This window comes from Enterobacter sp. D2 (genome assembly GCF_034427575.1).
In the GTDB taxonomy this organism is placed as follows: Bacteria; Pseudomonadota; Gammaproteobacteria; order Enterobacterales; family Enterobacteriaceae; genus Enterobacter; species Enterobacter cloacae_M.
On record NZ_JAXQPP010000001.1, the window covers coordinates 1,596,983 to 1,712,325 of the forward strand.

Annotated in this window: 111 protein-coding genes, 2 tRNA genes, 1 other RNA gene and 1 other annotated feature (2 of these 115 running past the window's edge); of the genes, 54 read left to right on the forward strand and 60 right to left on the reverse strand. The window is 53.8% G+C overall.

The annotated features are described in order from the left end of the window. Positions 1-459, reverse strand: the beginning of a protein-coding gene (locus SPG90_RS07735) for a methyl-accepting chemotaxis protein (RefSeq protein WP_045400104.1). 684 nt of this gene lie to the left of the window's left edge; only the first 459 of its 1,143 coding nucleotides appear in the window; the start codon lies at positions 457-459; its stop codon lies beyond the left edge, outside the window. A gap of 456 nt (positions 460-915) precedes the next feature. On the opposite strand from SPG90_RS07735, the gene SPG90_RS07740 reads away from it, so the two are divergent. The 4 genes from SPG90_RS07740 to SPG90_RS07755 all read left to right on the forward strand — a co-directional run bounded on the left by SPG90_RS07740 (position 916) and on the right by SPG90_RS07755 (position 5,366). Then, a complete protein-coding gene (locus SPG90_RS07740) occupies positions 916-3,045 on the forward strand; it encodes a bifunctional diguanylate cyclase/phosphodiesterase (RefSeq protein WP_322408066.1) in 2,130 nt (709 codons plus the stop codon). Positions 3,046-3,137: 92 nt separating this feature from the next. Beyond that, positions 3,138-4,370: a sensor domain-containing diguanylate cyclase gene (locus tag SPG90_RS07745; RefSeq protein WP_126304060.1), complete on the forward strand. Its 1,233-nt coding sequence runs from the start codon at positions 3,138-3,140 to the stop codon at positions 4,368-4,370. 74 nt (positions 4,371-4,444) lie between these two features. Then, entirely contained in the window at positions 4,445-4,585 is a 141-nt protein-coding gene (locus SPG90_RS07750; RefSeq protein ID WP_032668497.1) for an Ecr family regulatory small membrane protein, read from the forward strand. Positions 4,586-4,802: 217 nt separating this feature from the next. After that, positions 4,803-5,366 (forward strand): DJ-1/PfpI family protein, encoded by a 564-nt coding sequence (locus SPG90_RS07755; RefSeq protein WP_033145709.1) that lies wholly within the window; start codon positions 4,803-4,805, stop codon positions 5,364-5,366. A gap of 90 nt (positions 5,367-5,456) precedes the next feature. Here the strand turns inward: SPG90_RS07755 and SPG90_RS07760 are convergent, their stop codons facing one another. After that, complete coding sequence (locus SPG90_RS07760) at positions 5,457-7,073, reverse strand: peptide ABC transporter substrate-binding protein (protein ID WP_045400114.1); 1,617 nt, start codon at positions 7,071-7,073, stop codon at positions 5,457-5,459. Between the two features lie 185 nt (positions 7,074-7,258). On the opposite strand from SPG90_RS07760, the gene mpaA reads away from it, so the two are divergent. After that, on the forward strand, positions 7,259-7,972 hold the full coding sequence (mpaA, locus tag SPG90_RS07765) for a murein tripeptide amidase MpaA (protein ID WP_045355868.1): 714 nt from the start codon (positions 7,259-7,261) through the stop codon (positions 7,970-7,972). Here the strand turns inward: mpaA and ycjG are convergent. Further along, positions 7,963-8,928, reverse strand: coding sequence for an L-Ala-D/L-Glu epimerase (gene ycjG / locus SPG90_RS07770; RefSeq protein WP_126304058.1), 966 nt, complete (start codon positions 8,926-8,928; stop codon positions 7,963-7,965). The two genes, mpaA and ycjG, sit on opposite strands and share 10 nt — an antisense overlap. Positions 8,929-9,035: 107 nt before the next feature. Here ycjG and tpx point away from each other — a divergent pair, with 107 nt between their 5' ends. Both tpx and SPG90_RS07780 read left to right on the forward strand, forming a co-directional pair. Next, complete coding sequence (gene tpx, locus SPG90_RS07775) at positions 9,036-9,542, forward strand: thiol peroxidase (RefSeq protein WP_023335907.1); 507 nt, start codon at positions 9,036-9,038, stop codon at positions 9,540-9,542. Between the two features lie 275 nt (positions 9,543-9,817). Continuing rightward, positions 9,818-11,026: an aldose 1-epimerase family protein gene (locus SPG90_RS07780; protein WP_045355870.1), complete on the forward strand. Its 1,209-nt coding sequence runs from the start codon at positions 9,818-9,820 to the stop codon at positions 11,024-11,026. Between the two features lie 37 nt (positions 11,027-11,063). On the opposite strand, the gene tyrR is transcribed toward SPG90_RS07780, so the two are convergent. The 3 genes from tyrR to SPG90_RS07795 form a co-directional block, all read right to left on the reverse strand. Further along, positions 11,064-12,605, reverse strand: coding sequence for a transcriptional regulator TyrR (gene tyrR / locus SPG90_RS07785; protein WP_023312028.1), 1,542 nt, complete (start codon positions 12,603-12,605; stop codon positions 11,064-11,066). A gap of 112 nt (positions 12,606-12,717) precedes the next feature. Next, positions 12,718-13,770 (reverse strand): YcjF family protein, encoded by a 1,053-nt coding sequence (locus SPG90_RS07790; RefSeq protein ID WP_023312029.1) that lies wholly within the window; start codon positions 13,768-13,770, stop codon positions 12,718-12,720. After that, positions 13,767-15,164, reverse strand: coding sequence for a YcjX family protein (locus SPG90_RS07795; protein ID WP_023312030.1), 1,398 nt, complete (start codon positions 15,162-15,164; stop codon positions 13,767-13,769). The genes SPG90_RS07790 and SPG90_RS07795 overlap by 4 nt, the downstream gene beginning before the upstream one ends. A 155-nt stretch (positions 15,165-15,319) precedes the next feature. Here SPG90_RS07795 and SPG90_RS07800 point away from each other — a divergent pair, with 155 nt between their 5' ends. Continuing rightward, on the forward strand, positions 15,320-16,330 hold the full coding sequence (locus SPG90_RS07800; RefSeq protein WP_126304054.1) for a LacI family DNA-binding transcriptional regulator: 1,011 nt from the start codon (positions 15,320-15,322) through the stop codon (positions 16,328-16,330). A gap of 34 nt (positions 16,331-16,364) precedes the next feature. Here SPG90_RS07800 and SPG90_RS07805 read toward each other — a convergent pair whose 3' ends face one another. The 15 genes from SPG90_RS07805 to pspA all read right to left on the reverse strand — a co-directional run bounded on the left by SPG90_RS07805 (position 16,365) and on the right by pspA (position 30,800). Further along, positions 16,365-17,279, reverse strand: a complete 915-nt coding sequence (locus SPG90_RS07805) for an OmpG family monomeric porin (protein ID WP_047174201.1) — start codon at positions 17,277-17,279, stop codon at positions 16,365-16,367. A 66-nt stretch (positions 17,280-17,345) separates the two neighbouring features. Then, positions 17,346-18,428 carry an ABC transporter ATP-binding protein gene (locus tag SPG90_RS07810; protein ID WP_023312033.1) on the reverse strand — a complete coding sequence of 361 codons (1,083 nt, stop codon included), beginning with the start codon at positions 18,426-18,428 and terminating at the stop codon, positions 17,346-17,348. Positions 18,429-18,438: 10 nt separating this feature from the next. After that, positions 18,439-19,107: a beta-phosphoglucomutase gene (pgmB, locus tag SPG90_RS07815; protein WP_045355874.1), complete on the reverse strand. Its 669-nt coding sequence runs from the start codon at positions 19,105-19,107 to the stop codon at positions 18,439-18,441. Continuing rightward, positions 19,097-21,376 (reverse strand): glycoside hydrolase family 65 protein, encoded by a 2,280-nt coding sequence (locus tag SPG90_RS07820; protein WP_126304052.1) that lies wholly within the window; start codon positions 21,374-21,376, stop codon positions 19,097-19,099. Before SPG90_RS07820 ends, pgmB begins: the two co-directional genes overlap by 11 nt. Further along, positions 21,370-22,428, reverse strand: a complete 1,059-nt coding sequence (locus SPG90_RS07825; RefSeq protein ID WP_126304050.1) for a Gfo/Idh/MocA family protein — start codon at positions 22,426-22,428, stop codon at positions 21,370-21,372. The genes SPG90_RS07820 and SPG90_RS07825 overlap by 7 nt, the downstream gene beginning before the upstream one ends. Before the next feature lie 11 nt (positions 22,429-22,439). Then, on the reverse strand, positions 22,440-23,228 hold the full coding sequence (locus tag SPG90_RS07830; protein ID WP_126304048.1) for a sugar phosphate isomerase/epimerase family protein: 789 nt from the start codon (positions 23,226-23,228) through the stop codon (positions 22,440-22,442). Positions 23,229-23,245: 17 nt separating this feature from the next. Then, entirely contained in the window at positions 23,246-24,298 is a 1,053-nt protein-coding gene (locus SPG90_RS07835) for a zinc-dependent alcohol dehydrogenase (RefSeq protein WP_126304046.1), read from the reverse strand. A 28-nt stretch (positions 24,299-24,326) separates the two neighbouring features. Continuing rightward, on the reverse strand, positions 24,327-25,169 hold the full coding sequence (locus SPG90_RS07840) for a carbohydrate ABC transporter permease (RefSeq protein ID WP_045400139.1): 843 nt from the start codon (positions 25,167-25,169) through the stop codon (positions 24,327-24,329). Continuing rightward, the gene (locus tag SPG90_RS07845) at positions 25,156-26,037 is read right to left on the reverse strand and encodes a carbohydrate ABC transporter permease (protein ID WP_126304044.1); all 882 of its coding nucleotides are present in this window, start codon (positions 26,035-26,037) and stop codon (positions 25,156-25,158) included. The genes SPG90_RS07840 and SPG90_RS07845 overlap by 14 nt, the downstream gene beginning before the upstream one ends. 22 nt (positions 26,038-26,059) lie before the next feature. Next, positions 26,060-27,352: an ABC transporter substrate-binding protein gene (locus SPG90_RS07850; RefSeq protein WP_126304042.1), complete on the reverse strand. Its 1,293-nt coding sequence runs from the start codon at positions 27,350-27,352 to the stop codon at positions 26,060-26,062. A 14-nt stretch (positions 27,353-27,366) separates the two neighbouring features. Further along, on the reverse strand, positions 27,367-29,052 hold the full coding sequence (locus tag SPG90_RS07855; protein ID WP_206514976.1) for an alpha-amylase family glycosyl hydrolase: 1,686 nt from the start codon (positions 29,050-29,052) through the stop codon (positions 27,367-27,369). Positions 29,053-29,261: 209 nt separating this feature from the next. Continuing rightward, entirely contained in the window at positions 29,262-29,486 is a 225-nt protein-coding gene (pspD, locus tag SPG90_RS07860; protein WP_126304038.1) for a phage shock protein PspD, read from the reverse strand. A 12-nt stretch (positions 29,487-29,498) separates the two neighbouring features. Then, the gene (gene pspC / locus SPG90_RS07865) at positions 29,499-29,858 is read right to left on the reverse strand and encodes an envelope stress response membrane protein PspC (RefSeq protein WP_023312044.1); all 360 of its coding nucleotides are present in this window, start codon (positions 29,856-29,858) and stop codon (positions 29,499-29,501) included. Next, positions 29,858-30,082: an envelope stress response membrane protein PspB gene (pspB, locus tag SPG90_RS07870; RefSeq protein WP_023312045.1), complete on the reverse strand. Its 225-nt coding sequence runs from the start codon at positions 30,080-30,082 to the stop codon at positions 29,858-29,860. Before pspB ends, pspC begins: the two co-directional genes overlap by 1 nt. Before the next feature lie 49 nt (positions 30,083-30,131). Further along, positions 30,132-30,800 carry a phage shock protein PspA gene (pspA, locus tag SPG90_RS07875; protein WP_029740507.1) on the reverse strand — a complete coding sequence of 223 codons (669 nt, stop codon included), beginning with the start codon at positions 30,798-30,800 and terminating at the stop codon, positions 30,132-30,134. A 151-nt stretch (positions 30,801-30,951) separates the two neighbouring features. On the opposite strand from pspA, the gene pspF reads away from it, so the two are divergent. From pspF to SPG90_RS07910, 7 genes are all read left to right on the forward strand, one after another. Further along, entirely contained in the window at positions 30,952-31,944 is a 993-nt protein-coding gene (pspF, locus tag SPG90_RS07880; RefSeq protein ID WP_164554889.1) for a phage shock protein operon transcriptional activator, read from the forward strand. Positions 31,945-32,032: 88 nt separating this feature from the next. Then, positions 32,033-33,673 (forward strand): ABC transporter substrate-binding protein SapA, encoded by a 1,641-nt coding sequence (gene sapA, locus SPG90_RS07885; RefSeq protein ID WP_126304033.1) that lies wholly within the window; start codon positions 32,033-32,035, stop codon positions 33,671-33,673. Further along, a complete protein-coding gene (gene sapB, locus SPG90_RS07890; protein WP_023312049.1) occupies positions 33,670-34,635 on the forward strand; it encodes a putrescine export ABC transporter permease SapB in 966 nt (321 codons plus the stop codon). The genes sapA and sapB overlap by 4 nt, the downstream gene beginning before the upstream one ends. After that, entirely contained in the window at positions 34,622-35,512 is an 891-nt protein-coding gene (gene sapC / locus SPG90_RS07895; protein ID WP_032656751.1) for a putrescine export ABC transporter permease SapC, read from the forward strand. Before sapB ends, sapC begins: the two co-directional genes overlap by 14 nt. After that, positions 35,512-36,504, forward strand: coding sequence for a putrescine export ABC transporter ATP-binding protein SapD (sapD, locus tag SPG90_RS07900; RefSeq protein WP_008501228.1), 993 nt, complete (start codon positions 35,512-35,514; stop codon positions 36,502-36,504). Before sapC ends, sapD begins: the two co-directional genes overlap by 1 nt. Position 36,505: 1 nt before the next feature. Beyond that, positions 36,506-37,312 (forward strand): putrescine export ABC transporter ATP-binding protein SapF, encoded by an 807-nt coding sequence (sapF, locus tag SPG90_RS07905; protein WP_023312051.1) that lies wholly within the window; start codon positions 36,506-36,508, stop codon positions 37,310-37,312. Between the two features lie 160 nt (positions 37,313-37,472). Further along, on the forward strand, positions 37,473-38,414 hold the full coding sequence (locus SPG90_RS07910) for an ATP-grasp fold amidoligase family protein (protein ID WP_023312052.1): 942 nt from the start codon (positions 37,473-37,475) through the stop codon (positions 38,412-38,414). Here SPG90_RS07910 and SPG90_RS07915 read toward each other — a convergent pair. Next, on the reverse strand, positions 38,395-39,459 hold the full coding sequence (locus tag SPG90_RS07915; protein WP_322408067.1) for an ATP-binding protein: 1,065 nt from the start codon (positions 39,457-39,459) through the stop codon (positions 38,395-38,397). The two genes, SPG90_RS07910 and SPG90_RS07915, sit on opposite strands and share 20 nt — an antisense overlap. Continuing rightward, entirely contained in the window at positions 39,456-40,160 is a 705-nt protein-coding gene (locus SPG90_RS07920) for a response regulator (protein ID WP_045400158.1), read from the reverse strand. Before SPG90_RS07920 ends, SPG90_RS07915 begins: the two co-directional genes overlap by 4 nt. A 271-nt stretch (positions 40,161-40,431) precedes the next feature. Here SPG90_RS07920 and SPG90_RS07925 point away from each other — a divergent pair, with 271 nt between their 5' ends. The 7 genes from SPG90_RS07925 to pdeR all read left to right on the forward strand — a co-directional run bounded on the left by SPG90_RS07925 (position 40,432) and on the right by pdeR (position 51,490). Beyond that, complete coding sequence (locus SPG90_RS07925) at positions 40,432-40,818, forward strand: hypothetical protein (RefSeq protein ID WP_032668468.1); 387 nt, start codon at positions 40,432-40,434, stop codon at positions 40,816-40,818. A 123-nt stretch (positions 40,819-40,941) separates the two neighbouring features. Continuing rightward, a complete protein-coding gene (locus tag SPG90_RS07930) occupies positions 40,942-41,853 on the forward strand; it encodes an ABC transporter six-transmembrane domain-containing protein (RefSeq protein ID WP_023312056.1) in 912 nt (303 codons plus the stop codon). A gap of 4 nt (positions 41,854-41,857) precedes the next feature. Further along, the gene (locus tag SPG90_RS07935; protein WP_322408068.1) at positions 41,858-44,953 is read left to right on the forward strand and encodes a multidrug efflux RND transporter permease subunit; all 3,096 of its coding nucleotides are present in this window, start codon (positions 41,858-41,860) and stop codon (positions 44,951-44,953) included. A 270-nt stretch (positions 44,954-45,223) separates the two neighbouring features. Then, positions 45,224-46,012, forward strand: coding sequence for an enoyl-ACP reductase FabI (gene fabI / locus SPG90_RS07940; RefSeq protein ID WP_003856831.1), 789 nt, complete (start codon positions 45,224-45,226; stop codon positions 46,010-46,012). A 153-nt stretch (positions 46,013-46,165) separates the two neighbouring features. Then, positions 46,166-47,152 (forward strand): CMD domain-containing protein, encoded by a 987-nt coding sequence (locus SPG90_RS07945; protein WP_059446729.1) that lies wholly within the window; start codon positions 46,166-46,168, stop codon positions 47,150-47,152. A gap of 88 nt (positions 47,153-47,240) precedes the next feature. Further along, positions 47,241-49,175 (forward strand): exoribonuclease II, encoded by a 1,935-nt coding sequence (locus SPG90_RS07950; protein WP_045355886.1) that lies wholly within the window; start codon positions 47,241-47,243, stop codon positions 49,173-49,175. 323 nt (positions 49,176-49,498) lie between these two features. Beyond that, entirely contained in the window at positions 49,499-51,490 is a 1,992-nt protein-coding gene (gene pdeR, locus SPG90_RS07955; protein ID WP_029740520.1) for a cyclic di-GMP phosphodiesterase, read from the forward strand. Here pdeR and SPG90_RS07960 read toward each other — a convergent pair. After that, positions 51,487-52,356 (reverse strand): crotonase/enoyl-CoA hydratase family protein, encoded by an 870-nt coding sequence (locus SPG90_RS07960; protein ID WP_023312061.1) that lies wholly within the window; start codon positions 52,354-52,356, stop codon positions 51,487-51,489. The two genes, pdeR and SPG90_RS07960, sit on opposite strands and share 4 nt — an antisense overlap. A gap of 193 nt (positions 52,357-52,549) precedes the next feature. Here SPG90_RS07960 and SPG90_RS07965 point away from each other — a divergent pair, with 193 nt between their 5' ends. From SPG90_RS07965 to osmB, 3 genes are all read left to right on the forward strand, one after another. Further along, positions 52,550-52,732, forward strand: coding sequence for a hypothetical protein (locus SPG90_RS07965; RefSeq protein ID WP_029740522.1), 183 nt, complete (start codon positions 52,550-52,552; stop codon positions 52,730-52,732). A gap of 43 nt (positions 52,733-52,775) precedes the next feature. Then, positions 52,776-53,528, forward strand: coding sequence for a DNA-binding transcriptional regulator YciT (locus tag SPG90_RS07970; RefSeq protein ID WP_063409339.1), 753 nt, complete (start codon positions 52,776-52,778; stop codon positions 53,526-53,528). 263 nt (positions 53,529-53,791) lie between these two features. Further along, positions 53,792-54,010, forward strand: coding sequence for an osmotically-inducible lipoprotein OsmB (gene osmB / locus SPG90_RS07975; RefSeq protein ID WP_008501216.1), 219 nt, complete (start codon positions 53,792-53,794; stop codon positions 54,008-54,010). Between the two features lie 105 nt (positions 54,011-54,115). Here osmB and yciH read toward each other — a convergent pair whose 3' ends face one another. From yciH to pgpB, 5 genes are all read right to left on the reverse strand, one after another. Next, a complete protein-coding gene (gene yciH / locus SPG90_RS07980) occupies positions 54,116-54,442 on the reverse strand; it encodes a stress response translation initiation inhibitor YciH (RefSeq protein ID WP_045400174.1) in 327 nt (108 codons plus the stop codon). Beyond that, positions 54,442-55,179, reverse strand: a complete 738-nt coding sequence (pyrF, locus tag SPG90_RS07985) for an orotidine-5'-phosphate decarboxylase (RefSeq protein ID WP_029740523.1) — start codon at positions 55,177-55,179, stop codon at positions 54,442-54,444. Before pyrF ends, yciH begins: the two co-directional genes overlap by 1 nt. A gap of 186 nt (positions 55,180-55,365) precedes the next feature. Further along, positions 55,366-56,535 carry a lipopolysaccharide assembly protein LapB gene (gene lapB / locus SPG90_RS07990; protein ID WP_126304021.1) on the reverse strand — a complete coding sequence of 390 codons (1,170 nt, stop codon included), beginning with the start codon at positions 56,533-56,535 and terminating at the stop codon, positions 55,366-55,368. Positions 56,536-56,541: 6 nt separating this feature from the next. Beyond that, positions 56,542-56,850, reverse strand: coding sequence for a LapA family protein (locus SPG90_RS07995; RefSeq protein ID WP_023312067.1), 309 nt, complete (start codon positions 56,848-56,850; stop codon positions 56,542-56,544). A gap of 148 nt (positions 56,851-56,998) precedes the next feature. Then, positions 56,999-57,766: a phosphatidylglycerophosphatase B gene (pgpB, locus tag SPG90_RS08000; protein ID WP_023312068.1), complete on the reverse strand. Its 768-nt coding sequence runs from the start codon at positions 57,764-57,766 to the stop codon at positions 56,999-57,001. 197 nt (positions 57,767-57,963) lie between these two features. On the opposite strand from pgpB, the gene ribA reads away from it, so the two are divergent. Further along, positions 57,964-58,554 carry a GTP cyclohydrolase II gene (ribA, locus tag SPG90_RS08005; protein WP_008501210.1) on the forward strand — a complete coding sequence of 197 codons (591 nt, stop codon included), beginning with the start codon at positions 57,964-57,966 and terminating at the stop codon, positions 58,552-58,554. Positions 58,555-58,591: 37 nt separating this feature from the next. Here the strand turns inward: ribA and acnA are convergent, their stop codons facing one another. From acnA to topA, 5 genes are all read right to left on the reverse strand, one after another. Then, positions 58,592-61,267, reverse strand: coding sequence for an aconitate hydratase AcnA (gene acnA, locus SPG90_RS08010; protein ID WP_048979148.1), 2,676 nt, complete (start codon positions 61,265-61,267; stop codon positions 58,592-58,594). A 161-nt stretch (positions 61,268-61,428) separates the two neighbouring features. Further along, positions 61,429-61,527 carry a small membrane protein YmiC gene (gene ymiC, locus SPG90_RS08015; RefSeq protein ID WP_032623144.1) on the reverse strand — a complete coding sequence of 33 codons (99 nt, stop codon included), beginning with the start codon at positions 61,525-61,527 and terminating at the stop codon, positions 61,429-61,431. 311 nt (positions 61,528-61,838) lie between these two features. Continuing rightward, entirely contained in the window at positions 61,839-61,979 is a 141-nt protein-coding gene (locus tag SPG90_RS08025) for a YmiA family putative membrane protein (RefSeq protein WP_213327741.1), read from the reverse strand. 338 nt (positions 61,980-62,317) lie between these two features. After that, a complete protein-coding gene (gene cysB, locus SPG90_RS08030) occupies positions 62,318-63,292 on the reverse strand; it encodes an HTH-type transcriptional regulator CysB (protein ID WP_008502814.1) in 975 nt (324 codons plus the stop codon). Between the two features lie 187 nt (positions 63,293-63,479). Further along, on the reverse strand, positions 63,480-66,077 hold the full coding sequence (topA, locus tag SPG90_RS08035) for a type I DNA topoisomerase (RefSeq protein WP_045620487.1): 2,598 nt from the start codon (positions 66,075-66,077) through the stop codon (positions 63,480-63,482). Positions 66,078-66,476: 399 nt separating this feature from the next. On the opposite strand from topA, the gene SPG90_RS08040 reads away from it, so the two are divergent. Beyond that, positions 66,477-66,728 (forward strand): YciN family protein, encoded by a 252-nt coding sequence (locus SPG90_RS08040; RefSeq protein WP_023312072.1) that lies wholly within the window; start codon positions 66,477-66,479, stop codon positions 66,726-66,728. A 34-nt stretch (positions 66,729-66,762) separates the two neighbouring features. On the opposite strand, the gene sohB is transcribed toward SPG90_RS08040, so the two are convergent. After that, positions 66,763-67,809 (reverse strand): protease SohB, encoded by a 1,047-nt coding sequence (sohB, locus tag SPG90_RS08045; protein ID WP_126304019.1) that lies wholly within the window; start codon positions 67,807-67,809, stop codon positions 66,763-66,765. A gap of 251 nt (positions 67,810-68,060) precedes the next feature. On the opposite strand from sohB, the gene SPG90_RS08050 reads away from it, so the two are divergent. Both SPG90_RS08050 and cobO read left to right on the forward strand, forming a co-directional pair. Then, positions 68,061-68,822, forward strand: coding sequence for a YciK family oxidoreductase (locus SPG90_RS08050; RefSeq protein WP_322408072.1), 762 nt, complete (start codon positions 68,061-68,063; stop codon positions 68,820-68,822). Next, complete coding sequence (gene cobO / locus SPG90_RS08055) at positions 68,819-69,409, forward strand: cob(I)yrinic acid a,c-diamide adenosyltransferase (protein ID WP_045400186.1); 591 nt, start codon at positions 68,819-68,821, stop codon at positions 69,407-69,409. The genes SPG90_RS08050 and cobO overlap by 4 nt, the downstream gene beginning before the upstream one ends. 35 nt (positions 69,410-69,444) lie before the next feature. On the opposite strand, the gene rluB is transcribed toward cobO, so the two are convergent. From rluB to rnm, 3 genes are all read right to left on the reverse strand, one after another. Continuing rightward, positions 69,445-70,320 carry a 23S rRNA pseudouridine(2605) synthase RluB gene (gene rluB, locus SPG90_RS08060; protein WP_023312076.1) on the reverse strand — a complete coding sequence of 292 codons (876 nt, stop codon included), beginning with the start codon at positions 70,318-70,320 and terminating at the stop codon, positions 69,445-69,447. A gap of 96 nt (positions 70,321-70,416) precedes the next feature. Continuing rightward, on the reverse strand, positions 70,417-71,037 hold the full coding sequence (locus SPG90_RS08065; RefSeq protein WP_003856793.1) for an L-threonylcarbamoyladenylate synthase: 621 nt from the start codon (positions 71,035-71,037) through the stop codon (positions 70,417-70,419). Then, on the reverse strand, positions 71,034-71,915 hold the full coding sequence (gene rnm, locus SPG90_RS08070; RefSeq protein WP_029740530.1) for an RNase RNM: 882 nt from the start codon (positions 71,913-71,915) through the stop codon (positions 71,034-71,036). The genes SPG90_RS08065 and rnm overlap by 4 nt, the downstream gene beginning before the upstream one ends. Positions 71,916-72,054: 139 nt before the next feature. Here rnm and trpL point away from each other — a divergent pair, with 139 nt between their 5' ends. From trpL to trpA, 6 genes are all read left to right on the forward strand, one after another. Further along, on the forward strand, positions 72,055-72,099 hold the full coding sequence (gene trpL / locus SPG90_RS08075) for a trp operon leader peptide (RefSeq protein WP_071524153.1): 45 nt from the start codon (positions 72,055-72,057) through the stop codon (positions 72,097-72,099). Beyond that, positions 72,076-72,169, forward strand: a sequence feature (Trp leader region). (Overlaps the previous gene by 24 nt.) Before the next feature lie 23 nt (positions 72,170-72,192). After that, positions 72,193-73,755 (forward strand): anthranilate synthase component 1, encoded by a 1,563-nt coding sequence (locus SPG90_RS08080; protein WP_045404885.1) that lies wholly within the window; start codon positions 72,193-72,195, stop codon positions 73,753-73,755. After that, complete coding sequence (gene trpD / locus SPG90_RS08085; RefSeq protein ID WP_023312079.1) at positions 73,755-75,350, forward strand: bifunctional anthranilate synthase glutamate amidotransferase component TrpG/anthranilate phosphoribosyltransferase TrpD; 1,596 nt, start codon at positions 73,755-73,757, stop codon at positions 75,348-75,350. Before SPG90_RS08080 ends, trpD begins: the two co-directional genes overlap by 1 nt. A 3-nt stretch (positions 75,351-75,353) precedes the next feature. Continuing rightward, complete coding sequence (gene trpCF / locus SPG90_RS08090) at positions 75,354-76,712, forward strand: bifunctional indole-3-glycerol-phosphate synthase TrpC/phosphoribosylanthranilate isomerase TrpF (protein ID WP_126304014.1); 1,359 nt, start codon at positions 75,354-75,356, stop codon at positions 76,710-76,712. A gap of 10 nt (positions 76,713-76,722) precedes the next feature. After that, the gene (gene trpB, locus SPG90_RS08095; protein WP_126304012.1) at positions 76,723-77,916 is read left to right on the forward strand and encodes a tryptophan synthase subunit beta; all 1,194 of its coding nucleotides are present in this window, start codon (positions 76,723-76,725) and stop codon (positions 77,914-77,916) included. Next, entirely contained in the window at positions 77,916-78,725 is an 810-nt protein-coding gene (gene trpA, locus SPG90_RS08100; protein ID WP_023312082.1) for a tryptophan synthase subunit alpha, read from the forward strand. The genes trpB and trpA overlap by 1 nt, the downstream gene beginning before the upstream one ends. A 185-nt stretch (positions 78,726-78,910) precedes the next feature. On the opposite strand, the gene SPG90_RS08105 is transcribed toward trpA, so the two are convergent. Further along, entirely contained in the window at positions 78,911-79,327 is a 417-nt protein-coding gene (locus tag SPG90_RS08105; protein ID WP_047174209.1) for a hypothetical protein, read from the reverse strand. Between the two features lie 692 nt (positions 79,328-80,019). Here SPG90_RS08105 and SPG90_RS08110 point away from each other — a divergent pair. The 4 genes from SPG90_RS08110 (at position 80,020) to SPG90_RS08125 (ending at position 83,597) form a co-directional block, all read left to right on the forward strand. Beyond that, complete coding sequence (locus SPG90_RS08110) at positions 80,020-81,159, forward strand: acyltransferase family protein (RefSeq protein WP_240337771.1); 1,140 nt, start codon at positions 80,020-80,022, stop codon at positions 81,157-81,159. Positions 81,160-81,690: 531 nt separating this feature from the next. Further along, entirely contained in the window at positions 81,691-82,902 is a 1,212-nt protein-coding gene (gene yedE / locus SPG90_RS08115) for a selenium metabolism membrane protein YedE/FdhT (RefSeq protein WP_047174180.1), read from the forward strand. Then, positions 82,899-83,132, forward strand: coding sequence for a sulfurtransferase-like selenium metabolism protein YedF (yedF, locus tag SPG90_RS08120; protein ID WP_045355898.1), 234 nt, complete (start codon positions 82,899-82,901; stop codon positions 83,130-83,132). Before yedE ends, yedF begins: the two co-directional genes overlap by 4 nt. A 126-nt stretch (positions 83,133-83,258) precedes the next feature. Next, positions 83,259-83,597: a hypothetical protein gene (locus SPG90_RS08125; RefSeq protein WP_047174179.1), complete on the forward strand. Its 339-nt coding sequence runs from the start codon at positions 83,259-83,261 to the stop codon at positions 83,595-83,597. Between the two features lie 46 nt (positions 83,598-83,643). Here the strand turns inward: SPG90_RS08125 and ompW are convergent, their stop codons facing one another. Continuing rightward, positions 83,644-84,276: an outer membrane protein OmpW gene (gene ompW / locus SPG90_RS08130; RefSeq protein ID WP_023312086.1), complete on the reverse strand. Its 633-nt coding sequence runs from the start codon at positions 84,274-84,276 to the stop codon at positions 83,644-83,646. Positions 84,277-84,558: 282 nt separating this feature from the next. On the opposite strand from ompW, the gene SPG90_RS08135 reads away from it, so the two are divergent. From SPG90_RS08135 to yciA, 4 genes are all read left to right on the forward strand, one after another. Beyond that, positions 84,559-84,963 (forward strand): YkgJ family cysteine cluster protein, encoded by a 405-nt coding sequence (locus SPG90_RS08135; protein WP_021240310.1) that lies wholly within the window; start codon positions 84,559-84,561, stop codon positions 84,961-84,963. Positions 84,964-84,988: 25 nt separating this feature from the next. Then, a complete protein-coding gene (locus SPG90_RS08140; RefSeq protein ID WP_023312087.1) occupies positions 84,989-85,732 on the forward strand; it encodes a YciC family protein in 744 nt (247 codons plus the stop codon). A 55-nt stretch (positions 85,733-85,787) separates the two neighbouring features. Further along, on the forward strand, positions 85,788-86,327 hold the full coding sequence (locus tag SPG90_RS08145) for a septation protein A (RefSeq protein WP_025756566.1): 540 nt from the start codon (positions 85,788-85,790) through the stop codon (positions 86,325-86,327). Positions 86,328-86,431: 104 nt separating this feature from the next. Then, complete coding sequence (gene yciA / locus SPG90_RS08150; protein ID WP_008502796.1) at positions 86,432-86,827, forward strand: acyl-CoA thioester hydrolase YciA; 396 nt, start codon at positions 86,432-86,434, stop codon at positions 86,825-86,827. Between the two features lie 39 nt (positions 86,828-86,866). Here the strand turns inward: yciA and tonB are convergent, their stop codons facing one another. Further along, positions 86,867-87,589, reverse strand: a complete 723-nt coding sequence (gene tonB, locus SPG90_RS08155; protein WP_126304149.1) for a TonB system transport protein TonB — start codon at positions 87,587-87,589, stop codon at positions 86,867-86,869. Between the two features lie 220 nt (positions 87,590-87,809). On the opposite strand from tonB, the gene SPG90_RS08160 reads away from it, so the two are divergent. Then, a complete protein-coding gene (locus tag SPG90_RS08160; RefSeq protein ID WP_023327637.1) occupies positions 87,810-88,106 on the forward strand; it encodes a YciI family protein in 297 nt (98 codons plus the stop codon). Between the two features lie 41 nt (positions 88,107-88,147). Here SPG90_RS08160 and SPG90_RS08165 read toward each other — a convergent pair whose 3' ends face one another. The 3 genes from SPG90_RS08165 to SPG90_RS08175 all read right to left on the reverse strand — a co-directional run bounded on the left by SPG90_RS08165 (position 88,148) and on the right by SPG90_RS08175 (position 90,112). Then, entirely contained in the window at positions 88,148-89,101 is a 954-nt protein-coding gene (locus SPG90_RS08165) for a bifunctional helix-turn-helix transcriptional regulator/GNAT family N-acetyltransferase (RefSeq protein ID WP_045404908.1), read from the reverse strand. A 93-nt stretch (positions 89,102-89,194) separates the two neighbouring features. Continuing rightward, positions 89,195-89,830 (reverse strand): leucine efflux protein LeuE, encoded by a 636-nt coding sequence (gene leuE, locus SPG90_RS08170; RefSeq protein WP_045404924.1) that lies wholly within the window; start codon positions 89,828-89,830, stop codon positions 89,195-89,197. 108 nt (positions 89,831-89,938) lie between these two features. Beyond that, positions 89,939-90,112, reverse strand: coding sequence for a YciY family protein (locus SPG90_RS08175; RefSeq protein WP_086379783.1), 174 nt, complete (start codon positions 90,110-90,112; stop codon positions 89,939-89,941). Between the two features lie 144 nt (positions 90,113-90,256). Between SPG90_RS08175 and cls the strand changes: the two genes are divergently transcribed. After that, entirely contained in the window at positions 90,257-91,717 is a 1,461-nt protein-coding gene (gene cls / locus SPG90_RS08180) for a cardiolipin synthase (protein ID WP_322408073.1), read from the forward strand. A 33-nt stretch (positions 91,718-91,750) separates the two neighbouring features. Next, entirely contained in the window at positions 91,751-92,080 is a 330-nt protein-coding gene (locus SPG90_RS08185; protein WP_006810881.1) for an HI1450 family dsDNA-mimic protein, read from the forward strand. Between the two features lie 31 nt (positions 92,081-92,111). On the opposite strand, the gene SPG90_RS08190 is transcribed toward SPG90_RS08185, so the two are convergent. The 7 genes from SPG90_RS08190 to SPG90_RS08220 form a co-directional block, all read right to left on the reverse strand. Then, positions 92,112-92,981 (reverse strand): ion transporter, encoded by an 870-nt coding sequence (locus SPG90_RS08190; protein WP_206514975.1) that lies wholly within the window; start codon positions 92,979-92,981, stop codon positions 92,112-92,114. 14 nt (positions 92,982-92,995) lie between these two features. After that, positions 92,996-94,000, reverse strand: a complete 1,005-nt coding sequence (oppF, locus tag SPG90_RS08195; protein ID WP_045404928.1) for a murein tripeptide/oligopeptide ABC transporter ATP-binding protein OppF — start codon at positions 93,998-94,000, stop codon at positions 92,996-92,998. Then, positions 93,997-95,010, reverse strand: coding sequence for an ABC transporter ATP-binding protein (locus tag SPG90_RS08200; protein ID WP_023312095.1), 1,014 nt, complete (start codon positions 95,008-95,010; stop codon positions 93,997-93,999). The genes oppF and SPG90_RS08200 overlap by 4 nt, the downstream gene beginning before the upstream one ends. A gap of 11 nt (positions 95,011-95,021) precedes the next feature. Next, a complete protein-coding gene (oppC, locus tag SPG90_RS08205; RefSeq protein ID WP_023312096.1) occupies positions 95,022-95,930 on the reverse strand; it encodes an oligopeptide ABC transporter permease OppC in 909 nt (302 codons plus the stop codon). Between the two features lie 12 nt (positions 95,931-95,942). Beyond that, positions 95,943-96,863 (reverse strand): oligopeptide ABC transporter permease OppB, encoded by a 921-nt coding sequence (oppB, locus tag SPG90_RS08210; protein ID WP_008502786.1) that lies wholly within the window; start codon positions 96,861-96,863, stop codon positions 95,943-95,945. Between the two features lie 84 nt (positions 96,864-96,947). Further along, complete coding sequence (oppA, locus tag SPG90_RS08215) at positions 96,948-98,579, reverse strand: oligopeptide ABC transporter substrate-binding protein OppA (protein ID WP_045404933.1); 1,632 nt, start codon at positions 98,577-98,579, stop codon at positions 96,948-96,950. A gap of 770 nt (positions 98,580-99,349) precedes the next feature. Next, positions 99,350-99,997 (reverse strand): YchE family NAAT transporter, encoded by a 648-nt coding sequence (locus SPG90_RS08220; RefSeq protein ID WP_023312098.1) that lies wholly within the window; start codon positions 99,995-99,997, stop codon positions 99,350-99,352. A 478-nt stretch (positions 99,998-100,475) separates the two neighbouring features. Here SPG90_RS08220 and adhE point away from each other — a divergent pair, with 478 nt between their 5' ends. Further along, positions 100,476-103,154 carry a bifunctional acetaldehyde-CoA/alcohol dehydrogenase gene (gene adhE / locus SPG90_RS08225; RefSeq protein ID WP_023312099.1) on the forward strand — a complete coding sequence of 893 codons (2,679 nt, stop codon included), beginning with the start codon at positions 100,476-100,478 and terminating at the stop codon, positions 103,152-103,154. Positions 103,155-103,220: 66 nt separating this feature from the next. Here the strand turns inward: adhE and tdk are convergent, their stop codons facing one another. After that, entirely contained in the window at positions 103,221-103,835 is a 615-nt protein-coding gene (gene tdk / locus SPG90_RS08230; RefSeq protein ID WP_045355905.1) for a thymidine kinase, read from the reverse strand. A 549-nt stretch (positions 103,836-104,384) separates the two neighbouring features. On the opposite strand from tdk, the gene hns reads away from it, so the two are divergent. Next, the gene (hns, locus tag SPG90_RS08235) at positions 104,385-104,798 is read left to right on the forward strand and encodes a histone-like nucleoid-structuring protein H-NS (RefSeq protein WP_008502781.1); all 414 of its coding nucleotides are present in this window, start codon (positions 104,385-104,387) and stop codon (positions 104,796-104,798) included. Between the two features lie 201 nt (positions 104,799-104,999). On the opposite strand, the gene galU is transcribed toward hns, so the two are convergent. The 3 genes from galU to rssA all read right to left on the reverse strand — a co-directional run bounded on the left by galU (position 105,000) and on the right by rssA (position 108,116). After that, entirely contained in the window at positions 105,000-105,908 is a 909-nt protein-coding gene (gene galU, locus SPG90_RS08240) for a UTP--glucose-1-phosphate uridylyltransferase GalU (RefSeq protein WP_008502780.1), read from the reverse strand. A gap of 200 nt (positions 105,909-106,108) precedes the next feature. Beyond that, on the reverse strand, positions 106,109-107,122 hold the full coding sequence (gene rssB, locus SPG90_RS08245) for a two-component system response regulator RssB (RefSeq protein ID WP_023312101.1): 1,014 nt from the start codon (positions 107,120-107,122) through the stop codon (positions 106,109-106,111). Positions 107,123-107,213: 91 nt separating this feature from the next. Then, a complete protein-coding gene (gene rssA, locus SPG90_RS08250; protein WP_045404939.1) occupies positions 107,214-108,116 on the reverse strand; it encodes a patatin-like phospholipase RssA in 903 nt (300 codons plus the stop codon). Positions 108,117-108,230: 114 nt separating this feature from the next. Here rssA and SPG90_RS08255 point away from each other — a divergent pair, with 114 nt between their 5' ends. The 5 genes from SPG90_RS08255 to SPG90_RS08275 all read left to right on the forward strand — a co-directional run bounded on the left by SPG90_RS08255 (position 108,231) and on the right by SPG90_RS08275 (position 110,116). Next, a complete protein-coding gene (locus tag SPG90_RS08255; RefSeq protein WP_047174174.1) occupies positions 108,231-108,689 on the forward strand; it encodes a YchJ family protein in 459 nt (152 codons plus the stop codon). 46 nt (positions 108,690-108,735) lie between these two features. Continuing rightward, complete coding sequence (gene purU, locus SPG90_RS08260; protein WP_023312104.1) at positions 108,736-109,578, forward strand: formyltetrahydrofolate deformylase; 843 nt, start codon at positions 108,736-108,738, stop codon at positions 109,576-109,578. A 157-nt stretch (positions 109,579-109,735) separates the two neighbouring features. Next, a tRNA-Tyr gene (locus tag SPG90_RS08265) sits at positions 109,736-109,820 on the forward strand. A gap of 35 nt (positions 109,821-109,855) precedes the next feature. Next, positions 109,856-109,940 (forward strand) — tRNA-Tyr (locus tag SPG90_RS08270). A gap of 45 nt (positions 109,941-109,985) precedes the next feature. After that, positions 109,986-110,116: non-coding RNA, RtT sRNA (locus tag SPG90_RS08275), on the forward strand. 118 nt (positions 110,117-110,234) lie between these two features. Here the strand turns inward: SPG90_RS08275 and SPG90_RS08280 are convergent. Next, positions 110,235-110,678, reverse strand: a complete 444-nt coding sequence (locus SPG90_RS08280; protein WP_029740417.1) for an Lrp/AsnC family transcriptional regulator — start codon at positions 110,676-110,678, stop codon at positions 110,235-110,237. Between the two features lie 108 nt (positions 110,679-110,786). On the opposite strand from SPG90_RS08280, the gene SPG90_RS08285 reads away from it, so the two are divergent. Beyond that, positions 110,787-111,683, forward strand: coding sequence for a DMT family transporter (locus SPG90_RS08285; RefSeq protein WP_126304006.1), 897 nt, complete (start codon positions 110,787-110,789; stop codon positions 111,681-111,683). Here SPG90_RS08285 and narI read toward each other — a convergent pair. The 4 genes in view from narI to SPG90_RS08305 are tightly spaced (each overlapping or abutting the next) and all read right to left on the reverse strand, a layout consistent with a single transcriptional unit that may run on beyond the window. Further along, positions 111,680-112,357: a respiratory nitrate reductase subunit gamma gene (gene narI / locus SPG90_RS08290; RefSeq protein ID WP_023312107.1), complete on the reverse strand. Its 678-nt coding sequence runs from the start codon at positions 112,355-112,357 to the stop codon at positions 111,680-111,682. The two genes, SPG90_RS08285 and narI, sit on opposite strands and share 4 nt — an antisense overlap. Beyond that, positions 112,357-113,067, reverse strand: a complete 711-nt coding sequence (narJ, locus tag SPG90_RS08295; RefSeq protein WP_126304004.1) for a nitrate reductase molybdenum cofactor assembly chaperone — start codon at positions 113,065-113,067, stop codon at positions 112,357-112,359. Before narJ ends, narI begins: the two co-directional genes overlap by 1 nt. Further along, the gene (narH, locus tag SPG90_RS08300; protein ID WP_322408074.1) at positions 113,064-114,599 is read right to left on the reverse strand and encodes a nitrate reductase subunit beta; all 1,536 of its coding nucleotides are present in this window, start codon (positions 114,597-114,599) and stop codon (positions 113,064-113,066) included. The genes narJ and narH overlap by 4 nt, the downstream gene beginning before the upstream one ends. After that, positions 114,596-115,343 carry the 3' end of a nitrate reductase subunit alpha gene (locus SPG90_RS08305; RefSeq protein WP_126304000.1) on the reverse strand. The gene runs 2,996 nt beyond the window's last position, so the window shows 748 of its 3,744 coding nt (coding positions 2,997-3,744); the start codon falls outside the window, past its right edge — the gene reads right to left on this strand; it ends in the stop codon at positions 114,596-114,598. The genes narH and SPG90_RS08305 overlap by 4 nt, the downstream gene beginning before the upstream one ends.

Genomic DNA, 115,343 nt, shown 5'->3' on the forward strand with positions numbered 1-115,343 from the left:
GGCCATTTGCTCCATGCTGGCTGCGGTTTGCACCAAAGACGCAGACTGCTGCTCGGTTTTAACCGATAGCTGAGCGCTACGTGCCGAGAGTTGGTCCGATAAGGTCATAGCAGTTTGCGATGATGCCCTGATCTCCCGCACCAGCGTCGCAATATTGCCGGAAAGGCTGTTTATACCGGGGATGAGTCGTCCCGCGCAGTTATTGCCAAATTCAGGGATAGATACGCCAAGGTTACCTGCGGTCACCTCCTCAATACTCCTCTTCACCGTATTGATCGGCGTCACAAGATACTTCGTCATATAGACCCAGAGCAAAAATAGCGCAACGAAATTGATGACATTAAGCGAAATAAAGAGAGACGTATTGCTGGAAAATAGAACAACGACACCCGCACTTACCAAAAAAAGAGAGAAAAGGAACCCGATAATAAAGGTCCTGACACTAATATTTTTTAGCATGATAATACCCACGTTTTATATTTTGGTCGGCACTTAGACTTATAGCATTGGCCCGGAAGTTTTTCATCGCAAACAACGCTTGTTTTTTGTTTCGCCGTTAGCATCCTGAGATTTGTCTTAAGTCAGATAAAAAAAGCGTATTAGTGAAAATGTTTTGCTCAGCATGCTGTGATACTGGTTTCCCGCCATCTTAAGCGATAGTATCGCCCGCGGTAAGACGATACGATCGCCTTCCTATTTAAGGAGCTTTGCTACTGTTATTCGTTCTTGTTTAGCAATGCTTAATATATTAACAAGAGAATATATTTTATATTCTTAATAAGTTTTAGAGTATTAATATGACTGGTCATTTTTCACGATAAATAACTAATATGGTTTAAATGCGCATGTTCGTTGCCCGATAAAGATGTACCCGGCAGGCGAAATCGGTAACCCTCTCAGGCGTGGGACTGCATAATGCTCAATATATCGTGGGACCCTGTGTTAATCGCTATCTCTTATCTGGTGGCGTTTATCGCCTCCTTTGTGGCGCTGGACAGCGCCGGAAAGATCCCCCTCTCCAGCCGAACGGCTGCCCTCTTCTGGCGTATTGCCGGCGGGGTCACGCTGGGCATTGGCATTTGGTCGATGCACTTTATCGGCATGCTGTCGATGCAAATGCCCATGATGATGAGCTACGACCTCTGGTTAACCCTTGCGTCACTGGGCGTCGCGGTGGTTGCATCGGCCACGGCACTTAATATTGCCGTCGCGGGCAAAAAACTTTCTCCCTTTCGACTGATCTTTGCCACGGCGATCCTGAGCGCTGGCGTGGTGTCGATGCACTACATCGGTATGGCGGCCCTGATGCTGGATGGCAGCATCATCTGGGATAGCCGCCTCGTGGGGTTGTCCGTGGTTATTGCCGTTGTTGCCTCCGGCACGGCGCTGTGGCTGGCTTTTCGTCTGCGGGATAAACGCAAAGGCGTTTTTATCGATCGCATTATCGCGGCTTTCGTCATGGCTGCCGCGATTTGTGCGATGCACTATACCGGCATGAGTGCCGCGCAGTTTCAGGAAATGGCGCATACCCTCCCGGGCGGGATCGGCGAGCTGGGGTTATCCATCTGGGTTTCAGTCACCACGCTCTGCCTGCTCGGGGTGATGTTAATCATCTCACTTATCGATTCCCACCGGCGCACCAGCCGGCTGACGGATAATCTGCATCAGCTCAACCGCCAGCTTGAGCTACAGGCGCGGTTTGACGCGCTCACCGGGCTCGCAAACCGCCACCAGATGGATCTCCGCATGCAGGACTGTCTGCGCAGTGCGCTGCTGAGCAAAAAGCCCTTTGCGGTTATTTTCCTGAACGTCGATCACTTCAAACGCGTTAACGATACGTGGGGTCACAGCGTCGGTGATGAGTTATTGATCGCGGTCGCGCAGCGCATCACGGCCCGGCTCACGCGTGAGATGACCCTGGCAAGGCTGGGAGGCGACGCCTTTATCCTGCAGGTGCCGGAATGTGACGACGACAGGCTCAACGCCCTGGTCACCGCGCTGCTTGAAGACGTGCGACGCCCTCTGTCTGTCTGTGGGCACACGCTAAGCACAACGATCAGTGCGGGCGTCAGCCTTTACCCTCAGGATGGCGAAACGCTGCACGAGCTGAAGCTCAAGGCGGATGCAGCCCTAAATCGCGTCAAAGAAGAGGGCCGCAACGGCTGGGCGATTTACCGGGCCGAGATGTCAACGGCGATCCCGGCGAAACCCGGTTTCCTGCAGGAGCTTTCGCAGGCGCTTGAACGCGATCAGTTTGAGCTGTGGTACCAGCCAACCTGGCATGCGGGAGATAAAACCATTCACGGTTTTGAAGCCCTTCTGCGCTGGCGGCATCCTGAGCAAGGGGTTGTACTGCCTAATCTGTTTATCCCCTCCCTGGAGCAAACGGGTTTAATTATTCCGGTAGGTAACTGGGCCATTGAAGCGGCATGCCGACAGCTTCATTTCTGGACTGAGCAAGGTTTCAGCCAGTGGACGCTGTCGCTCAACCTATCCCCCATCCAGTTTGAACAGCCGGATATTTTCCAGATCGTTTCGTCGATGCTGGAAAAATATAGCCTGTCTCCGTCCCGGCTGATCCTGGAGGTAACGGAAAGCACCGCGCTTAAAAATCTCGACCGCAGCATTGAGTTGCTCAATGCGTTTAATCACGCGGGGATCGTTGTCTCGATTGATGATTTTGGTACAGGCTATTCCAACCTTCTGATGCTGAGCGTGCTTCCGGCAAAAGAGCTCAAGATCGACAGAAGCTTTGTCACGTCGATGCTGGAAAATGAAAAAAGCTACAAGCTGGTTGAAACCATTATCAGTATCGCCCGGACCATGGAGATGAATGTGGTGGCAGAAGGGATCGAGACGGAAGAACAGCAGGCGGTTCTCACCCGTCTCGGCTGCGATTACCTGCAGGGTTACCTTTTCTCCCGACCCTTACCTGCCGAGCAGGTACCGTGGCTACTGCTGCAGATAAACTCAGACAAACAGATTATACCCATTAATAAAATTCAAACGGACCCCGCATTTATTTCTCAAAAAAATCATGCCTGACGGGGTTAAGTGGAGTATGTTTCAAGGGAGTACACGCGAGTCAATTCTGTCATGATTGTCAGGCACATGTTGTCGATGAACAGGAAACGCCTATGTCGCAACCTTGTTTTGATGCGTTGAATGTAATTAAAACACCCGTGTGGCTCGTTTCACCCGTGTCGGAAAAGATCGTTTTTGCGAATGTGGCAGCAACGCAGATCATGGGGGATAAAACGCTCGATGACCTGCGCAAAGGGATCTACTCTGCCAGTGCGCAAACCGTCCTGTCGATGTATGTATCTGAACTGAAAACAGAGCCGGAGATCGTCGAAATCTGGACAACGAGCCGGGATGGACAGGATACGCCGTTAAGCTGTCGCCTCTCGCTTGCCCACTACGCGCCCTGGGGCGATGTGATTGTTTTCGAGGGCATCTCCCAGCAAATACTCTCAGGATTGAAGGCCAGCCGTTCCGCTACCTACCGGCGGAAAAAGCAGGGTTTTTATGCGCGCTTTTTTCTGACCAACAGCGCCCCGATGCTGTTAATCGATCCGGCCCGCGACGGTCAAATCGTCGATGCGAATCTGGCCGCTCTCAATTTTTATGGTTATTCACATAATGACATGTGCAGTAAGCATACCTGGGAAATCAATACGCTGGGGCGAGATGTGATGCCCATTATGACTGCGATTGCCGCGCTGCCCGGTGGTCATAAGCCGCTCAATTTTGTTCACCGCCTTGCCGATGGATCCACCCGCCACGTTCAGACGTATGCCGGGCCCATTGAGATCTACGGCGACAAGCTGATGCTGTGCATCATCCACGATATCACCGAGCAAAAAAGGCTGGAGCAGGAGCTGGAACATGCGGCGTTACGTGACTCCATGACGGGGTTACTCAACCGGCGCCAGTTCTACGCGATTACCGATCAAAGCAACCTGAATACACTTCCCGCGCAGCAGCAATTTAGCCTGCTGCTGGTGGATACCGACCATTTCAAAAACATTAATGACCTGTTCGGCCATCTGAAAGGCGATGAGGTGCTTATCGCCCTTTCCCGGACGCTGGAAGCCTGTAGTCGGGAGGGCGATATGGTCTTCCGCTGGGGAGGCGAAGAGTTCGTTATCCTGCTGCCCCGCACCTCTCTCGATACCGCGATGCAGATTGCCGAGTCAGTCCGCGCAGCCGTTGCCCGCATTACGATTCCGGGCCTGCCGCGGTTTACCGTCAGCATTGGCGTGGCGCGGCACAATCAGGGAGAGAGTATTGACGAGCTGTTTAAGCGTGTGGACGATGCGCTGTATCGCGCTAAAAATGACGGACGCAATAAAGTGCTTGCGGCATGAAACTGGAGTATCCGGAAAAGCCCCGCTACAATGCCCACCTCGAATCAATTAGCGTCAGGTGGGTAAAAGCCGCAATGGGAAAAACAGAAATAATACTCACCTTAATTATTTTACTCCTTATTATATTTGGCTTCTGGTTTATTTTTAGCGGTGAGATCTGGCATCTCGTCGAATTTCTTGAAAATAGCCTTTACCCGACCTTTGACGCACCGTAACGCACGTTTAATCGCTTGTTTCACCTACCGAATATGTCAGCTATCTGCTTCCCTTACAGCCGCGTAAAATACGCGGCGTTATCCTCCAACAACGTTGATAACGAATCACTTATTCATTTGCTTATGTTGCCCGTGCTCTGACGGGCTTTTTTATTTCCGGCAATTCAGCCACGCCAGGCTATATCTTAATCATCTTTATTGATAGAGGTGAGGAAAGATGAGCAAGAAGATCCTGATGCTGGTTGGCGATTACGCCGAAGATTACGAAACCATGGTGCCTTTTCAGGCGTTGCAGATGATTGGCCATCAGGTGGATGCGGTCTGCCCTGACAAACCGAAAGGCGATTACATCATGACGGCAATCCATGACTTTGACGGCGCCCAGACCTACAGCGAAAAGCCCGGTCACCGCTTTACCCTCAACGCCGATTTTTCAGCCGTAAAGGAGCAGGACTACGACGCGCTGCTCATCCCCGGCGGGAGAGCCCCCGAGTATCTGCGGTTAAATGAGGACGTCCTAAAGCTGGTACAGGCATTTGACGCCGCGCGTAAGCCGATTGCCGCAGTGTGCCACGGCCCACAGCTGCTTGCTGCCGCGGGGATCCTGAAAGGACGAACCTGTAGCGCCTACCCGGCCTGCGCGCCTGAGGTCCGTCTCAGCGGCGGACACTACGCCGCTATCGGCATCGATCAGGCCCATGTAGACGGTAACCTGGTGACGGCTCCCGCCTGGCCCGCGCATCCGCAGTGGCTGGCGAAGTTTAATGCGCTATTAGAATAACAGAGACCCGGCATTGGGCCACGCATAGCGGATGAAACCGTACCGCGTATTGCAGACCTGGCGCATTCCCGCGCCAGGTCTCATAAAACATCAGTGCTTCTCAATAAACATCGTCCGGCTATACGCCACGTCTTCCGGGTTATTAATAGGGTAGCCTTTCACCCAGGGCTTAATCAGACGACCATTGGTGTACTGGTAAATGGGCGCGATAGGCGCTTTCTCCATGAGGATTTTCTCCGCCATGTTGTAGTCCGTATTACGCGCTTTCGCCGTGGTTTCCAGCGCTGCCTGGTGGATAATTTTATCGTAGGCCGGGTCATTGAAACGCGAGATATTACCGCTGTGGGTTGAGGTCAGCAGGGACAGGAAGGTCGACGGCTCGTTGTAATCGCCTACCCATGACGCGCGGATCACGTCAAAATTGCCGGTATTACGGCTGTCGATATAGGTTTTCCACTCCTGGTTTTGCAGTTTGACGTCCACACCGAGATTTTTCTTCCACATGGACGCCACCGCAATGGCGATTTTCTGGTGGTTTTCCGAGGTGTTATACAACAGTGTCAACTTCAGCGGACGCTGAGGACCGTAGCCTGCGGCCTGGAGCAACGTTTTCGCCTGAGCGTTCAGCTCCTGCTGGGACATCTGCTCGAACGGTGAAGGCTCTGGGGTGAAACCCGCCGTCACGTCAGGGGTGAAATGCCAGGCCGGCTTCTCGCCTGTACCTAATACCTTTTCTGCCATAATGCGGCGATCGATAGTCATGCTCAGCGCAAGACGAACCCGGGCATCGGCCGTCGGGCCCTTTTGCGTGTTAAATGCGTAGTAATAGGTTCCGAGCTGAGGCGGCGTATACACCTGTCCCGGAATGTCCTTCAGGAGCTTCTGATACATGTTTTTCGGGAACGATTCGGTGATATCAATATCCCCCGCCAGATAGCGCTTAGTGGCGGACGATTCCTGATTAATCGGAATGAAGGTCACTTTTTGCAGGACAGTTTTCGCGTTGTCCCAGTAGTGCGTATTCGGCACGACAACCAGTTTTTCATTCACCACGCGGTCGTTCAGGACGTACGCGCCGTTACCCACCAGGGCGCCCGGACGCGTCCACTCTTTCCCGCTTTCAACGTTCGCTTTTTGCACCGGATAGAAGGCGAAGTTCGCCGTCAGGTTGCTAAACCACGGGAGCGGTTTGTCCAGCTGGACGCGTAAGGTTCTGGCATCCACCGCCGTCACGCCCAGGGTATCTGGCGCCGCTTTGCCATCGATAATGGCCTGCGCGTTGTTGATGCCTGCCAGCGCCGCAAACCAGGCAAACGGAGACGTGGTTTTCGGGTCAACCAGACGCTGCCAGCTGTAGACAAAATCCTGCGCGGTGACGGGCGTACCGTCTGACCATTTCGCGTTATCGCGCAGGGTAAACGTCCAGATACGGTTATCGTTGCTCTGCCAGCGCGTCGCCACGCCCGGGGTCAGCTCCCCTTTCTCGTTCTGATTCACCAGCCCTTCGAAAAGATCGCGAATCACCTGAATCTCGGGTAATCCTACCGCTTTTGCCGGATCGAGCGAAGCAGGCTCGTCTTTAATATGCCTGACCAGCTCCTGTTTTTGAGCCAGTACCGTGCCCTGGGGCACATCAGCAGCGTACGAGAGTGTAGAGAGTCCGCACAGGTACAGTGCAGCGCAGAGACGCGAAACAGGATGCTTCATAAGATCCCCTTTGATGAATTCAGGTAACAAGCAGATGCGTAATTATTTGTTTCGAAACAGAGAAATGCAAATATCTTCGTCAGGAATAGTGATTTGAGGCAATTCTCAACCGTTACGGAAACTATTTGATTAACAGCGAGTTTTGCACAACACTGCCAGTAGAGACTTCTTTATCAGGATTTCGTATGGCAATCACCCGACCACGAGCGGAGCGCGGAGCCTTTCCGCCGGGCGCTGAGCAATATGGCCGCTCATTTTTAGGCGCATCGCTGATCTGGTTCCCGGCGCCCGATGCCGATCGCAGCAGCGGTTTGATCATTGCCGGCACGCACGGAGATGAGAACTCGTCCATCGTCACGCTTTCCTGCGCGCTGCGGACGCTGACGCCTTCATTGCGACGTCACCACGTAATTCTTGCCGTCAATCCGGACGGCTGTCAGCTTGGTTTACGGGCGAATGCGAGGGGAGTCGACCTGAACCGTAATTTCCCGGCGGCAAACTGGCGCGCCGGCGAAACGGTTTATCGCTGGAACAGCTCCGCCGAGGAGCGGGACGTGGTGCTGCTGACGGGAGACAAGCCCGGCTCCGAGCCGGAAACGCAGGCGCTGTGCCAGCTTATCCATAAGATCCACCCCGCATGGGTTGTCTCCTTCCACGATCCGCTGGCCTGCATTGAAGATCCGCGTCACTCCGACCTGGGCGCGTGGCTGGCGCAGGCTTTCGCCCTGCCGCTCGTCACCAGCGTGGGCTATGAAACACCCGGATCGTTCGGTAGCTGGTGCGCCGATTTGAGCCTGCCCTGCATCACCGCTGAATTCCCGCCGATTTCCTCAGACGAAGCCAGCGAAAAATACTTAAACGCGATGATGGAGCTTCTGCGCTGGCAGCCTCAGAGATGAAGCACGCCGCTGGTAAAATTAAGCGCCGGTGAAACGTCAACCGCCAGCCACGTCGGGCCATCCAGATCGGCGAAACGGACCTGATTGACCAGCGGCAGCGCCGCGCCGATCGCCCGGGATGTGCAGAGCATGCATCCCAGCATCAGGGAAAAGCCCTGCGCCTGCGCTTCCGCCGCCAGGGCCAGCGCCTCTGTCAGCCCGCCGGTCTTGTCGAGCTTGATATTGACCATCTCATAGCAGCCCTTTAGCGCGCTCAAATTCTCGCGGGTATGACAGCTTTCATCCGCGCAGACGGGCAGCGGATGGATAAAATTCTTCAGCGCCGCATCATCCTTCGCTGGCAGAGGCTGCTCCAGCATCGCCACGCCCAGGTCAGCCAGCAGCTGGCATCGGGCGGCAAGCCCCTCGGGATGCCACGACTCGTTGGCGTCAACAATCAGCGTGGCCGAGGGAACCGCCGAGCGAATGGCGACCATCCGCTCGCTGATCAGGCGATCGTCGAGCTTCACTTTTAACAGCGTGGCCCCGGCGTCATAGAGCGCTTTTGCGCTGGCAGCCATCTGCTCCGGCTCACCAATCACGACCGTTTGCGCCGTCACGACGGACTCCGGCAGCGCCGCTCCCAGCAAGGACGTCAGCGATTGCTGGTGCCTGGCGGCCTCAAGGCTCCAGAGCGCGCAGTCGATAGCATTACGTGCTGCCCCGGCGGGTAAACGCTGCTGTAACGCCTCGCGCGTGAGCCCTTTTTGCAGCTCTGGCACCAGGGTCATGATATGCGCCATCACCGACGCAGGGCTTTCTCCATAGCGCGGGTATGGCGTACATTCCCCAACGCCTTTAAACCCCTCTTCTTCGATTTCGACTACGACCACGCTGGCTTCACTTCGGCTGCCGCGGGAGATCACAAACGGGGTATGCAATGGCCAGGCTTCTTCATAGACCTTAACGCTTTTCATCACTGACTCCTTGCAGCCCGGAAAGGCGAAAAATTTGGTTTGCCGTGTTATCCGCTGATGGCATACACTAGCCCCGACGTTAACTATATGTAAACAGGAAGATATCTATGTCACAACTCGTTCATTTCCAGGGCAACCCGGTTGCTGTTGCAGGTTCCATTCCGCAGGCTGGCAGCAAAGCGCAGGCTTTTACTCTGGTGGCTAAAGATCTGTCTGACGTCACACTGGCTCAGTTTGCGGGTAAACGCAAAGTACTGAACATTTTCCCAAGCATTGACACCGGCGTTTGTGCCGCGTCCGTGCGTAAATTCAACCAGCTGGCGACTGAAATGGACAACACCGTTGTGCTGTGCATTTCCGCTGACCTGCCGTTTGCCCAGTCCCGTTTCTGCGGTGCCGAAGGCCTGAGCAACGTTATTACCCTCTCCACCCTGCGCAGCGCAGATTTCCTCGAGAAATACGGCGTCAGCATCGCGGAAGGCCCACTGAAAGGCCTGGCGGCACGTGCCGTACTGGTTCTGGATGAAAACGACACCGTTGTCTTCAGCGAACTGGTTAACGAAATCACCACCGAGCCGGATTACACTGCCGCGCTGGACGTGCTGAAAGCATAATAAGTACTTAGCATTCTATACAACTTATTCTCAACCTCGCCGCGGCGGGGTTTTTTATTGCGCCAAAGCTGAATCGTTAAAGCACAAATGCACACAAATCACATTAATCATGCAATAACTTAGACAATATGTAACATGAGCGTGATCAATAACGCATAATAATCGTTAAATTCCCCTATTTTCATCCCCAGTGAAGCACATCACATTTCCCTTTTTGTCTAAACATTAGATTTGCTTACGAAAGAAAATAATCGTTTCAGCAAAAAGGATAATATATGAAGATTAAATTCGCTTTTACGCTCCTTGCGGTACTGATTTCTGGCCATGCAGCGGCTAAAACCTGGGTGCTGACAAGCGCTGAAAGCAGCGTAGAGAAAGGAAACTGGAAGATTTCCAGTGATGAGCTGAAAGTTAAAAATCAAACGTTCAGCATTGAGCAAAAAGTCTTGCATGGTGGTAAACAGGAAGGCAGCAAAGTCATCATAATTAGCAGCAAAGATGGCCTGACGATTACCCTGAGCCCGACCCGCGGGATGAACCTTCTCCATGTTGAAGGTTTTGGCACCCGACTGGGGTGGAATTCGCCCGTTAAAGAGGTTGTTAATCCGGCCTACATCAACCTTGAAAGCCGCAACGGTCTCGGCTGGCTGGATGGTTTCAACGAGATGATGGTGCGCTGTGGCTATGAGTGGACAGGACATCCGGTCACCGCTGACGGGCAAATTTACACCCTGCACGGCAGGGCCGGTAATACCCCTGTTTCGCAGGTCGAGGTTGAAATCGCGGATGCCGCCCCGCATGAGATCCGCGTTCGCGGTTTGATCAAAGAGAGCACGTTTAAAAAAGCGGATCTGCAAACCATGACCGAACTGCGCTACGTTCCCGGAACCAACCAGTTCAGCCTGCATGATGTGCTGACCAACCATGCGGATTACCCTCATGATTACCAAATCATCTATCACAGCAACTTCGGCACGCCGATCCTTGAAGAAGGCGCGCGTTTCCTTGCGCCGGCGGCGAGCGTGAGCCCATTCAATGACTACGCCAAAGCGGGGGTTAACGACTGGCAAACCTATGCCGGGCCGACAAAAGGCTTTGATGAGATGGTCTTTAACATTAAACCGCTCGCGGACAATAACCACGAAACGCTTGCAGCGGTGGTCAATAAAGCCGGAGATAAAGGCGCGTCAATCCAGTTTGATACCCGCCAGCTGCCCGTGCTGACCTTGTGGAAGAACACCGACACGCTGAAGCAGGGCTACGTCACGGGCATTGAGCCGGGCACCAGCTACGCCTACCCCGTTACGATTGAACGCGAGCAGAAGCGGGTTAAGCAGCTGCAGCCCGGTGCCAGCGCGCAGTTTGACCTGACCTATACCCTGCTGCACAGCCCGCAGCAGGTGAAAGAGGTCGAAAACAGGATTGCATCGATTCAGGGAGAGACAAAAACAGAAATCGTTAACACGCCGATGGCGAAGGAATAACCATAAAGCAAAAAGCCTCTTTACAGAGGCTTTTTTGTTATTCGTCGCCTTTCTTATGATTCAAACCGTACTCGCGCAGCTTGTTGGCGATCGCGGTGTGCGAGACGCCAAGGCGTTTTGCCAGCTTGCGGGTGCTGGGATAGCTGCGGTAGAGCTGCGTCAGCACTGAGCGCTCAAAACGGCTGGTGATATCGTCCAGCGAACCTTCCATCGCCTCTTCGCCGACCGATACCGTCCCCGCGTCGTAATCAGGCAACAGAATATCCTGCGGACGCAGTTCATAACCTTCCAGCTGGGTCAGCGCGCGATAAACGGCGTTTTTAAGCTGGCGAATGTTGCCCGGCCAGCCGTAGCGCATAAGCACCGTGCCGAGATCGGCAGACAGCTTCGGACGCGGCACCCCCTGCTCGTCGGCAAAGCGGGCGACGAACAGCTCCGTTAGCGGCATGATGTCCTGCGGACAATCGCGCAGCGGGGGAATATTCAGCGTCAGGACGTTGAGGCGGTAATAGAGATCCTCGCGGAAGATCCCTTTTTGCACCAGCTCAACCAGGTTTTTCTGGGTGGCGCAAATGACGCGCACGTCCACATGCACTTCGTGATCCTCACCGACGCGGCGGAAGGTTCCGTCATTCAGGAAACGCAGCAGCTTAGCCTGCATACGCGGCGACATTTCGCCGATTTCGTCCAGCAGCACGGAGCCGCCGTTAGCCTGCTCGAAGAACCCTTTCTTGCCTTCCGGCGCGTGGCCAAACAGCTCGCTTTCAACGGCATCTTCCGGAATAGAGGCGCAGTTAAGTGCCAGATAAGGCTTAGCCGCACGCGGGCTCGCCAGATGCACCGCGTGAGCCAGCAGGTCTTTCCCGGTGCCGGTATCCCCGGTAATCAGCAGCGGTGCGGTCAGGCTTGCGAGCTTGCGCGCCTGATCAACCACATGACGCATTTTCGGGCTGACGGCAATAATCTGGCTGAACGCGCCGACATCCTGACTGGAGAGGTTTTGCAGCTGGCGACCCATGCGTAACGTCGAGCGCAGCATGATCACCGCCCCGGTCAACACGCGGGTATTCCCTTCCCCTTTCAGATAGACCGGCGTGATCTCCATCAGGAAATTCTGCCCGTTAATCACCACATGCTCGCTAAGCGTGTTCTGCGGATTGCTGTCCAGCCAGCGCTGGAAGTTAAAACCGGGGATCAGCTGCGCGGCGTTATGATTGCTGAGCTTCTCCTGGCTCTGCGCGAAAAGCTGGCAGCTCGCGTGGTTAACGCGCTCAACTTTGCTTTTCAAATCCAGGGAGAGGAACGGCTCCGGCATGGCCTCCAGCAGCGCGCTCAGGGCCAGGTGCTCACGCTCAGAGGGCATCCAGGGAATGGTGCGTACATCCGTAACGCCAGCGATACGGCGGATTTCCGCCATCAGGCTGCTGAAGGTGTTAAATTCAATTTCGGCAAAATTGAGGTAAATTCGCCCGACAGGATCGATCTCAATGCCACGTAAATCAATGCTACGTAAAACAAGAAGATCGAGTAATTCGCGGGTCAGACCGAGACGGTCTTCACAGAAGACTTCAAGACGCATGGGAAATTCACCGTTTTAAGCCAATAACAGTAAAATGATATGTCAGAACACGGTGATCGGGAAGATGGCTGTCAACAAATATTGACAGCCAGCACGATAAGTGAACAAAACCTCACGGAGCCGGTTTTTTATTGAGCGTCTCTTTGAGCTGGCCGATCAGCTCGCGCCTGAAATCCCCCAGACGGGGCTTATCGCCATCGATCCACGGCAGCGGACGGCAGACCTCCATCGCTTTAATCCCCAAACGCGCGGTTAATAATCCCGCACCGATACCCTGCGCCGCACGGGCAGAAAGACGCGCCGCCAGATCCTGCGACATCCAGTCCATGCCCACTTCGCGCACCAGCTCACTCGCTCCGGCAAACGCGATATTGAGCAGGACCAGTTTGAACAATCTGAGCCGACTGTAATAACCCAGCTCTATGCCGTAAAGGTTCGCGATACGGTTGATCAGGCGCAGGTTACGCCAGGCGATAAAGGCCATATCGACCAGCGCCAGCGGGCTGACGGCAATCATCAGGGTGGATTCCGCCGCAGAGCGGCTAATCTCGCGCCGCGCCTGGGCATCCAGCACCGGCTGAACCATATGGGAATAAAGCGTCACTACTTCCCGGTCATTCTGGGTTTCATGGATGGCGGCATACCAGCGCTGAAGCGCCGGATGCGACTGATCGATTCCGGCCTGGCTGGCCAGCTTTTCACAGAACGCGCGGCCTTTGCCGGTGCCGTGACTGTGGAGCAGATCCCGCGCTTCATCACGCTCGTGCGCGCGCTGGCGCAAACGCCAGAGCCGCCGCCACTCGGTGGCAACCGACCCGATACCCGCCCCCACAATCAGCGCGCCTGCGGCACATCCGCCCAGCGCGACCCAGTCCTGAGCTTGCCAGGCATTCATCGTCCACTGCACGCCTTGACCAACCACGCTTACGCCAAACAGCGCCAGCCCGGCGGTGACCATCTTGCGCCACAGGCTGCGCTTTGGACGCAGGGCGGCTTCCACAACCGCCTCTGCCGGACCTTCCTCAACGCCGGGCTCCTCGATCAGGGCCGGGGAAAAGTTATCAGCCTGCGTGCCGCTGAAGGTCTGCGCGGTTTTAAACGCCTCCTGAGGATCCTGCTCAAGCGTTCCGGTAAAGTCTATGCGCGGTTTTAACGGTTCCGTCATCGCAATTTATCTCCAATCAAAAACTCCAGCGCCGCATCCAGACGGATGTGTGGTAATGGCCGATCGACGCTCATTGCCTGCGGGCGGAAGGCTTCAAACTGGAAGCCCTGGTTCTGCCAGAAGGCCTGACCCGGCAGCCGCGCAGGCACTTCCCCCGGATAGACGGTAAGCGGTTCACCGTCGCTGAGCCGGTTCCCGCGTAATGCCGGTATTTTCTCGCCGTTAAGATCGATCAGCCCGCTTTGCGTTGCCTGCACGGACGCAAGCCCAAGGCAATCCATGCCGATCCCTTCGAAGGCGGCGTTTTGCCAGGCGTCCTGAACCAGCTGCTGCAGCAGCGATACCATATTGGCATGCTGATCGACCGTGACGTGATCGGCCTTTGTGGCCGCAAAAAGCAGTTTGTCGATCACCGGAGAGAACAGACGGCGAAACAGCGTCCTCTGCCCGTAGTGGAAACTTTGCATCAGCTGCGTCAGGGCAAGGCGCATATCGTTGAAGGCCTGCGGCCCGCTGTTGAGCGGCTGCAGACAATCCACCAGCACAATCTGACGGTCAAATCGCAAAAAGTGGTTTTTATAGAATCCCTTAACCACTTTTTCACAGTAGTAATTGTAACGCTCGCGCAGCATCCCGGCGTTAGTGTGCCTGTCGGCCTGCGCCAGCTTCGACTCGCCCACCCCGTCCACGTCTGGCCAGGGGAAGAACTGAAGCGCAGGCGCGCCCGCTAAATCACCCGGCAGGACAAAGCGACCCGGCTGAATGAAGTGCAACCCTTCCTGCTTGCACTGATGCAAATACGCCGTCCAGGCTTCGGCAATGGCCGCCAGACGGTTTTCATCGGCCGGTGCAAGCGGATCCAGGCCTTCGCACAGCTGTCGCCATTTGGCCGACCACCCGGCGCGCTGCCCCTGCAACAACCCCGTCATCTGGCGGGACCAGCTGAGGTAGTCCTGCGCCAGCATCGGCAGGTCGAGCAACCATTCACCGGGGTAATCGACGATTTCAAGGTACAGCGTAGAAGTATCCTTGAAGTGGCGCATCAGGGATTCATTCGAGCGAAAGCGCAGCGCGAGGCGAATCTCACTCACCCCTCGCGTCGGCGTCGGCCACGTGGGCGGATCGCCGTAGAGCTGCGCCAGCCCTTCGTCATAGGTAAAGCGTGGAATACCAAAATCACGCTGAGGGACGCGCTTCACGCCCAGCAGGCGTTCTTCCCGCACCGCGCTGAGCAGCGGCAGACGCGCGCCGGCGTGCAGGTTCAGGAGCTGGTTTACCATAGCGGTGATAAACGCCGTCTTACCGCTGCGACTAAGCCCCGTCACGGCCAGACGCAGATGGCGGTCAACGCCACGGTTCACCAGTGAATTGATTTCGTTTTTAAGTCGCTTCATCGCCGTCCTTCGTTGCCTGGAAGCCTTGAATGCATGGCTTCAGAATACAATAAATGGGGGCAGATCGTTGATTATCAATTCTTATTTATTGCTATTGCCGTTTTCTCTCCAGTAAGATGAACGACATTGCTGTCAGTCCGGAGTGAGTAAGGTGTATGTCACCCACCATCTATGATATCGCACGGGTTGCGGGCGTATCGAAATCAACCGTTTCCCGCGTTCTGAATAAACAAACGAATATTTCTCCCGAAGCGCGTGAAAAAGTGCTGAAGGCGATTGACGAATTAAATTATCAGCCCAACAAACTGGCCCGCGCCCTGACCTCTTCAGGCTTCGATGCCATTATGGTTATTTCGACACGTTCAACCAAAACCACTGCCGGAAATCCTTTTTTCTCCGATGTCCTGCATGCCATTACGGCAAAAGCGGAAGAAGAAGGATTTGACGTTATTTTACAAACGTCAAAAAGCAGCGAAGACGATCTGCTGAAATGCGTGAATAAAATAAAACAGAAGATGATCAAAGGGATCATTATGCTAAGCTCACCGGCAAATGAATCCTTTTTCACCACGCTGGATGCGTATGGCGTACCGGTAGTAGTTATCGGCAAAGTCGAAGGTGAGTTTCAGAATATTTATTCCGTCGACACGGATAATTTCCATGACAGCGCCACGCTGACCGAAACCTTTATTAAAAACGGACGCCGTAAAATTGCCTGTCTGCATGCCTCGCTTGATTATCATGTTTCGATCGATCGTCTTGCGGGCTATAAAGCCAGTCTGGAAAAGCACCATATTGCCCTCAACCCGGACTGGATCAGGGATGGCGGTTATACCCATGAGAGTGCGCTTACGGCGGCGCTGGAATTGTTGTCTTCACCCACGCCGCCTGATGCAGTATTCGCTACCGACAGCATGAAGTTACTTAGCCTCTATCGCGCGGCGGATGAGTTGAACCTGATGATCCCGGAGCAGGTGGTCATTGCCGGATACAGTGACCCGATGCTGTCTCTCATTTTAACGCCCGCACCTGGCGGCTTCGATATCCCGACCCGAAAACTGGGCGAAGAGAGCTGCGATCTTCTTTTCAGGCGTATTGCGGGTCAGCCCGCACCGCAAAAAGTTCTCGTTGATACCCACTTTTTACTGGCGGCCTCGCTGCGCTAAAACCAGGGGCTTAGCGCCCCTGGCGTGCTCTCGGTCAGAACGCGTAATTTACCCCAACGCCCGCATAGTGGAAGCGGTCGTTTTTACCCTCGTCATGGTTTTCCCATTCATAAGCGTATTCAAGCGTCATGGATAAACCGTTGTTGAAGTCATAGGCATACTGCATACCCAGGCGGTTGAAATCATGTCCTTCACGCTCAGGATCGTCCTGCCAGTCCCAGTTCGACCAGCGATCGAGCCCCAGTCGGGTATAAGGCGTTAAGGTCGTCTGGCCCAATGAAATAGGCAGGTAGACGCGAATTTCCTGGGTGGAGAATTCGCCGTTATTACGCGAACCGTTCATATTGAAACCGCGCTCTAAATAGTAATTCACTTTAGCCGCAAAGGTTTCGTTAATGGTCCAGGTAAAGCCCGTTTCGGTTTCAACGCGGCTATCAGAATAACCGGTTTTCTCCAGATCGTTGGCAAACTGATACATGGCAAACCAGCCGCCAAAGCGCCAGTCATCGGTTAATTTAATATCCCAGTCAGGTTGAACTTTGTAGCGCTGCATATTCGCGCTGCCGTCTTTGGCTCCGTGCTCATCTTTAAAGTGGTAGCCATAATTACGGAAACCACCGGTCAGACCGAAAGTAAAATCATCGGTTCCAATAAAGCGATAGCGTAATTCAAATTCAGGACGGTCGAAATAGGTTCCACGGGTCATACTGCTGTAATCAACCGGCCCCTCCTGATACATCGCCAGCGAAATAGTCCACGCATCCCAGGTTGCATTGAACCACACGGAAGGTTCATATAATCCATCTTTATCGTCGCCCTGCCCCTCAACGTTTTCGATTTCATACATCGCGCCGATATTAAATTCCCACTGTTTTGCTGTTTCTGATGCTTGTGCACAGCTAACCCCTGCGCACAGCACGAGCGCAGCACTTCTTAGTAGAGTACTCATTTAATTTTCCCTTTATAAGTAACAAACAAAAAAACCGGAAATTTGCATTTCCGGCGAACACCTTTCTTATCTAATAGCCGCTTCGGTTTCAGCGTCGAAGAAATGGCACTTGTTCATATCGAACTGGATGTCGATATTATCCCCAGAGGCATAATCATTCGCCGCGCCAGCGCGCACAACCAGCTCATGGCCGCCAACGGTGGCGTAAAGCATGAACTCCGCTCCGGTCAGTTCGGCTACGCTGACTTTCGCCGCGATATTCTCACCTCGACTCTGCAGCGTGAGAATATCTTCCGGGCGGATCCCAAAGACCACGGCTTTGCGCTGATACCCTGCGGCATTCAGTGAAGCGAGCTTGTCCTCCGGGATCGCAAGACGCAGCGTTTCCGTAACAAAATAGCGATCGTCGATAGCGCCGCGAATAAAGTTCATGGCTGGCGATCCAATAAATCCTGCAACAAACATGTTTGCAGGTTCGTTGTACACCTGCTTCGGTGCACCGACCTGCTGAATAATGCCGTCTTTTAAGATCACGATGCGGGTCGCCATGGTCATGGCTTCCGTCTGATCGTGGGTCACGTAAATCATGGTGGTGTTGAGCTTCTGGTGCAGCTTGCTGATTTCAGCCCGCATCTGCACGCGAAGCTTGGCATCTAGGTTAGAGAGCGGTTCATCCATCAGGAACACGCCCGCCTCGCGCACGATCGCCCTGCCCAACGCCACGCGCTGACGCTGGCCGCCGGACAGCGCGCCGGGTTTGCGCTTGAGGTACTCGCGTAATCCGAGGATCTGTGCCGCCCAGTTAACGCGGTCTTCGATAACCGCAGGCGCAATTTTTTGCATCTTCAGGCCAAACGCCATGTTGTCGTAGACCGTCATATGCGGATAAAGCGCATAGTTCTGGAAGACCATCGCAATATCGCGAGACTTGGCGGGCACGTCATTCATGCATACCCCGTCAATAATCAGTTCACCGGCGCTGATCTCCTCCAGACCGGCAATCATTCGCAGCGTGGTGGATTTACCGCAGCCCGAAGGCCCAACGAAGACGATGAACTCCTTGTCTTCGATTTCGAGACTGAAATCCTTAACCACGTGGACCTGGTTATCATAGATTTTCTGAATGTGTTTCAGGGACAGTTGAGCCATTGTTAATTCCTTAGCAATACGTCCGGGATGCCCAAAACTCGGTCAGGCATTTCCAGGTCAGTTCCCGCGTTGAATGAAGTTGTAATCCCGCATGGTTCAGGCCAGCTCCAATCCCAACCGATAGCAATCCCGCCGCGTTGATCGCCTCAACGCCTGCAGGTGCATCTTCGATACCTATAGCCGCGTCAGGACGCACATTCAGGCCTGCACAGGCGGCGAGGAAGATCTCCGGGTCTGGTTTTGAGCGGCGAATACGGGAAGCATCGGCGCAAAAATCGAAGGCCTGATCAATGCCAAGCGCGTGCAGGATCCCCGGGGCATTCAAGGAAACGGAGGCGAGCCCAATTTTGACCTTCGCCGCACGGATATCCGCCAGCACGTCGCGAATACCGGGAAGCAGTGAATCCTCCGTCAGCGACGCCAGAGACTGGACATAGAGCGCGTTTTTCTTCGTCGCCAGCGCGAGGCACTGCTCATCGCTAAACGTCCCCTCTTTCCCGCCATGTTTCAGGATGCGCTGAAGGGAATCCATGCGGCTAATGCCCTTCAGCTGTTCGTTAAACGCTTCGTCGAAGGTGATGCCGATTTCATCCGCCACTGCACGCCAGGCCAGAAAATGGAGGTGTGCGGTATCGGTGATCACACCGTCCAGATCGAATACAACAGCCTTAAGCATCATGGCGCCTCTCCGTGGTAGCGGTCCCATTTTCAGATGCAAGAAAATCCTTATAAGCGCAAATTTTCCGCCCCGATACATGTAGCGTTTTGCCCCACAGCGTCAGCGTGGCAGGTGCCGAAGCTTCTATGGTTAACACCTCATTTTCATAGGTGAAGTGCAGCGTTGCGTTCCGCCAGCGCAGAGGGAATGTGAGTTTTTGCCAGTGAGCTGGCAGTTTCGGCGCAAGATGCAGCTCCCCTTCTACAATCTGCACACCGGCAAAGCCCTGAATGACGCCGGACCAGATAGCGCCGGTCGCAGCGGCGTGAATTCCGTCATCGCAGCTGTGCGGGTCGTCCCCAAGATCAATGGCGACGCCATCGCGCCAGAAGGCGTAGGCACCTTCGACGTCACCACAGCGGGCAGTCACAATGCCGTGAATGGCCTTGCTCAGCGAAGAATCATGGATCGTGCGGGGCTCGTAGAACGCCAGATTGGCGGCGCACTGCTGCGGGGTAAACCGCTCCGGCAACAGGTAGGTAAGCATCACCACATCGGCCTGCTTAAGGATCTGCATGTCGTTGACTTCCGCGCGGGAATAATCGAGCAGAATGGTCTGCTTCCCCGCTTTGGCTTTGTAGCGGCTCAGATCGATGGCAGGTTTTGCCATAAAGGTATCATCCTGCGGGATCACACCGTCTGAATTGGCCTCCGGCAGCCATAAGCGCGTCAGGAACCGTGTCGCTTTCTGCGTAAAACCTTCATCCTCGCGCCCAAACATCGTCATAAACTGGCGAGCGCAGGCGACGTTGTGCCAGGCCAGATAGTTGGTATAAGCGTTGTTGTTCACATGCTCGGTGTATTCGTCAGGTCCGATAACGTCATGGATTTCGAGACGACCATTAATTTCCGTCGCGCGGCCCATCCAGAACGCAGCGGTTTCCATCAAGAGCGTCAGACCTTCATTCCGGATAAAGGTCTCATCGTGCGTCGCCTGCCAGTAAGCGACGACGGCCCAGGCGATGTCCGCCACGATGTGGTGTTCCGCCAGCGCGGAGGCCACCTTCTGACGCGTGCCGGTTCGGATGTTGATAGCCGCGAACTCCGGCGTCTCTTCCAGCCCGCTGGCGGCGCTTTCCCATGGAAACAACGCGCCGGGCCAGCCGTTGCGACGGGCTTTTTCCCGCGCCCCGGCCAGGTTGAGCCAACGATAGCGCAGCAGGCTACGGGCGGTCTGGGGACGCGTGAAGAGATGGAAAGGCAGCAGGAAAATTTCGGTATCCCAAAAGACGTGGCCTTTATACCCCTCTCCAGTCAGCCCTTTGGCGGCGATACTGCTTCGCTCATCATGGGCTGGCGTCATGGTCGTCAAATGCCAGACGGCGTAATCCAGCGCCATCTGATCCTGATGTTCCGTAGAGTCAACCTCCACCCGAGCGTTACGCCAGACCTCTTGCCAGGCACACGCCGAACTCTCAAGCAAGGCGTCGTAGCCTCTTGCCGCACAGACTTTGAGATCGGCCAGCGCGTTGCGAGCGAAAGAGGCCTGCGACAGTGCCTTATCACTGCGATGTGCAACCCAGACGATTTTTTCAAGCGTGACAGTGTCACCCTTCGCAATCGTCAGCGAATGATGGGCGCTGAGACGACGATTTTTGGCGGTGAAACAGCTGTCGCTCTTCGCTGAGAGCTGACAATACGCTGAAACAGCAATCTCAGACGTGCGGTCCTGCGTTTCATATACGCCCTGCATGTATTCCTGATCGAACACTCTGACCGACACTTCATCAAGATGCTGTCTGCCGCTGTTCGTTTGCGTTGCGTCAATGCCGGTTTGCAGCACGGCGTGCGCGACGGCATCGAGCGGCGTGATGGAAAGCTGCATGGCCACTAAGGGCAACTGGACCAGCGACACAAAACGACGGCTCTCCAGACGATAGCGTTTCCCGTCAGACGAGCGCCAGACGACGCTGCGACGAAGTTCGCCATTGGCAAACGCCAGCTCGCGCTGCCACTCGAGGATTTCGCCTGACAGGAGCGTGAAATTGATGCCATCCAGCTCAACATCAATACCGATGATATCCGGCAGATTGACCAGCTCAGTGGTCTCGTTGCGACCAGCACGATGATAGAGACCCGCAAGATACATGCCTCTGGTTTGCTGGGTGTAATCTTCTTCGTGCGTAGCGCGGATCCCCATGTAGCCATTACCGCAGGCCATGATGGAGGCGTATTTATTCAGGCTGTGTGGACAAAAGCCCGGGTCGGTTAATACAGACACGTTTAGCATAACGTCACGCTTTCCCCTGTTTCTGCAGATTCATACAGCGCGGCGACGAGCTGCTGGATAACCAGCCCCTGCTCTGCATCAGCGATCATGACGGGCTCTCCCTGCACATGCCGCACAAAGGCATCCATACTGCGCATATGACGCCGATCGTCAGCCTCTTCACGCTGCGTGAGGGTGACTAAAGTCCCGGCTTCGTCGTTGTAGATGTGCGCCGGGAACAGCATGGCGCCCGCCTTTTCACCGCAAAATGCGACGTTCATGATGGATTGTTCACGGATATTGAGCGCAAACGACGTGTCCAGACGCAGAATGCCGCCGTTGCAAAATTCAATGGTGCCAAACAGGGCATCTTCAACGGTAAACTGCGTGGGATCCCACGCGCCAAACTGGCCGCTGCTTTTACGGTTTCCCAGCCTCTGGAAGCTGTGTGCCGTCACCTTTTTTACCGCCGGGAACCCCAGCACGTACATAGCGGCATCGAGCATATGGATGCCGATATCAATCAACGGCCCACCGCCCTGTAGCGTTTTGTTGGTAAAGACGCCCCAGCCGGGAACCCCGCAGCGGCGTAGCGCCTGCGCAGTGGTGTAATAAATTTCTCCCAGCGCCCCCTTCATCACGGCCTCACGCAGCAGTTGCGTATCGAGAGCAAAGCGATGGTGAAAATCATACGCCAGCACTTTTCCCGCCTTGCGCGCGGCCATGCGCATCCGATCGGCCTCCTGCGGCGTCATAGCAGGTGGTTTTTCACACATCACGTGGCAGCCAGCTTCCAGCGCTGCCATGACGTGCTCGAAATGGAACCGGTTAGGCGAACAGATGCTCACCACATCCGGCTTAACCGCCTCGAGCATATCTCGCGCATCCTGCCATACCGAGGAAATACCATGACGTTCCGCAAACGCCAGAGCCTGTTCAGGATGGCTGTCCATGACAGCCACCATCTGAACATCACTGCGCGTGGCGTAATACGAGGCATGCACTTTATCCGCGACCTGCCCGGCGCCAATGATGGCGACGCGCAGAGGCGAAGGTGTAGAAGCACTCATCACGCTCGTCATCCTTAGCATTCACGCAAGTAAGTGAGCGAATCCCGGTATGCCTGAGCCGGATCCTCGGCGCGAACACGGCACTCATACACCACGTAACCCTGGTAGTTATCGGCACGCAGCTGATCGAACAGGCTGGCAAAATCGAGGCTACCGCTGCCCGGCTGGTAGCGGTGGTTATCTGCAATGTGCACATGGCCCAGCAGATCGCGGTGCTGATGCAGCGCATCCGTCAGCGAGTCTTCTTCGATGTTCATATGATAGAAATCGCCGATGATCTGCACGTGCTTCAGACCGTTCTCTTCGATATAGCGACGCGCGTCAGCCAGGGTGTTGATCATGTGATCCTGATAGCGGTTCAGCGGCTCCAGGTAGACGGTTGTTCCGGTGCGCGCCGCCACCTCATCCAGCCAGCGCAGGGAGGCGCTTACGGCTTTGCGGTCACCGTCCAGGCTGCGTGGAGAGGTCATTGGTGGCAGACGGAAGGTGAACATCCCCCAGGCAGCAGGCACGATAATGCCCTTTCCGCCGACTTCCGCCAGCGCTTCCAGAATGCGTTCGATCTGCTGTAACCCGTTCAGACGGCGTTCTTCGATGAAATCACCGATCCAGCCATCGTATCCGCCACATGCTGTCGTCACCGGCAGACCGGTAGCTTTGATGGCCGCTTTCACTTCATGGAGGTTTTCCACCAGCAGGCGGCCGTCAATTTCGTAGCCATCAAAACCCATTGCTTTGATGTACTCGAATTTCTCCATGATGCTGGTCGGGAAAAAGGCCTGGTTTTGTGTTGCGATCTTCATGATTTGCTGTCCTTAGCTTAAAAAGTGACGCCCATTTTGATACTGAGTTCCGGGTGCTGATCGACATACTTCATATAGCTTTCCGGGGTGGTGTCGAAGGTCACGACCGGGTCGATCAGATCTTCACAATTCAGATAACCGTTCATCAGCAATTCCCAGCAGGTCTCTTCAATACGCTTGCGGCTCCAGCGCGGGTAGTCCGGGTTGGGTTCGCTGCAGGCGCGGGAGAAGACAATCTTCGCGTTATTGAAATGCGCTTCGCGGCCGAGGTTAAAGCCTTCCGCGAACGGTTTTGCGAAAGCTACATAGGAGATGGTGCCGCCGTAGGCAAGTCCGCGCAGCGCGGACTGCAGCGCATCTGCAAAGCCGCTGGTTTCGATGATCGCGTCCGCGCCCTGCTTCCCGGTCAGCTTTTTGATTTCCAGACCGACATCAGTGCCTATTGGGTTCAGACAGTGGTCTGCCCCATGACGACGGGCGATCTCACAGCGGTGTTCGATTGGATCAACGCCGATAACCACTGACGCACCGGCTTTTTTCGCCAGCTGAATCGCAATCTGCCCAATGGCTCCCAGACCGACCACGACCACAAAGTCGCCCACGCGGACGTTGGCATCACGCACGCCGCTCATGGCGAACTGCGCCGGATCGTAGCAAACGGCGTTTTTCCAGGACGCACCCTGCGGCATTTTGCGCAGCTTGTAGTTGTTCACCGCGTTAACGATCACCGTTTCCTGCAGCGGGCCGTAGCAGCAGACGCTGTCGCCGATCTGATATTCAGTGACGTCATCACCGCATTCGATAATCTTGCCAACAATCATGTTGCCCAGCTGGAACTTACCGAATTCGATCCCGCGGGCCGCCCCTTCTTCACGCGGCGTGAACATCTGCCACTCCGCGTTGAACTCTTCGTCAATAAACGGGCTTGCCGCGCGGAAGTCCACGACTTCAGTGCCGTGCTTCGGCGCGCCAAAGCGTGCACGAATTTTCACTTCATGTGCTCCCACAGCACGATCTTCATATTCCACCAGCGCCGCCACGCGTGGCGCTGTCGCTACTAATTTTTTCATGACTGACTCCTTGTTAAAATTGGCCGCCTCAGCCCTTCACGCCACCGGCGGTCAAACCACTTTTAATAAAACGTTCAGACAGGGCGTACATGATGACCACCGGAAGCGCCGTCACCAGCGATGCCGCCATCATGCGACCCCAGATATAATCTGGTGTGCTAAAGAGCGTGTTCAGCCCGACCGGCAAGGTGAAATTGCTGGCGCTGGACAGGAAAATGGACGCAAACAGATAGTCGTTCCACGCCACCATGAAGCAGTAGACAAACACCGATACGAGCCCGGAAATCGCCAGCGGCACGGTGATGCGGAAGATGATTTGCAGGCGGTTAAGGCCGTCCATCATCGCGGCTTCTTCGATTTCGTCCGGGATGGTGTCGAAATAGCTGCGCAGCATGAACACCGCTGTCGGTAACGTTTGGGTCACCATGGTGATAATCAGCGCCAGCTCGGTGTCGTAGATCCCAAGGGCAGTGATGATTTTGAACAGCGGCACCACCAGCAATATTCCGGAGAACATGTAGACGGTGTAAAAACTCGCGTTGATCGTCGTGCGGCCTTTAAAACGCAGTTTGGACAAGGCGTAAGCCCCCAGCGTGCCGAGAAACACGGCAATCACCGAGGAGATCAGCGACACCACCATGCTGTTTTTGAAATAGTCCACAAACGGGAAAATCAGTGGGTTAAAGATGTCGACGTAATGCTGCAGCGTCCACGCCTGCGGCAAAATGGTCGGGTTAAGCGATATGGCCTCTTTCGCGCTCTTGAATGACGTCATCAGCATCACGAAGAACGGGAATAGCGTGATGACCAGGAATACCGCCAGACCGAGATAAAAACCAATACGGCTCAGTACGCGTTTATTTGTTGCCATTGAGGTTTACCCTTTTTCTGGTCAGCAAAATCACCGCGAAGATGATCACGAACAGCACGACGGAGATCGCCGCAGCCTTACCCAAATCGTTGAAAGCGAATGCCGTTTTGTAGAGGTAGACGCCCAAAATATCGACCTTGATCGTCAACAGATAGACATCCGCAAACATGTAGAACATCCAGATAGTGCGGAGCGTCACTACCGTTGCCAGCACCGGCATAATCGCGGGCAGCGTAACGATTCGAAAACGCTGCCAGGCATTCGCGCCGTCCATTTCCGCCGCTTCATACAGCGACTTATCAATGGTCTGCAAAATCGCGAGGAACGAAATGAACGCGTACGGGAAGTAGCGCCAGATGGCGAACAGCACCACCAGCACAAAGCTGCTGCCAGGATTGTCGAACCACAGGGGTGCCTGGTCATACAGATGCAGCAGGTCAACGCCCAGATAGTTCACAATGCCGTAGCCGTTGTTGAACATGTATTTCCATGCAAACACCAGCGAAATGGACGGGGTAACGTAGGACAAAATCACCAGTGAACGTGCCGTTTTCCGCAGACGGAATTCACGGTTAAAGAAGATCGCAACCGCCAGCCCCAACCCCGTGCTGCCGATCACCACCAGCGCGGTGTACCAGAACGTCATCCACAGCGAGTGCCAGAATGCTGCATCACTGAGAATGCGAATGTAATTATCCAGCCCGACAAACACAGCGCTAATGCGCGGGTTAAGCGGCAGACGTAAGAAACTGATTTCAATATTGGAAATCATTGGCCAGGCCACCAGGCCCCCCAGCAAAATCAGGCTGGGGGCCAACAGCAGCATGGCGAAAGGCATATCTGAACGACCAGAAAACAACGTCTTCATAATTTCCTTCCGCAGAGCGCTCCTATCGTTGTGAAATCAGATCGGTCAGACGCTTCTGGCTGTTACTAAGCGTGTTGCTGAGATCTTTTTTCCCCACCGTGACGTTATGCACCATGGAACTGATGATGCCGGACCCGGTAACATCGCCCATGCGTGTGAAGTTTTTGTCCCCCACCGCGCCAAACACCTGCACATTCGGGAACTGCGCAATCAGTTCGTAAGGCAGTTGTCCAAACGCTTTAATCACATCGTTGTTTTTCCAGGTATCGGTGCCCACCACCAGCTTGTTCACCGGCAGTGCCGCGCCGGGAGACATCATGACCCAGTCGGTTGCGTTTTGAGCCTGCTCCATCCAGGTCACAAATTTCTCAGCCGCCTGAGTCTCATCTTCAGTTTGACCGGTGGTAATCGTCAGCGACGTGACCATGCCGTAAACAGCAGAAGAGGTTTCTGTTGGGACGACGAAGCCCAGATTGGCAGGTTTTCCGTCCTGGAATACCGCCGGAAGGATGTAGGTGGAGTACACCGCCATCGGCGCAGAACCGTTCATGAAGGCATCTTTGATCTCCATGACGTCGTTTGAACCCGGCATGGTGGTCGCGGCCAGATCTTTATAAAACGCCAGGGCTTTTGCCATTTCAGGGGTATCGATGTCGACGTTCCCTTTGGCATCAAAAACGTTCGCGCCGCCGGAAAGCGCAAACTGGGAGAATGCCTGCTCCGTCATCACGCTTTCGGCGGTGGGCAGCGCAATGCCGTAATGTTTTTTAGCCGGGTCGTTGAGCCTCTGAGTGGCTTTCAGCAGCTGTTCCCAGTTATGCGGCTCCTGGATACCCGCCGCCGCAAGCGCATCTTTGTGATACCAGACGCCGGATAGCCAGGCGCTGACTGGCACCCCCGTCCAGGCAGAACCGTCTTCCGTACGAACAACACGCAAAATGCCGTCATAGAAGGTGTCCTCGCCTACCGCTTTAATGGCTTCGCCGATAGCTTTGCGATCCAGGAGCTGTTCCTTGTCCATGACTTTCGCGTAGTCATGGCTGACTTCAATCACCTCTGGCAGCGCGCCCGTTCTGGCGAGCGTAATGACCTTGGTGTTGTAGGCATCCTCTTCGACCGGCACCTGTTTCACCGTGATGCCGGGGTTCTCTTTCTCGAACTTTTCGATCAGCTTAGTGATAACCGCCTGACGCTCCTGCTCGACTGACGAGTGCATAAACTCAATAGTGACAGCAGACTTTTTGTCGTCCTTGCACCCTGATAACAAGGCGCACGAAACCAGTGCTGAAATCAGCACAATTCTTGGCATTTTCATTTTTAAGGTCCTTTTTAGTTTTCTTTAATCCACAACACCTGCCATGGAAGTAGGGTCAGCTTTTTGTCTGTAATATCGTTTCCGGTGATCAAGTCCTTTCCGGATTGAATATCGGATTCCACCGTTTGAATGCCGTCACTGAAATTAAACAGCGCCGTTACTTTCTCACCACAACCCGCCACGCGAACGATTTTTAAAACATGTTCACCTGACGCGCTAAAATAAGCCTCACTGTCAGGGTGGAATGCTTTCTCCGCCCGACGCAGCGCGATTAACTGGCTTAACGAGCAATAGACCTGAGAGCGCAGGCTATTTTTATCTTCAAGCTCGCCATCAATTTGTCCTGCGATATATTTCTCACGATTAATCGCACGGTTATATCCCAGGCGCTCAACACCTGCATAATCATTACGGGAACCGAGAATGCTCTGGATATAAACCGCAGGCACGCCGGGGAAGCTTAAAAGGACGGCATGCGCCAGAATAAAACGGGCAATCCGTTGGCTGTCAGGACTGTTACGCGTACTTAATGCATCCAGATAGGTCACATTAATTTCATAAGGACTGCGTGTTCCATCCGGGTTATTTTTCCAGTTAACCAACGCCCCTTCAGCCTGAAGTTTTTCCACAAGCGAGAGTATTTCCGACTCGGGTAAAATTCCGCGTAACGGATTCAGACCAATCCCGTCATGCGAGGCCAGGAAGTTAAACCAGGTGGTTTTGGTGGAAGGCAACGTCAGCGACGCCGCCCACTGGCTCAGCGTCCGGACGTTCTGACAATGCACCGCATGCAGCACCAGCGGGGGCAAAGAGAACTGATAAACCATCTGCGCTTCATTTTCACCGTTACCAAAGTAAGCAACGTTATCTTTATGCGGAACGTTCGTCTCGGTGATAATCACCGTTCCCGGGGCGACAGCCTCGGTAATGGCGCGAAAAAGCTGGATGAGCTGATGGGTTTGCTCAAGGTGGATGCAGTTTGTTCCGGGTAGTTTCCACATGAAGCCTACAGCATCCAGACGAATGTATCGCGCCCCTTCAATAAGGTAATGCAGCAGCACGTCGACCATCGCGATCAGCACATGCGGAGAGGCGAAATTGAGATCAACCTGGTCCTCGCTGAAGGTGGTCCACAGGTGTCGCACGCTGCCGTCATGCAGCGTGAAAGGCGTAAGAAGCGGTAAAGCACGCGGACGCGTCACCGCGGATAAATCTGTTTCAGGATCGACAGAAATAAAGAAATCGCTATACCCAGGAATTTGCTTCAGGTAATTAGCGAACCATTTACTTTTGGCTGACATATGGTTACAGACGAAATCAAACATTAAACTGGCTGACTTTTTTAATTCGGCAACGTCTCGCCACGTTCCGGTTTCCGGTGCAACCTCATGATAATCGATAACAGAAAACCCGTCGTCCGAAGACCATGGATAAAAAGGCAAGAGATGGACATGAGAAAAAGAATGAGAAAGCCACCTGTTATAAAAACGTGTAAAAACAGGCAGCGCCTTCTCCCCTTTCGCTGAAAACTGATCGGCATAGGTGACCAGGACAACGTCTTTTTCATCCCAACCCGTTTTACGTTTTTCCGTAATAACAGAAGCGGCCTTTTCAATATTTTCCAGCAGCACATTAAGATGGGCTTCAGAAAACGTTTCTCCGTAAACAAAATTAATGATCTCTTTAATTTTTGTATCCATTTCACTTTCCATGGTAGCGGTCCCACGGAGTGGCAATCTACTCCCATGAAAAATATCTGTCAACGGACCAGAAAGGAGAAAAAGGTGATTGCAAAGCAGCTCAGCGCAATATTGTGAGCTGCCGCAAAGAAAGAACGGGGAAAAGAGGAAATGCGGTTAACCGTCGCCAGTCCCTCCCCCGTCAGGGAAAGGGCTAACGCCAGCGGGAATTATTGGGATAAGTAGCGGCGAGAAAGCCGTTTTGCCACCTTTTGCAACAGCGGTTCGAGCGCCACGGTCAGCACCATTCTGACCGGCTTGCGGGCAACGGATTTAATTGCCCAACCTGCCACACCTGCCGGGCCGAACCGTAACGCGGTCAGCAGGACCAGTTTACCTGCGATTTTCAGGCCGGGTTTTACCTTCTGACCGGCCTGTTGCCAGTGTTGTTTCATCTCATCTCTCTCTTAAAGCTGACGAAAGCGACTTCTCAGCGTAAAGGTATCCGACGTGACATAGCGTTCCATTTCCCGTAGCCGCTTCTCACCGGCGGCGAGTTGCTCATCAACGGCATTGAGAAGATCGCTGCTGGTCGGGGCTCCCTCCGCAGCCAGTTCTCCTTCCGGCATCGGGTCAAGAACAAACGACAGGACGATGTATGCCACCAGGGTAATAAACGCCAGGCCGAAGAAGATCGATAGCACCGCGACCACGCGGACAAGTTTAACCGGGACATCAAGATAGTGAGCCAGCCCGGCGCAAACGCCGCGCACCATGCCCTGCTGTGGAATTCGCCACAGCTTTTTGTTCAGATTCAGTCCAGACATTAACGGTCCCTCCAGTTTGGATGCTCAGCATCCAGGATGGCTTCCAGCGCCTGAATGCGTTCGCGCATTTTGTTCGCTTCGTCGGAGAGCTGCACCAGACGCTGTTGTTCACTCTGGGAGAGTTCGCCCCGAGAAGAACGGTTGCTGTAGTGCAGCCATAGCCAAATCGGCAAAACGAACAGCACGAAAATTGTCAGGGGAATGGCCAGAAAAAGCGCGCTCATGTGTACTCCTTGTCTTATGATGCGGCACGCTCAGGTGCCGCAGGAATTATTATTGGTTGTCTTGCTTCATTTTGGCTTTCAGTGCCGCCAGCTGCTCGCTGATTTCATCATCAGCCTTCAGATCGGCGAACTGTTGATCCAGCGACTTCTGCTTGCCGATGCCGTGGCTTTCGGCTTCCGCTTCCATGTGGTCGATACGACGTTCAAACGATTCAAAACGCGCCATCGCTTCATCGAGCTTACCGCTGTCCAGCTGACGACGCACGTCGCGGGAGGAGCTTGCCGCCTGGTGACGCAGGGTCAGCGCCTGCTGACGCGCGCGGGTTTCGCTCAGTTTGTTTTCAAGCTCACCAATCTCTTTCTTCATACGGGTGAGCGTGTCGTCCACCAGCGTCACTTCATGCTCGAGCGTCGCGACCATATCGGCCAGCTTCTGTTTTTCGATCAGCGCCGCACGGGCCAGATCTTCTTTATCTTTGCGCAGCGCAAGTTCCGCTTTTTCCTGCCATTCGTTCAGCTGAGCGGTAGCTTGTTCAATGCGACGCGTAAGCTGTTTTTTCTCCGCCAGCGCGCGGGCGGAGGTTGAACGCACTTCAACCAGCGTGTCTTCCATCTCCTGAATCATCAGACGTACCAGCTTCTGCGGATCTTCCGCTTTCTCAAGCAGTGAGTTGATGTTGGCGTTCACGATGTCGGCAAAACGAGAAAAAATACCCATAATCTAATCCTCATAGTTCTGTTATCGGGCCAGGCCCTGCTGTACTGATAATACAAACATCATGCCAGGTTTTTATCTTATTGATTTTACTAAGCCTGATTGCTTTTTGCGCAGTGAAGAACTATTCTTCCCTGGTGAATATCGCTAAGGAGTGGTTAATTTCATCATGCCCGGATACAAAGACAATTTACTCGGCGAAGCAAACAGCTTTCTCGAAGTGCTGGAACAGGTCTCTCGCCTGGCGCCGCTCAATAAACCGGTGCTGATCATCGGTGAACGTGGAACGGGGAAAGAGCTGATAGCCAACCGTCTGCATTACCTGTCCGGGCGCTGGGATGGCCCATTTATTTCCCTTAACTGCGCGGCGCTGAATGAAAACCTGCTCGACACCGAGCTCTTCGGCCATGAAGCAGGGGCGTTTACCGGTGCCCAGAAACGCCATCCCGGACGCTTTGAGCGCGCCGACGGCGGTACGCTTTTTCTGGATGAGCTGGCCACCGCGCCCATGCTGGTGCAGGAAAAACTGCTGCGCGTGATTGAGTACGGCGAACTGGAGCGAGTCGGCGGTAGCCAGCCGCTGCAGGTTAACGTGCGCCTGGTGTGCGCCACTAACGCCAACCTGCCGGAGATGGTGACTGAGGAGAAATTCCGTGCCGACCTCCTTGACCGCCTGGCCTTTGACGTCGTTCAACTTCCTCCGCTGCGCGAGCGCAAAAGCGACATCATGCTGCTGGCAGACCAGTTTGCGATTCAGATGTGCCGCGAGCTCGGACTGCCGCTGTTCCCCGGCTTCAGCGATTATGCAAAGGAGACGCTGCTCGCTTACCACTGGCCGGGAAATATCCGCGAATTGAAAAACGTCGTGGAGCGCTCCGTCTATCGTCACGGCAGCAGCGAGACGGAGCTGGACAACATCATTATCGATCCTTTTCAGCGCAGCGCGCCGTCGCTACCCACACCAGCGTCTTCAGGCGATGCACCTACTCTCCCCCTTGATTTACGCCAGTTCCAGAACGAACAGGAGAAACAGCTGCTGGAGCAAAGCCTGAAGACGGCGAAATATAACCAGAAACGGGCGGCTGAACTGCTGGGTCTGACCTACCATCAGTTAAGGGCATTGCTCAAAAAGCATCACATGCGCTGACAATATCAGCACTTACCTGCAGACATTTTTACGAAGCATGCGTAAGTGCGATACACTTTGCAGATCGAACCTAAAAACCTTAAAAATTATGCGTCTGGTTTTATCGTCCTTTTTTGCTCTCGGTCTGTTTAGCAGCCTGGCCTTTGCCGCGCCCGGGCAAACGCAGCAGCCTGACATTCGTGACAGCGGCTTCGTCTATTGCGTAAGCGGCCAGGTGGACACCTTCAACCCGCAAAAAGCGGGCAGCGGCCTGATCGTGGATACCCTGGCCGCGCAGCTTTACGACCGTCTGCTTGATGTTGATCCGTACACCTACCGTCTTGTGCCTGAGCTTGCGGAAAGCTGGGAAGTGCTGGATAACGGCGCAACCTACCGTTTTCATCTGCGCGATGACGTCGCATTTCAGCGCACGCCGTGGTTTACCCCCACGCGCAAGCTGAACGCAGATGACGTGGTCTTTACCTTCCAGCGCATCTTTAACCGCAACCACCCGTGGCATAACGTTAACGGCAGCAACTTCCCCTATTTCGACAGCCTGCAGTTTGCCGATACCGTCAAGAGCGTGCGCAAGCTGGACAACCGCACGGTTGAATTTACGCTGACGCGCCCGGATGCCTCCTTCCTCTGGCACCTGGCGACCCACTATGCGTCAGTCATGTCCGCTGAATACGCGGCGAACCTGACAAAAAAAGATCGTCAGGAGTTGCTCGATCGTCAGCCGGTTGGCACCGGTCCGTTCCAGCTCGCCGAATACCGCGCCGGGCAATATATTCGTCTGCAGCGTCATGAGCATTTCTGGCGCGGCACCCCGCTGATGCCGCAGGTGGTGGTCGATCTCGGTTCAGGTGGGACAGGACGTCTGTCAAAACTGCTCACCGGGGAGTGCGACGTACTCGCCTGGCCCGCGGCCAGCCAGCTCACCATTTTGCGTGACGATCCGCGCCTGCGCCTGACGTTACGTCCGGGCATGAATATCGCCTATCTGGCCTTTAACACGGATAAGCCGCCGTTGAATAACCCTGCCGTACGTCACGCTCTGGCGCTGGCGATTAACAACCAGCGTTTAATGCAGTCGATCTACTACGGCACGGCGGAAACCGCCGCCTCAATTTTACCGCGCGCCTCGTGGGCCTATGACGGTGAAGCTAAAATTACGGAATACAATCCGGCAAAAGCGCGTGAACAGCTGAAGGCGCTGGGGGCGGAAAACCTTACGCTGCAGCTTTGGGTGCCAACCAGCTCCCAGGCGTGGAATCCGAGCCCGCTCAAGACCGCCGAACTGCTGCAGGCAGATATGGCGCAGGTGGGCGTCAAAGTGATCATCGTACCGGTTGAGGGCCGTTTCCAGGAGGCGCGCCTGATGGACATGAATCATGATTTAACCCTGACCGGCTGGGCGACCGACAGTAACGATCCGGACAGCTTCTTCCGGCCGCTGTTAAGCTGTGCGGCGATAAATTCGCAGACCAACTACGCCCACTGGTGTAACCGGGAGTTTGACGCCGTGCTGCAAAAAGCGCTGGCTTCCCAGCAGCTGGCCTCGCGCATCGACGCCTATGATGAAGCGCAGAAGATCCTTGCCCAGGAACTCCCGGTGCTGCCGCTGGCCTCTTCCCTGCGCCTTCAGGCCTATCGTTATGATATTAAAGGCCTGGTGCTGAGCCCGTTCGGCAACGCCTCGTTCGCCGGCGTGTCGCGTGAAAAAGAACAAGAGGTGAAAAAACCATGATTATTTTTACCTTACGTCGGCTCCTTTTGCTGCTGGTGACGCTCTTTTTCCTGAACTTTGTCGGCTTCAGCCTGAGCTATTTCACGCCCCACGCCCCGCTCCAAGGGTCGTCGCTGTGGGATGCCTGGCTGTTCTGGTTTAACGGGCTGCTGCACTGGGATTTCGGCGTGTCCAGCATTAACGGGCAGCTGATTTCCCAGCAGCTGAAAGAGGTGTTCCCGGCCACGATGGAGCTGTGCATTCTGGCCTTCGGCTTTGCCCTGATGGTCGGCATCCCTGTGGGCATGCTGGCCGGGATCTATCGCAATAAATGGCAGGATAAGTTTATCAGCGCCCTCGCCCTGTTCGGCTTCTCCATCCCGGTATTCTGGCTGGCGCTGCTGCTGACGCTGTTCTTCTCGCTGACGATGGGCTGGCTACCGGTTTCGGGTCGCTTTGACCTGCTCTATACGGTTAAAACGGTGACGGGCTTTGCCATCATTGACGCGTGGCTGTCCGATTCGGTGTGGCGCCATGAAATGATCGTCAGCGCCGTGCGCCATATGGTATTGCCGGTACTGACGCTGGCGGTTGCGCCAACAACCGAAGTGATCCGCCTGATGCGCCTGAGCACCATTGAGGTATTTGACCAGAACTACGTCAAAGCCGCCGCCACGCGCGGGCTGTCGCGCCTGACCATCCTGCGCCGCAACGTCCTGCACAACGCGCTGCCGCCGGTAATTCCGCGTCTGGGATTACAGTTTTCCACCATGCTGACGCTGGCCATGATCACCGAGATGGTCTTTAGCTGGCCGGGCCTGGGGCGATGGCTGATTAACGCCATCCGCCAGCAGGACTACGCCGCTATTTCTGCCGGTGTGATGGTGATTGGTTCGCTGGTGATTATTGTTAACGTGTTGTCCGATATTCTGGGTGCCATGGCTAACCCATTGAAGCATAAGGAATGGTATGCCTTACGATAGCGTATACAGTGAAAAGCGCACGCCCGGCGTGCTGCGTACCGTGTGGCGTAAGTTCTACGGTGACACCACGGCTATGATCGGCCTTTACGGCTGCGCCGGCCTGGTGTTGCTTTGCGTCTTTGGCTCGTGGTTTGCGCCGTACGGCATCGACCAGCAGTTCCTTGGCTATCAGCTGCTGCCACCGTCCTGGTCGCGCTACGGTGAAGTCTCTTTCTTCCTGGGAACGGACGACCTCGGACGTGACGTGTTGAGCCGCCTGCTGAGCGGTGCAGCCCCGACGGTGGGCGGCGCATTTGTGGTGACGCTCGCGGCTACGATCTGCGGGCTGGCGCTCGGTATTTTTGCGGGATCCACCCATGGCCTGCGTTCGGCGGTGCTTAACCACATTCTGGATACGCTGCTGTCGATTCCGTCCCTGCTGCTGGCGATCATCGTTGTTGCCTTTGCCGGTCCGCACCTGTCGCACGCCATGTTCGCCGTCTGGCTGGCTATCCTGCCCCGCATCGTGCGCTCGGTTTACAGCATGGTGCATGATGAACTGGAAAAAGAGTACGTCGTTGCCGCGCGTCTGGACGGCGCGACGACCTTCAACATTCTGTGGTTTGCCGTGCTGCCCAACATCGCCGCCGGGCTGGTCACAGAGATCACCCGCGCCCTGTCGATGGCGATCCTGGACATCGCGGCGCTCGGCTTCCTCGATCTCGGTGCACAGCTGCCGTCGCCCGAATGGGGTGCGATGCTCGGCGACGCGCTGGAGTTAATCTACGTGGCACCGTGGACGGTCATGCTGCCGGGTGCGGCCATTATGGTGAGCGTGCTGCTTATCAACCTGCTGGGCGACGGTATTCGCCGTGCAATTAACGCGGGGGTGCAATAATGCCGCTTCTTGATATTCGCAACCTCACCATCGAATTCAAAACCGGTGAAGGCTGGGTTAAAGCCGTCGATCGCATCAGTATCACCCTCGCGGAGGGTGAAATTCGCGGGCTGGTGGGGGAATCCGGCTCGGGAAAAAGCCTGATTGCCAAAGCTATATGCGGCGTGGCGAAAGACAACTGGCGCGTGACGGCAGACCGTATGCGTTTTGACGATATCGATCTGCTGCGCCTCTCCCCCCGCGAGCGGCGTAAGCTGGTCGGGCATAACGTCTCGATGATTTTCCAGGAGCCGCAGTCCTGTCTCGATCCGTCCGAACGCGTGGGTAAACAGCTCATGCAGAATATTCCCGGCTGGACCTATAAAGGCCGCTGGTGGCAACGCGTTGGCTGGCGCAAGCGCCGCGCCATCGAGCTTTTACACCGCGTCGGGATCAAAGATCACAAAGATGCGATGCGCAGCTTCCCTTATGAGCTGACCGACGGCGAATGTCAGAAAGTGATGATTGCTATCGCGCTGGCCAATCAGCCGCGTTTGCTGATTGCGGATGAGCCCACCAACGCGATGGAACCCACCACGCAGGCGCAAATTTTCCGCCTGCTGTCGCGTCTCAACCAGAATAACAACACCACCATTTTGCTGATCAGCCATGACCTGCAAATGCTCAGCAAATGGGCGGATAAAATTGACGTGATGTACTGCGGACAAACGGTCGAAACCGCGCCGAGTGAAGATCTGATCACCGCGCCGCACCACCCGTATACGCAGGCGCTTATCCGCGCCATTCCAGATTTTGGCAGCGCGATGCCGCATAAGAGTCGCCTGAATACCCTGCCGGGGGCGATTCCGCTGCTGGAATCCCTGCCGATAGGCTGTCGTCTGGGGCCGCGGTGTCCCTATGCTCAGCGTAAATGTATCGAGACGCCACGCCTGACCGGGGCCAAAAATCATCTATACGCCTGTCATTTCCCGCTGAACATGGAGAGAGAGTGAAATGGTCGAAACCTTACTGGAAGTCCGCAACCTGAGTAAGACCTTTCGCTACCGCACGGGGCTGTTTCATCGTCAAACTGTCGACGCGGTGAAGCCGCTGAGCTTTACGCTGCGTGAAAAACAGACCCTGGCGATCATCGGCGAGAACGGTTCCGGGAAATCCACCCTGGCGAAAATGCTCGCTGGCATGGTTGAACCGACTGCAGGCGAAGTGCTGATTGACGATCATCCTCTGACGTTCGGCGACTACTCTTTCCGCAGCCAGCGCATCCGCATGATCTTCCAGGATCCGTCTACCTCGCTTAACCCGCGCCAGCGCATTTCGCAGATCCTCGATTTTCCGCTGCGTCTGAACACCGACCTGGAGCCAGAGGCGCGCCGTAAGCGCGTATTTGAAACCCTGCGTATGGTTGGGCTGTTGCCGGATCACGAAAGCTACTACCCGCATATGCTGGCACCAGGCCAGAAACAGCGTCTGGGTCTGGCGCGTGCGTTGATTTTGCGGCCAAAAGTGATCATTGCGGATGAAGCGCTTGCCTCGCTGGATATGTCGATGCGCTCGCAGCTGATTAACCTGATGCTGGAATTGCAGGAAAAACAGGGGATCTCGTATATCTACGTCACCCAGCATCTGGGAATGATGAAGCACATCAGCGATCAGGTGATGGTCATGCACCAGGGTGAAGTGGTAGAGCGCGGCAGCACCGCGGATGTGATGGCCTCTCCGCTTCATGAACTGACAAAACGGCTGATTGCCGGTCATTTCGGTGAAGCATTAACCGCCGATGCGTGGAGAAAGGACCGCTAAGCGCGACGCTTCACAAAAACTACCCCATTAAATTAAGGATTAAATAATCTGCGTGCGCTATTTAATCCTTTAATTTTCGTCTCCATCCCTGCTCCATATTTTAAGCAATATCAATCAACAGTTCTTCTCCAGAATATCCGGACATTACGGAGGAGAAGAAATGAACACCGCCACTTACGTTTTAAAATACACAGAGTATCTCATCAGAAAATGCCGCTCATTTTTAGTGACGGACCTGCATTTTCATACCGTGAGGCTTAAAAAATCAACCGGGGAAACTCCTGACATTAACTCGCCCACGACGTTGAGTGAAAAAATATGTCATCGTCTGGTCTATGACCATAATAAATTCTACACGATGCTTGCGGATAAACTCGCCGTTCGGGCATACGTTTCCTCCAGAACAACGCGCGTGAAAACGGTGCCATTAATTGGCGTTTATACCCGGCCGTCGCAGATTGATTTTTCAATTCTTCCTGACAAATTCGTCCTTAAGTGCAACCATGACAGCGGCAGCACAATAATATGTACAAACAAAGCGCAATTTAATGAAAAAGAAGCGTGTAAAAAGCTGAGCCTCGCGTTAAAGAAAAATCTTTACTACACCACGCGCGAATGGCAGTACAAAAACATTACGCCGAGCATACTTTGCGAGCCGTTTGTCGATCTCTTCGACGATGCTGACAGAAACACAACGCCCGAAATGCTGAGGATCCACTGTTTTCATGGCGTTGCCCACTATGTAGAAGCAGATTTTACGGATGATAACGGCAAAGGGTTTATCAACGTTTATGACAGGCAGTGGAACTTACAACCCTTCCGGATGGAATATCCGAATACTTCAGCAACGCCTGGCGAACCGCTCTTGTTCCGTCAGGCACTGTTGGCCTCCCAGGAGCTGGCGGATGGAATTGACTACTGCCGCGTTGACCTTATGCTAAAAAAAGATGAAATCTATTTCAGCGAAATAACCTTAAGCCCAAGACGCGGTAAACTGACGATTACCCCGCAGGAATGGGATGCTAAATTAGGAAAAATATGGCATTTATCGCCGGCAGGCAGATTTGACCTGCCGCTGAAGCTCACGAGTCGGGCCAGGTGAGCTTAAATATCGAGTGGTTTTGCGTCGATAAGGTATAGGAAACATCGCCACCATGAGCCAGCATGATGGCTTTTACCACCGACAAGCCCAAGCCACAGCCTTCCGGGTTCACATGTCTGGCGCCATTATCGCGCTGAAAGGGCTGAAACAGGAAATCATGAAACTCTCTGGGGATGCCCGGTCCCCCGTCCTGAATAAGGATATAATTGCCTTTATCAGAAACGCCATTTTTCACGATGAGCGTGCGCGAGGTTGAATAGTGTAAGGCATTATCAAATAAAACGGTCAGACACTGATTGATGCGTAATGGATCGAATACGCACTGCTGCTCCCTAAGGTCTGTATTGACGGTAAACGCCTTACGGATGAACTCGGGCATGAACGTATCAAGTGCGTTCTGTATTGTCCCTTTTAGATCGGTTTGGGACTGGCATAACGTGTATCCCGCCCCGCCATCCGAACTGACAACCCGGAGATCTTCAATCAGGCGGGTTAACCCTTCCGTCTGTTTGAGAAGATTATTAAACAGCACCGGATCCGGGGTAAAAACGCCCTCAACCAACCCCTGAAGCCGTCCGCGTAAGATCGTGACCGGGGTTCTCAGCTCATGCGCGATAGCGGCATTCCAGGATTTCCTCTGAATATCCAGCGTCTGTAATTTTTCCGCCATTTCATTGAAATCCGTCACCAGGTGATTGATCTCACCCAGCCGGGAACTGGCGCAAAATGCCCTGGCGTCCAGATCGCCCTGAGAAATCTTTTTCAGGCTGGACGCTACCGCGTTTAGCGGGGTGAGTATCCGCGATGAAAGTTTGACCGTGAAAAAGAGGGCAATAATCATACTGATCGTAGTCGCGGTCCCAATCCATGCCCAGTCCCACATCGTCATCTGCTCGTCATCGCCCGCAGCAGGGCCGCCCGGGAGGTGATCCAGAATAAAGGAGTAAAAAAACCAGGAGCCGAGTATGGCGATGGCAATGATCGTAAACGTCAGCAACAGCATATACGTTAAGATCTGACGACTCAGGACAGACTCTTTGTTCATTTCTTTTCCCCAAGCCGGTAACCCATGCCTCTGATGCTCTCGGGAACACCGTAAAGGCCGGCCAGCTCCAGTTTTTTACGCAACTTGCTCATGTGGCTATCGACCGTTCTGTCGAGTGTATCCCCTTCAGGCAGACACGCGTTGAGTAGCTCTTCGCGTGAGCAGACCTTTCGCGGATATCTCACCAGGTATGTGAGCAATTTAAATTCGGTCGTCGTTAATACCGGGGAGACAACCTCTGCCCCCACGGTGACTTCCACGTAGAAGTCATCCGGGTAGACCGTAATAAATGGCGTTCTGAGCGGCTGGGAACCCGCCTGCTGAAGCGCGGGTTTTGTCCTGCGCAGCACAGCCTCAACCCGGGCGACGACTTCAGAAGGGTTGAAGGGTTTGATCACGTAATCATCCGCGCCCAGCCTCAGCCCCATGAGCTTATCGACATCCTGATCGAGAGCGGAAACCATAATGACGGGGACAGCGCTTTCCTGACGAAGCGTGGTAAGTACGCTCCAGCCGTCACATACGGGCAGGTGAATGTCCAGCAATATGAGATCCGGTTTATGGAGGCGATTGAGCGTTATGGCCTGCTCGCCCTGCCTGGCTCTGAGCGTTTTCATTCCCGAACGCTCTAAGTAGCTCATCAGTATATCGGCGATTTCGTCTTCATCTTCAACAATAAGGATCAGCGTATTTTTGTGCATTTTATCTCCGTGGGTGAAATCCCTTTGAGCACGCTATCAGATATCTTTAGCACAATAAGACACGGCCTCCGCGAAAAAGTGCCGTGGTCACGAAAATTTCCAGGTTGATTTAAATGCCCGGTTATTTCTCCACACAGCCTACACATTCAGTCAATAAAGACTCGACAATGTCCGCGCATAATCGCTATTGAGGCATAGTCCTTTGTGCATTGCGCGTTGCAAATTACCACTGTTTCTTCAAGATTTTATGAAGTTGGCTGAAATAATGAACATGGAACTTTCTAAATATTTCTCTCCTAAAAAACTGGGTATATATTCCCTGTTCCTGCTGCTGTCGTGGGGATTACTTTATACCTGGCTGGTACTGGTGCACAGAATGGATGAAAAAGTCGCCTCGACGCTACTCTCTTCACCCATTATCTATGGCTGCATCGCATTGTCGGTGGTCTCTCTGATGATCCAAAATAAAGCCGGCGCGTTGACTGAGCTACTCGTCGTCGCCTTCTGGCTGATGATGATTTTTGTCTATCTCATTATTACGTTCACCGTACTGTTAAACGCGATGCCCGATATCGAAGATCTGATCTTTTACTACGAGTGTTATTTGATCATTTTTTTTGGCGGAGCACCGCTGTACCTCATTATGAGAATGATTTGAGCCGCTGCTCCACACGTCCTCCATAAACCGCCCATGTCCGCTAAACAGGCGCGCGGTAGAGTCTCTACCTCACTCTTTCACACAAAAATAACTCACTGAAAAGTCTGACATGACTTACCCATAATGATGAACCGTAATAATAATTTTCGTTCTTCTGAACCTGCCGGTATGATGCGCTCGCTTAAAAAACTCGCGATACGGCACCGAAAGAAACTGGCTGTCACTTTCTTCCTGGTGGTGGCCGAAAACGTGACGTTTTTACTTTATCCCGTTCTGGCTGGCATCGCGATAAATGCCATCCTCGCCGGTGAAACGCTTAACGCCGCGCTGTATGGCCTGATGGTGCTTTGCATGTGGTTCATCGGTGCGGCCAGACGAAGCGTAGACACGCGCACGTTTGCACGCATTTATGCCGGACTCGCGGTTTCCGTCGTCCTGGCACAGCGCAAATACCAGCTTAACCATTCGGCGATCGCCGCCAGGGTAACGCTCTCGCGCGAATATGTGGATTTCTTTGAAATGCACCTTCCCCTGCTTATTACCTCGCTGAGTTCACTTTTTGGTGCCGCAATCATGTTGCTGTTTATTGAATTTTGGGCCGGCGTCATGTGCTTTGCGATTGTATTTATCCTGCTCGGATTTGTCTCAGGATATGCCCGTAAAAATGAATGGCTGTTCATGCGCCTGAATAATCGGCTGGAAAAAGAAGTGGATTATGTCCATAAGGCGGGCACGGCCACGCTTCACCGACATTACTCCACGCTGGCGCGTTTACGTATCGCATTATCTGACCGCGAGGCGTGGGGCTATTTGTGGGTTGGCGTGCTTGTTGCCGCGCTTTTTACGCTGACCATCGTCTGGATGACGCGCTCAACCGGCATCACCGCCGGACATATTTACTCGGTGATGACCTATATGTGGATGTTCGCAACGAGCCTCGATGACGCGCCGCAGCTTCTTGAGAAATTTTCGCAGCTCAGGGATATCGGCAAGCGCGTATCCACTGATGATGAAATTCACGTAACCGGACGTTAATTTAATGCCGCATTTTTTTATTGAACGCCCCGTTTTCGCCTGGGTAGTAGCGCTTTTTATCGTTCTGGCAGGACTCCTGTCTATTCCCCGTTTACCGGTTGCGCAGTATCCGGCGGTAGCACCGCCTGGAATCATTATTTCCATCAGTTATCCGGGGGCCAGTCCCGATATCATGAACACGTCGGTGGTATCGTTAATCGAGCGCGAAATCTCTGGCGTAGATAATTTGCTCTACTTTGAATCATCCAGTGACACAACCGGTTCGGCATCGATTACCGTCACGTTTAAACCGGGCACGGACATCAAGCTGGCGCAGATGGATCTACAAAATCAGATTAAGATCGTCGAGTCTCGTCTACCCCAGGCGGTAAGGCAAAACGGCATCAACGTCGAGGCCGCTAACTCTGGCTTTTTAATGATGGTGGGGCTGAAGTCCGCGACGGGTCAATTTGAGGAAGCCGATTTAAGCGACTATTTTGCCAGAAACGTCAGTGACGAGCTTCGTCGCGTGCCCGGCGTAGGGAAAGTTCAGCTTTTTGGCGGCGAAAAAGCGCTGCGCATCTGGTTGGATCCCATGAAGCTCCACGGCTACGGGCTTTCGGTGAGCGATGTTCTTACCGCCGTTGGCCAGCAAAATGCCCTGGTTTCGCCCGGCAAAACGGGAGATGAGCCCGCCGCTGCAGGACAAGGGGTAACGTATCCCATCACCGTGAAGGGACAGCTCTCCTCGGTAGAGTCGTTCAGGAATATCACCCTGAAATCTGACGCATCCGGCGCCCGCCTGAAACTGTCCGACATTGCGCGGATTGAATCTGGCCTGCAAAGCTACGCCTTTGGTATCCGTGAAAATGGCGTGCCCGCAACGGCGGCAGCAATCCAGCTCTCGCCTGGTGCGAATGCGATGAGTACGGCTTCCGGCGTACGGGCGCGCATCGACGAACTTTCCCGGGTGTTACCCGACGGAATGTCGTTTACGATCCCCTTCGATACCGCGCCGTTTGTGAAACTTTCTATCATGAAGGTTGTTCAGACATTTGTAGAAGCGATGGTCCTCGTCTTCCTGGTTATGCTGCTGTTTCTGCACAAGATACGCTGTACGCTTATCCCGGCGATTGTTGCTCCCGTCGCACTTCTTGGCACCTTCACCGTGATGCTGTTGAGCGGCTACTCCATCAATATTCTGACGATGTTCGGCATGGTGCTGGCGATAGGCATTATCGTTGATGATGCCATTGTGGTCGTGGAGAACGTTGAACGACTGATGGAGGAAAAAAGCCTGTCCCCGCGTGACGCCACGCGGCAAGCCATGCAGGAAATCACCCCGGCGATTATTGGCATCACGCTGGTGCTGACCGCCGTCTTTATTCCCATGGGGTTTGCGGAAGGATCCGTCGGGATTATCTACCGACAATTTTGTATTTCCATGGCGGTTTCCATACTGCTGTCCGCGTTTCTTGCCCTGACGCTGACGCCTGCCCTGTGCGCAACGTTACTCAAGCCGCATAAGGCAGGAAAGAGCGGAGGCGGAAGGTTCGCGGTCGGGTTTAACGCGCGCTTTCGTTCGCTCACCGCCTGTTACGAAGCCGGGCTGGGTGCCGTTCTAAAGCGAACCGGGCGTATGCTGCTCCTTTACGCTGCGCTTTGTGCTGCGCTGTTTTTGGGATTGTCTTCGCTACCGTCGTCTTTTCTGCCGGATGAAGATCAGGGCTACTTTATGTCCTCAATCCAGCTGCCTTCAGATGCCACGATGCAGCGTACCCTCAACGTGGTTAAAAAATTTGAAGAGGAAATTGCGACCCGGCCGGATATTGAAAGCAACATTATGATCCTGGGCTTTGGATTTTCAGGTTCAGGGTCAAACTCGGCTATGGCCTTCACCACGCTGAAAGACTGGAAAGATCGGCAGGGCTCGACGGCCCAGGGGGAAGCCGACCGGATACAGGCCAGCATGGCAAACGTCTCTGATGCCGTCACGATGAGCCTGCTCCCGCCGGCCATTTCGGATATGGGCACCTCGTCGGGCTTCACCTGGTACGTGCAGGACAGAGCGGGACTGGGCTACGAGGCGTTAAAGCGCGCTGCCGACGCGCTGGTCCTGCAGGCCAACCAGCGCCCTGAACTGAGTGACGTGTATATAGACGGTCTGCCGGAAGGAACAAACCTTGCGCTCCAGGTGGACAGAGAAAAGGCGGAAGCAATGGGTGTCTCATTTGATGAAATCAACCAGACGCTCTCCGTCACCCTGGGCTCAAATTACGTTAATGACTATACGAACAACGGCCGCGTTCAGCAGGTGATTATTCAGGCCGATGCGCCCTACCGAATGCAGCCTGAGCAGATACTGACATTATCAGTGAAAAACCGGATGGGGCAGATGGTGCCGGTATCAACGTTTGCCACGCTTTCCTGGCACGTTGCGCCGCAGCAGTTGACGCGTTATCAGGGATATTCGGCTATTCGCATTACCGGAAATGCGGCGCCGGGTGAGTCCAGCGGCACCGCAATGAAGGTTATGGAGAGTTTGTCCAGAGATTTACCTCAGGGCATGGCGGGCGAGTGGGCAGGGAGTTCATTGCAGGAGAGAAAATCGGAATCTCAGCTTCCGGGCCTTATCGTCCTGTCGATACTGGTCGTGTTTATGGTGCTGGCCGCCCTGTATGAGAGCTGGTCTATTCCATTTGCGGTCATGCTGGTCGTTCCGCTGGGCCTTATCGGCGCGGTGATCGCGGTGTCCGTTGCCGGCATGACGAATGACGTTTTCTTCAAGGTCGGTCTGATTACGCTTATCGGCCTGTCGGCCAAGAACGCCATTCTGATTGTTGAATTTGCGAGGCAGCTCCATCGCCAGGGGCAGCCCCTGCTGGCGGCAACTATTCATGCCGCCAGCCAGCGCCTGCGCCCCATTCTGATGACGTCGTTAGCCTTCACCTTAGGGGTTGTTCCGTTGATGCTGGCCAATGGTGCGAGCGACAGTACGCAGCATGCCATCGGTACCGGCGTATTTGGCGGGATGATTAGCGGTACGCTTCTCGCCATTTTCTTCGTACCGGTTTTCTTTATCGTCATCGCGCGCTTCATCGACAACCTCAGGAAAGCGTGAATCCCCGTGCGGGATCGCGCTTCCTCGCTGGTTGGATGAGGTGAACCTGTTGCCGGGTGATATACTGGACGAATGCTGAAATTTTGAGCCCCCGCGAGTCCGCGGCGCTTTCTTCGGGGCAGGCGTCTTCGGAGAAGAGCGAGAAATATCGTGACACAAGGGGCTGTGAGTGGGCTATAATTTCGAGCTAATTTCGAATGATTTTGAAATACTGCCTGTAACGCTATGAATTACAAGGCAAAATTAGCAATGAATATAAGGATTAAAGCTATGGGTTTTCTTTCCGGTAAGCGCATTCTGGTGACTGGCGTTGCCAGCAAACTGTCCATCGCATACGGCATCGCACAGGCAATGCATCGCGAAGGCGCTGAGCTGGCGTTCACCTACCAGAACGACAAGCTGAAAGGCCGTGTTGAAGAGTTTGCCGCGCAGCTGGGTTCCAGCATTGTTCTGGAATGTGACGTTGCACAAGACGAAAGCATCGACGGCATGTTTGCTGAACTGGCAAAAGCATGGCCGAAATTCGACGGTTTCGTTCACTCCATTGGCTTCGCTCCTGGCGACCAGCTGGACGGCGACTACGTGAACGCGGTTACCCGTGATGGCTTCAAAATCGCTCACGACATCAGCTCCTACAGCTTCGTTGCGATGGCGAAATCCTGCCGCGCGATGCTGAACCCGGGCGCAGCCCTGCTGACCCTGTCCTACCTGGGCGCTGAGCGTGCTATCCCTAACTACAACGTTATGGGCCTGGCGAAAGCCTCTCTGGAAGCCAACGTACGCTACATGGCGAACGCAATGGGTCCTGAAGGCGTGCGCGTTAACGCCATCTCTGCAGGTCCTATCCGCACCCTGGCTGCTTCCGGTATTAAAGATTTCCGTAAAATGCTGGCACACTGCGAAGCGGTTACCCCGATTCGTCGTACCGTTACCATTGAAGATGTGGGTAACTCTGCAGCATTCCTGTGCTCTGACCTTTCCGCGGGTATCTCCGGTGAAGTGGTTCACGTTGACGGCGGCTTCAACATCGCTGCAATGAACGAGCTGGAAATTAAATAAGCTGTGACTCTCTTCCCGCACGGGAAGAGAGTTTCTCCCCCGCACCGCCCCTTCGTTATTCCGTTCTGCTATTTGTTATCACCTAACAATATTTTTCCCTTTATCTGCCTTACGCCAGGATATTGATCGCCATTTTGAGATCAAGGAACGCACATGGAACAACGCCGTTTTTCCGGCAAAGGCCACTGGTATCACGAGACTCAGTCGAACCACGCGCAGACAGATGTTCTGCCTCTGGTGCCCGAAGCCGCTAACGTTGACGATCGTTTTTTGCTCGATTTAGCCCTGCCTGATGAGATTGTCGCCGCCTGTTCTGGCTGGCTTACCCCTGCCAGAGCCTTGTGCCACCAGCTGTTTCCGCTCTCGATTCCCGTGAACCGCCTGCATACGCTCAGCGCCTACGATCGGCTCAGCACCGCGCTAACGGTCGCCCAGGCCTGTGGCGTTCAGCGGCTTTGTAACCATTACGCCGCCCTCCTCGCCCCGCTTCCCGGCCCGGACTCCTCGCGTGAAAGCAACCGACGTCTGGCGCAAATTACGCAGTATGCCCGCCAGCTCGCCAGCTCCCCAGATGTCATTGATGATAAAGCGCAGAACCAGCTTGATGAGGTTGGCCTGTCAATATATGACATTGTGGTGATTAACCAGATTATCGGGTTTATTGGTTTTCAGGCGCGCGTGGTCGCGGTTTTTCAGGCGCTGTTAGGACACCCCGTTCGCTGGTTGCCAGGCCATCATATTCAGCCGCACACGCTGCCCGCGAGCCACGCCGCCTGGGTGCCGCTGTTGCCCGTCGTCGAGCTGCGCTATGCGAGTGCGCACCAGCTTGAGTCGCTGTCCCGCTGGCAGGCAGAACCCGCGCTGGAGGCACTGACGCCGGTCCTTTGCCACGAGCCGTCGCTGCTCGACCTGACCGGAGAAATCCTGTTAAACACCCGCGAAGCGATCCCGCTGACCTCCCCCGCACTTTCGGCGGCGGTCGAACTGCTGACGCGCTCTCCGGACCGCTTCAGCGCCGCGCAGTTTACCCCTCTCACGGATCAAGGACTCCCCGGTGAACATGCCATCATGCTGCTTACCCGGAGCGCGTTTGATGGCTGGCTCACTCGTTTGAAAGTCGCGTTTGGTAAAGAGGAATAACCATACTAATTACCCAAAGAGCGCTTGCTGAGACAGTGAGAATCGCGTAAAACTGTCAGCCGCTCAATGGCTACGAAAATAGAACATTATGTTTCAGGACAACCCGCTGCTAGCGCAGCTTAAACAGCAACTGCATTCCCAGACGCCGCGTGCAGAAGGGGTCGTAAAAGCCACGGAAAAGGGCTTTGGCTTCCTTGAGGTTGACGCGCAGAAAAGCTACTTCATTCCGCCTCCGCAGATGAAGAAAGTGATGCATGGCGATCGCGTCATGGCCGTCATTCATACCGAGAAGGACCGCGAGTCTGCCGAGCCGGAAGAACTGATCGAACCGTTCCTGACCCGTTTTGTGGGTAAGGTGCAGAGAAAAGACGATCGTCTTGCTATCGTGCCGGATCATCCCCTGCTGAAAGATGCCATTCCCTGCCGCGCCGCCCGTGGCGTTGAGCATGATTTTAAAGAAGGTGACTGGGCCGTAGCAGAAATGCGCCGTCATCCCCTGAAAGGCGATCGCGGTTTTTATGCTGAGCTGACCCAGTTCATCACCTTTGGCGCCGACCATTTCGTGCCATGGTGGGTCACGCTGGCACGCCATAATCTTGAAAAAGAAGCGCCGAACGGCGTAGCGACCGAGATGCAGGACGAAGGTCTGACGCGCCGCGATCTCACCGCACTGGAGTTTGTCACCATCGACAGCGCCAGCACGGAAGATATGGATGACGCGCTGTACGCTGAAGAAGGCGCCGATGGCAAACTCCATCTGACCGTCGCCATTGCCGATCCAACCGCCTGGATTGCCGAAGGCAGCAAGCTGGATGACGCCGCGAAAATCCGTGCGTTCACCAACTACCTGCCGGGCTTTAACATTCCGATGCTGCCGCGCGAATTGTCAGACGATCTCTGCTCGCTGCGTCCAAATGAAGTGCGCCCGGTCCTTGCCTGCCGCATGACTATCGCCGCAGATGGCGCGATTGAAGACGATATCGAGTTCTTTGCCGCCACCATCGAATCGAAAGCCAAGCTGGCCTACGATAACGTCTCCGACTGGCTTGAAAATACCGGTAGCTGGAAACCTGAATCAGACGCCATTGCCGCGCAAATCCGTCTGCTGCATCGCATCTGCCTGAACCGCGGCGAATGGCGTAAAACCCATGCGCTGGTGTTCAAAGACCGCCCGGATTATCGCTTTGTTCTGGGTGAGAAAGGCGAAGTGCTGGACATCGTGGCCGAACCGCGACGCATTGCGAACCGCATCGTTGAAGAGGCGATGATTTCCGCCAACATCTGCGCCGCACGCGTGCTGCGCGACAAGCTGGGCTTTGGCATTTACAACGTCCACACCGGTTTTGATCCGGCGAATACCGAAGCGCTGGCGGCCCTGCTGAAGACTCACGATGTGCACGTTGATCCGGAAGAAGTGCTGACGCTGCCGGGCTTCTGCAAGCTTCGCCGAGAACTGGACGCTCAGCCGTCGGGTTTCCTGGACAGCCGCATTCGTCGCTTCCAGTCCTTCGCGGAAATCAGCACCGAGCCTGGCCCGCACTTTGGCCTTGGCCTCGAAGCTTACGCCACCTGGACATCGCCGATCCGTAAGTATGGCGATATGGTCAACCACCGTCTGCTGAAAGCGATTATCAAAGGTGAAACCATTGCCCGTCCTCAGGAGGACACCACGCTGCAGATGGCCGATCGTCGCCGCCTGAACCGCATGGCGGAACGTGACGTTGGAGACTGGCTGTACGCACGCTTCCTGCAGGATAAAGCCGGTACGGATACCCGTTTCGCCGCAGAGATCATTGATATCAGCCGCGGAGGTATGCGCGTCCGCCTGGTCGATAACGGTGCTGTCGCGTTTATTCCTGCGCCGTTCCTGCATGCGGTTCGTGACGAAATGGTCTGTAGCCAGGAAAACGGTACCGTGCAAATTAAAGGTGAAACAGTTTACAAAGTCACCGACGTGATTGACGTCACCATTGCTGAAGTCCGTATGGAAACCCGCAGTATTATCGCGCGTCCTGTCGCCTGATAACCTGTTCAATTGTCGGTCACTTCCTTTCCGGAAGGGCCGACAATTTTTCTTTTTACCCCCGCCACAAAATCATTATTTTTCCTTACTATTTTCAGTATCCCTTCGCCCAAAATGGCCATAATTATCTACAGTAAAAGAGTGTTGTTATATTCGGTTACGTGAATTTCTATACGCTCAGTATCCTTTTTCACCTGGCTCGTTTTATTATAAGAAAGCAGGGAAAAACAACAGGTTCACTTCGGTTTTGCCGCTGTTTCTCAACGGAAAAGTCGACAGCAAATGAATAATTTGTGCGCTAATGAACAGCTGCGGGAGAAAATATGATGGACGATCTGGAGCAGAATTTGCTGTTTCGCTACATGGGGACTCATAGCCCGTGGTGGCGCCTGTCAGCTGACAGCAACGCTCTGCACCTTTCCACCAGCGAAAATGCCGATGTCACTCAGGTCGTGGCGCTGGACGATGAACAGGCCGATCTCATCCGTCATTTAACCGTTATTACCTCCAGCATTTCCATGTCGCTCTCCCTGTACGGGGAAGATGTCCCGGTTCATCTTGTGGGCCGTAAAATTACCCGCAACGAGTGGGCAGGCACCGCTTCCGCCTGGAATGATACGCCCTCCGTGGCGCGCGATCTGGCTCAGGGGCTCTCTTTTGCGGAACAGGTTGTCTCCGAGGCCAACTCCGTCATTGTTATCCTCGATCAGCACGGCAATATTCAGCGTTTTAACCGGCTTAGCGAAGAGTACACCGGCCTGAAAGAGCAAGAAGTCATTGGTCAGAACGTATTTAAGCTGTTTATGAGCCGCAGCGAAGCGGCAGCCTCAAAGCGCAATATTACCGGTTTTTTTCGCAACGGCAGCTCCTACGAAGTCGAACGCTGGATCAAAACGCGTAAAGGGCAGCGGCTGTTTCTCTTCAGAAACAAATTCGTGCACAGCGGCAGCGGTAAAAATGAAATTTTCCTCATCTGTTCCGGGACAGATATTACCGAGGAGCGCCGCGCTCAGGAGCGGCTGCGCGTGCTGGCCAATACCGATACCATCACCGGCCTGCCAAACCGCAATGCGATCCACGATCTCATTTCTGACGCCATCGACAACCGCGGCGACACGCAGGTGGGCGTGGTGTATCTCGATCTGGATAACTTTAAAAAGGTCAACGACGCTTACGGGCATATGTTTGGCGACCAGCTGTTGCAGGCTGTCGCTCTCGCGATTTTGAGCTGTCTGGATGAAGAACAGGTGCTGGCGCGTCTTGGCGGCGATGAGTTTATCGTCATGGCCACCAATACCTCTCAGGGCTCTCTGGAGGCGATGGCGTCGCGCATTTTAACCCGTCTGCGCCAGCCGTTCCGAATCGGTCTGATTGAGATTTATACCGGCTGCTCTCTGGGTATCGCCCTCGCCCCGCAGCACGGGAACGACCGGGAAAGCGTTATTCGCAACGCCGATACCGCCATGTACACTGCCAAAGAGAACGGCCGGGGCAAGTTCTGCGTCTTCTCACCCGAGATGAACCAGCGCGTGTTTGAGTATCTCTGGCTGGATACCAACCTGCGCAAAGCCCTGGATAACGATCAGCTTCTGATCCACTATCAGCCGAAAATAACCTGGCGCGGAGAAGTCAGAAGCCTTGAAGCGCTGGTCCGCTGGCAATCACCCGAACGCGGCCTGATCCCGCCGCTGGAGTTTATCTCTTATGCCGAGGAGTCGGGGTTGATTGTGCCGCTGGGCCGCTGGGTGATGCTCGACGTGGTTCGCCAGGTGGCAAAATGGCGCGATAAGGGAATAAACCTGCGCGTGGCGGTGAACGTCTCTGCACGCCAGCTGGCCGACCAGACCATCTTCAGCGACTTAAAGCAGGCGCTGAAGGATCTGAATTTTGAATACTGCCCGGTCGACGTCGAGTTGACCGAAAGCTGTCTTATCGAAAATGAAGAGCTGGCGCTGTCCGTGATCCAGCAGTTCAGCCGACTCGGGGCGCAAATTCATCTGGATGATTTTGGCACCGGCTACTCTTCCCTTTCTCAGCTGGCCCGCTTCCCTATCGACGCCATTAAGCTCGATCAATCTTTCGTCAGGGATATTCATAAGCAGTCTATTTCCCAGTCACTGGTGCGCGCTATCGTCGCGGTGGCGCAGGCGTTAAATCTGCAGGTGATTGCCGAGGGTGTGGAAAATGCAAAAGAAGACGCCTTTCTGACTAAGAACGGCGTCAACGAACGGCAGGGTTTTCTGTTTGCTAAGCCGATGCCCGCTGCCGCATTCGAGCGATGGCTAAAACGATATCAAGCGCGAAATCAACGTTAACTGGCTTTACGCAGGCCCGCCGCGTGATGGCGGTTTTGCAGCGTGACCAGACGCTCCATGTAGGTGATATCTTTCGGCTCCAGGCAGAAAGCGGCATCAACCCAGTCTTCCGTGATGTCCATCAGTTCACTGCGGGGCAATTGCAGAACGCGCGTACGGGCGCGCAGCATCGCCCTTACGCCATTCAGTTTTGGCCGCAGCGTATCGATGAAGGTTCGGGTAGAGACATAGCTTTGTCCCGGTTCAAACAGGACATCCACCAGCCCGTGCTGTTCGTACCATTCAGCCGTATGGGATTCCCCTTTGTAGATGAGTTCCTCCGCCAGCTTCATGCCTGCACGGCGTGCAACCAGGGAATATCCTCCCATACCCGGAAACAGGTTGAAGGCAATCTCCGGGAAACCTAAACGGGCATCGCGCTGAGCCAGGACGAAATGGTGCGCCAGAGCGGCCTCAAACCCGCCCCCTAACGCACTGCCTTCGACCATTGCCAGAGTGATAGCCCCAGTATCAAACCCCCGCGAGGCCGCATGGACGCAATCAACGCAGGCGCGAGCGTACGCCCGTAACGCTTCCCGACGTCCGTTCTGAATGCACTCGACGAAGAACTGTAAATCACCGCCCGTATTGTACATCTCGGGAACCAGCGATCCGGTTACCCAAAAATCAACCGCAAACCCGGACTGGCGAACCAGCCATGAAAAGTTCATGATCTCCTCTATTAACGCATGGTTAAAGCAAGGACGTGGCTGAGCCCGCAGCATCATCCAGACCGTGTGACGCTCCGCCTCGTAATACCCTGACAGCTGCGTGAACCGTTCAGTATCGGTAAACAGTGTGCAGGTAGGCTGATTGATAACTGTCATAGTCTAATTCCTCTTATAAAAAAGCGCCTTGCGCGCAGTTTTAGACTAATCCACTCATTAAGCCTGCTGCATGAGGGGGAATAAATTTATCACTTACGTTTATGTAATTTAGTTATTGCATTTTTTCCCTTCTCTTTTGATCCTATTTTCTGCATCATTGAAAATATTAACTTTTCGCGCCTGGGGTGAGATTATGTCGACTATTGACGCACAAGCTGTAGCACAACGAATTGATACCGTGCTGGATATCCTGGTGGCGGGCGATTATCACTCTGCTATCCGTAATCTCGAGATCCTGAAGTCTGAACTTCTTGCTCAGAATGGTGCCGACAATGCGCCAGAAAACGGACAGCCAAAAGCGCCGTGGGAAGTTTAATCCCACCGTCTCCGACCTCGTTTCGCTTTATTAAATGGATGCTATGAATTCCCGACAACAACTCATTTTGCAGATGGTCATCGATCAGGGACGCGTAAGCGTAGTCGATCTCGCTAAAACCACTGGCGTGTCTGAAGTCACCATTCGTCAGGATCTTAATCTGCTGGAAAAACAGAGCTACCTGCGTCGCGCGCACGGATATGCTGTCCCGCTGGACAGTGATGACGTTGAGACGCGTATGATGAATAACTACGCGCTCAAACGTGAACTGGCGGAATTTGCCGCGTCACTGGTGAACAACGGCGAGACCGTCTTTATTGAAAACGGCAGCAGTAATGCCCTGCTGGCGCGCACGCTTGCCGATCAAAAAGACGTTACCATCATCACCGTCAGCAGCTATATCGCGCATTTGCTCAAAGAGACGCGCTGCGAGGTGATTCTGCTGGGCGGTATTTACCAGAAAAAAAGTGAAAGCATGGTTGGCCCGCTGACCCGTCAGTATGTTCAGCAGGTTCATTTCAGCAAGGCCTTTATCGGGATTGACGGCTGGCAGCCTGAGACAGGTTTTACCGGCCGGGATATGATGCGCTCTGACGTCGTGAATGCCGTGCTGGAAAAAGAGTGTGAAGCCATTGTATTGACCGACAGCTCTAAATTTGGCGCCGTTCACCCTTATACGATGGGCCCGGTTTCACGCTTTAGCCGCGTGATTACCGATGAACGGTTGAGCGACGCGCACCGTAATAAACTGGAAGATGACGGGCTGATCGTCAATATTATTAAAATGACCGCCTGAGTTCCCTCCGCGCCCGAATTTCGGGCGCATACGCCCTTCTTTCTCTGAGATGATTCCTGGTACTTCTTTAAGAGTTTTTACCTGTTTAACCTGCATTAAAGTCGTAAAATTAATGTTAGCGATATAACAGGAAGTGACTATCACCTGCGTGATTACGTAACGCCTGCGCGACCAGCTTTCACGGAGAACAGAATTAAGTATTCGATTCGTCTATACTTAACGTGTACATCTTTCCGTGAATCGATAATTCAGGAGAAAGTATTATGACCTTAACCAGCAAAAAATTAGCCGCCGCTGTTCTGGCAATCACTGTAGCAATGTCCCTGAGCGCGTGCTCTAACTGGTCTAAACGTGACCGTAACACCGCTATTGGTGCCGGTGCCGGTGCTCTCGGTGGTGCAGTATTAACGGATGGTAGTACGCTGGGTACATTAGGTGGCGCTGCTGTCGGTGGTATTATCGGTCACCAGGTTGGCAAATAATTATTATCTAAGCCTTCCCCGGTATTGCGATATTTGAACGCATTTCAGGTCTGACATACGCACGTATATAACACGAGCCACGGCATTTGCCGTGGCTCATTTATTTTAACCGCCTGCCAGTTTGACTTTCATACCTTTGGCTTCCAGCAGAGATTTTATTAAATCGCGCTTATCTCCCTGGATTTCAATAATGCCGTCTTTCACGGCGCCGCCGCAGCCACATTTCTTTTTCAACTCGGCCGCCAGCTTTGCCAGTTCAGCATCATTCAGGTCAATGCCGGAGATAAGGCAAACCCCTTTCCCTTTTCGTCCACTGGTTTGACGCTGGATCCGAACGATGCCGTCCCCTTTTGGACGTTCCACTTTCGCTTTCGGCTCGTCTATACGCCCACTATCAGTTGAATAGACCAGACGGCTGTTGGAATCGGTCATTAGGCCCCCTTTTTCAGCGATGCGTTGATAGCCTTAAGCGTCTCAGCCGGGTTGGCAGACTGCGTCACCGGACGCCCGATGACCATGTAGTCAACGCCAGCAGCCAGCGCCTGCTCAGGCGTCATAATACGGCGCTGATCGCCCACGTCGCTGCCTGCAGGACGGATACCCGGCGTAACCAGTTTAAAATCCTGGCCCAGCGCTGATTTGAAACGTACCGCTTCCTGTGCGGAGCAGACGACGCCATCCAGGCCGCAATGCTGCGTCAGACGCGCGAGACGTTCGGCATGCTCGGCGGGTGACAACGTCACGCCCAGGTCGCGAAGATCGTTTTCGTCCATACTGGTCAGCACTGTGACCGCAATCAGCAACGGTGCATCTTTACCGAACGGCAGGAGCGCCTCACGGGCGGCGGTCATCATTCTTGCCCCACCCGATGCATGGACGTTGACCATCCATACGCCCAGCTCTGCGGCTGCGGCAACCGCGTGCGCCGTGGTATTCGGGATATCGTGGAATTTCAGATCGAGGAAAACGTCAAAGCCGCGCTGCTGCAGATCGCGAACGATTTGCGGTCCAAACAGCGTGAACATCTCTTTGCCAACTTTCAGACGGCAGTCGCGAGGGTCGATGCCGTCGACAAACGCCAGTGCAGCGTCACGCTTATTGTAATCAAGCGCAACAACAACAGGAGAATCCGTAATTACGCGGGAAGTGGAGGATGTAACAGACGTCATGACCAGCCCTTTTCGTCTATGGGCGCGCAGCGGCGCGGAACAGATAAACGGCCAGCATTCTACCTGCCGACGCCGCAAATTGACAGGATCCATTTACGCGCCTGCCAGGCCGACAAACCGCACGGAGTTCAGGATATGGGAAAAACAATTAGTATGTTGTAACTAAAGTGGAGTGTTTTAAAAAAATTACTGCCCGTCCAGACCACGGATTGGCTTGATGGTGGACCAGGCGCGGCAGGAAGGACAGTGCCAGTAGAGCGTATACGCGGTAAAACCACACTTCTGGCAACGATAGCGCGGCTTGCTGCGCACCTGTTCGCCAACCATGTCGCGCAGCACCATCAGGCTCTCTTTGGCGCGCCCTTCTTCAGCGTCGTTCAGGTGGTAATCCATCAGCTTATGGAACACCCGCATGGTCGGATGGCGCTGCAGCTGACGCGTAATATAAACCTGCGCGGTGTCGCTTCCCTCATACTGCTCAACGACGTCTGAGAGCATCAGTTCAGCGGTGGCACCGGTATTTTCTTCCACGCAGCGACGCAGGAAAGCTACCCACTCTTCCTGCTTGTCCAGCTGTTGATAGCAGGTTTGCAGCATTTCCAGCGTTTCACTGACCAGCTCTTTGTCCTGGTCGATAACCCGCAGCAGGCTTTCAACGGCTTTGGCGTAGTTGCCACTCGCCATAAAGACGCGCCCCATCATGATGGAGATTCGCGCGCTGTTGGGGTCCGCGGCGGCGCCTTTCTTCAGCATCGCCATGGCTTTATCCATGTCGTCGTTGCCCATCTGCTGAAGAGCAAGTTCACAGTAGAAATGGGCGATCTCAACGCGCTGCTTATCTTTACCCAGCTTCACCAGACGTTCCGCGGTATCAATGGCTTTCTGCCAGTCGCTGGTGGCCTGATAAATCTGCAGGAGCTGCTGCAGCGCGCCGATGCGGAAATCTGTTTCGTCCACCAGCTGCGCGAACATATCTTCTGCGCGATCGTACAACCCTGCGGCCATGTAATCCCGCCCCAGCTGTTGCACCGCAAGGAGACGTTGATCGTAGGTCAGCGAGGCGCTTTCCATCAGGGTCTGGTGAATACGAATGGCACGATCGACCTCGCCGCGCGAGCGGAACAGGTTGCCCAGGGTGAGATGCGCTTCAACCGTCCCCGTATCCTCTTTCAGCATATCGAGGAACAGGTCTACCGCTTTGTCCTGCTGATTGCTCAGAAGGAAGTTCACCCCCGCAACGTAGTCGCGGGAGAGCCGGTTGGCCTCATCCTGTTTTGTTTGTTGCGCACTTCTGCGGCCCATATACCAGCCATAGGCTGCGGCTACAGGCAAAAGCAGAAACAACAACTCCAGCATAGTCGATTATTCCTTCACGACCGGCACACCAGAGCTTTCCGGGATGTCAGACGCAGGGGCAATGTTATTTTCGAGTCGCTTAATTTTACGTTCAGCGCGCGCAAGAGAGACACGGACTTTAAGCCAGAACAGACCGCAAACCAGCCAGCCAATGGCAAATCCGGCAGCAAATAATACCGCCAGCAGGCTCGAGACGCGATACTCACCCTGAGCCAGCAGATAGTTAAACGTCACCTGCTGATCGTTTTGTGCACCCAACGTGACTGAAATGACAAAAATCGCCAATACCAGTAAGAAAATGAGTAAATATTTCACATTACTTCCCGTTATGTGGTTCAAGCGAATAAAGTGTGTTCAATTCACCGCAATCAGCCTTATAAACTACCATTTTAGCGACGAGCGCGAAACGGAAAAAGTGACGCGCAGGTCATGGATCTATGGGCAAAATGCGGAATATCAACCGTCAGGCGTCTGTCTGGTCCCTTTCGGCAATTTCTTCTTTCTCTTCTGGCGGTGGCGTTAGCGGGCCACAGAATCGTTCAGTGAGCCAGGTCGCCAGCACGATCAGCAGCCATGAGATGAGCGTGGCGACGACCAGGTCGCGCGGCCAGTGCATCCCCAGCAGCAGGCGGCTGCCCATGACTCCCGTCGCCCAGACCAGTAAAATCACGATAGTGATCGTTCGGCGCCTTGGCCAAAGCAGCCCAACCCCCAGCAACGCCCAGCTGGCCGCAAACATGGTGTGACCGGAAGGAAACGCGAACCCGGTCTCTTTCTGCCAGTGTTTACGCAAGAATTTCGGGATATCCTGCTGTTCCGAAAGCTGTTCTTTCACCAGCGCGCCACGATCTTTTCGCTTTAAATTGTAGAACTCATCCACCGGAACATGATGCGTTTTTTCCAGCCAGACGACAAAAGGACGCGGTTCCTGAACGCGATCTTTAACCCAGGACTTTACGCCCTGGCCGACAAGGATAGCGCCCCCGAGGATCGCAAAGAGCATCAGCGCCGCGCGCAAACGAAAGCGCAGGCACCACAGAAACCAGGCGCAGAGGAGTACGTGGGTAATAATCCCCCACGGCTGGGTGACCGTTTCCGTTATCCAGTATAACGTTTTCAGCCACGTGGCATTATGCCCGGGCTGCCACATCCAGCCTGAAAGCCATACGGCCAGAGGCATAATCAGTAAAATGGCCGCACCTGCTGCCGTACGTCTGGCGATTGAAAGCATGTCTTCTCCTTTTTCGCTAAGCGTCACAATCATAACTGAAATTAATCATCCTGGTGGATATGTCGGATCGTGCGTTTAACGTTCATATAGCATGGTGCCCATTAGGCGAACCTGCTGAGCTTGTGGCAAAATGAACTGATACAGAAAGCAAAACAGGGCAAAGGCACGAAACGTGTCAGCCTACTCTGGAGAATCACATGCAGCTTAAACGTGTGGCAGAAGCCAAACTGCCAACCCCATGGGGCGATTTCCTGATGGTGGGTTTTGAAGAACTGGCAACCGGACAGGATCATGTCGCGCTGGTTTATGGTGACATTTCAGGGCAGACGCCGGTTCTGTCCCGCGTCCATTCAGAGTGTCTTACCGGCGACGCGCTGTTCAGCCTGCGCTGTGATTGTGGTTTCCAGCTGGAAGCCGCCCTGTCTCATATTGCAGAAGAAGGCCGCGGTGTGCTGCTTTATCACCGTCAGGAAGGTCGTAATATTGGTCTGCTGAATAAAATCCGCGCCTACGCGCTTCAGGACCAGGGCTACGATACGGTTGAAGCAAACCATCAGCTTGGCTTTGCCGCTGACGAACGCGACTTCACCTTATGCGCCGATATGTTCAAGCTGCTGGGCGTGGACGAAGTTCGCCTGCTGACCAATAACCCGAAAAAAGTGGAGATCCTGACCGAAGCGGGGATCAACATCGTCGAGCGCGTACCGCTGATTGTCGGCCGTAACCCGAAGAACGCCCACTACCTGGATACCAAAGCCGCCAAAATGGGTCATCTGCTGAAAGAGTAATGCTAAAAAGCCCGGCACGGGTGCCGGGCTCGTTTCATCAATCCAGCATCTTACGAATCACATAATGTAAAATGCCGTCGTTCTGGTAATAGGTCAGCTCGGTTGCCGTATCAATACGGCACCGGCAATCCAGCACCTCGATTTTCCCGTCTGCCCGCGTTAACTTCACCGGCACCGTTTTCCCCGGCTGCAGGTTTTGCAGACCGCTAATCTCAATCTGCTCTTCCCCGGTCAGTCCCAGCGTTTTACGCGTCACGCCCTGCGGAAACTCGAGCGGCAGGATCCCCATACCAATCAGATTCGAGCGGTGAATACGTTCGAACGATTCGGCGATGACCACGCGAACGCCAAGCAGACGCGGACCTTTCGCCGCCCAGTCGCGGCTGGAGCCGGAACCGTACTCTTTCCCGGCGATCACCGCCAGCGGCGTACCTTCCTGTTGATATTTGACCGCCGCATCATAAATCGAAACCACTTCCGTTCCCGGCAGATGGCGCGTCATGCCCCCTTCTACGCCCGGGACCATTTCGTTACGAATGCGGATGTTGGCAAAGGTCCCGCGCATCATGACCTCATGGTTGCCGCGACGCGAGCCGTAGGAGTTAAAATCGCGGCGTTCGACGCCCCGGCTCTGCAGATAACGGCCTGCCGGGCTATCGGCTTTGATACTCCCCGCCGGAGAGATATGGTCGGTCGTGACGGAATCCCCCAGCATCGCCAGTATGCGCGCGCCGTGGATATCCTTAAGCGGTGCCGGCTCGGCCAGCATCTCATCAAAGAACGGCGACAGACGAATATAGGTCGAGTCATCCTGCCAGTCGTAGGTATCTGAGCCCACGACGTTGATGGTTTTCCACTCCGGCGTGCCTTCAAAGACCTCCGCATACTCTTTGCGGAACATCTCGGTTGAGACCTTTTCAACGGCCAGCGCGATTTCACGCGAAGATGGCCAGATATCTTTCAGGTAGACAGGGTCATTCTTGCGATCGTGCCCAATCGGATCGGTCGCCAGGTTGATATTCATGTTGCCTGCAAGGGCATACGCCACGACCAGCGGCGGCGAGGCAAGCCAGTTGGTTTTCACCAGCGGGTGAATACGCCCTTCAAAGTTTCGGTTACCGGACAGGACCGCGCCTACCGTCAGGTCGCCCTGCTTAATCGCCGTTTCAATCGGTTCAGGCAGTGGGCCGGAGTTACCAATGCAGGTCGTACAGCCGTAGCCCACGAGGTTAAAGCCCAGCTCGTCAAGGTACGGCGTCAGTTTGGCCTGCGCCAGATAATCCGATACCACTTTGGAACCCGGTGCCAGCGAGGCCTTGACCCATGGCTGAGGTTTTAGCCCAAGCTCTACCGCCTTTTTAGCCAGCAGACCTGCCGCCATTAAGACGCTGGGGTTCGAGGTGTTGGTGCAGGAGGTAATGGCCGCAATAACAACCGCGCCGTCCGGGAGCTGATACTGATGTCCGTTCAGGACATAGTCGACTGGACGGTGGTCTTTCTGCGCCACGTTCACTTCCAGGGCATTGCTGGCGGCAAAGGCTTTTGGCACGTCACTCAGCGCAACCCGATCCTGTGGACGTTTCGGCCCGGCGAGGCTCGCCTCGACGCTTCCCATATCGAGTTCAAGCGTGCTGGTGAAGACCGGTTCATCGCCCGGGTTTCGCCACATGCCCTGCGCTTTGGTATAGGCCTCCACCAGCGCGACCTGCTCTTCGCTGCGCCCGCTAAGGCGCATGTATTCCAGCGTGACGTCATCGATGGGGAAAAAGCCGCAGGTTGCACCGTATTCAGGCGCCATATTGGCAATGGTGGCACGGTCGGCAAGCGGCAGCGAATCCAGACCATCACCGTAGAATTCTACAAACTTGCCCACCACACCATGCTTACGCAGCATCTGGGTGACGGTGAGCACCAGATCGGTGGCGGTAATGCCTTCAGACAGCTTGCCGGTGAGCTTGAAGCCCACCACGTCAGGGATAAGCATGGACACCGGCTGGCCGAGCATGGCCGCTTCCGCTTCGATACCCCCGACGCCCCAGCCCAGCACGCCCAGACCGTTGATCATGGTGGTATGGGAGTCCGTGCCCACCAGCGTGTCCGGATAGGCGACCCACTCTTTATCCTGCAATTCACTCCAGACGGCTTTACCCAGATATTCAAGGTTCACCTGGTGACAAATACCGGTACCCGGCGGGACCACGCTAAACCGGCTGAACGCCTGCTGCCCCCACTTAAGAAACACGTAGCGCTCGTGGTTGCGTTCCATCTCCAGACGCACGTTCTCGCCAAAGGCGTCGTCATCACCAAAGCGGTCAACGGTTACGGAGTGGTCAATGACGAGGTCAACGGGGGAAAGCGGATTCACTTTTGCCGTATCTCCGCCGAGACGCTTAACGGCCTCGCGCATCGCGGCTAAATCAACGACGGCCGGGACACCGGTAAAGTCCTGCATCAGCACCCTGGCCGGGCGGTAGGCGATTTCTCTGTCGGCATGGGCATTTTCCAGCCACCCTGCCAGCGCCTGGATATCATCAAGGGTGACAGAGTCACCGTCCTGCCAGCGCAATAGGTTTTCCAGTAAAACTTTCAATGACTTGGGTAAACGCGAAATGTCCCCAAGCGTTCTGGCAGCCAGCGGCAGGCTGTAGTAATGCCAGGTTTTATTTTCTGCCTGTAACGTATCCTTACTGGCTTCGCGTAGGGTTAACGACATAAGCTCCTCCTTAATCACAGAGATGCCCCGACAATCATCAGGGCCGTAATTAAAGATAACACAAAGATGTCGTAACGTTTTGATAACAACCCAAATTGATAAATTTAGGATTGGTCCAGAAAGGAAAAACAAAAAACCCCGCCGTAGCGAGGTTTTACAATTTAGTGGAGGGCCAACCAGATGAGCTGACTCCAGAACAGAATCGACACGGTAAAAACGCCGATCCATGACCAGTATTTGTGAGACGTCATGTTATTCATCATAGGGACACCAGGCATTATTTATTAAAAGATCCGAGGTAAGTCCTCAGTGCTATATTGCTGATGTGTATTTATTAAAGAGTACGAAAGTGCAGAGTCGATATTCAGACTATTTGCATCATTACGCAATTAACTAAATTATTGTTTTTTGGGTTCGTCTTCTGCGAACACATCAATAAACGCTTGCTGCTGCGGCGTTAGTTTCCAGGACGCGGGTACAACAGTCGCAGGTGCTTTACGCCCTCTGTGGCCGTTGTCACGATGCTGACACATCTGTTTTACCGTTTCTGTACGTACCGTCACTGCCATATTTAACCCCAATATTTCCAGGCCAGGAGAGCAACCACCACCCAAAACAGGGTAGAGACGAGAAAGACCGCCAGCCAGGCTTTACGCTTGAGCGCAGGATCCCTTTGCGGTTCTTCACTTCCTGAAGGCATTGCTAACCTCATACAATCGACATCGCTTATCATTTAGGACCAAACAATTGGTACAATTAATCATCTGTTGAGATAAATCCTAAAGAAACTTTAGCCGAAAAGCCAGTGAATTTACGCACCGGAAGGTATGAAATATTCAATCTTTTGACCAGAAATAAATAATTGAAAAGAAAAATTTGCGAAGGCGTAAATTAGTTTCTACTTTTGTCGCCAATTCACGACATTATAACCTTACAGATTAAATGGATAATGACATTATATGACAGGGGATGCGTAGATGATGATAATTCTAATTTAGCTTTGAGGCGTTATTTCGGTATCTTTCCCTAAGGGAAAGATACCGGGTGTGATTATTTTTCGGGGAGTTTGATGTCTTTAAACATCTCTTCAATATCTTCATTTGAGCGTAATGCAACGGCGGTATCAACCACGTCACGCGTTAAATGAGGGGCAAAGCGCTGAATAAAATCATACATATAGCTGCGAAGGAAGGTGCTACGACGGAAGCCAATCTTTGTAGTGCTATGACTGAAAACATCATGCGCATCAAGACGCACCAGGTCAGGGTCTGACACAGGATCCACCGCCATGCTGGCAATAACGCCCACCCCCAGACCAAGCCGCACATAGGTTTTAATCACGTCGGCATCCGTCGCGGTAAAGACAATGCGCGGCGTTAACCCTGCCCGGTTAAAGGCCGTATCAAGCTCGGACCGTCCGGTAAAGCCAAACGTATACGTTACCAACGGATATTGAGCCAGCTCTTCGATAGTGACCGACCCTTTACCCGCCAGGGGGTGATCGGGGGTCACCACGATAGAACGGTTCCAGTGATAGCATGGAAGCATCACCAGATCGTCATACAGATGAAGCGCTTCGGTGGCGATGGCAAAGTCTGCATTCCCCTTGGATACGGCTTCAGCAATTTGCGTTGGCGAGCCCTGGTGCATATGCAAAGAGACGCGAGGATAACGCTCGATAAAGCCTTTGATCACACCGGGTAGCGCATAGCGCGCCTGGGTGTGCGTCGTGGCAATATACAGCGAACCTTTATCCGGCCAGGTGTGTTCACCCGCCACAGACTTAATTGCATCGACTTTAGAGAGGACTTCCCGCGCAATGCGGATGATTTCCTGCCCCGCAGGCGTCACCTGGGTGAGATGCTTACCGCTGCGGGCAAATATCTGGATACCTAACTCGTCCTCCAGCATACGAACTTGTTTGCTGATGCCCGGTTGCGAGGTATACAACCCCTCGGCGGTAGAAGAGACGTTAAGGTTATGATTCACCACCTCAACGATATAACGAAGCTGCTGTAATTTCATGCCAGACCATCCGATTTAGCGCATGCGGTCAATCGCTTAAGACGATTTAATAATAAGAAACAGGTTAACTATAACCACTATATCATTTATAGCCTGACTGTATAGTACGGAACAAAAAATAATAACAAGGTAATAAAAAAGGGCCGGAAATCCGGCCCTTTTACAGGTAAGTTACGGTAAGGGAAGATTATTTCTTGCCTTCAACCCATTTGCCATCGACAAAGAAGGCTGACCATCCGGTCGCTTTACCCTCTTTCTCTGCCGCAACATACTGCTGCTTAGTTTTACGGCTAAACCGTACCACGGTTTTGTTGCCTTCCGGATCCTGCTGTGGCGCATCGGCCAGATAACGCAGTTTCTCAGGCAGACGATCGCGGAAGCGATGCAGCTCTTCCACCAGCGGCGCGCGCGTTTCACGCGATTTCGGGAAGGTGTTGGCGGCCAGGAAGACACCTGCAGCACCATCACGCAGCACGAAGTACGCGTCTGATTTCTCGCACGGCAGTTCTGGCAGCGGAACCGGATCTTCCTTAGGAGGAGCCACTTCGCCGTTACGCAGAATTTTGCGCGTGTTTTTACACTCGTCGTTGGTACAGGCCATGTACTTACCGAAACGTCCCATTTTCAGGTGCATTTCAGAACCACACTTCTCGCATTCCACAATCGGGCCGTCATAGCCTTTAATGCGGAACTCGCCCTCTTCGATCTCATACCCGTCACACGTTGGGTTATTACCGCAAACGTGCAGCTTACGTTTTGGATCGATCAGGTAGCTGTCCATTGCCGTGCCGCATTTCTTGCAGCGGCGTTTGGCACGCAGAGCGTTAGTTTCCGCATCGTCACCCTCCAGCACGTTGAGAACTTCGTTCTCAGGCACCAGGTTGATGGTCGTTTTGCAGCGCTCTTTTGGTGAAAGCGCATAGCCGGAGCAGCCAAGGAACACGCCTGTGGTTGCGGTGCGGATCCCCATCTTGCGACCGCAGGTTGGACAGTCGATGCTGGTCAGAACCATCTGGTTAGGCAGCATGCCGCCCTCTTCAGGGTCTTTCTCCGCTTTTTCAAGCTGGTCGGTAAAGTCGCTGAAGAAGCTGTCGAGTACCTTTTTCCATTCCGCCTGATGGCTGGCAACCTGGTCGAGGCTGTCTTCCATTTGCGCGGTGAAATCGTAGTTCATCAACTCGCGGAAGTTTGCTTCCAGACGGTCAGTGACGATCTCACCCATTTTTTCCGCATAGAAACGGCGGTTTTCAACGCGCACGTAGCCGCGGTCCTGAATGGTCGAGATGATGGACGCGTAGGTCGATGGACGACCAATACCGCGTTTTTCCAGCTCTTTCACCAGGGACGCTTCACTGAAGCGCGCAGGTGGCTTGGTGAAGTGCTGTGCCGGAACCAGATCGACAAGCGACAACTCGTCACCTTTATTAACCGCAGGCAGCGTTCTGTCTTCATCGCCTTTACGCAGCGCAGGCATCACCTTCGTCCAGCCGTCGAAGCGCAGAATACGACCGCGCGCCTTCAGGCGGAAATCACCCGCGCCGACGGTCAGCGTGGTGGAGTCGTACTGCGCCGGGGTCATCTGGCACGCCACGAACTGGCGCCAGATCAGCTGATACAGCTTCTGCGCGTCAGCTTCCATGTCTTTCAGCGATTCCGCTAACACCGAGACGTCAGAAGGACGAATCGCTTCGTGAGCTTCCTGAGAGTTCTCTTTGCTGGCGAACTGGTTAGCGCTTTCCGGCAGGTATTTCTTACCGAAATTGTCGCTGATGTAGCCGCGGACCATGTTGACCGCATCCTGGCTCAGGTTGGTTGAGTCGGTACGCATGTAGGTGATGTAGCCCGCTTCATACAGGCGCTGCGCCATCATCATGGTCTTCTTCACGCCATAACCCAGACGCGTGCTTGCAGCCTGCTGCAGCGTAGAGGTAATAAACGGCGCACCCGGCTTGCTGCTGGTCGGTTTGTCTTCACGTTCCAGCACCTGATAGCGTGCTTTTTCCAACAGCGCTACGGCGGCCATGGTCTGGTCGCGGTTTTCCGGACGGAAAGGCTTGTCGTTGTGATGGCTCACCTGCAGCGGCAGAGCGTCACCGCCCGGCGTGGTCACATTGGCATCGACTTCCCAGAACTCTTCCGGCACGAAGGCTTTAATTTCGCGCTCACGCTCAACGACCAGACGCACGGCGACGGACTGCACACGCCCTGCGGACAGGCCACGGGCAATCTTCTTCCACAGCAGTGGAGAGACCATGTAGCCCACAACGCGGTCCATAAAGCGACGTGCCTGCTGTGCGTTTACGCGGTCAATATTCAGCTCGCCCGGCTTCTCAAACGCCTGACGAATCGCATTCTTCGTAATTTCGTTAAACACTACACGGCTGTAGCGTTTGTCATCACCACCGATCACTTCCCGCAGGTGCCACGCAATGGCTTCCCCTTCGCGGTCAAGGTCGGTTGCGAGATAGATGTGGTCTGCTTTTTCAGCAAGCTGCTTCAGTTCGTTAACGACTTTTTCTTTACCGGGCAGCACTTCATATTGTGCATCCCAGTTATGCCATGGGTTAACACCCATGCGGTTGACAAGCGCGCTACGTTCATCCTTTTTAGGCTTTTTAGCCCCTTTGGTGGAGGTAGAGTCTGCGCTCTTTTTGCTGGCTGAGCCACTGGTCGGCAAATCGCGGATATGACCCACGCTGGACTTAACCACGTAGTCATTACCCAGATACTTATTGATCGTTTTGGCTTTTGCCGGGGACTCAACGATGACGAGAGCTTTACCCATATTCACCTTTACCTAATTTAATTCTTCCAGGAATACGCCGCACGTTGATTTCCCTTCCGCTGACGACGAGCCAATGATATTGCGACTGCGTCAGGAGATATCAACCCCTTTGTCTTACCGGACGTTAATGAGAAGACGCCCAGGTGATTGAGTTTTCGGGTATTTTTCTCACATCTCGTGTAATTCGTGACGAATTCCCGGTTGAATGTCAAGCAATTCTGTTGCCAGAATGACGAAAGCGCACACTCTACCTGATAAAATTCGTTACGCAACTTTATTAGCATGCAAAAGCAGATCCCGCCAGCCAGGACCCTGCACCTTATCCCCTCACATTACAGGGAAAATTTGCCCCCAAAGCGCCCTCGGCGTAGACTATTGTCACTGTTTAAGGAGTGGATTATGCAGAATACGACCCAACCTATTGACCGAGCCTCTCTGCTTATCGAAGCAAACAAGCTTATCCGTGACCATGAAGATACGCTGGCGGGCATTGAAGCCACCGGCGTAGAGCAGCGTAATGGCGTGCTGATTTTCAGCGGCGAATACTTCCTTGACGAACAGGGTTTACCGACCCCGAAAAGCACTGCCGTGTTTAACATGTTCAAATACCTGGCGCATACGCTTTCAGAGAAATATCACCTGGTCGATTAACGCAAAGCGCGAGGCATATGCCTCGCGTTTTTGTTTACAGCAGCGGTTTTTGTCCGCGCTGTAGCCAGCGCAGCAGCAGGCGGTCCGCGCTTTCTGCGGCACTGTTGGTAAAGCGGTCAAGGAGTCGCTTACGCTGGGTAAAGCGCACGCCCACCAGTTCCCGACCTTCCATCAGATTGAGCAGCAGATCGTCGCTGGTTCCAACTTCATCCACCAGCCCTTTCTCCTGCGCCTGGACGCCGTACCAGTGCTCGCCCGTCGCGACGTGTTCAATATCGAGCGTTGGGCGCATACGGTGTACAAAATCTTTAAAGAGATGATGCGTTTCATTGAGATCTTCGCGGAATTTTTGACGTCCTTCTTCCGTGTTTTCCCCCAGCAGCGTCAGGGTACGTTTGTACTGACCCGCCGTGTGAAGTTCGATATCGATCTCTTTATTTTTCAGGAAGCGGTTAAAGTTCGGAATCTGCGCGACCACGCCGATCGAGCCAATAATGGAGAACGGCGCGGCAACAATTTTGTCCGCCACGCAGGCCATCATGTAGCCACCGCTCGCCGCCACTTTATCCACGGCCACGGTCAGCGGGATCTGTTTTTCACGCAGGCGCTGCAGCTGTGAGGCGGCCAGTCCGTAACCGTGAACCACCCCGCCCGGGCTTTCAAGACGCACGACAACCTGATCCTGCGGTGTCGCCACGGCCAGAACGGCAGTCACTTCCTCCCGCAGAGAAGACACTTCATGCGCATCCATACTGCCTTTAAAATCGAGCACATAGACGCGCGGCGTGGCCTTATCCTGCGGCGCATTGAGCTTTGCTTTTGCCTTTGCCGCTTTGGCTTCCTGTTTATGCTTTTTCTTCTGCGCTTTCAGCCAGAGTTTCTGTTGATGACTATCAAGCAGCGCCAGAGACATCTCTTCCTGCATCTCTTTATACTGCTCGCTCAGGCGGGTGATGCGTAACTCCCCACGCTGACGCTTGCGCTGCGTCAGGTTGACAATCAGAACGGCTACCACCGCAATGGCAATCACCACCGTCGCGATTTTGGCCAAAAACAACCCATATTGAGAAAGTAATTCCACGCGCTCCACCTTGATTTAACCACGAATCTTTCACGGCAGTGTACAACAGCCCTGCCCATGCGTCTCGCTCGCGACATTACCTCTGCGAGGCGCCTTCAGGAATCCCCGGACCGGAGATTAAATATTTGCAAAATGTTAATTTTACAGTAATGCGTCCTGTAGACTGATTGAATTATCAGGCGAATTCGGGCATAAAGCCGAAAAGTCATTATAAAGGCACCATTGCGTCACCGGTCGCCTGAGGAGTCACCGTGCATTATCAACCGCAAAAAAATCTGCTGCACAACCGGATTATTCTTGTCACCGGTGCCAGCGACGGGATTGGCCGCGAGGCGGCCCTGACATACGCCGAATATGGCGCGAACGTCATTCTGATCGGCCGCAGCGAAGAAAAACTGCAAAACGTCGCTCAGGAGGTTGAGGCTAAATGCGGCACGCCTGCCCCGTGGTATACACTCGATTTACTGACCTGCACGCCCGCGGTGTGCCAGGAATTAGCCCAGCGCATCAGCGTTCACTATCCGAGACTCGACGGCGTGCTGCATAACGCCGGTTTGTTAGGCGAGGTTCGTCCGATGGATAAACAGGATCCTGATATCTGGCAGCAGGTGATGCAGGTCAACGTCAACGGCACGTTTTTCCTGATACAGGCATTGCTTCCTTTATTACTCAAATCCGAGTCCGGGTCCCTGGTCTTTACCTCGTCCAGCGTTGGCCGTGAAGGACGCGCAAACTGGGGAGCCTATGCCGTATCAAAATTCGCGACCGAAGGCATGATGCAGGTGCTGGCGGAGGAGTATCAGAGCCGCCATCTGCGCGTAAACTGCATTAACCCGGGCGGTACGCGCACCAAAATGCGCGCCAGCGCGTTCCCGAGCGAAGATCCGCAGAAGCTGAAAACCCCGGCAGACATTATGCCGCTCTATCTCTGGCTGATGGGCGACGACAGCCGCCGCAAAACCGGGATGACCTTTGACGCCCAGCCGGGACGTAAACCAGGAATTTCGCAATGAGTGAAGAACGTCATCAGCAGCGCCAGCAGCGTCTGAAAGAACAGGTCGATGCACGCGTTGCCGCAGCCCAGGACGAACGTGGGATCGTCATCGTTTTTACCGGCAACGGAAAAGGGAAAACCACCGCCGCATTCGGCACGGCGACACGCGCCGTCGGACACGGGCAAAAAGTGGGCGTGATCCAGTTTATCAAAGGCGAATGGCCCAACGGTGAGCGGAATTTGCTTGAGCCTCACGGCGTTGAGTTTCAGGTGATGGCGACCGGTTTTACGTGGGATACTCAGAATCGGGAAACGGACACCGCAGCCTGTCTCGCCGTCTGGGAGCATGCAAAGAGAATGCTGGCCGATCCCTCGCTGAATATGGTGCTGCTGGATGAGATCACCTATATGGTCGCCTACGACTACCTGCCGCTGGAAGCCGTTCTGGATGCTCTGAAGAACCGTCCTGTACACCAGACGGTTATCGTCACGGGGCGCGGGTGTCATCGGGATATTCTGGAGATGGCCGATACCGTCAGCGAACTGCGTCCGGTCAAACACGCGTTTGATGCAGGCGTCAAAGCGCAAATTGGAATTGATTACTAAAGAAAAAAGCCCGGTGCGTTCACCGGGCTTTAATATTAACCGTTGTTGTTACGGCTGCCGGAGCGGCGACTGCTGCTCACCTGGCTGTGGCGCTTCACCGCGCGACGGATCTGATTCGCCTTCATGCGACGACGATCTTTTTCCACCGCCACTTTTGAGGTGGTTTCTGGCGTCAGGCCAACCAGCTCGCGCAGGTAGTTGGTTTGGGTCAGATCCAGTTCGGTATAACCCCCGCGCGGCAGACCTTTCGGCAGCAGAATGTCGCCGTAACGGACGCGGATCAGACGGCTCACCTGGACGCCTACCGCTTCCCAGAGACGACGCACCTCGCGGTTACGGCCTTCGGTCAGGGTCACGTTGTACCACTGGTTAATGCCTTCCCCACCGGTAAATTTGATGGTTTTGAACGCCGCAGGACCGTCTTCAAGCTGAACGCCACGCGACAGATCGCGCAGTTTATTTTCGTCAACCTGGCCAAATACGCGCACCGCGTATTCACGTTCCACTTCACGGCTTGGGTGCATCAGACGGTTTGCCAGTTCACCATCGGTGGTGAACAGCAGCAGACCGCAGGTGTTCACGTCCAGACGACCGACGGCAATCCAGCGAGCGCCACGCAGTTTAGGCAGACGGTCAAACACCGTCGGACGACCTTCCGGGTCGTTGCGGGTGCACAGCTCGCCTTCCGGCTTGTAGTAAGCCAGCACGCGGCAGATCTGTTCAGCGGACTCTTTCACGGAGATGAGGTGACCGTCGATGCGGATCTTCAGCCCCGGTACGATTTCAACGCGGTCACCCAGCGTGGCGATTTTACCGTCCACACTCACGCGACCCGCTTCAATAATGGCTTCGATTTCACGGCGTGAGCCGTGGCCGGCGCGCGCCAGCACTTTCTGTAACTTCTCGCTCATTGAGCTTCCTCAGGTGTCGCCTTCACAGGCGTCGAATCAGGTCAAAAGAGGGCTGAGCCCTGCTTTGATGGCCGCGTAGTATATCTGCTTATACCTTTACAAGAAAGGCTTTACGTCACCCACGCCTTCACGAATCACTTCCGGTGCATCTTCGGTTAAGTCGACCACGGTGGTCGGCTGCTGGCCGAGATAGCCGCCGTGAATAATCAGCTCGACCACCTTCTCCAGACGATCTTTGATCTCTTCCGGATCGGACTCGGTAAACTCACTTCCGGGCAGCATCAGCGAGGTAGAAAGCATCGGTTCGCCGAGGGTTTCCAGCAGCGCCTGCGCAATCGGGTTCGACGGCACGCGCATACCGATGGTTTTGCGTTTCTCCTGCAGCAGACGACGCGGTACTTCCTTCGTGCCCTTCAGGATGAAGGTGTAGTTGCCCGGCGTGTTGTTCTTAATCAGGCGAAACGCCACGTTATCAACATACGCATAGGTCGACAGCTCAGAGAGATCGCGGCACATCAGAGTAAAGTTATGGCCGTCCGGCAGCTGGCGAATACGGCAAATGCGCTCCATTGCCCCTTTATCTTCAATTTTACAGCCCAGCGCATAGCCTGAATCGGTCGGGTAGACAATCACGCCACCTTTGCGGACGATCTCCACGGCCTGGTTGATCAGACGTGGCTGCGGGTTATCCGGATGGATATAGAAAAACTGACTCATACTTCCCTCTCTTCAATTTGCTGCGGCTGTTCCCAGAGCTGCCAGACCGGCTCAACGCCAGCGGGCAACCAGAGCTTGCGCCCCAGTTCGATCCACGCGCAGGGCTGATGGAAATCAGAGCCCTGTGACCCAAGCAGGCCGAACTGGCGGGCATAGGTCGCGAGCTGCGCGCGCTCGTTGGGCGCCTGCTGACACTGGGCGACTTCCATCGCCTCGCCACCGCATTCGGCAAAGTGTGCCAGCAGCCTTTTCAGCCATTTAGCAGAAAGATTATACCGCCCAGGATGGGCCAGCACGGCCTTACCGCCAGAATGATGAATCACATCAATAGCTTGTTTTATTGTACACCACTGTGGCGGAACGTATCCGGTTTTACCGCGTGCCAGATACTTTTTAAAGACGTCCGCCATGTTCGTCGCTTTGCCCGCGTCGACCAGAAAACGGGCGAAATGACCGCGGGTGACCGCCCCGCCGTTCGCCATCTTTTGCGCGCCTTCCAGCGCGCCCGGAATATGCGCCTTTTCCAGACGCTCGCCGATCATCTCTGCGCGCTGATTGCGGCGCGTTTTTTGTTCTTGCAAAAATGCCGTAAGTGCCGGATGGTCTATATCGATGTTCAGGCCAACAATATGAATCTCATGGTTTTCCCAGACGGTCGAGATCTCGACGCCGGACACCAGATTCAGCGCCAGCCCGCTGCGGGCAATCTCTGCGCGCGCCGCCGGAATGGCATCAGTGGTATCGTGATCGGTTATCGCCAGCGTGCCGACGCGCATTTCAACGGCGCGATGAACCAGGGCTTCGGGTGTCAGCAGGCCGTCAGAGGCCTGAGTATGGCTGTGTAAATCATAAATAATGGCGTAGGTGGTATCGCTCAAAGCACTTCCCATAACAGGTTGGAGACATCCGAAAACACCATGATACCGACTTAACGCGAAATTCTGAAATCAAGGGTTGACAACTTGCCACCGAACTAGTTAACTAGTACGAAAGTTCACACGAGAAAGGTATCTGAAAATGACAGCACATTTCGCTCTTCACGGCTGGTGGCGCACTTCCTGATCTTCGGGCAGTGTCACGCGTCTGCGAAATGCAAACAGATACCCGCCCGCTACCCAGCGGGCTTTTTTTTGAACAAAATATGAGAACAACAACATGCAAACAGCCAAACCTCATCTCGAACTGCTGACCTGCGAGGCGGCCTATCGCCACAACCCGACCGCGCTGTTTCATCAGGTGTGCGGGGCACGTCCGGCAACGCTGCTGCTGGAATCGGCGGATATTGACAGCAAGGACGATCTCAAGAGCCTGCTGCTGGTCGACAGCGCGCTGCGCATTACCGCTTTAGGTGACACTGTCACCATCAAGGCATTATCAGACAATGGCGCATCGCTGCTGCCGCTGCTGGATGCCGCCCTGCCATCGGGCATTGAAAATGAACGTCATCCAGAAATGCGCATTCTGCATTTCCCGCCGGTGAGCCAGCTGCTGGACGAAGACGCGCGCCTCTGCTCCCTGTCCGTTTTCGATGCCTTCCGCCTGCTGCAGAATCTGGTCACCGTGCCGGAAGACGAGCGTGAGGCGATGTTCTTCGGCGGGCTGTTTGCTTACGACCTGGTTGCCGGTTTTGAAGATTTGCCGGAAACCGAGCAGGGCAATCGCTGCCCGGATTATTGCTTCTATCTGGCTGAAACGCTGCTGGTGATCGACCACCAGAAGCAATACACCCGCATCCAGGCAAGCCTGTTCACGCCGTCTGCCGCTGAGAAAAACCGTCTTGAGCACCGCATCGCTCAGCTGCAGCAGCAGATGACGGAAGCACCACCCGCGCTGCCGGTGCAGCGCGTGGAGAAAATGACCTGCGACGTTAGCCAGACTGACGATCAGTACGGCGCCGTGGTTCGCCAGATGCAAAAAGCGATTCGCGCCGGGGAAATTTTCCAGGTCGTGCCGTCCCGTCGCTTCTCACTGCCCTGCCCATCGCCGCTCGCAGCCTACGACGTGCTGAAAAAGAGTAACCCAAGCCCGTACATGTTCTTCATGCAGGACAACGAATTCACGCTGTTCGGCGCCTCGCCGGAAAGCTCGCTGAAATACGACGCCACCAGCCGTCAGATTGAGATCTACCCGATTGCCGGTACCCGTCCGCGCGGACGCCGCGCCGATGGCTCGCTGGACCGCGATCTGGACAGCCGCATCGAGCTGGAGATGCGCACCGACCATAAAGAACTCTCCGAGCACCTGATGCTGGTTGACCTGGCGCGTAACGATCTGGCACGCATTTGTACTCCCGGCAGCCGCTACGTGGCGGACCTGACCAAAGTCGACCGCTATTCGTTCGTGATGCACCTGGTCTCCCGCGTGGTCGGCGAGCTGCGCCACGATCTCGACGTGCTGCACGCCTACCGCGCCTGCATGAACATGGGCACCCTCAGCGGCGCGCCGAAAGTACGCGCCATGCAGCTGATTGCTGCCGCCGAAGGACGCCGTCGCGGCAGCTACGGCGGCGCGGTGGGCTACTTCACCGCCCACGGTGACCTCGACACCTGCATCGTAATCCGCTCTGCCTACGTTGAAGACGGTATCGCCACCGTTCAGGCGGGTGCCGGGATTGTTCTTGATTCTGTTCCGCAGTCTGAAGCTGACGAAACGCGCAGTAAAGCCCGTGCGGTCCTTCGCGCCATTGCTACCGCACACCATGCACAGGAGATTTTCTGATGGCTGACATTCTGCTGCTCGATAATATCGACTCCTTTACCTATAACCTGGCAGATCAGCTGCGTGCGAATGGCCACAACGTCGTTATCTACCGCAACCACGTTCCGGCGCAGACCCTGATTGACCGTCTGGCCACCATGCAAAACCCGGTGCTGATGCTCTCCCCGGGGCCAGGCGCGCCGAGCGAAGCGGGCTGTATGCCGGAGCTGCTGACCCGCATGCGCGGCAAACTGCCGATCGTCGGCATCTGCCTCGGCCATCAGGCGATTGTTGAAGCCTACGGCGGCTACGTTGGCCAGGCGGGTGAGATCCTGCACGGTAAAGCGTCCAGCATTGAACATGACGGCCAGGCGATGTTTGCCGGGCTGCCGAACCCGCTCCCGGTCGCGCGCTATCATTCGCTGGTTGGCAGCAATATTCCCGCCGGGCTGACTATCAACGCCTCGTTTGAAGGTATGGTGATGGCGGTGCGCCACGATGCGGACCGCGTCTGCGGCCTGCAGTTCCACCCGGAATCAATCCTGACCTCCCATGGCGCCCGCCTGCTGGAGCAGACGCTCGACTGGGCGTTACAGAAGCTGGAGCAGACCAACACCCTGCAGCCGATTCTGGAAAAACTGTACCAGGCGCAGACCCTGAGCCAGCAGGAGAGCCATCAGCTCTTCTCCGCCGTGGTTCGCGGTGAGCTGAAGCCTGAGCAGCTTGCAGCCGCGCTGGTGAGCATGAAGGTGCGCGGCGAAAGCCCGCAGGAGATCGCCGGTGCCGCCACGGCACTGCTGGAAAATGCCGCCCCGTTCCCTCGCCCGGACTATCAGTTTGCGGATATTGTCGGTACCGGCGGTGACGGCAGTAACAGCATCAATATCTCCACCGCCAGCGCCTTCGTGGCGGCGGCGTGTGGTTTGAAGGTCGCGAAGCACGGCAACCGCAGCGTGTCCAGCCGGTCAGGTTCTTCCGATCTGCTCGCCGCATTCGGTATTAACCTCGATATGAACGCCGAGCGTTCCCGTGAAGCGCTGGATGACCTGGGCGTCTGCTTCCTGTTTGCGCCGAAGTACCACACCGGTTTCCGCCACGCGATGCCGGTTCGTCAGCAGCTTAAAACCCGCACGCTTTTTAACGTGCTCGGCCCGCTGATCAACCCGGCCCACCCGCCGCTGGCGCTGATTGGCGTTTACAGCCCGGAACTGGTTCTGCCGATTGCCGAGACGCTGCGCGTGCTGGGTTATCAGCGTGCCGCCGTGGTGCACAGCGGCGGTATGGATGAGGTTTCTCTTCATGCGCCAACGCTGGTGGCCGAACTGCGCGACGGTGAAATCCTGAGCTATCAGCTGGAGGCTGCCGACTTCGGCCTTGCGCCATACCATCAGGAAGCGCTGGCTGGCGGTACGCCGGAAGAAAACCGTGACATTCTCACGCGCTTATTACAAGGTAAAGGAGAGGTCGCCCATGAGGCCGCCGTTGCTGCCAACGTCGCCATGCTGATGCGTTTGCACGGTGAGGAAGACCTGAAGGCCAACGTTCAAAAAGTTCTGGATGTACTGCGCTCCGGTGCAGCTTACGATCGCGTTACCGCACTTGCGGCAAGAGGGTAAAGAATGCAGACCGTTTTAGCGAAAATCGTTGCCGATAAGGCCATCTGGGTGGAAGCCCGCAAGCAACAGCAGCCGCTTGCCAGTTTCCAGAATGACGTCGTCCCGAGCAGCCGTCGTTTCTATGACGCCCTGCGGGGTACGCGCACCGCGTTTATTCTTGAGTGCAAAAAAGCGTCCCCCTCCAAAGGCGTTATTCGTGACGATTTCGATCCGGCACGTATTGCCGGCATTTATAAGCATCATGCTTCAGCCATCTCCGTGCTGACGGATGAGAAATATTTTCAGGGCAGCTTCGATTTTCTGCCCATCGTCAGCGGCATCGCGCCGCAGCCGATCCTGTGCAAAGACTTTATTATCGACCCGTATCAGATCTGGCTGGCGCGTTTTTACCAGGCCGACGCCTGCCTGCTGATGCTCTCGGTGCTCGACGATGAGCAGTATCGCCAGCTTTCCGCCGTGGCGCACAGCCTGAATATGGGCGTGCTGACCGAAGTGAGCAACGAAGAGGAGCTGGAGCGCGCGATTGCGCTGGAAGCCAAAGTGGTCGGCATTAACAACCGCGATCTGCGCGACCTGTCCATTGACCTTAACCGTACGCGTCAGCTGGCGCCGCGTCTGGGGTCTGGCGTCACGGTGATCAGCGAATCCGGCATTAACAGCTACGCCCAGGTGCGCGAGCTGAGCCACTTCGCCAACGGTTTCCTGATTGGCTCCGCCATGATGGAACATGACGATCTCAATGCGGCTGTGCGTCGCGTGCTGCTGGGTGAAAACAAAGTCTGCGGCTTAACCCGCGAACAGGATGCTCAGGCCGCGTATGAAGCCGGGGCGATTTATGGCGGGCTGATCTTTGTGGATTCCTCTCCTCGCGCGGTCAGCGTAGAGCAGGCGCGTAAGGTCATCGCAGCGGCTCCGCTCAGCTACGTGGGCGTTTTCCGCAATGCAGATATTGCAGACGTTGCGGCAAAAGCCGACGCGTTATCCCTGAGCGCGGTGCAGCTCCACGGCGATGAAGACCAGATCTATATCGATGCCCTGCGCGCCGCGCTGGCACCACAGGTGCAGATCTGGAAAGCGCAAAGCGTTGGCGATACGTTGCCCTCGCGTAACCTGAACCACGTGGATAAATACGTCCTCGATAACGGCCCGGGCGGTACCGGCCAGCGTTTTGACTGGTCGCTGCTGAACGGCGCAAAGCTGGACAACGTCCTGCTGGCGGGTGGATTAGGCCCGGATAACTGCGTAGAAGCCGCTAAAACCGGCTGCGCAGGCCTCGATTTCAATTCAGGCGTAGAGTCCCAGCCGGGTATCAAAGATGCCAGCAAGCTGGCCTCGGTTTTTAAAACTCTGCGTGCATATTAAGGAAGAGAAGATGACGACATTACTTAACCCGTATTTTGGTGAGTTCGGCGGGATGTACGTCCCGCAAATCCTGATGCCCGCGCTGCGCCAGCTGGAAGAAGCGTTTGTCAGCGCGCAGAAAGACCCGGCGTTTCAGGCTGAATTTACCGACCTGCTGAAAAATTACGCCGGTCGTCCGACCGCGCTGACCAAATGCCGCAACCTGACGGAAGGCACCAAAACCACGCTGTATCTGAAGCGTGAAGACCTGCTGCACGGCGGCGCGCATAAAACTAACCAGGTGCTGGGTCAGGCGCTGCTTGCGAAGCGTATGGGCAAAACCGAAATCATCGCCGAAACCGGTGCGGGTCAGCACGGCGTGGCTTCTGCGCTTGCCAGCGCCCTGCTCGGTCTGAAATGCCGCATCTATATGGGAGCAAAAGACGTTGAGCGTCAGTCTCCGAACGTCTTCCGTATGCGTCTGATGGGAGCAGAAGTGATCCCGGTGCACAGCGGCTCCGCGACGTTGAAAGACGCCTGTAACGAAGCGCTGCGCGACTGGTCTGGCAGCTATGAAACCGCACACTATATGCTCGGTACCGCGGCTGGCCCGCACCCGTTCCCGACTATCGTGCGCGAATTCCAGCGCATGATCGGTGAAGAGACCAAAGCGCAGATCCTCGAAAAAGAGGGTCGCCTCCCGGATGCGGTGATCGCCTGCGTCGGCGGCGGCTCCAACGCCATCGGTATGTTCGCAGACTTTATCGACGACACCAGCGTGGGCCTGATTGGCGTCGAGCCTGCCGGTCACGGCATTGAATCGGGTGAACACGGCGCGCCGCTGAAGCATGGCCGCGTGGGGATCTACTTCGGGATGAAATCCCCGATGATGCAAACCGATGAGGGTCAGATTGAAGAGTCTTACTCTATTTCTGCCGGCCTCGACTTCCCGTCCGTCGGGCCGCAGCATGCGTATCTGAACAGCACCGGCCGCGCGGACTATGTCTCCATTACCGATGATGAAGCGCTGGAAGCCTTCAAAATGCTGTGCCGCAGCGAAGGGATCATCCCGGCGCTGGAGTCTTCGCACGCGCTGGCGCACGCGCTGAAAATGATGAAAGAAAACCCGGAAAAAGAGCAGCTGCTGGTGGTGAACCTTTCCGGACGCGGTGACAAAGATATCTTCACCGTTCACGATATTCTGAAAGCACGAGGGGAAATCTGATGGAACGCTACGATAACGTATTTGCAGAGCTGAAATCCCGCCAGGAAGGCGCGTTCGTTCCCTTCGTCACCCTGGGCGATCCGGGCCCGGAACAGTCGCTGAAGATTATCGACACCCTGATTGAAGCCGGGGCCGACGCGCTGGAGCTGGGTATTCCGTTCTCCGATCCGCTGGCGGATGGCCCGACCATCCAGAATGCGACGCTGCGCGCGTTTGCCTCCGGCGTGACGCCAACCCAGTGCTTCGAGATGCTGGCGGCGATTCGCCAGAAGCACCCGACCATTCCGATCGGCCTGCTGATGTACGCCAACCTGGTCTTTAACCGCGGTATTGATGAGTTCTATGCCGAGTGCGCGCGCGTGGGCGTCGACTCCGTTCTGGTGGCAGACGTGCCGGTTGAGGAGTCTGCGCCATTCCGTCAGGCGGCGATGCGCCATAACGTCGCCCCGATTTTCATCTGCCCGCCGAACGCCGATGACGAACTGCTGCGCCAGATTGCCTCTTACGGACGCGGGTATACCTACCTGCTCTCCCGCGCGGGCGTGACCGGTGCCGAGAATAAAGCCGCCCTGCCGCTGCATCATCTGGTGGAGAAGCTGGCCGAGTACCATGCCGCGCCTCCGCTGCAGGGGTTCGGGATTTCATCTCCGGATCAGGTCACCGCAGCGATTGACGCGAAGGCGGCTGGTGCCATCTCCGGCTCCGCGATTGTGAAGATCATCGAAAAGAACGTGGACAAGCCCGAGCAGATGCTGGCCGAGCTGAAAGCGTTTGTGACCGCAATGAAAGCGGCGACGCGTAAAGCATAACCCTTCCACCGTCTGGCTTCCTGCCAGACGGTTCATTTCTTTTAATTTCCCGAAAAATCTAATTTCAGCGTTAATAGTAATTGTAATCAATAGCACGCTTAATTACGCATTTTACTGCTTTGCCAAGATTTGCTAAGAGTAGATAGACCTATTTAACAATGATTGGCTAGTTACATTATCATCTATTAGCCAATTACCTGCAGGGCACTTTTCATAGTAATGTTTTTATTGCTAATTTCTCTGGCGGCCTCTTTTAGCGCGATGTTCATCGCTACCGTTGTGACTGGCTTTGCATATCCTTTCACGCGATTTGATTTACTTTGAAAAACATAGACATCTTGCGGGTTAGATGCCTTTCTTTGCTTAAATAACTGACGCAGTATCTTGCACAATCTAATTGTTCGCGACTCAAATCTTGGGGTTGCCGCGAGATGCAATATGTCATCTTTGATGTCGCTATACCTTATGTTTATAACTCGGCAACTTTCAGCACGTAAAAAAAATAACGTTAACCATAAGTCACCCCACGTCTTTGAAATCCGGAATAACCTCTGGTGGATAACCATGAATTCATCAGTAGTTATAGAGTCAGTTTTCGCCATTGAAAACACCAACATGCAATTCAAGCATGACTTAACATAACATTAACTATTTAAATATTAATTCAACACCTGTGCAATCGCCTCCCGAAGTCGCACGTGCGCTGGATAAGCAATTCGGGATGGTACATTATCACGACGAGCCCGGCATGAAGATCATTCAGATGAGCGAAGGCGATGAGCAATTACATCTTGATCCTTTGTTCTGAAGCGACGCCCCGTCGAGTAAGAGTGGAAAAAGAAGATGGCTGGAAAAAAACTTACTTCATTCACCTAGCAGACGATCAGCCAACTTTCATTAAAGTGATCTACAGCACTCCGTTCGTGCGAGGCGAGCAAGTAAAAGATTTATCGTTGTGATGCCTGCAACAGAACAAGGGGCCGGCCGATACTCACTACCTATGGCCATGAGTATCGCTATCTGACGCAGCAAGGAAATGCTTGAACTAGAACGTAGACTCAAAAGAAGCTGACGAGCTCGCAGCCAGCGGTGCAATAGCCACTGACCAATTCTTATGACGCACTGTTATGTACGGTGTTGGGAATGTTAAGAACCGAGGGGCTAAATGATCGTCAAATTCTATTAAAGATGAACAAATTATGTTGCCTCGACGATAGCAAGAAGCAATGATAGAATGGTTTCTGGGTCAGGTAAAGCCCTACTATTCTTTCTATATTGATATCCGTAAGGTTTGATGATGGATTTATATTTTTCGATTTGCCTGGTTTTAACATGCTTAGTGTTGGCAATACTGATTTTTAGCCTACCTCTATTTAAATTTATAGATGAAGATACTGATCCGGCAAGGTCAAACAGCATTGATGGAATTAGATTTATACTCGCTTCGTTTGTAATATTTCATCATATGGACTGTGCTTATACATATATAACAAAAGGCAATTGGGCCCCCACATCAGACTTGTTGCTTTATATGGGGAAATATGGGGTTGCTTTATTTTTCATGATTACGGCTTTCTTGTTTTGGGGGAAAACTAGAAAAGCAGATGTAGTAAATTGGGTTGATTTATATAAAAAACGCCTCTACAGAATTGCTCCTCTATCAATATTTTGCTCTTTAGTTGCTCTATTTTTACTTTTCTTACTAACCGAACGGAGGGAGTTTTCTATTGGTGTATTAACAGATGCGCTCTCTTGGTTTGATGTTGGACTTTGGAATGACAAACCCCCTGTTACTACATTCCAGTATTCTTTTATGGCTCTGGCTGGGGTGACGTGGACTCTGCGTTGGGAGTGGATTTTTTACTTTTCTCTTCCGCTATTATATATGTTCAAAAAATGGTCATTCGAATTAACCATTTCTCTTTTTGCGTTCTCCTTGTATTTTCTTCCAGGATTTACGAATGATGCATATTTGTGGGCATATTTTTTGGCTGGAATGTTATGCAGTGAAATAAAGGACAGGATAATTATAAGCAAAAAAATGGCTAATGTCATATTGGCAGTCATGATACTTATAATCATATTAGCGCAGCCCAACCTTTACGGCTCACCCGAGAAAATATTCCTCTGTGTTATGTTCTTTTCTGTGGTTTCAGGTGCGAATCTTTTTGGATTATTGATTACCAAAGCAGCTATTCGACTTGGCGCAATAAGCTATAGCTTATATTTAACTCAAGGTCTAATTTTATTCCCTGTGATCATTCATTTACAAACAAAGAATAAATTAGAATTAAACATACATACTTTTATTATTTTGACTCTGTCCTATTTAGCAATATGCATTCTCTCTTCATTTACCTATCATTTTATCGAGAGACCTTTTATAAAGAAAGTTATTTTCAGCAAAGTTAACAACAAAATATATGGCAAATGATTACTTCCGGCGCGTAAGTGCCGGAAGTTAATCTCTTGGCTTTTATTTAAAATACTTTTGCACACAGTATTTCATGGGTGGTTTTCTCGCTGTATTTATAGTCATGACGGTATACTATCAGCAGCCTTTGTGAAAGCCTCTCTGGTGTTAATCCCGTTTTCAAGAATCGATATTTATTATCCTGTTTTTGTCCAGTCTTATCACAAACCTATAGACGGTGTCGTGATCTTCACTTACGAAAGAATTTTCCTCAATTCGTTACATGCAGAAACCAATTAATTAGTAGGAAATATCTCAAACATATACCACTACTGGAGTATACAAGAAATTCGTTGTGAGCAATGGAGCAAGCTTGCTTTATGAATTGGGGATTATGATGGTGTGCAGTGGATTGCAGGATTTAATGACTAAGGTCATAAAAAGAGGCGGTATTTTGGAGAAAAGGTTTGGAGAGGTTTTGAGGCAAACGAAAAAGATATATATTCCAGTCCGTTAAATTCACTTACACCTTCTGAGTTCAGAGGCTTATTCATGTCATGGCACGCCTTCAAACAGACTTACCTGGTTAAGTTCTGGTCACCAGTCCCGGCCGTTATCGCGGCAGGCATTCTCTCTACCTACTATTTCGGCATCACCGGCACCTTCTGGGCCGTGACCGGCGAGTTCACCCGCTGGGGTGGTCAATTGCTACAGCTCGCTGGCGTGCATACCGAAGAGTGGGGTTACTTTCAACTCATTCATCTGGACGGCACGCCGCTCACCCGCATCGACGGGATGATGATCGTCGGCATGTTCGGCGGCTGTTTCGCGGCGGCGCTGTGGGCAAACAACGTTAAGTTGCGGATGCCCAAAAGCCGCATTCGCATAATGCAGGCGGTGGTCGGCGGTATCATTGCCGGGTTTGGCGCCCGCCTGGCGATGGGCTGTAACCTGGCCGCTTTCTTTACGGGGATTCCTCAGTTTTCACTTCACGCCTGGTTCTTTGCTGTCGCCACGGCCATCGGCTCTTACTTTGGCGCAAAATTCACCCTGCTGCCGCTGTTCCGCATTCCGGTGAAAATGACAAAAGTCAGCGCAGCGTCTCCGTTAACCCAGAAGCCAGACCAGGCGCGTCGCCGTTTCCGCCTCGGTATGCTGATCTTTTTTGCTATGGTCGCCTGGGCGCTTTGCACTGCGATGAATCAGCCCAAACTCGGCCTGGCGATGCTGTTCGGCGTGGTTTTTGGTCTGCTCATTGAACGCGCGCAGATATGCTTTACCTCCGCGTTTCGCGATATGTGGATCACCGGCCGTACGATGATGGCAAAGGCGATTATCGCCGGGATGGCGGTCAGCGCCATCGGTATCTTCAGCTATGTTCAGCTCGGCGTCGAACCGAAAATCATGTGGGCCGGTCCTAACGCGGTCATTGGCGGCCTGCTGTTTGGCTTCGGGATCGTGCTGGCTGGCGGGTGTGAAACCGGCTGGATGTACCGCGCCGTTGAAGGTCAGGTGCATTACTGGTGGGTGGGCCTGGGAAATGTTATCGGCTCGACGATCCTGGCGTACTTCTGGGACGATCTGTCTCCGGCGCTTGCCACGAGTTGGGACAAGGTAAACCTGTTGAACACCTTCGGGCCTCTCGGCGGCCTGCTGGTCACCTACGCCCTGCTGCTGGTCGCTTTTTTACTGGTTGTCGCGCAGGAGAAACGCTTCTTCCGTCGCGCGAGTGTTAAAACAGAAACCCAGGAGAATGCTGCATGAAAGAGATCGTGCCCGATTACCGTCTGGATATGGTCGGTGAACCCTGCCCTTATCCGGCTGTTGCCACGCTTGAAGCCCTACCGCAGCTCAAAAGAGGGGAAATTCTGGAAGTGGTCAGCGACTGTCCGCAGTCCATCAACAACATTCCGCTGGATGCGAAAAACCACGGCTACACGGTGCTGGATATCCAGCAGGATGGCCCGACCATTCGCTATTTGATTCAAAAATGATCGCTAAGGGCCTCGCGAGGGGCCTTTATCGTATTGAATTATAAGACATCTTGATCCACGGCAAAAACGCGTTTTTTGACTTAAGTAAAATCTCACTTCCCTTTTGAAGGAGGTTTTCGCGGTTTGATGTATTTACGAGCTTTACTGGTTTTCGCCTTATTGATTCCCTTCCATGCGCTGTCCCTGAATTTCTCTTCAACCTTCCTGCGCCTTAATTGTCCGCAAAGAGGGCTTGTCGAGGTCATTCTGCACGTTTATGACCATACCCAGGAACGATGGCACGGCCATTTTGAAACCGGCGCGGGACATAAACGTGCAGGTGATACCGAAATCATCCCGTTTGCCAACGGCGATATTCTCTTTCATTCCCTGTCCAGCGACGCTTTCAGCTATTTATATGATGGAGAAAATATCCTGAGACACTGCGTAAAGCTTGATGAGCGGCCGGTTTATCCGTCGTTTTGAGGTGAGCAAAGCAAACTGGCCACCCTGTGGCCAGTTTGACGGGGGATTAGAAACGATAACCCGCAGAGAACATAAACACCCACGGATCCAGGCGAGTATTGATACTTTGCTGCTGACCGCCCGCTTTGAAGCGTACGTCCGTATCAATATCCATGTACCAGACCGAGGCGTTAATCAGCCAGTCGCGGTTAATCAGATAATCCAGACCGACCTGCCCCGCCATACCCCATGAATCTTTCAGGCTGAGGTCAGTCAGACCGGCCTCTTTACCGGTATCGTTAAACTTCTCGTCGAAGAAAGTGGTGTAGTTCACACCGGCGCCAATATAAGGACGCACCTTGCTGCTGGCATCACCAAAGTACCATTGCGCCATCAGCGTTGGCGGTAAATGGTGAACCGTAGCGATATCACCGGTTGCGCCCAGACCTACGCGATGACGGAACGGCGTTGCAGCCAGAAGCTCAACACCAACGTTTTCCGTCGCCATATAGGTGAACGTTAACCCTAACTGGGTGTTATTACTGACGTTAAAACCGCCCATACCCAGCACGTTATCCGATCCTTCAGTCGGGCGAACCGTAGCCGAACCGGCACGAATAAAGAATTCGCCTGCTTCATGCGCATACGCGCCGCCAGAGAGACTGCTTAATACAAGGGCTGCCACCGCTAATTTTTTCATATCCGCTCCATCGTTGTGGTTTTAATCGCGGATGAGAATATACTCACAAATGAGTAATAAGTGATCTGCTACAGATCACATTAAAACCAGTAACTTAACATTCATTGATCTGGATTAATTTTTTGTTACGCATCCAAAAGTGATAAGTTGTTTCCATGTCAATTTTTGGCATTTCACGGTTACAAAATTTTCCCTTTTCCCCCTCTTGCTCTTCCTCTGGCGGCTGGATAATTTATCGCTCTCACAAGTTGATTTGATGCGTTCTTCTTTAGCAGGTGTGCCATGAGTGATATCAACCCGTGCATGACGTGCGGAGCCTGTTGTGCGTATTTTCGAGTCTCTTTCTACTGGGCCGAAGCCAGCGATGGCGGCGGTACCGTTCCGGTTCATCTCACAGAGCCGCTAACGCCTTTTCTGCGCTGCATGAGCGGCACAAACCAAAAGCAGGCCCGCTGCGTGGCGCTACAGGGCGAGCCCGGGGTCTCTACCAGGTGTTCCATCTATGAGGATCGGCCCAGCCCGTGCCGGGAATTTGCCATGTCGGGAGAGGATGGGCAGGTCAACGAAGCCTGCAATCGCGCCCGGGCGCGCGTTGGATTACCGCCGCTTTACAAAGATATGCTTTTCCATACAAGCCTTGATGCTGCCACAGCAGGTGCATCCGGTGTACAATTGCCGGCTAATTAACACCTGCAATACTCAAGGAGAGTGCATGTCTATCACGGCGAAGTCTGTCTACCGTGACACGGGAAATTTTTTCCGCAATCAGTTCATAACCTTTTTACTGATCGCGTTGCTATGTGCCTTTATCACGGTGGTGCTGGGCCATGCCTTCTCACCGAGTGATGAACAGATTGCCAGCCTGAGCCAGGGCGACCACCTTGCCGGAAGCGTGGGGCTGTTTGAACTGGTGCAAAACATGACGCCGGAGCAGCAGCAGATTCTGCTGCGGGCGTCTGCCGCGTCAACGTTCTCAGGCCTGATTGGTAATGCGGTTCTGGCGGGCGGCGTTTTGCTGATGATTCAGCTGGTCTCGGCGGGTCACCGGGTCAGCGCCTTACGGGCGATTGGTGCGAGTGCGCCAGTCTTACCTAAGCTGTTTATCCTGATCTTTTTAACCACCATGCTGGTGCAAATGGGGATTATGCTGGTCGTGGTGCCGGGCGTGTTACTGGCTATCGTGCTCTCATTTGCGCCTGTGATGGTGGTGCAGGATAAGATGGGGATTTTTACCGCGATGCGCAGCAGCATCAGACTGGCATGGGCTAATATGCGTCTGGTGGCTCCCGCCGTGATCGGCTGGCTGCTCGCCAAAACGCTCCTGCTGTTGTTTGCACCGAATTTTGCGGTATTAACGCCGAACGTTGGCGCGGTAGTGGCGAATACGCTGAGCAATCTGATTTCAGCGGTACTGCTGGTCTATCTGTTCCGCCTGTATATGTTAATTCGTCAGTAATCCTGAGGCGGGGGCATCGCAGCCTCCCGCCCCGCTCAGAAGATGGAATCACAGAATGAAGCAGTTTCTTGATTTTTTACCGCTCGTGGTCTTTTTTGCTTTTTATAAGCTGTACGATATTTATGCCGCGACCACTGCGCTGATCGTTGCAACGGCAGTTGTTCTGATCTACAGCTGGGTTCGCTATCGTAAAGTCGAAAAAATGGCGCTGGTCACCTTCGTCCTGGTCGCCGTATTCGGCGGACTGACTCTGTTCTTCCATAACGATGAATTTATCAAGTGGAAAGTGACCGTGATTTACGCCCTGTTTGCGGGCGCATTATTAATCAGCCAGTGGGTGATGAAAAAACCGCTGATCCAACGCATGCTGGGCAAAGAGCTGACGCTGCCTCAGGAAGTCTGGTCCCGTCTGAATATCGCCTGGGCGGTCTTCTTTATTCTCTGCGGTCTCGCTAACATCTATATTGCTTTCTGGCTGCCGCAGAATATCTGGGTTAACTTTAAGGTCTTCGGCCTGACCGCGCTGACCCTTATTTTCACGCTGTTAAGCGGCGTATACATTTATCGCCACATGCCGCAGGACGACAAGCACTGATTAACGACTGACCAGAACGTCAGAGACAGGCGTTCTGGTCTATTCTCTCCGCTGTAAAATCATAGTAGCATCCCGCCTGAAGTCTTCCGTTACGAGTTAAAACAATGACAACAACTAACGCCCCGCAGGGCGAACTGGTTTTACGCACACTGGCAATGCCCGCTGACACCAATGCCAATGGCGATATTTTTGGCGGCTGGCTGATGTCGCAGATGGATATGGGCGGCGCAATTCTGGCAAAAGAGATTGCCCACGGGCGCGTGGTGACTGTGCGAGTGGACGGCATGACCTTCCTGCGCCCGGTTGCGGTGGGAGATGTGGTTTGCTGCTACGCGCGCTGCGTCAAACGCGGCAACACCTCTATTTCAATCAACATCGAAGTATGGGTTAAGAAAGTCTCTTCTGAACCTATTGGGCAGCGTTATAAGGCCACCGAAGCGCTGTTTATTTATGTTGCAGTGGACAGCGAGGGCAAACCTCGTCAACTTCCGCAGGCCTGATTGACAGGCATAAAAAAAGCCTCCATCAGGAGGCTTTTTTTATTCCATTTGCGCCCCGCCGTTCAGGCGGAAAACTATATTCACAATCAGTCCGTTGCCCGGTTTCCCGGCCTCATAGCGCCATCTGCGCATCGCCGATTTCACTTCGCGCTCAAACATATTAGAAGGCTGAGCGGACAATATTTCCACGTTATCGACGCGGCCATCGGCAGTAACGTCAAATTTAACCCGTACGCGGCCTTCAATACGCAAGGCCTGCGCTCGCGCCGGATACTGAGGCTGGTTGCGACTCAGCGCGCGCGGACCCGCAGGGGCACTGATTGTCGGCTTAGGCGCGGCTGCGGTGTTATTCATCACCGGACGCGAAGGCGCCGCATTCTCCACCGTCTGGCTCGCGCGCGGTTCAACCGGACGTTCCTCGCGTTTCGGACGCTCCTCGACCTTCTTCACCGGCTTTGGCTTCGGCTTAGTTTTTGGCTTTGGTTCAGGTTTGTGGATCACTACCGGGACTTCCTTCGGTGGCTCCGGAACGGGCTCGGGTTCTGGCTCAGGCTCTGCCAGCGGCTGCGGCGGCGGAGGGGCAACCTGCGGCGGCTCGAGATCCGCTGGCGATACCATCGTCACGGAAATCGGCTGCGCGGGCGCGGGCATTTCAATAACCTGATGAACCGAGGTATACAGCAAACCCGCCACAACGGCACCGTGAATCACGACAGAAAGCAGCGTCGGCCAGGGAAAGCGGCGAGGTAAATCAAGGGTCATCGAAGTCATATTCATCAACGTTAAAAAACCGAACCATGATTTTAAATGCAAATAGCAATCATATTCAATAAGACACTATGCTCTGGCGCAACTTTAGCGCCTGAGAGGCCAAAAAAGGCGCATTCAGATCAGGGTATTAACATTGTTTTTATTTTACATTGCAGTCGTTTGCCCTTTCACATAACGTAACTGACACTTTTACCGGTTAAGGAGCTTCGCCGTGTTTTACGTAATTTACTCTGAAGATGTTGCTGATTCGCTCGAAAAACGCCAGTCTGTACGCCCTGCGCATCTGGCACGTTTGCAGCTGCTCCAGGATGAAGGCCGATTACTGACCGCTGGCCCCATGCCCGCAGTCGACAGCAACGATCCGGGTGCTGCCGGTTTTGCCGGCTCCACGGTTATTGCTGAATTTGAATCCCAGGAAGCCGCTCAGGCCTGGGCTGATGCAGACCCGTACGTTGCAGCGGGTGTGTATGCAAAAGTGACGGTGAGGCCGTACAAAAAAGTGTTCTGATACCGAAGCGGCTCCGAAAGGAGCCTTTTTTATGGTGGCGATTACGCGTCTCTGTGCCGGGTAAACTGCTGTTCTGTAATCAGGCTCCCCCACTGGTCGCCTTCCCACTCTTTTACCAGCGTAAACCCAAACGACTCGTACAGACGTCGTGCGGCGCTCAGCTTATTGAATGTCCAGAGATGCACGGCAGAAAAACCAACGCTGTCACAAAAGCGCATCGCTTCATTCAGCAGTTTTTTCCCCACGCCGTGTCCCCGACAGCCATCATCAAGAATAAACCAGCGAAGATGGGCTTCACCCGGCGCCAGATCCTCGCCATCGATCGCCACCGAGCCGACAATTTTGTCGTTGAGTACTGCCAGCCAAATCTGGTTACAGGGCTTCTCCAGTCTTTCACTGAACTCGGCCAGTCCTGAAGCCACTTTGGCCTCGAAGAAGCGACCAAAGTTATGCTCCCGCGAATAATAACTGCCATGCATCTCCGCAATACGGCCAATCATGCCGGGGATGTACCCCTGCACTATCTTCAGCTCGTCGGGCTGCATATCGTTGCCCGCCTCGCGGCATGCCAGCAGCGCGTTGGCATAAAGGGAGAGCCCCTCAGAAATGGTCTGCTGCTGCGCTGGAGCAAGACCCTTTATTGCTGTGACCACGCGCTCGTTGCTGAAGGCATTAATTTTGCTGACCGTCTCGTGACCTTTCGCGGTCAGCCTGAGGCTCTTTGCTCTCGCATCCTCAGTAGAAATGACCTCCTCAAGTTCGCCCGCGGCAATCAGGCGAGCCAGCATCCGGCTGACGCTGGACTTTTCCAGGCCCAGCAGTTGCACCAGCTGACTCGCCGTCATCTCCTTACGCAGAGCAATTTCGACCAGAGTATGGACGGCCGAAGGCGAGTAATTCGTTGAGGCCAGGGTAGACCCCATAAAACCTAACTCTCGCACCATCAGGCGCGAGGAACGTCGAATAACACTGACTAGTGGAGTTTCGCTGTGCATGTTGTGCCCTCATCGGTTAGTTGCACTATACAACTAACAGTTGAGGTGTTGTCAAACATAATAAAAAGGCTCCCTCAGGAGCCTTTCAAATCATCAATGCAGCGACGCTAATCTCGCCGCAAACCCGACAAACAGCAGCCCTATTAGCCCGTTCCCCAGCTTTGCCAGCTTCTTTTTTGTTTTCAGATAACGCGTGACAAACGCACCGGAGAAGATCAGGAAGCTCATGTACATAAAGCTTATCAACTCCAGCGTCGTCGCAAGGATCAGGAAAGAAGTGCCGGTACTCTTCGCATTCACGTCAATGAACTGAACGAAGAACGATACGTAGAACAGAATCGCTTTGGGGTTGGTCAGGCTTAACACCAGGGAACGTTTCATGATCATACTGGCAGGTTCGGGGCCGCTCTCATGCGCGTTTTTTTGACGGTTTACCACCGACCAGAGCATTTTGCCCCCCAGCCAGAGCAGATAGAAAGCCCCGAGATAGCGCACGATATTAAACAGTACCGGCGTGGTCTGGATTAATGCCGCGACGCCCGCCCAGGCCAGAAACATCAGCACCGCATCGCCGATAAATACGCCCGTGGCGGCAAGATACCCTTTTTTAACGCCGTGACCGATCCCGGTTTTTAGCACAAACAGGGTATTCGGCCCTGGCACCAGCACGATAAAAAATGCGCCGACAACATACGTCCAGAAATTCAGTACGCCAAACTCCGCAAACACTTCTCCCTCCTTTTGCTAAACACAACAGGAATATCGCTGCAAATACGCTATTCCTAAAAATCAGACGCTATAAAATCAGCGGGCACCCGTTACGGTGCCCTCATGGTTTCAGATATCCTGGACTGCGAACAGCAACGCATTGCGGTGCCTGGTCAATCCACATTTTCTGATGGCGTGAATACGCATATTGCGGCGGGATTGAGCTTCCAGCCAACGAGCCTTGCGACGACTCACCTGTCGCAACATGCGCCAGCGCCCTACTTCTGTTCTACTGCGCTTCATGTCTACAACTCTTTAACTAACAGAGTCGCCATTATAAACCCAACCCGGCAGCAAACCAGCGCTTTTACCTGGCGTTTTTATTTGCCAGATGAATCCTGATGCGTACACTCATAACAATACGCTTTCAAAAGGATTTTTTTACCTATGACAACCTTCTACACCGTGGTGAGTTGGCTGGTCATTTTGGGATACTGGCTGTTAATCGCGGGTGTGACATTACGCATCCTGATGAAGCGCAGAGCCGTACCCTCTGCCATGGCCTGGCTTCTGATCATTTACATCCTCCCGCTGGTGGGAATTATTGCCTATCTCTCTTTTGGTGAGCTTCATCTGGGTAAACGCCGTGCCGAGCGCGCCCGTGCCATGTGGCCCTCCACCGCGAAGTGGCTGAACGATCTTAAAGCCTGCAAACATATTTTTGCCGAGGAGAACAGCAGCGTCGCCTCCTCACTGTTTAAGCTGTGCGAGCGCCGCCAGGGGATTGGCGGCGTTAAGGGCAACCAACTGCAGCTGCTGACCTCCTCCGAAGACGTCATGCAGGCGTTAATCCGCGATATTCAGCTGGCGCGTCATAATATCGAGATGGTTTTTTATATCTGGCAGCCCGGCGGGATGGCTGACCAGGTCGCTGAGTCGCTGATGGCCGCCGCGCGGCGCGGCATTCATTGCCGCCTGATGCTTGACTCCGCGGGTAGCGTGGCATTTTTCCGTAGCCCCTGGGCGGGCATGATGCGTAATGCCGGGATCGAAGTGGTTGAGGCGTTGAAAGTGAATCTCCTGCGCGTGTTTCTGCGCCGGATGGATCTCCGCCAGCATCGCAAAATGATCATGATCGATAACTATATTGCCTACACCGGCAGCATGAACATGGTCGACCCGCGCTTCTTCAAACAGGACTCAGGAGTAGGTCAATGGGTTGATTTGATGGCGCGAATGGAGGGGCCGATTGCCACCTCGATGGGCATCGTTTATTCCTGCGACTGGGAGATTGAAACCGGCAAGCGTATCCTGCCGCCGCCGCCGGACGGCAATATTATGCCGTTTGAGGAGGCCAGCGGTCATACCATTCATACCATTGCTTCCGGGCCGGGCTTCCCGGAGGACTTGATCCATCAGGCGCTGCTGACGGCAACCTACTCGGCGCGTGAATATCTGATCATGACGACGCCCTACTTTGTCCCCAGCGACGACCTCCTGCACGCCATCTGTACAGCCGCGCAGCGCGGTGTCGATGTGAGCATCATTTTGCCGCGCAAAAATGACTCTCTCCTGGTGGGCTGGGCCAGCCGGGCATTCTTTAGCGAACTGCTGGCCGCCGGGGTGAAAATTTACCAGTTTGAAGGCGGATTGCTCCACACCAAGAGCGTGCTCGTCGACGGTGAGCTGAGCCTGGTGGGCACGGTCAACCTGGATATGCGCAGCCTGTGGCTCAACTTTGAAATCACGCTGGTCATTGATGATGCCGGCTTTGGCGGCGATCTCGCGGCGGTGCAGGATGATTATATCTCCCGCTCGCGTCTGCTGGATGCCAGACTGTGGGTAAAACGTCCGCTGTGGCAGAGAATTGCCGAACGACTGTTTTACTTCTTTAGTCCGTTGCTGTAAAACGTGCCCAACGATGTTAAACAGGTAGTCATCATGGAAATGGATCTGAACAATCGCCTGACCGAAGACGAAACGCTCGAGCAGGCCTATGACATTTTTCTCGAACTGGCGGTTGATAACCTCGATCCCGCAGACGTGATCCTTTTTAATCTGCAGTTCGAAGAGCGCGGCGGTGCCGAGCTGTTTGACCCTTCAGAAGACTGGGCTGAGCATGTGGATTTCGACCTGAACCCTGACTTTTTTGCCGAAGTGGTAATTGGGCTGGCAGATGAAGACGGTGGTGAAATTAACGATATTTTCGCTCGCGTCCTGCTGTGTCGAGAGAAAGACCATAAGCTGTGCCATATACTCTGGCGCGAATAATAAAAAAGGCTGCGATTGCAGCCTTTTTTATTTACTCCGGCAATTTATTGCCACAGCGATGACAAAACCGCGCGTCGTGATCATGTTCACCCTGCTCGCAATGAGGACACTTGCGCTGCTGCTTGCGGCTCTGAAACGCGCTGCTCATGTGTGTGGTAATAAGTCCAGTCGGAATGGCAATCACCGAATAGCCAATCAAAATCAGCACTGACGCCACAATGCGGCCCAGCGGCGTGTGGGGAGTAATATCACCATAACCCACGGTGGTGACGGTCACAATGGCCCAGTAGACGGAGGCATTGAGCGTCGTAAAGCCATATTTGGGTCCTTCTATTAAATACATCAGCGCGCCAAAAACAATCATGACGATGGCGATAAACGAGTAGAACAGAATGAGCTGATGCCGTGCGCTGACGATTGCACTCCAGAACACGCGTAATGAGGGCATAAAACGCAGTAATTTCAGAATACGTAATACGCGAATAACGCGCATCGCTCGCCAGGCAAAGACATAGCTCAGGCTGATTTCCGGCCACAGCCACATGACGTAGAGCGGCAGGATGGTGGCTAAATCAATAAATCCCCAGAAGCTGAAAACATATCGGGCCGGGTTGGGCCAGGCTATTACCCGGAGGAGATATTCAGCGGTAAAAACCAGGGTAATCGCCAGCTCAAGCCAGACAAAGATGTGCCATTCGTCAAACGTCAGGTGATATTGCGTCCCGGCACCCGATTCAATAAAGATGACGACCACGCTGATAAGCGCAAATAAACCGCAAAGACCTTCGAAGCGTCGTCCGGATACCGTTTCAGGATCGAATAAAAAATGATAAAGCCGCCGACGGGCTGACGTGAATAAACGCGACACGATTACCTCGCAAAAAATAAGGGCTGACATCATGTCAGCCCTTGCGATTATAACGGGTCTACTTTCAGGCAGGAAACCGCATGTCGGAAACTGCCTTCCAGAACCGGACGCGTTTTCGCGCATTCCGGCCCGGCCATTGGGCAGCGCGTGCGGAAGACGCAGCCCGACGGCGGGTTAATCGGTGAGGGCAATTCACCTTCCAGCAGCTGGATGGTCTTATTCTTTTCCAGATCCGGATCGGGGATTGGCACAGCGGACATCAGCGCTTTGGTGTAAGGGTGCAGCGGATTGTGGTACACCTCGTCATAGGTACCCAGCTCCACGGCGTGACCCAGATACATCACCAGCACGCGGTCTGAAATGTGTTTCACTACGGCCAGGTCATGCGCGATGAAGATCAGCGACAGCCCCATTTCACGCTGCAGCTTCTGCAGCAGGTTAACCACCTGTGCCTGAATGGACACGTCCAGCGCGGAAACCGGCTCGTCGCAGATAATCAGCTTCGGCTCGAGGATCAGCGCACGGGCGATACCAATACGCTGGCACTGGCCGCCGGAGAATTCGTGCGGGTAGCGGTTGATGAGGTTAGGCAACAGGCCGACTTTCATCATCATCGCCTTAACGCGATCGCGCACTTCCTGACGAGACATCTTCGGATGATAGGTCCGCAGCGGCTCGGCAATAATCTCGCCGATGGTCATACGCGGGTTTAACGACGCCAGCGGATCCTGGAAAATCATCTGGATATCGCTGCGCACCTCACGCCACTCGTCGGGTTTCATGCCCAGCAGATCTTTACCCAGCCAGGCCACTTTGCCGTCGGTCGCTTTTACCAGACCGATAATGGCGCGCGCAAAGGTCGATTTACCGCAGCCGGACTCTCCGACCACGCCCAGGGTTTCCCCTTCGTACAGGCGCAGCGTAACGCCATCCACCGCTTTCAAGGTCTTCGACGGCTGCCAGAACCACTGTTTTCCGTCTTTAATGTCGAAATGCACCTTAAGGTCAGCAATTTCGAGCAGCACGTTGCGTTTTTCATCTAATGCGTTCATACCAGTTCCTCCTGCGGCTTAAAGCAGGCGCGCAGACGGCCTGGTGCAAACTCTTCCAGCGGCGGAGCGCTGTTGCAGATTTCCATCGCGTGCGGGCAGCGCGGCTGGAACGGACAGCCTTTCGGCAGGCGCAGCAGGTTTGGCGGGTTGCCAGGAATGGTGAGCAGGGATTCCCCTTCCGCATCAAGACGCGGCACCGCGTTCAGCAGGCCAATGGAGTACGGGTGAGCTGGCTGATAGAAGACATCGCGCGCTTTGCCATATTCCATCGTTCGCCCGGCGTACATTACCAGCACTTTGTCACAGATGCCCGCCACCACGCCCAGGTCGTGGGTAATCATGATAATCGCCGTGTTGAACTCACGCTTCAGCTCGTTCAACAGGGTCATGATTTGCGCCTGAACGGTAACGTCCAGCGCGGTAGTAGGTTCGTCGGCAATCAGCAGCTTAGGCCGGCAGAGCAGCGCCATCGCAATCATCACGCGCTGACGCATACCGCCAGAGAACTCGTGCGGGAACATGCGCATGCGCTTGCGTGCCTCCGGCATTTTCACCGCATCGAGCATTTTGACCGACTCTTCAAAGGCTTCGGCTTTGCCCAGACCTTTGTGCAGCATCAGGACTTCCATCAGCTGCTCACCAACGCGCATGTACGGGTTCAGCGAAGTCATCGGATCCTGGAAAATCATCGAGATCTGTTCGGCGCGCAGCTTGTTCAGCTCGTGCTCCGGCAGGTTAAGGATTTCACGCCCGTTGAATTTCGCGGAACCCCCAATCACGCCGTTAGCAGCCAGCAGGCCCATCAGCGCAAAGGCAGTCTGGGATTTTCCGGAACCGGATTCCCCCACGATCCCCAGCGTTTCACCCGCGCGCAGGTTGAAGTTGAGATCGTTGACGGCGGTAACATCCCCGTCCGGCGTTTTAAAGGTCACGCGGAGGTCTTTCACATCCAGCAAAAGGTTATTCTGCTGTTGCGCCTGTGGCGCAGTGGCCGTTTCAATAATTGTCATGACGGCGCTCCTTAACGGTCTTTCGGGTCGAGGGCATCACGCAGGCCATCGCCGATAAAGTTAAAACAAAACAGGGTAACGACCAGGAAACCCGCCGGATAAAGCAGCAGCCACGGTGAAACTTCCATCGAGTTTGCGCCATCGCTCAGCAGCGCGCCCCAGCTGCTCAGAGGCTCTTGTGTGCCGAGACCCAGGAAGCTCAGGAAAGATTCAAACAGGATCATGCTTGGTACCAGCAGTGAGGCATATACCACCACCACGCCCAGCACGTTAGGAACGATATGGCGAACCACGATATTCCCGGTGGACACACCGCCTACCTGCGCGGCTTCGATAAACTCTTTGCGTTTGAGGCTCAGCGTCTGGCCGCGAACAATACGCGCCATATCCAGCCAGGACACCATCCCGATGGCCACGAAGATCAGCAGGATATTCTGGCCGAAGAAGGTCACCAGCAGGATGACGAAGAACATAAACGGGAAGGAGTTCAGGATTTCCAGCAGACGCATCATTACCGAGTCTATTTTGCCGCCGAGGTAGCCGGAAAGTGAGCCATAGAGCGTACCCACGATCACCGCGACCAGCGCGGCAGCAATACCGACCATCAGCGAGATACGGCCACCGATAGCGACACGCACCAGCAGATCGCGTCCGGATGAATCCGTGCCAAAATAGTGGCCTGATTCCATATCCGGCGCGCTGGACATCATGCCCCAGTCGGTGTCGAAATAGGTAAATTGCGACAGCATCGGCGCCAGGGTCACAAACAGCGCGATGATCACCAGAACCACCAGACTCGCAACCGCCGCGCGGTTGTGCATAAAGCGACGGCGCGCGTCCTGCCAGAGGCTACGACCTTCTACTTCCAGTTTTTCACTGAAGTTTTCCAGCGCCTCGCTGTTTTTCTTACTCAACATCATGGCGTGCTCCAGTTAGTAACGGATTTTCGGGTCGATGACGGCATACAGCACATCAACGATAGCGTTAAAGAGAATGGTCAGCGCACCGACGAGAATAGTCAGGCTCAGTACCAGCGAATAGTCGCGGTTAAGCGCGCCGTTAACAAACAGCTGGCCGATGCCCGGCAGGCCGTAAATTGTTTCGATAACCATCGAGCCGGTAATGATCCCGACGAATGCCGGTCCCATGTAGGAGAGCACGGGCAACAGTGCCGGCTTAAGCGCGTGGCGGAAGATAATCCGACGCATCGGCAGCCCTTTAGCACGCGCGGTACGAATGAAGTTCGAGTGCAGCACTTCGATCATTGAACCACGGGTTATACGCGCGATACTGGCGATGTACGCCAGAGATAATGCCACCATCGGCAAAATCATGAACTTCAATGCCCCGCCGTTCCAGCCGCCGCCAGGCAGCCACTTCAGCGTAATGGCAAATATCATCACCAGTAATGGCGCAACAACGAAGCTGGGTATGACTACCCCGGTCATCGCCACCCCCATTACTGCATAATCCCATTTGGTATTTTGTCTGAGCGCGGCGATAACGCCTGCGGTGACTCCAAAAACGATCGCCAGAATGAATGCCGCAGCACCCAATTTCGCCGAAACCGGGAAGCTGGAGGCCACCAGGTCGTTAACGGAATAGTCTTTATATTTAAATGACGGTCCAAAATCACCGTGGGCCAGCTGCTTCAGGTAATTGAAGTACTGGGTAGAGATAGGATCGTTTAAGTGGTATTTCGCTTCGATATTCGCCATGACTTCTGGCGGCAGCGTACGCTCACCGGTAAATGGACTTCCCGGCGCGAGGCGCATCATGAAGAAGGAAATCGTGATGAGAATAAATAGCGTTGGAATCGCTTCAAGACAGCGACGTAGGATAAATTTCAACATTGCCCGTACCTTCTGGCGTGTGCCTATATAATGTGACGTTGGTTAGACACCGTGGGGCGAGCACGCCCGCCCCACTCATTGCCATTAATGCTTGATAATATACAAGTTTTTAACGTAGATATTATCCATCGGGTCTTTACCGGTGTACCCACCTACCCACGGTTTCACCAGACGGGCGTTAACGTAGTAGTAAACCGGAACGATCGCGGAATCTTTATCCAGCTGCTGCTCGGCTTTAGAGTACAGTTCAGTACGCTGTGCTTCGTCAGTGGTTTTCAGCGTGTCGGCGATCAGCTTGTCAAACGCCGGGCTCTTATAGTGCGCGGTGTTGTTTGAGCTGTCGCTCAGCATGGTGTTCAGGAAGGAGGTCGGTTCGTTATAGTCCGCACACCAGCCAGCACGAGCTACATCAAAGGTGCCCTGATGACGGCTGTCGAGGAAGGTTTTCCACTCCTGGTTCTCCAGCTTGACGTTCGCGCCCAGGTTCTTTTTCCAGATTGAGGCAACGGCGATAGCCAGTTTTTTGTGCAGATCGGAAGTGTTGTAGAGCAGGCTGAAGGTCAGCGGCTTATCTGCGGTGTAGCCCGCTTCGGCCAGCAGTTTCTTCGCTTCCGCGTTACGCTGTTCCTGAGTCTGTTTGAACCACTCTGGCTCGGTCAGTTTTGCGCCATCGGTGTATGGAGGGGTATAGCTGTACGCCGGCAGATCGCCCTGGTTTTTCACTTTGTTCACGATGATATCGCGATCCAGAGCCAGCTTCAGCGCGGTACGAACACGTACGTCGGTAAACGGTGCTTTCTGGTTGTTGATTTCATAGTAATAGGTGCACAGGTACGGATCGACGTGAACTTCTTTAGGGATCTCTTTTTTCAGTTTCTGGAACAGTTCAATCGGCATGTTGTTATAGGTCATGTCGATTTCACCGCTGCGGTAGCGGTTAACGTCAGTCACTTCGGAAGAGATTGGCAGGTAGGTCACCTGGTCAATTACGGTTTTCGCGTTATCCCAATACTGCGGGTTACGGTCAAGCACCATACGTTCGTTGACCACCCAGTCTTTCAGCTTATAGGCACCATTGGTGACGATATTGGCAGGCTGCGTCCATTTCTCACCAAATTTTTCCACGGCGGATTTTGGTACCGGAGAAACGGACGGGTGAACCAGCAGCTTATAGAAGTACGGAACAGGTTCGCTCAACGTCACTTCAAAGGTATTGGCATCGATCGCTTTTACGCCCAGGTCGGTAACAGGTTTTTTGCCCGCGATGATGTCATCAATATTGGCAATATGGCCATATTGCAGGTAGCTCGCATACGGAGAGGCGGTATTTGGATTCGCCAGACGCTGCCAGCTATAAACGAAATCTTCGGCCGTAACCGGTGTACCGTCGGACCATTTCGCATCTTTACGCAGATGGAATGTCCAGACTTTGAAATCTTTGTTTTCCCATTTTTCTGCTACACCCGGTGCCGGGTGGCCGTCTACGTCTGTCACCAGCAGGCCTTCGAACAGGTCGCGGTTAACGTTAGACTCAGGGACACCTTCAATTTTGTGCGGGTCAAGAGACTGAACTTCCGCACCGTTGTTACGCACCAGCGTCTGTTTCTCCGCCAGTTGAACACCTGCAGGAACGTCCGCAGCCATTGCAGCGTTGCCCGCGATTAGCGCAGTTAAAATCCCCGCCGCTACCAGATTTTTTTTTGTGATGATGGACATTGTGTTGGTACTCCACTCATTATAATGACTGGCCTTCGCCAGCTGTGTAATCCCCTGTTGGGGCCTGTACAGCGCAGGAGTTTTTTTTGCTGCTGTCAGGTTCTTCTTTTACTGCTTGCTATCACCGACTTTTTTATTACTGACCGCTCGTATGGCCGTCTTGCGTCGATTCGTTACAGGCCTCCCCTGTTTGAGACCTGCGCTGGATATCCGAGAAGAGAACCATATGAAAATAATTCTCATCTGCTTGTTTTATGCTGCAAAATATTAGGCCGGAAAGTATCAAATGGCGTAAACGCGCGCCAATACATTTTGCAAATTTGTTAAGCAATTCTCTTTTACGGTGAGTACCGCATCGTTGAGGGCAGCCTTGCCGGACATCGAATGTCACTAAAAAAACATGATATTCAATAGGATAGAGAAAATTTTCTCTACAAGCGCGTCGCTGCGCTATCATCGAGTGATTTTGTACAAAAACTTAACAACTGGTTATTATTTAGCACATTCATCTAAGGGAATGTTGAATTTACTAATATCATTTCGGTTATCTCTCAGCAAGCCCCAGAGTATCATGTGAGTAAAATAACAGATCGATCGAAGGTTTTCTGCGCAGGCGGGTTTGGAGGGAATTAATAACTCATTGAAATACAACCAATGAACATTATTAGTAGAATTTATTATGATATGTGAGCATTTCAACTTTAGTTATAGGATTTACTGATAATGACGAAAAAAAACGGAGCCGTGGCTCCGTTCTTTCATACGAAATATCAGTGCAGCAAACCGGGGAAAATGCTTTTAATTCCTGTAACGATGAATTCAATCCCTAACGCCATCAACAGCAGGCCCATAATACGCGTTATGACGTTAATGCCCGTCTGCCCCAACAGTCGCACCAGCCAGGGTGCCATGCGGAATACTCCCCAACAGCACAGCGCGAAAAGTGCAATGGCAACGGAAAAGCCAATCAGGTGCATCAGGCTATGGTAACGCGTGCCCCAGACAATGGTTGAACTGATGGCGCCAGGGCCAGCCATGAGCGGCAAGGCCAGCGGCACCACGCCAATACTTTCGCGGATGGCAGTTTCTGACTTCTCCTGCTTGTTTTGTTTATCCTCGCCCAGCTTACCGCTGATCATTGACATGGCGATGGTCACGACCAGGATCCCACCCGCTATGCGGAACGAGTCAATCGAAATCCCGAAGAGCTGGAGAATGGCGTCACCCAGGAAAAGGGAGGTGAGCAAGATGATAGCTACTGACAGGTTAGCGGTGAGGTTGGTCTTATTCCTGGCCGCTGCCGTCTGATAACTCGTCATACTAATGAAGACAGGAATGATCCCCACCGGGTTGACCAGGGCAAACAAACCAATAAAAAATTTAAAATACGTTGGAAAATCAAAGAGCGTTTGAATCACGTTTTGCTCCGCTTATACACATGCCCGGGACTGACAATTTGTCATGAGAAATCGCGCTGAAGATACCCTTTTTATTAGCATACTTCACTCGAAATCTGCGGCAAAACGTCATCATTTCAGGATGTTAAATATATGTATAATCAATGGCAGCGCCACTTCCATTACTTACTTAATTATTTAACACTTGAAAAACCTCAACGAAATAACCCTGCTGAAAGGTATCAGCTTGGGGGAAAATTGACGCAGATCATGATTTCCGTACTCAGAAGTGAGTAATCTTGGTTACGCCCCCAGGGAGATCACCTGACAAAAAGGGATGATGCTAAGGTAAGGCTCTTTTAGTAAATTAGTGTGCTGACGCAGAAAGTAACTCTTTGTTTTACTTTGTGTTACGCAAGTCGTATCGGCTCTGTCTATACTGTGTGACGTATCGAGCGCTGGTTTACTAAAAGAGTTTAAACATTATCAGGAGAGCATTATGGCTGTTACTAATATCGCTGAACTGAACGCCCTCGTCGAGCGCGTTAAAAAAGCCCAGCGTGAATATGCCAATTTCACCCAAGAACAGGTTGATAAAATCTTCCGCGCGGCCGCACTGGCTGCTGCAGATGCTCGAATCCCTCTCGCTAAAATGGCCGTTGCCGAATCCGGAATGGGTATCGTGGAAGATAAAGTGATCAAAAACCACTTTGCTTCCGAGTATATCTACAACGCCTATAAAGATGAGAAAACCTGTGGCGTGCTGTCCGAAGACGACACCTTCGGTACCATCACCATCGCTGAACCTATCGGCATCATCTGCGGTATTGTTCCGACAACTAACCCAACGTCTACAGCTATCTTCAAATCACTGATTAGCCTGAAGACTCGTAACGCAATCATCTTCTCTCCACACCCACGTGCGAAAGACGCGACCAACAAAGCGGCAGATATTGTCCTGCAGGCGGCGATCGCTGCTGGCGCACCAAAAGATCTGATTGGCTGGATCGACCAACCTTCCGTTGAGCTCTCCAATGCGCTGATGCATCACCCGGACATTAACCTGATCCTGGCGACTGGTGGTCCTGGCATGGTTAAAGCCGCTTACAGCTCCGGTAAACCAGCAATCGGTGTGGGCGCGGGTAACACCCCTGTTGTTATCGACGAAACCGCTGACATCAAACGTGCCGTTGCGTCTGTACTGATGTCTAAAACCTTCGATAACGGCGTGATCTGTGCATCTGAACAATCTGTTGTTGTTGTCGATTCCGTGTACGACGCTGTTCGTGAACGTTTCGCCAGCCACGGCGGCTACCTGCTGCAGGGCAAAGAGCTGAAAGCCGTTCAGGACATTATCCTGAAAAATGGCGCGTTGAACGCTGCCATCGTGGGTCAGCCGGCTTACAAAATTGCTGAACTCGCAGGCTTTACCGTTCCGGCAACAACCAAAATCCTGATCGGTGAAGTGAAAGTTGTCGACGAAAGCGAGCCGTTTGCACATGAAAAACTGTCTCCAACGCTTGCCATGTACCGTGCGAAAGATTTCGAAGACGCGGTAGAGAAAGCCGAGAAACTGGTTGCCATGGGCGGTATCGGTCACACTTCTTGTCTGTACACCGACCAGGACAACCAGCCAGAACGCGTTGCCCACTTCGGTCAGATGATGAAAACTGCACGTATCCTGATTAACACTCCTGCTTCTCAGGGTGGGATCGGTGATCTGTACAACTTTAAACTCGCACCTTCCCTGACTCTGGGTTGTGGTTCCTGGGGTGGTAACTCCATCTCTGAAAACGTTGGTCCAAAACACCTGATCAACAAGAAAACCGTTGCTAAGCGAGCTGAAAACATGTTGTGGCACAAACTTCCGAAATCTATCTACTTCCGCCGTGGCTCACTGCCAATCGCGCTGGATGAAGTGATTACTGATGGCCACAAACGTGCGCTCATCGTGACTGACCGTTTCCTGTTCAACAACGGCTACGCTGACCAGATCACCTCTGTACTGAAAGCGGCTGGCGTTGAAACTGAAGTGTTCTTTGAAGTTGAAGCTGACCCTACCCTGAGCGTTGTGCGTAAAGGTGCTGAACTGGCTAACTCCTTCAAACCAGATGTGATTATCGCACTGGGTGGTGGTTCCCCAATGGATGCCGCGAAAATCATGTGGGTCATGTACGAGCATCCTGAAACCCACTTCGAAGAACTGGCGCTGCGCTTTATGGACATCCGTAAACGTATCTACAAGTTCCCGAAAATGGGCGTAAAAGCGAAAATGATCGCGGTAACCACCACTTCCGGTACCGGTTCAGAAGTTACGCCATTCGCAGTAGTAACGGACGATGCAACAGGTCAGAAATATCCACTGGCTGACTATGCACTGACCCCAGACATGGCTATCGTTGATGCGAACCTGGTCATGGAGATGCCGAAATCACTGTGTGCGTTCGGTGGTCTGGATGCGGTAACTCACGCCCTGGAAGCTTACGTTTCTGTGCTGGCATCTGAGTTCTCTGACGGTCAGGCTCTTCAGGCGCTGAAACTGCTGAAGGAAAACCTGCCAGCGTCCTACAACGAAGGGTCTAAAAACCCGGTAGCACGTGAACGCGTTCACAGTGCAGCTACCATCGCCGGTATCGCGTTTGCGAACGCCTTCCTGGGTGTTTGCCACTCTATGGCGCACAAGCTGGGTTCACAGTTCCACATTCCTCACGGTCTGGCGAACGCCCTGTTGATCAGCAACGTTATCCGTTACAACGCAAACGACAACCCGACCAAGCAGACTGCTTTCAGCCAGTACGACCGTCCGCAAGCGCGCCGTCGTTACGCTGAAATCGCAGACCACCTTGGTCTGAGCGCACCGGGTGACCGTACTGCTGCGAAAATTGAGAAACTGCTGGCATGGCTGGAAAGCCTGAAAGCTGAGCTGGGTATTCCAAAATCTATCCGTGAAGCAGGCGTTCAGGAAGCTGACTTCCTCGCTCATGTAGATAAGCTGTCTGAAGATGCATTCGATGACCAGTGTACTGGTGCTAACCCGCGCTACCCACTGATCTCCGAGCTGAAACAGATTCTGCTGGATACCTTCTACGGTCGTGAGTTCAAAGAAGGTGACGTTGCCGCTGTGAAAACAGAAGTTCCTGTCATCAAAGCTGACAAGAAAGCGAAGAAAAGCGCTTAATTGAAAGTAGAAGAAAAAACCCGCCTTTATGGCGGGTTTTTTTATGTCTGTATAACAAGGCCGGCATTATTTTCTGTTGTCGTGTTGAATCGCCGTCAGCGAGCCTACAGACAATGCTTCTTTATAATGTTTACGACAGACTGAAACATAGCGTTCATTACCGCCTATCACCACCTGCTCGCCATCTGCATAAGGTTTCCCGGCCTGGTCGAGACGAAGCACCATGCTGGCTTTGCGACCGCAGAAGCAGATTGTTTTCAATTCGACAAGCTTATCCGACCAGGCAAGCAAATATTGGCTACCGGCAAAGAGTTCACCGCGGAAATCCGTACGCAGGCCATAACACAGCACGGGGATATCAAGCTCATCGACCACCTCTGAAAGGGCATGAACCTGTTCACGCGTCAGAAACTGGCTTTCATCTACCAGAACACAGTGAATGGGCTGCAAAGCATGTTCTGTACGAATGTCCTCAAACAGATCGGTTTTCGGGTTAAACAGTCTGGCAGGCGACGAGAGCCCTATTCTGGAACTCACCTTCCCTGCGCCAAAGCGATCGTCAATTTCAGCCGTATAAACAACGGTACGCATCCCGCGCTCCTGGTAATTGTACGAGGATTGCAGCAACGCGGTGGATTTCCCGGCATTCATTGCCGAATAGTAGAAATAAAGTTGTGCCATTGGCCGTAAAACCCTAATCAATGTGTAATATTCCCGATGATTCATTGTACCATAATTTGTCTGGTCATCAGCGATGCAGCACACAGAAGAAGCGTTTCAGCGTGGAGTTCACGACCTTCTTTTCATGAAAATAGCCCGTTAAAACATGAAGTAAACTCCTTCTGCCCGGCCAATATGTAATATGTTCAGCCAAACATAACACTGCTTTTTATAGTGGAATCCCCGTTCTTTAAAATTCACTATTTATTAACTATTACAGTCTTAACATCACGGTGGGGAACTAATACAAAAGGCTGATATTTCTCCGCCGCAACTATAATTCCTGCGGTAAATGTCACAAAAAAAAGATGCAATCGACCGGGTCCAGCCGGGTTAGCTGATAACAAACGAGACTGTTGGGTGATGAAATTTAAGTTAGCGTAATTAATAATAGCGGCATTATTTAGTATTTTTTGAATTCCTTACATTCCTGGCTATTGCACAACTGAATTTATGGCTCTATTATTAGGTCAACAAACCACCCCCCATTATAAGTTTGAGATTACTACAATGAGCGAAGCACTTAAAATTCTGAACAACATCCGTACTCTTCGTGCGCAGGCAAGAGAATGCACCCTCGAAACGCTTGAAGAAATGCTGGAAAAATTAGAAGTTGTAGTTAATGAACGTCGTGAAGAAGAAAGCGCAGCTGCTGCTGAAATCGAAGAACGTACTCGTAAACTGCAGCAATATCGTGAAATGCTGATTGCTGATGGTATCGATCCAAATGAATTGCTGAACAGCATGGCTGCAGCTAAAACCGGTACTAAAGCCAAGCGTGCTGCTCGTCCTGCTAAATATAGCTACGTTGACGAGAACGGCGAAACTAAAACCTGGACTGGCCAGGGCCGCACTCCTGCTGTTATCAAGAAAGCCATGGACGAACAAGGTAAACAGCTGGACGACTTCCTGATCAAGGATTAATCCAACCGTATTCAGAAAAATCCCGCGTAATGCGGGATTTTTTTTAACCTAAATTTGTCGCAAACAACCCCTTACACTCTGTCATAAAGCATTATTTGGCAATTTTAATAACTGTACTTAGAGACAGGTTTCAGAAGTGTTTAGGGCATAAAAAAACCGGTGGGCAGCGCCTCACCGGTTTCGGACATATGTAACCGTGGCTTATTTCTTAATACCTACGCTCTCTTTGAGCCAGGTTTTAAATTCTTCACCAAGAGTATTGTGGCGAATACCATATTCAACGAACGCCTGCATATAACCAAGCTTATTACCGCAGTCATGGCTCTTACCTTTCATATGGTAAGCCTCAACGGTCTCTTTCTCGATCAGCATATCAATGGCATCCGTCAGCTGAATCTCATCCCCCGCTCCTGGAGGCGTTTTCGCCAGCAGAGGCCAGATTTCAGCGCTCAGGACATAGCGACCTACAACGGCCAGGTTTGAAGGCGCTACGTCGGCTTTAGGCTTCTCTACCACGCCAACCATTGGCACGCTTTCGCCCGGTTCAAGGTTAACGCCTTTGCAGTCAACCACACCGTATGCCGTCACGTCTTCAACAGGCTCAACCATGATCTGGCTGCTGCCGGTTTCGTCGAAACGTTTGATCATCTCAGCAAGGTTATCCTGAGAAAGATCGGATTCGTATTCGTCCAGAATTACGTCAGGCAGAATTACCGCTACAGGCTCATCACCTACAACAGGATGTGCACACATCACAGCGTGGCCCAGACCTTTAGCCAGGCCCTGACGAACCTGCATAATGGTAACGTGCGGCGGGCAAATAGACTGAACTTCTTCTAACAGCTGACGCTTAACACGCTTTTCCAGCATGGCTTCAAGTTCAAAGCTTGTATCGAAATGGTTTTCGATAGAGTTTTTTGATGAATGCGTAACCAGCACAATTTCAGTGATGCCGGCTGCGATACATTCATTAACGACATACTGGATTAATGGCTTATCAACCAGAGGCAGCATCTCTTTAGGAATTGCCTTAGTTGCTGGTAACATCCTGGTCCCCAATCCCGCTACCGGGATGACGGCCTTTCTGACTTTCGAATTTAGGGCAGCCATTCAAATTCTCCTGAGCTGTTCAAGTTTTGAACTTTTATGCAATAAATAACGCGTTGAGTATATCAGCCTCGCCCCGCAGTTCGGGTCTGAAAAGAACGCGTTGCCGATCAATTAGGATAAATACGCATGAAACTGGGCAGCGATAGTAGCACTCCCCGTAAAACACAGGTAAAGCAATCTTAAAATTAAGATCCAATTGCTTATTCCGTGGACAACATTAAGCGTAGCCGTCCCCCGGCGCCCCAAATTTGGCACTGCCAGGAGGAACAGCGGTGGCTAATTTGATTAAGATACGCCGTACCCAATGTCCCAAGCGGCACACCGTTACTCACCTCAATATGATGTTCGCCGGTATTCAGTGAAGCGTTGAGACCCGCTGAGACGAGGATCAGATTCTTTAAACCGCTGTGGTAATAGCCGACCAGCAGCGGGAACTGTCCGGGCAAATTAGCCTGACGAAAAAGCTGGTTTACCTGTTTGAGCAAACTGCCTAACTCCGGCAGTCGTTGTCCCTGATGCGATAACTGTTCCTGCAGCAAACCATTAAATAGCGCGCGAAGAAGTAACGCGGCTAATACGCCATTATCCCCCGCACGGGTGACATCCAGAGAATAAAACGCAAGGTCGGAATCAGATAATGGTGCGATATCCAGTACCAGTCCCGGCTGGTCAGCCGCCACCAGCTGGCGATAATTTACGCGGCAGTGCGAAATGGTTTGCTGTACGGGCGGCTGAAGTTCTTGCAACAGTTTCGCCGCAGCAGGAGGATCACTCACCAGTGCATCCCAGTCCTGGAAAAGACGCTCCTCTTCCTCTACCCGGGAATTAAACATATTCGGATAAAGGCACGCTAAGACCGTTTCTCGCAGCCGGTTCAGATCCTTGACCGGCTTGAGCAGAATATCCTGGACGCCAAGACGCAATGCTTTGGCGATATCCGCCATATTCTCTGTGGCAGAGATCACCAGAATCGGCGTCTGGTTGCCTTCGTTACGCAGATGTTCAACCAGCTTCAGTCCATTCATGCGCGGCATCTCAATGTCGCAAATCATCAAATCGGGCGTAATGCTGATCATTTTTTCCAGGGCGTCGATACCATCTTCAGCGAGTGAAGTGATTGCTCCCAGCGAGGATAACCACGAATCCAGTAGCGATCGGAAAACGGGCTCGTCTTCTACAATCAAAATGTGTTTTCCGGCCAATGGCTGCGTCATGGTTCCTCCCCTGGCTGACAGTAACTAAATAGTGGCATGCGATCGGCACTATCGCCTGTCAGATTTTGCTGAAGTAGTCAAAAAAAGGTGCTTAACGTGCTGTTTGCACAAAAGGCAACAATTCGTCCATTTTCTTTTCGACGGCTAACGAGCCCGCTGCGATGGCGGCCTCAGCCCGATGGAAATCAAGAGTAGAGATTTGCGGACAGTAAGGCTGAATAAGAATATCTGGCGGGTCGCCTGCCATACGATTGCGCTTAAGGCGGTTCTCCAGAACCTGGATTGACGTGGTCATGATTTCTATCGCCGTCGGCGCGGCAACCGAGCGTCGCGCGGCCATGCGCCCGATTCTGCCGCGCAGGCGCTCATGCCAGGCCAGTTTCTCGCCCTCGGCATCTTCGCTCTGGAGATTGACCGGCATGAGGTCCTGTTGCATCAGGTGGGCGTCGTGCTGCAGGTCGACGGCAATTACGATATCCGCCCCCATTGCACGGGTCAGAGAGATGGGAACCGGATTCACGACGCCACCGTCGACAAGCCAGTAACCGTTGTGTGGGACAGGCGCCATGAGCCCCGGCATGCTGCAGGAGGCGCGCACGGCAAGATGGATATCCCCTTCGGTTAGCCACAGTTCGCGACCCGTGCTGAGGTTCGTCGCGACGGCGCCGAAGGGCATCTGACAATCAGTAAAGTTTTCGAGAGGCATCACCTGGCGGAACTGGTTAAAGACGCGTTCGCCGCGCAACAGCCCACCACGCTGCCACGAGAGGTCCATCAGGCGCAGGACGTCCCAGTAGCTGAAGGAGCGCACCCAGGTCTCGAGTTCCGGAAGCTTCCCGCACGCGTAAGCGGAGCCGACAAGCGATCCTATTGAACAACCTGCGACAATATCTACGTTAATGCCCATCTTGTTTAAGGCATTAATCACGCCGATGTGCGACCATCCCCGGGCTGCACCTGAGCCCAGCGCCAGTCCAATTTTAACCTTTCTCATTAGCCCTGTTTTACTTCCCCTGGATTCCTGACATAGCGTCAACGCAACAGCTCAGTTAACATAGTGCAACCCGAAGCGTTTTACGCCTTTATTATTTGTTCCAGGAAGAGAATCGTGTCTCAACTCTGCCCTTGTGGTAGCGCTCTGGAGTATAGCCTATGTTGCCAGCGATATCTGTCTGGCGATCAGGTTGCACCAGACCCGTCACACCTCATGCGTTCACGTTACACTGCTTTTGTGATCAAAGACGCAGACTACCTGATTAAAACCTGGCATCCCTCCTGCCACGCTGACGAATTCAGACAGGACATCGAAGCCGGCTTCGCGAACACGCAGTGGCTCGGCCTTACCGTCTATGAATCCTCAACGGGCAGCCATGTTGATGAAGGTTACGTCAGCTTTGTTGCTCGTTTTACCGAGAATAATAAACCTGGTGCCATTATCGAGCATTCCCGGTTCTTAAAGGAAAGCGGGCAGTGGTATTATATTGACGGAACGCGCCCACAGTTTGGTCGTAACGATCCCTGCCCGTGTGGTTCAGGTAAAAAATTTAAAAAGTGTTGCGGGCAGTAATGCCTGACAACCCAGACTTCGCAAATACAAACAGGATTTCCCGGCGATGCAATCATTACAACGTAAAGTTCTGCGCACCATCTGTCCCGATCAAAAAGGACTGATCGCACGAATTACCAACATTTGCTACAAACATGAACTGAATATCGTGCAGAACAACGAGTTCGTTGACCACCGTACCGGCCGCTTCTTTATGCGTACCGAACTCGAAGGTATTTTCAACGACACCACCCTGCTTGCCGATCTCGACAGCGCGCTTCCGGAAGGTTCCGTACGCGAGCTGACCCCAGCCGGTCGACGCCGCATCGTGATCCTGGTGACCAAAGAAGCACACTGTCTGGGCGACCTGCTGATGAAAGCAAACTACGGCGGTCTGGACGTGGAAATAGCTGCCGTTATTGGCAACCATGAGACGCTGCGCACGTTGGTCGAGCGTTTTGATATTCCGTTTGAGCTGGTTAGCCACGAAGGTCATACCCGTGAAGAACACGACGATCTGATGGCCCAGGCCATTGAAGCGCATAACCCGGACTACGTGGTGCTGGCGAAATACATGCGCGTGTTAACGCCATCCTTCGTGGCGCGTTTCCCGAACAAGATCATCAACATTCACCACTCGTTCCTGCCAGCCTTTATTGGCGCGCGTCCCTACCACCAGGCGTACGAGCGCGGCGTGAAGATCATCGGTGCAACCGCACACTACGTGAATGACAACCTGGACGAAGGTCCAATCATCATGCAGGACGTGATTCACGTGGATCACACCTACACGGCCGAGGACATGATGCGTGCAGGGCGTGACGTTGAGAAGAACGTGCTGAGCCGTGCGCTGTATCAGGTACTGGCGCAGCGTGTCTTTGTCTACGGCAACAGAACCATCATTCTTTAATCTTTCGGAAAATGAATTGATTAGCTTTGCGCCTTTACGGATAAAAAGCAGGCAAACAGCTTCATTTCCCTAAAGGAATGCTTTACAGGGGCGCCTCATTTGATATGATGCGCCCCGCTTCCAGCAGGAAGCAGGCCAGTAAAAAGTATTACCCCGTGGTGGGGTTCCCGAGCGGCCAAAGGGAGCAGACTGTAAATCTGCCGTCATCGACTTCGAAGGTTCGAATCCTTCCCCCACCACCATCTCTCAGCATGACCTCAAAATTTGAATTACCCCTGGTGGGGTTCCCGAGCGGCCAAAGGGAGCAGACTGTAAATCTGCCGTCATCGACTTCGAAGGTTCGAATCCTTCCCCCACCACCATCACTTTCAAATGACTCTGAATCTCCTTTTTGCACCAGGCATCATGCATTTTCGTAACGGGGAAGGATGAGAAGCTTCGATTAAGGTTCGATTCGAGCGTAGCGAGAAAGCGTTGCCGCAGGCAACGACCCGAAGGGCGAGGCGCAACGCGCCGAGTAATCCTTCCACCACCACCATCACTTTCAAATAACTCCAAACTTTCTGTTCGCACCACGCATCATGCATTTCTGTAACGAGGAAGCCTTTGTAGGCCGGGTAAGGCGCAGCCGCCACCCGGAAACAGAAACCAGAAGCCTACATCGGCGGCAAACGACGCTTCACCGGCGAACTCTTCACAATCGACGTATTGCACTGGGCATGCTCCGCCAGGCCGTCCAGCAACACATCCAGCTGCTCTATCGATCGCACCACCAGCCTAATCACAAAGCAATCTTCCCCGGTGACTTTGTCGCTCTCAATACACTCCGGCATCGCCTGAATGTATTTATCCACCTTATGCAACAACCCCGGCAAAGGCCGCACGCGCACCAGCGCCTGCAGCGTATACCCCAGCGCCGCCAGATTCACCCGTGCGCCATACCCCTGAATCACACCGCGCTCTTCCAGCCTTTTCAGGCGTTCTGCCGTGCTGGGGGAAGTCAGACCGATGCGTCCGCTGAGCACCTTCAAAGACATGCGCGCATCTTCGACCAGACAGGCTAAAATTTGTCGGTCGATATCATCGAGAAGGTATTCCATCCTTTTCACCTAATTTTAAAAAGCCATCACTGCATTTCACCTTATCTCATCCCTGTAAAACCCGACAGCTATTTTCGACAATAGCGTCATACAATCAGGAGGTGGATAATGCGTGATTTCCATAATGGCGTCTGGCAAATGAGCCTGGCGATGTTAATTTCCGGCTCTATCGGTGCGTTTGTTTTACTCAGCGGTCTGCCGGTGACGGAAGTGGTGTTCTGGCGCTGTCTTATCGGGGCAATGGCGCTTTTTATTTTTATCCGGGTAAGTCAAAAGCCCTTCAGTCCCCTCACCCGCACCACGCTCCTGCTGGCCATTCTCGGTGGCGTAGCGCTCGTAGTGAACTGGCTGCTGCTCTTCGCAGCCTATGAGCGGATCTCCATTGGTCTTTCGACGGTGGTCTATAACACCCAGCCGTTTATGCTGGTCCTGATGGGAATGTTTTTAGGTGAACGCGTCAGCCTCGTGAAATGGGGCTGGCTGTTCCTCGCCTTCGGCGGCGTGGTGATCTTGCTCTCCAGCGAGCTGACCGGCGCGCACGGAAGTGAATGGCTCGCCGGAATCGGCCTGGCGATGGCCGCGGCTTTCTTCTATGCGGTCACGGCCATTATTGCCCGCAAGCTCAGATCCGTTGCGCCGCAGCATATTGCCTTTATCCAGGTGCTGACGGGCGTCGTGATGCTTTTGCCGTTTGCCAGCATGCCGTCATTTTCAGGTGATTTCCCCTGGTCGATCCTGCTGACGCTGGGCATCGTCCATACCGGCATTATGTACCAGCTGCTCTACAGCGCGATCCAGAAGCTGCCTACGCCCATTACCGGCTCCCTGTCGTTTATCTATCCGGTGGTGGCGATCGTTGTCGATAATCTGGTGTTCGGACACTCGCTGAACCTGACGCAGCTCGCTGGCGGCGCGCTGATCCTGTTTGCTGCCGCGGGCAATAACCTGGGCTGGGGCGAAAAAAAACCCCGCGAGTGCGGGGTGAGTGTCAAAACGGTGAATTAGCGACGGGCGCGCACAATCTGGTATTTGCGCGTCAGGTACTCCACCGGCGCGCTCCAGATATGCACCAGACGAGAGAACGGGAACAGCACAAACAGCGTCATACCCAGCACCAGGTGAACGCGGAAGATAAACGCCACACCGTCCAGGTGCGCGGATGCTCCGCCGTGGAAGGTCACCACGGACTGCGCCCAGCCGACCAGCTTCATCATTTCGCTGCCGTCCATGTGCTGCGCCGAGAACGGAATGGTCAGCAGGCCCAGCGCGCACTGCACCATCAGCAGGGAGAGGATCAGGATGTCCGCTGCGGTGGTAGTAGCACGCACGCGCGGGCTGAACAGACGACGTTTCAGCAGCAGCAGGCCACCGACCAGAGTCATCACGCCGCAGGCACCGCCGGCGATCATCGCCATCTTCTGCTTCACCTCAATCGGCAGCCACGCTTCATACATCCAGTGCGGCGTCAGCATCCCCAGGAAGTGACCGGCAAAAATCCCCAGAATACCGATGTGGAACAGGTTAGAGCCCACATGCATCCCTTTGCGATCCAGCATCTGGCTGGAGGCCGCACGCCAGGTGTACTGGCCGTAGTCGTAACGCAGCCAGCTTCCCACCAGGAACACGGTGCCCGCGATATACGGGTAGATGTCAAAGAAGAACATATTCAGGAAGTGCATTAGTGCCGTCCTCCGTTAGAGATATTCAAATATTGCGGGGCAACCGCGCCGGCAAAACGACGCTGGTGAGCGGAGATTTCAGACTCGCCGCAGTTCTGGTCAGCAAAGAATTTCACCTGCTCTTCTTCCCAGACCGCATCCAGCGCTTGTGGCGTATCATCGCGGGCTTCATCCGCAATTTTCTCCGCCACTTTTTTACTGTCGACCGAGGCGTTGGCCAGCTTCACCAGCAGATCGAACAGCACCGCATAGCGGCTCCCCCGCTGCTGAAGACGCGCGCCGAGCAGCGCCAGGATCGGCGCGATGTCCTGCAGACCGCCAAGCGCCTCTTCTTTCGGCAGCTGCGCCAGGTACTCCAGATACAGCGGCAGATGATCCGGCAGCTCGCGGCTGTCGAGCTGCAGGCCGTGCTGTTCGTACTGGGCCATCAGGTCCACCATCGCCTGACCGCGGTCACGGGATTCACCGTGAACGTGTTCAAACAGCAGCAGCGAGGTCGCACGCCCCCGGTCAAACAGCTGGCTGTAGTCCGACTGGGCATCCAGAAGGTCGCGCGCCAGCAGATCGCGGAGGAAAACACCAAGCCGCTGGGCATCGTCTTTATCCAGGTTTTCAGATGACGCGAGTGCATCAAAGAGTTCCTGCTGATGCTGCGCAAGCGCAGCATCCGGGTACTCGAGCAGACGCGAAACAATGACGAGTTCAATCATTGGTGCGGCTCCGTTTTGCTGGTCACATCCATAGCATCGATGCGGCGGCTGTTGAACAGGTTGAATTTGCTGTCTGACCCGTGGCAGCCGTCGCCAAAGGTAAAGCCACAGCCGTTTTTCTCCGGGAAGGCTTCGCGGGCCAGCTCGCGGTGGCTGCTCGGCACCACGAAACGGTCTTCGTAGTTAGCGATCGCCAGATAGCGGTACATCTCCTGCGCCTGCGCTTCGGTCAGGCCAACCTCTTCCAGCGCGCGGGTATCGGTCACACCGTCTACGGTTTCCGCACGTTTGAAGTGACGCATCGCCAGCATACGCTTCAGCGCGAGCAGTACCGGCTGGGTATCCCCTGCGGTCAACAGGTTAGCCAGGTACTGAACCGGGATACGCAGGCTTTCCACGTCCGGCAGAATGCCGTTACTGCTCAGTTCGCCCGCGTCAGCCGCAGACTGAATCGGCGACAGTGGCGGCACGTACCAAACCATCGGCAGGGTGCGGTATTCCGGATGCAGCGGCAGGGCCAGCTTCCAGTCCATCGCCATTTTGTACACCGGAGACTGCTGCGCGGCGTCAATCACGCTCTGCGGAATGCCGTCCTTCAGGGCCTGCTCAATCACCTTCGGATCGTTCGGATCGAGGAACACGTCCAGCTGACGCTGATACAGATCTTTCTCGTGCTCGGTGCTCGCGGCGTTTTCAATCGCGTCCGCGTCATACAGCAGCACGCCGAGGTAGCGAATACGGCCTACGCAGCTTTCTGAGCAGACGGTCGGCATTCCGGCTTCAATACGCGGGTAGCAGAAGATGCACTTCTCAGATTTACCGCTCTTCCAGTTGAAGTAGATTTTTTTGTACGGGCAGCCGGTGATGCACATGCGCCAGCCGCGGCACTTGTCCTGGTCAATAAGCACAATGCCGTCTTCTTCACGCTTGTAGATGGCACCGCTTGGGCAGGTCGCCACGCACGCCGGGTTGAGGCAGTGCTCGCACAGGCGCGGCAGATACATCATGAAGGTATTTTCAAACTGGCCGTAAATCGCCTTCTGCATGTTCTCGAAGTTCTGGTCTTTGGCGCGTTTCTCGAACTCGCCGCCCAGAATCTCTTCCCAGTTTGGACCGCTGGTGATCTTGTCCATGCGCTGACCGGTGATCAGCGAGCGAGGACGGGCGATCGGCTGGTGTTTGCTTTCCGGCGCGTTGTGCAGGTTCTGGTAGTCGTAGTCAAACGGCTCGTAGTAATCGTCGATGCCCGGCAGGTGCGGGTTAGCGAAGATTTTTCCCAGAAGCATCGCGCGGTTACCCATGCGCGGCTGCAGCTTGCCGTTGATTTTACGGATCCAGCCGCCCTTCCACTTCTCCTGGTTTTCCCAGTCGGTCGGGAAGCCGGTGCCCGGCTTGCTTTCTACGTTGTTGAACCAGGCGTACTCCATACCTTCACGGCTGGTCCAGACATTTTTACAGGTGACCGAGCAGGTATGGCAGCCGATGCATTTATCCAGATTCAGCACCATGCCGACTTGTGAACGAATTTTCATTTTACGCTCTCCTGTACCTGGTCATTACCTTCGCCGTCTAACCAGTTAATGTTCTTCATCTTACGTACCACCACGAACTCATCGCGGTTCGATCCTACGGTGCCGTAGTAGTTAAAGCCGTAGGCCAGCTGTGCATAGCCACCGATCATGTGGGTCGGCTTCGGCGTAATACGGGTCACGGAGTTGTGGATCCCGCCGCGCTGCTCGGTAATTTCTGACCCCGGCAGGTTAACGATACGTTCCTGCGCGTGATACATCATGGTCATCCCGGCCGGTACGCGCTGGCTCACCACCGCACGCGCCGTCAGGGCACCGTTGCTGTTGAACACTTCGATCCAGTCGTTATCTTCGATACCCAGATCTTTGGCGTCCGTTTCGCTCATCCAGACAATCGGACCGCCGCGCGACAGCGTCAGCATCAGCAGGTTGTCGCTGTAGGTGGAGTGGATACCCCACTTCTGGTGCGGCGTCAGGAAGTTCAGCGCCTTCTCTGGGTTACCGTTCGATTTCGCGCCCATAACTGCGGTTACGGAGCGGGTGTCGATTGGCGGACGGTAAACCAGCAGGCTTTCACCGAAGTCGCGCATCCACTGGTGATCCTGATAGAGCGACTGACGGCCGGACAGGGTGCGCCATGGGATCAGCTCGTGAACGTTGGTGTAGCCCGCGTTGTAGGACACATGCTCATCTTCCAGGCCTGACCAGGTCGGGCTGGAGATAATCTTGCGCGGCTGGGCCTGAATA

Coding starts and splice junctions, on each gene's coding strand:
- SPG90_RS07740 (WP_322408066.1), top strand. CDS start 916: ATGCTCAATATATCGTGGGACCCTGTGTTAATCGCTATCTCTTATCTG.
- SPG90_RS07745 (WP_126304060.1), top strand. CDS start 3,138: ATGTCGCAACCTTGTTTTGATGCGTTGAATGTAATTAAAACACCCGTG.
- SPG90_RS07750 (WP_032668497.1), top strand. CDS start 4,445: ATGGGAAAAACAGAAATAATACTCACCTTAATTATTTTACTCCTTATT.
- SPG90_RS07755 (WP_033145709.1), top strand. CDS start 4,803: ATGAGCAAGAAGATCCTGATGCTGGTTGGCGATTACGCCGAAGATTAC.
- SPG90_RS07760 (WP_045400114.1), bottom strand. CDS start 7,073: ATGAAGCATCCTGTTTCGCGTCTCTGCGCTGCACTGTACCTGTGCGGA.
- mpaA (WP_045355868.1), top strand. CDS start 7,259: ATGGCAATCACCCGACCACGAGCGGAGCGCGGAGCCTTTCCGCCGGGC.
- ycjG (WP_126304058.1), bottom strand. CDS start 8,928: ATGAAAAGCGTTAAGGTCTATGAAGAAGCCTGGCCATTGCATACCCCG.
- tpx (WP_023335907.1), top strand. CDS start 9,036: ATGTCACAACTCGTTCATTTCCAGGGCAACCCGGTTGCTGTTGCAGGT.
- SPG90_RS07780 (WP_045355870.1), top strand. CDS start 9,818: ATGAAGATTAAATTCGCTTTTACGCTCCTTGCGGTACTGATTTCTGGC.
- tyrR (WP_023312028.1), bottom strand. CDS start 12,605: ATGCGTCTTGAAGTCTTCTGTGAAGACCGTCTCGGTCTGACCCGCGAA.
- SPG90_RS07790 (WP_023312029.1), bottom strand. CDS start 13,770: ATGACGGAACCGTTAAAACCGCGCATAGACTTTACCGGAACGCTTGAG.
- SPG90_RS07795 (WP_023312030.1), bottom strand. CDS start 15,164: ATGAAGCGACTTAAAAACGAAATCAATTCACTGGTGAACCGTGGCGTT.
- SPG90_RS07800 (WP_126304054.1), top strand. CDS start 15,320: ATGTCACCCACCATCTATGATATCGCACGGGTTGCGGGCGTATCGAAA.
- SPG90_RS07805 (WP_047174201.1), bottom strand. CDS start 17,279: ATGAGTACTCTACTAAGAAGTGCTGCGCTCGTGCTGTGCGCAGGGGTT.
- SPG90_RS07810 (WP_023312033.1), bottom strand. CDS start 18,428: ATGGCTCAACTGTCCCTGAAACACATTCAGAAAATCTATGATAACCAG.
- pgmB (WP_045355874.1), bottom strand. CDS start 19,107: ATGATGCTTAAGGCTGTTGTATTCGATCTGGACGGTGTGATCACCGAT.
- SPG90_RS07820 (WP_126304052.1), bottom strand. CDS start 21,376: ATGCTAAACGTGTCTGTATTAACCGACCCGGGCTTTTGTCCACACAGC.
- SPG90_RS07830 (WP_126304048.1), bottom strand. CDS start 23,228: ATGAAGATCGCAACACAAAACCAGGCCTTTTTCCCGACCAGCATCATG.
- SPG90_RS07835 (WP_126304046.1), bottom strand. CDS start 24,298: ATGAAAAAATTAGTAGCGACAGCGCCACGCGTGGCGGCGCTGGTGGAA.
- SPG90_RS07840 (WP_045400139.1), bottom strand. CDS start 25,169: ATGGCAACAAATAAACGCGTACTGAGCCGTATTGGTTTTTATCTCGGT.
- SPG90_RS07845 (WP_126304044.1), bottom strand. CDS start 26,037: ATGAAGACGTTGTTTTCTGGTCGTTCAGATATGCCTTTCGCCATGCTG.
- SPG90_RS07850 (WP_126304042.1), bottom strand. CDS start 27,352: ATGAAAATGCCAAGAATTGTGCTGATTTCAGCACTGGTTTCGTGCGCC.
- SPG90_RS07855 (WP_206514976.1), bottom strand. CDS start 29,052: ATGGATACAAAAATTAAAGAGATCATTAATTTTGTTTACGGAGAAACG.
- pspD (WP_126304038.1), bottom strand. CDS start 29,486: ATGAAACAACACTGGCAACAGGCCGGTCAGAAGGTAAAACCCGGCCTG.
- pspC (WP_023312044.1), bottom strand. CDS start 29,858: ATGTCTGGACTGAATCTGAACAAAAAGCTGTGGCGAATTCCACAGCAG.
- pspB (WP_023312045.1), bottom strand. CDS start 30,082: ATGAGCGCGCTTTTTCTGGCCATTCCCCTGACAATTTTCGTGCTGTTC.
- pspA (WP_029740507.1), bottom strand. CDS start 30,800: ATGGGTATTTTTTCTCGTTTTGCCGACATCGTGAACGCCAACATCAAC.
- sapA (WP_126304033.1), top strand. CDS start 32,033: ATGCGTCTGGTTTTATCGTCCTTTTTTGCTCTCGGTCTGTTTAGCAGC.
- sapB (WP_023312049.1), top strand. CDS start 33,670: ATGATTATTTTTACCTTACGTCGGCTCCTTTTGCTGCTGGTGACGCTC.
- sapC (WP_032656751.1), top strand. CDS start 34,622: ATGCCTTACGATAGCGTATACAGTGAAAAGCGCACGCCCGGCGTGCTG.
- sapD (WP_008501228.1), top strand. CDS start 35,512: ATGCCGCTTCTTGATATTCGCAACCTCACCATCGAATTCAAAACCGGT.
- sapF (WP_023312051.1), top strand. CDS start 36,506: ATGGTCGAAACCTTACTGGAAGTCCGCAACCTGAGTAAGACCTTTCGC.
- SPG90_RS07910 (WP_023312052.1), top strand. CDS start 37,473: ATGAACACCGCCACTTACGTTTTAAAATACACAGAGTATCTCATCAGA.
- SPG90_RS07915 (WP_322408067.1), bottom strand. CDS start 39,459: ATGAACAAAGAGTCTGTCCTGAGTCGTCAGATCTTAACGTATATGCTG.
- SPG90_RS07920 (WP_045400158.1), bottom strand. CDS start 40,160: ATGCACAAAAATACGCTGATCCTTATTGTTGAAGATGAAGACGAAATC.
- SPG90_RS07925 (WP_032668468.1), top strand. CDS start 40,432: ATGGAACTTTCTAAATATTTCTCTCCTAAAAAACTGGGTATATATTCC.
- SPG90_RS07930 (WP_023312056.1), top strand. CDS start 40,942: ATGATGAACCGTAATAATAATTTTCGTTCTTCTGAACCTGCCGGTATG.
- SPG90_RS07935 (WP_322408068.1), top strand. CDS start 41,858: ATGCCGCATTTTTTTATTGAACGCCCCGTTTTCGCCTGGGTAGTAGCG.
- fabI (WP_003856831.1), top strand. CDS start 45,224: ATGGGTTTTCTTTCCGGTAAGCGCATTCTGGTGACTGGCGTTGCCAGC.
- SPG90_RS07945 (WP_059446729.1), top strand. CDS start 46,166: ATGGAACAACGCCGTTTTTCCGGCAAAGGCCACTGGTATCACGAGACT.
- SPG90_RS07950 (WP_045355886.1), top strand. CDS start 47,241: ATGTTTCAGGACAACCCGCTGCTAGCGCAGCTTAAACAGCAACTGCAT.
- pdeR (WP_029740520.1), top strand. CDS start 49,499: ATGATGGACGATCTGGAGCAGAATTTGCTGTTTCGCTACATGGGGACT.
- SPG90_RS07960 (WP_023312061.1), bottom strand. CDS start 52,356: ATGACAGTTATCAATCAGCCTACCTGCACACTGTTTACCGATACTGAA.
- SPG90_RS07965 (WP_029740522.1), top strand. CDS start 52,550: ATGTCGACTATTGACGCACAAGCTGTAGCACAACGAATTGATACCGTG.
- SPG90_RS07970 (WP_063409339.1), top strand. CDS start 52,776: ATGAATTCCCGACAACAACTCATTTTGCAGATGGTCATCGATCAGGGA.
- osmB (WP_008501216.1), top strand. CDS start 53,792: ATGACCTTAACCAGCAAAAAATTAGCCGCCGCTGTTCTGGCAATCACT.
- yciH (WP_045400174.1), bottom strand. CDS start 54,442: ATGACCGATTCCAACAGCCGTCTGGTCTATTCAACTGATAGTGGGCGT.
- pyrF (WP_029740523.1), bottom strand. CDS start 55,179: ATGACGTCTGTTACATCCTCCACTTCCCGCGTAATTACGGATTCTCCT.
- lapB (WP_126304021.1), bottom strand. CDS start 56,535: ATGCTGGAGTTGTTGTTTCTGCTTTTGCCTGTAGCCGCAGCCTATGGC.
- pgpB (WP_023312068.1), bottom strand. CDS start 57,766: ATGCTTTCAATCGCCAGACGTACGGCAGCAGGTGCGGCCATTTTACTG.
- ribA (WP_008501210.1), top strand. CDS start 57,964: ATGCAGCTTAAACGTGTGGCAGAAGCCAAACTGCCAACCCCATGGGGC.
- acnA (WP_048979148.1), bottom strand. CDS start 61,267: ATGTCGTTAACCCTACGCGAAGCCAGTAAGGATACGTTACAGGCAGAA.
- ymiC (WP_032623144.1), bottom strand. CDS start 61,527: ATGAATAACATGACGTCTCACAAATACTGGTCATGGATCGGCGTTTTT.
- SPG90_RS08025 (WP_213327741.1), bottom strand. CDS start 61,979: ATGAGGTTAGCAATGCCTTCAGGAAGTGAAGAACCGCAAAGGGATCCT.
- cysB (WP_008502814.1), bottom strand. CDS start 63,292: ATGAAATTACAGCAGCTTCGTTATATCGTTGAGGTGGTGAATCATAAC.
- topA (WP_045620487.1), bottom strand. CDS start 66,077: ATGGGTAAAGCTCTCGTCATCGTTGAGTCCCCGGCAAAAGCCAAAACG.
- SPG90_RS08040 (WP_023312072.1), top strand. CDS start 66,477: ATGCAGAATACGACCCAACCTATTGACCGAGCCTCTCTGCTTATCGAA.
- cobO (WP_045400186.1), top strand. CDS start 68,819: ATGAGTGAAGAACGTCATCAGCAGCGCCAGCAGCGTCTGAAAGAACAG.
- rluB (WP_023312076.1), bottom strand. CDS start 70,320: ATGAGCGAGAAGTTACAGAAAGTGCTGGCGCGCGCCGGCCACGGCTCA.
- SPG90_RS08065 (WP_003856793.1), bottom strand. CDS start 71,037: ATGAGTCAGTTTTTCTATATCCATCCGGATAACCCGCAGCCACGTCTG.
- SPG90_RS08080 (WP_045404885.1), top strand. CDS start 72,193: ATGCAAACAGCCAAACCTCATCTCGAACTGCTGACCTGCGAGGCGGCC.
- trpD (WP_023312079.1), top strand. CDS start 73,755: ATGGCTGACATTCTGCTGCTCGATAATATCGACTCCTTTACCTATAAC.
- trpCF (WP_126304014.1), top strand. CDS start 75,354: ATGCAGACCGTTTTAGCGAAAATCGTTGCCGATAAGGCCATCTGGGTG.
- trpB (WP_126304012.1), top strand. CDS start 76,723: ATGACGACATTACTTAACCCGTATTTTGGTGAGTTCGGCGGGATGTAC.
- trpA (WP_023312082.1), top strand. CDS start 77,916: ATGGAACGCTACGATAACGTATTTGCAGAGCTGAAATCCCGCCAGGAA.
- SPG90_RS08105 (WP_047174209.1), bottom strand. CDS start 79,327: ATGGCGAAAACTGACTCTATAACTACTGATGAATTCATGGTTATCCAC.
- SPG90_RS08110 (WP_240337771.1), top strand. CDS start 80,020: ATGATGGATTTATATTTTTCGATTTGCCTGGTTTTAACATGCTTAGTG.
- yedE (WP_047174180.1), top strand. CDS start 81,691: ATGTCATGGCACGCCTTCAAACAGACTTACCTGGTTAAGTTCTGGTCA.
- yedF (WP_045355898.1), top strand. CDS start 82,899: ATGAAAGAGATCGTGCCCGATTACCGTCTGGATATGGTCGGTGAACCC.
- SPG90_RS08125 (WP_047174179.1), top strand. CDS start 83,259: ATGTATTTACGAGCTTTACTGGTTTTCGCCTTATTGATTCCCTTCCAT.
- ompW (WP_023312086.1), bottom strand. CDS start 84,276: ATGAAAAAATTAGCGGTGGCAGCCCTTGTATTAAGCAGTCTCTCTGGC.
- SPG90_RS08135 (WP_021240310.1), top strand. CDS start 84,559: ATGAGTGATATCAACCCGTGCATGACGTGCGGAGCCTGTTGTGCGTAT.
- SPG90_RS08140 (WP_023312087.1), top strand. CDS start 84,989: ATGTCTATCACGGCGAAGTCTGTCTACCGTGACACGGGAAATTTTTTC.
- SPG90_RS08145 (WP_025756566.1), top strand. CDS start 85,788: ATGAAGCAGTTTCTTGATTTTTTACCGCTCGTGGTCTTTTTTGCTTTT.
- yciA (WP_008502796.1), top strand. CDS start 86,432: ATGACAACAACTAACGCCCCGCAGGGCGAACTGGTTTTACGCACACTG.
- tonB (WP_126304149.1), bottom strand. CDS start 87,589: ATGACCCTTGATTTACCTCGCCGCTTTCCCTGGCCGACGCTGCTTTCT.
- SPG90_RS08165 (WP_045404908.1), bottom strand. CDS start 89,101: ATGCACAGCGAAACTCCACTAGTCAGTGTTATTCGACGTTCCTCGCGC.
- SPG90_RS08175 (WP_086379783.1), bottom strand. CDS start 90,112: ATGAAGCGCAGTAGAACAGAAGTAGGGCGCTGGCGCATGTTGCGACAG.
- cls (WP_322408073.1), top strand. CDS start 90,257: ATGACAACCTTCTACACCGTGGTGAGTTGGCTGGTCATTTTGGGATAC.
- SPG90_RS08185 (WP_006810881.1), top strand. CDS start 91,751: ATGGAAATGGATCTGAACAATCGCCTGACCGAAGACGAAACGCTCGAG.
- SPG90_RS08190 (WP_206514975.1), bottom strand. CDS start 92,981: ATGATGTCAGCCCTTATTTTTTGCGAGGTAATCGTGTCGCGTTTATTC.
- oppF (WP_045404928.1), bottom strand. CDS start 94,000: ATGAACGCATTAGATGAAAAACGCAACGTGCTGCTCGAAATTGCTGAC.
- SPG90_RS08200 (WP_023312095.1), bottom strand. CDS start 95,010: ATGACAATTATTGAAACGGCCACTGCGCCACAGGCGCAACAGCAGAAT.
- oppC (WP_023312096.1), bottom strand. CDS start 95,930: ATGATGTTGAGTAAGAAAAACAGCGAGGCGCTGGAAAACTTCAGTGAA.
- oppB (WP_008502786.1), bottom strand. CDS start 96,863: ATGTTGAAATTTATCCTACGTCGCTGTCTTGAAGCGATTCCAACGCTA.
- oppA (WP_045404933.1), bottom strand. CDS start 98,579: ATGTCCATCATCACAAAAAAAAATCTGGTAGCGGCGGGGATTTTAACT.
- adhE (WP_023312099.1), top strand. CDS start 100,476: ATGGCTGTTACTAATATCGCTGAACTGAACGCCCTCGTCGAGCGCGTT.
- tdk (WP_045355905.1), bottom strand. CDS start 103,835: ATGGCACAACTTTATTTCTACTATTCGGCAATGAATGCCGGGAAATCC.
- hns (WP_008502781.1), top strand. CDS start 104,385: ATGAGCGAAGCACTTAAAATTCTGAACAACATCCGTACTCTTCGTGCG.
- galU (WP_008502780.1), bottom strand. CDS start 105,908: ATGGCTGCCCTAAATTCGAAAGTCAGAAAGGCCGTCATCCCGGTAGCG.
- rssB (WP_023312101.1), bottom strand. CDS start 107,122: ATGACGCAGCCATTGGCCGGAAAACACATTTTGATTGTAGAAGACGAG.
- rssA (WP_045404939.1), bottom strand. CDS start 108,116: ATGAGAAAGGTTAAAATTGGACTGGCGCTGGGCTCAGGTGCAGCCCGG.
- purU (WP_023312104.1), top strand. CDS start 108,736: ATGCAATCATTACAACGTAAAGTTCTGCGCACCATCTGTCCCGATCAA.
- SPG90_RS08280 (WP_029740417.1), bottom strand. CDS start 110,678: ATGGAATACCTTCTCGATGATATCGACCGACAAATTTTAGCCTGTCTG.
- SPG90_RS08285 (WP_126304006.1), top strand. CDS start 110,787: ATGCGTGATTTCCATAATGGCGTCTGGCAAATGAGCCTGGCGATGTTA.
- narI (WP_023312107.1), bottom strand. CDS start 112,357: ATGCACTTCCTGAATATGTTCTTCTTTGACATCTACCCGTATATCGCG.
- narJ (WP_126304004.1), bottom strand. CDS start 113,067: ATGATTGAACTCGTCATTGTTTCGCGTCTGCTCGAGTACCCGGATGCT.
- narH (WP_322408074.1), bottom strand. CDS start 114,599: ATGAAAATTCGTTCACAAGTCGGCATGGTGCTGAATCTGGATAAATGC.